Source organism: Micromonospora sp. NPDC047465 (genome assembly GCF_040643125.1).
Lineage (GTDB): Bacteria > Actinomycetota > Actinomycetes > Mycobacteriales > Micromonosporaceae > Micromonospora.
Window position 1 is genome coordinate 1 of the sequence record NZ_JBEYTP010000001.1, and the last position, 111332, is coordinate 111332.

A 111332-nucleotide genomic window follows, 5' to 3' on the forward strand; every position below is an offset into this window, starting at 1 on the left:
ATCCGCCGCTACATCATCTGGCGGAACAAGAACGCCACCGACAAGCGCCTACGTCAGGTAGTCAACAGGGCGAACGTTGCCTGACGCGGCACTAGGATCATGGTTCGCCGATCGAGTCGGCGGTGATGTCCCACCGCGGCTCTGGACCGGCTCACCCCATGAAGGAGATCGATGAATTCTGTGCGCGTCTCGCGCGGCAGCGTTCTGCGCGCCCTGACCGTGCTGGCCGTGGTCACGGCGGGAGCCGGCGCGGCGGCCGCTCCGGCTGCGGCGCGAAACGACCCCGGCTGGGTCAGCGGCTGGCTCGGCGACGTCACCGTCGGCGCGGCCGGTGCGCCCGGCCGGACGGCGCCGCTGACCCTGACCAGCACCGGCGCGACCGACCCCCGGGTCACCGTCGACCTGACCGGTCTCGCTGGCGTCGCCGCGGCCAGCTTCCCCGACTGGTGCGTCGCCGAGGGCACCTCGGTGACCTGCCCGATGCCGCCGGGGGCGACCCCAGACGAGTTCGGCACTGTCGACGGCACGGTGCCGGTGGCGTTCCGCGCCGCGCCCGATGCCGTCGACGGCGCGACCGGCACGCTGGACTACACGGTGCGGGCCGAGGGGCTGGAGCCGTACACCCAACAGGCGACCGTCAGCGTGCGGTCCGGTCCCGACCTGCTCGATCTGGTCAACGAGTACGTGTCGGGCACCGAGGTCGGCGACGTCCGTGACGTCCCGGTGACCGTGGTCAACGCCGGTGACCAGCCGGCCGAGGACCTCAGGGTGACCCTCCGCTTTCCGGTGGGTCTGCATCCCGCCAGCTATCGGAACTGCCGGTACGGCACCGACCCCGTGCTCGCCACGGTGGTGGTCTGCACCGTGCGGGGCACCTTCACGCCGGGGGTCCGGCACGAACTGCGGCACGGCTTCACCACCACGGTCGGTCCGGCCGCCCTCGGCGACAAGCGCATCACCCAGTTCGTGGAGCCACTGGCCGCCGCAGGACCACTGCCCGACAACGTGCGGCTGACCCGTCGGGAGGCCGACCGCGCGCTCCGACTGCGGCCGGTCGGCGAGCCACTCGATCTAATCACCGCCGGCACCGCTTACGGCGGGACCTACCTGCGCGACATCCACGGTGCCTTCGACATCGTCGCCGAGGGCGCTGCCGTCACCGGTGCCGTCGGCGACACCGTCCGGGTGACCGTGGGGATCCGCAACGACGGTCCGGGTGTGCCGGACGGCACCAACTCCGGCGGCGACGCCGGCGCGTTGCTCTTCACCCCACCGGCCGGAGTGACCGTGCTGGCCAACCCGCCCGGCTGCGGGCCGACCAACCACGATGAGGGCGGCGCTCCGACGGCCTGGGTCTGCTGGCTGGGGGCAGTGTTCCCAGCCGGGGAGAGCTTCACGGTTCCGTTCGACCTACGGATCGACGGACCTCCGGGCGCCCCCGGCGAGGTCCGGCTGCACTACAGCTACCCGCGTCCGGACGACAATCCGGCCAACGACGCCGCCCCGGTCACCCTCGGCTGACCCGGGGCCCGCGCCACCCCTCGGCCCAACTGGGCCGGACGAGAAAGCCGGCCACGGGCGTCCCGTGGCCGGCCTTCCTCGTCCTCGGCGGGCAGGTGGCCGAGCTTGCGGCGTACCCCTCTCCCACACCGGCGCCCCGGCCGCCCCAGCCGGGCCGGGTGATGTCGACTGCCCTGTTCGCGTTCCGCCACGCCGGCCGCCTGATGGGGACGATTCCGTCGGTGCCGGGCGGCAGGACCACGCCGCCGGCTACCTCGACCAGTTCGCGCTGCTGCCGCACTATCCGCGGGCGACGTCAGCGGTGCTCGACGTCGCCGGCCACAACCTTTAGATCGAGCAGCCCGGCTGTTCGAGGCGCTGGTGGGCGAATGACTGGACCGGGTCGCTGTCGAACGCTGACGTCGCGCTCGGCTACCTTGAACGCCCCGATTACCGCCGAGAGACCGTCAGTTCGCGGCCCCGTTCCAGTCGGTCCAGGTCAGGCCGGCCCAGCGCACGACCCCACTTGTAGTTCTACATTTCGCTGCCGGGCGGTGATCAGTCGAGGCCGCCGTACGAGTGCAGGCCCTCGAAGAAGATGTTCACCCCGAACAGGTTCATCAGCATGGTGAGGAAGCCGGCGACGGCGAGCCATGCCACCACGTTGCGCTTCACGCTCGGCGTGGCCCGGGCGTGCAGGTAGCCGGCGTAGATCACCCAGGAGATGAACGACCAGGTCTCCTTCGGGTCCCAGCCCCACGGCCGGCCCCAGGCCGCCTCGGCCCAGATCGCCCCGCCGATCACCCCGAAGGTGAAGACCGGGAACGCGAAGGCGTGCAGCACGAAGGTCAGGCGCTCCAGGCTGGCCGCCGACGGAATCCGCTTCGCCAGCGTGTACGGGAAGCTCCGCTTGCCCTGCTCGTAGCCGAACCGCATCAGGAACGTCACCGCCGGCACCGCGCCGAGCAGGAAGATGCCGGAGGCGAAGACGACGGTCGAGACGTGGATGACGAACCAGTACGAGTTGAGCGCCGGCACCAACGGCACGATCGGCACGTAGAGCACCAGTTCGGCGGTCGCCAGCAGCAGCACCATCACCAGCGACAGGAACAGCCCCAGGCGGCGCAGCGCCGGCAGCTTCCAGAGCACCACCAGCCAGGCGGCGGCACCGATCCACGAGACCGTGAGCACGAACTCGTACATGTTGCCCCAGGGCATCCGGTCGGCGGCGATGCCGTGGGTGACCAGCGCCCCGAGGTGCAGCAGCGTCGCGATCGCGGTGGCGACGACGGCGATCACGCCGCCCAGCCGGGCCCGCCGGGCGGTACGCTCGGCCGCCGCCCGGTCGGCGTCGACGCCTGCCTCCAGGGTGACGCCCCCGGCCGCGCCGACGCCGGCCCCGACCAGTTCGCGGGCGGGTGCCGCGACGTGGGCGCGGGCGTTGCCGAGCGCGTACTCGACGGCGTGGCTGATCATCGCGACCAGGTACGCCAGGATCGCGAACGACACCAACTGGTCGGAGAGTGCGGACATCACTCGGCTCCTTCTCGCGATCCGGCCCGCTCGTCGCCGGCGCGATCGACACCGGCCCGCCCGTCCGGCCCCCCGTCACCGCTGACCGCGGCGACGAGCTGCGCGAACTCGTCGGCGAACCCTGGATGGTCGGTGCGCGGCAGGCCACCGGCCTCGACCAAACTACTACCGCCCGTCGGAGATCCACCCGCGGGGTCGGTCGGCAGCACCCGGAAGAAGACCCGACGGCGCCGGCCGAACAACGAGCCCAACAGCCCGACCAGCAGCACCCCGGAGCTGACCAGCAGCAGCGTGGAGCCCGGGTCGTACCGGACCGACAGGGTGATGTACGGCAGGCTGTCCAGGAACTCGACCTTGCTGCCGTCGTCCAGCGTCCAGGTTTCGCCCTTGCGGAGCAGCTTCGTGCCGACCTCCTTCACCTTGCCGGCCCGCACCTGCCGCTGGTCCAACTCGTAGATCGAGCCGGGGATGCCCGCGTCCAGCCCCAGGTTGCCCCGGTAGGCGACGAGGTTCAGCGCCGGGTTGCGCTCGGTCGGGTACTCGGAGCGGGCGAACGGCGCCGAATCCGGCGCGGTCGGCAGGTAGAGGCCCGAGAAGGCCATCTGGAGGTCCGGGTCCCGGCTGCCGGTGTCGGGGTCGACGTTGGCGTCCGGGAAGGCCGCCAGCCCCTCGCTGGTCAGCCCGATGTCACCGGTGGTCAGGAACGGCACGGCGCTGGTCTGGCTGCGGCCGAACCGGTCGGTGTAGCGAATTACCGGGGCGTAGCCGTGGCCGAGCAGGTAGACGTTCGCGCCGTCGAGGCGCAGCGGGGAGTTGACCGAGAACTCCGCAGGCCGCGGCGCACCGCCGGCCTCGTCCACGGTCACCCTGGCCGAGTAGAACTCCGGCTGGCCGGACTCCAGGAACCGGGCCTCGAAGTCGTCGAGCTGGATGCAGAAGTCCGGCAGGTCCTCGCTGCCGACCCGGGGGCCGAGCTTGCTCTCGGCGTACTGCTGCTGGGTGTTGCAGAACGCGTTGTCCTTGCCGGCGACCAGCAGCTTGTTGCCGTTCCAGCCGTACCAGGAGCCGAGCGCGACGCCGACCAGCACGACCACCATCGAGGTGTGGAAGAGCAGGTTGCCGGTCTCCTTGAGGTAGCCCTTCTCGGCGGAGACCTCGTCGCCGCGGACCGCCACGCGCCAGCGCCGTCGGCGCAGCGCCTCGGCGATCGCCGCCGCACCGCCCTCGGGGGCGGGCAGCACCGCGTGCTGCGGCAGCCGGTCCAGCCGCTTCGGGGCGGCCGGCGGCTTCGACCGCAGCGCTCGCACGTGGTCGCGCAGCCGGGGGGTGATGCAGCCGATCAGCGAGGTGAACAGCAGCAGGTAGATCGCCGAGAACCAGACCGAGCCGAACGCCTCGAAGGCGCCGATCCGGTCCAGCACTCGGGCCAGGTCGGGGTGCTCGGTGAAGTAGTCCCGCACGTCCTCCGGATTGACCCCGCGCTGCGGCAGCACCGAGCCGGGGATGGCGGCGACCGCGAGCAGGAACAGCAGCACCAGCGCCGTACGCATGCTGGTGAGCTGCCGCCACGAGTTGCGCAGCAGGGCCAGCAGCCGGTTGGGCCGACGCCGGGGCGCCTCGGCCGGCGTCGCCGGCCGCTCGTCCACGACGGTCATCAGATGCTCACCTCGCCCACCCCGACGGTGGTCTGCAGCCAGATCACGAAGTTCGTCCACCCGCCGGTGATCAGCGCGAGGCCGATCAGGATCAGCAGGGCCCCGCCGACCCGGGTGATCCAGCGGCTGTTGCGCCGGACGGCGCGGAAGACCCCGAGCAGTCGCTGGAAGCCCAGCCCGAAGACGACGAACGGTATCCCCAGCCCGAGGCAGTACGCCACGGCGAGTACCACGGCCCGGTCGGTCTGCCCCTCGACGGCGGCCATGCCGAGCACCGCGCCGAGCGTCGGGCCGACGCAGGGCACCCAGCTGAGCGCGAAGACCGCGCCGAACACCGGGGCGCCGAGCAGCCCGGCGGCGGGCAGCCGGTGGATCCGGAACTCCCGTTGCAGCCCGGGGACCACCCCGACGTAGCCCAGGCCGAGCACGACGATCAGCGCGCCGATGACGATCTCCAGCGTGCGCTCGTACTCGAAGAAGACCCGGCCGACGCCGGCGAAGAGGATCGCGGTGGCGGTGAAGACGACGGTGAAGCCGGCGATGAACAGCAGCGTGCCGGCCAGCACCCGGCCCTTCACGGCGGCGGCGGCCTGCGCGGTGCGCTCCCGCACCGCCACCCCGCCACCACCCGCGGGCTCCGTGGGCGACGGCGCGGGCCGCCGGCCCTCCAGGTCCGCCCCGGCGAGGCCGGTGACGTACGACAGGTAGCCCGGCACCAGCGGGAGCACGCACGGGGAGAGGAAGCTGACCAGGCCGGCGAGCGCGGCCGCGCCGATGGCGAGCAGCAGCGGACCGGACTGGGCGAGTTCCTTGAACGTCTCGCCCATCAGCGGGAACCGTTGGGGGCGGGCTGCTCGGCCGCGATCCGCTCGACGATGGGCTGGAGGCCCTCCTGCCTCACCGCCGCGCGGATGACGGCGGCGATCCGGCCGTCCCGGTCGAGCACGATGGTGGCCGGGATGGTGTTCGGCGGGATGTCCAGGGCGAGCGCGACCCGGCTGGGCGGATCGAACAGGCTCGGGTAGGTCACCCCGAACCGCTCCTCGAAGGCGATGGCCTTGTCCCGGCTGTCCTGGATGTTGACGCCCAGGAAGGTGACCCCGGAGCCCTTGGTGGCCTGGTAGGTCGTCTCCAGGTCGTCCGCCTCGGCGCGGCACGGGTTGCACCACGAGCCCCAGAAGTTGACCACGACGACCTGGCCGCGGTCCTTCGCCACGTCGTGGCTGCCGCCGGTGAGCAGCTCGCCGGAGATCTTCGGGGCCGCGGAGCGCTCGTCGGGCGCACACTCGATGACGCCCTCGGAGTTGGTGCCGCAGGCGTCCTCCCGGCTCTGCGAGGAGCAGCCGACCAGTGCCACCGTCGTGACGGCGGCGAGCAGACCCGCGGTCCACCTCCGGGCGTTCATCAGGCCCCCTTGGCTGTCCGGGCGGTCGCCGACATCGCGATCAGGTGCGCGGCCGGCTCGGAGTAACCGATGCCGACCACCTTGGCGCCGTCGAAGTGGAAGGAGGTGAGGCTGGCCAGCCCGCACTGACGCCGGCGCGGGTCGTGCCAGAGCCGCTTGCGCTCGACGTGGCGGCGCAGCGTCCAGATGGGGAGCTGGTGCGAGACGAGCACCGCCTCGCGCCCCTCGGCGGCCACCCGGGCGGCGTGCAGGGCGGCGAACATCCGCTCCGCGATCGCGCGGTAGGCCTCGCCCCAGGACGGGGTGACCGGGTCCCGCAGCACCCACCAGTTGCGCGGGTCGCGGAACGAGCCGTCGCCGGGCGAGACCTTCTTGCCCTCGAACCAGTTGGCGCTCTCGATGAGCCGCTCGTCCACGCCGACCGGCAGCCCGAACTGCGCGGCGATCGGCTCCGCCGTCTGCTGGGCGCGCTCCAGCGGGCTGGCCACCACGTGCACGACCTCCCGCTCGGCAAGCCCCTGCGCGGCGGCCTTGGCCATCTGCACGCCGAGCTCGGAGAGCCGGAAGCCGGGCAGCCGGCCGTAGAGGATGCCGTCCGGGTTGTGCACCTCGCCGTGCCGCAGCACGTGGACCACCGTCTTGCTCACCGCTGCGCCCCCTTCGTTCGCGACTGCGGGGCTCGCAAACCCGGCTCACTCCTCGCGCTCACCGCTACCCCCCGTGACCTGCCGCTGCCGCCGCGTTGGCCGCCACCGGCAGGGCGGCGGCGATCTGCTCCAGAGCGGCGTCGTCCAGCGCCGCCGACACGAACCACGCCTCGAACGCGCTCGGCGGCAGGTAGACGCCGCCGGCGAGCATCGCGTGGAAGAACGCCTTGAAGGCCGGCACCTGCTGGGTGCGGGCGCTGTCGTAGTCCACCACGTCGGCGTCGGTGAAGAAGATCGAGAACATGTTGCCCGCGTACGACAGCCGGTGCGGCACCCCGGCGGCGGCGAGCGCGTCGGCGGCGAGCTTGCTCACGACGGCGGCCGTCTCGTCGAGCCGGCGGTAGAGCGCGTCGTCGGCCAGCCGCAGGGTGGCCAGGCCGGCGGCGCAGGCGAGGGGGTTACCGGAGAGCGTGCCGGCCTGGTAGACGGGCCCGGCGGGGGCCAGTCGCTCCATGATCTCCGCGCGCCCACCGAACGCCGCGGCCGGCAGCCCACCCCCCATGACCTTGCCGTACGTCCACAGGTCGGCGTCGGAGGCGTCGAGGCCGTGCCAGCCGGCGCGGGAGACCCGGAACCCGGTCATCACCTCGTCGACGATGAGCAGCGCGCCGTGCGCGTGTGCGATCCGGGCGATCTGCTGGTTGAAGCCGTCGCGCGGGGCGACCACGCCCATGTTGCCGGCGGCGGCCTCGGTGATGATCGCGGCGATGTGCTGGCCCTCGGCGGCGAACGCCTGCTCCACGGCGGCGACGTCGTTGTACGGCAGCACGATCGTGTCGCCCGCCGCCGCGCCGGTCACGCCGGGCGAGTCGGGCAGGCCGAGGGTGGCCACGCCCGAACCGGCGGCGGCCAGCAGCGCGTCGGAGTGCCCGTGGTAGCAGCCGGAGAACTTGACGATCCGGGGGCGGCCGGTGAAGCCCCGGGCCAGCCGGATCGCCGACATGGTGGCCTCGGTGCCGGAGTTGACCAGCCGGACCTGCTCGACCGGGGTGCGGTCGACGATCTCGGCGGCCAGCTCGACCTCACCCGGGGTGGGGGTGCCGAAGCTGGTGCCCCGGGTGGCGGCGACCCGGATCGCGTCCACCACCTCGGGGTGCGCGTGGCCGAGGATCAGCGGGCCCCAGGAGGAGACCAGGTCGACGTAGCGCCGGTCGTCGGCGTCGTAGAGCCAGGGCCCCTCCCCCCGGACCATGAAGCGCGGTGTGCCGCCGACGGCACGGAAGGCGCGCACGGGGGAGTTCACCCCGCCGGGCACGATTGCCTTGGCGCGGTCGAACAGGGCCTCGGAGGCCGGCGCGTCGGCCGGGTAACGGCCGGATCCGGCGGGAAACATATCGGTCACGATGCCGCCATTGTGTCAGCGCCGGGCGGCGAATCGGCAGGCACCCCGGACCGGGGTTACCAGGCTCACCCGCCCCGGCCTCCCGTGCGGTCTCGCCGCGCCCTTCCGGGGCTCAGGGTCGGCGGTGCTCCCGCTCGATGGGTGCGGCACCCCGGCTCGACAGGCCGGGTCGCCGGGATCGCGCTAGGCTGACCCGGTGGATCGTGCCGAACTGTCCATCACGCTACACCGGACGGGCGACGAAGCTGTGCTGCGCCTGGCCGGTGAGATCGACATGCTCACGGCCACCCAGCTGTCGACCGTCGTCAACGAGGTGCTCGCCGATCCGCCGCCGCGGATCGTGCTCGACCTCGGCGGCGTCACCTTCTGCGACTCGCAGGGACTGGGCACCCTCGTCGTGCTCAGTCGGAAGGCCAGCCACGCGCAGAGCCTCCTAATCCTGACGAACGTCGGCGACTTCCTGCTCCGCGTCCTGGACATCACCGGCCTCCGCAGCGCCCTGATGATCCGCAACGACCAGACCACGGCCTGACCCGCTCCCCCGGCCGGCCCTCGCGATCTTGCACTTTCGGTCCCTGATTTGTTCACCTTTGCGCTCTTTGTCGCGGGCGAGAAATGCAGGATCGACGCGGGGTCAGGGGCCGGAGTGGGTCAGGGGGTGTTGCCCCAGCGGGCCTGTTCGAGAAGGTCGACGGCGCGGTCGCGGGCGTCCGGGTCGTCCGTCCGCAGCATCGCGGTGGCCTCGTCGACCGCGTCGGTGAGCACCCGCCACTGCGCGTCGCGCTCCCGCACCAGATCCGACTGGGCCGCGAGCTGCCGGGTCTTCACCCACAGCTCCACGAAGACCGACACCTTGGCCCGCAACACCCACGGGTCGAACGGCTTCGTGAGGTAGTCGACCGCGCCGACCGCGTAGCCGCGCAGCGCGAGCTGGGCGTCCCGGTCCGCGGCGGTGAGGAAGATGATCGGCACGTGCCGCGTACGCTCACGCCGCTTGATGTGGCTCGCCGTCTCGAAGCCGTCCATGTCCGGCATCTGGGCGTCGAGCAGGATCACCGCGAAGTCGTCGACCAGCAGCTGCTTCAGCGCCGCCTCGCCGCTCTCCACTGCGACGGACTGGACCGGCAGCCCCTGGAGGATCGCCTCCAGCGCCATCAGGTTCTCCCGGCGGTCGTCCACCAGGAGCGCTTTGGCCATCTGGGTCACGAACTCTCCTCGGCTCGGCTGCCGCTGATCCAGGACGACATGAGTTCGATCAACTCGTCCAGGTCGACGGGCTTGGTGATGTAGTCGGTTCCCCCGGCCGCCAGCGCCGACTCGCGGTCGCCGGGCATGGCCTTCGCGGTCAGGAAGACGATCGGGAGGTCGGCGAACCGGTGGTTGCGCCGGATCTGCCGGGTCGTCTCGTAACCGTCCTGATCGGGCATCATCGCATCCATCAGGACGATGTCCACTTCCGGATGCTCGGCCAGGAGGCGGACGCCGTCCGCCCCGTTGTCCGAGTACAACACGGTGAGCCCGTGCAGTTCCAACGCGCTGGTCAGCGCGAAGACGTTCCGGACGTCGTCGTCGACGATCAGCACGGTGGCCCCCTCGAGTCGCCGGGTGGCCGGCGTGGAGGCCGGCTCGGGCAGCTCCGGCGGCGGCATCAGCAGCGACGACGGCAGCCCCGCCCGGGCCGGCGACGGCGGCAGCGGAGCCACCACCGCGTCCGGCGCGAGCACGTCCGGCACGAAGAGGGTGAACGTCGAGCCCTGCCCGGGCGCCGACGACACGACGATGCTGCCGCCCAACAGCCGGGCCAGGTCCCGGCTGATCGACAGGCCCAGCCCCGTACCGCCGTAGCGGCGGCTGGTGGTGCCGTCGGCCTGCTGGAACGCCTCGAAGATCAACGACAGCTTGTCGTCGGAGATGCCGATCCCGGTGTCGACCACCGTGAACGCGATGACCTGCCGCGCGTTGGTCAACGCCGGCACGTCGAAGGCCGTGTTCTCGGGCGCCGGCGCGATCCGCAGCGTCACCGCGCCGTTGTCGGTGAACTTGACCGCGTTGGAGAGCAGGTTGCGCAGGATCTGCTGGAGCCGCTGGGCGTCGGTGACCAGGGCCGGCGGCAGGTCCTTGCTGATCCGCACCTGGAAGTCCAGGCCCTTCTCGTCGGCCTGCGGCGCGAACGCCTGCTCCACGTAGCTGCGGATCTCGTCGAACCGCACCTCGGTGGGCTCGACGTCCATCCGCCCCGCCTCGATCTTGGACAGGTCCAGGATGTCGTCGATCAGCGACAGCAGGTCGGAGCCGGCGCCGTGGATGGTCCGGGCGAACTCGATCTGCTTCGGGGTGAGGTTCTGCTCGGAGTTCTCGACCAGCAGCCGGGCCAGCAGCAGCAGGGAGTTCAGCGGCGTACGCAGCTCGTGGCTCATGTTGGCCAGGAACTCCGACTTGTACGCCGACGCCCGGGTGAGCTGCTGGGCCTTCTCCTCCAGGCCGAGCCGGGCCAGCTCGATCTCGCGGTTCTTGGTCTCGATGTTGCCCTTCTGCTCGGAGAGCAGCTGCGCCTTGTCCTCCAGCTCGGCGTTGGTGCGCTGGAGTTCGGCCGACTGCTCCTGCAACTCGTGGGCGAGCCGCTGGGACTGCGCGAGCAGTTCCTCCGTACGCCGGTTGGCCTGGATGGTGTTGACGGCGATGCCGGTGGTGAGCACCAGCCGCTCCAGGAAGGACAGGTGCAGCTCGGAGAAGGGCGTCACGCTGGCGAACTCGATCACCCCGAGCAGCTCGCCCTCGAAGAGCACGGGCAGCACGACCAGGTCGGCCGGCGGGGTCTCGGCGAGCCCGGAGCGGAGCATCAGCCTGCCGTCCGGCGTCCCGCCCATCCGGATCGTCCGGCGGGAGAGGGCGGTCTGGCCGACCAGCCCCTCGCCGGGCCCGAAGGTGACGTCGTGCCCCCGGGCGACGTAGCCGTACGAGGCGGTCAGCCGCAGCCGCATCACGCCCTCGGAGGTGTCCGCCAGGAAGAACGCGCCGAGCTGCGCGTCGACCAGCGGGGTCACCTCCATCATGATCATGCGGCAGACCTCGCCGAGGTCGCGTTGGCCCTGGAGCAGTCCGCCGATGCGGGCCAGGTTCGAGTCGAGCCAGCCCTGTTCGGCGTTCTTCTTGGTCGTCTCCCGGAGGGTGACGATCATCTGGTTGATGTTGTCCTTCAGCTCGGCGACCTCGCCCTGCGCCTTGACCGCGATCCGCTGGGTCAGGTCGCCCCGGGTCACCGAGGTGGAGACCTGCGCGATGGCGCGCAGCTGGGTGGTGAGGGTCGAGGCGAGCTGGTTGACGTTCTCGGTGAGGTCCCGCCAGGTGCCGGAGACGCCCTTCACCTGCGCCTGGCCGCCCAGCTTGCCCTCGATGCCCACCTCGCGGGCGACGCGGGTGACCTCGTCGGCGAACGACGAGAGCTGGTCCACCATCGTGTTGACGGTGTTCTTCAGCTCCAGGATCTCGCCCTGCGCGTCGACCGTGATCTTCTGCGACAGGTCGCCGTTGGCGACGGCCGTGGTCACCGAGGCGATGTTGCGCACCTGCGACGTCAGGTTCGACGCCATCGAGTTCACGTTGTCCGTCAGGTCCCGCCACGTACCGGAGACGCCCTTCACCTGGGCCTGACCGCCCAGCTTGCCCTCCGTACCCACCTCGCGGGCCACCCGGGTCACCTCGTCGGCGAACGACGACAGCTGGTCCACCATCGTGTTCACGGTCGACTTCAGCTCCAGGATCTCGCCCTGCGCGTCGACCGTGATCTTCTGCGACAGGTCGCCCTTCGCGACGGCGGTGGAGACCTGGGCGATGTTGCGCACCTGGGCGGTCAGGTTGGACGCCATCGAGTTCACGTTGTCCGTCAGGTCGCGCCAGGTGCCGGCGACGCCGCGCACCTGGGCCTGGCCGCCCAGCTTGCCCTCCGTGCCCACCTCGCGGGCCACCCGGGTGACCTCGTCGGCGAACGACGACAGCTGGTCCACCATCGTGTTGACCGTCGACTTGAGCGCCAGGATCTCGCCGCGGGCGTCCACGGTGATCTTCTGGGACAGGTCGCCCTTCGCCACCGCCGTGGTCACCGAGGCGATGTTGCGCACCTGCGACGTCAGGTTCGACGCCATCGAGTTCACGTTGTCAGTCAGGTCCCGCCACGTACCGGAGACGCCCTTCACCTGGGCCTGACCGCCCAGCTTGCCCTCCGTACCCACCTCGCGGGCCACCCGGGTCACCTCGTCGGCGAACGACGAGAGCTGGTCCACCATCGTGTTGACCGTGTTCTTCAGCTCCAGGATCTCGCCCTGCGCGTCGACCGTGATCTTCTGGCTGAGGTCGCCCTTGGCGACGGCGGTGGAGACCTGGGAGATGTTGCGGACCTGGCTGGTCAGGTTGCCGGCGAGCTGGTTGACGTTCTCCGTCAGGTCGCGCCAGGTGCCGGAGACGCCGCGCACCTGGGCCTGACCGCCCAGCTTGCCCTCGATGCCCACCTCCCGCGCGACCCGGGTCACCTCGTCGGCGAACGACGAGAGCTGGTCCACCATCGTGTTGACGGTGTCCTTGAGCTCCAGGATCTCGCCCTGCGCCGCCACGGTGATCTTCTGCGACAGGTCGCCCCGCGCCACCGCCGTGGAGACCTGGGCGATGTTGCGCACCTGCGACGTCAGGTTCGACGCCATCGAGTTGACGCTGTCGGTGAGGTCCTTCCAGGTGCCCGCCACGTTCGGCACGTCGGCCTGGCCGCCCAGCTTGCCCTCGGTGCCCACCTCGCGGGCCACCCGGGTCACCTGCTCGGCGAAGAGCCGCAGCGTGTCGGTCAGGTAGTTCATCGTGTCGGCCAGCTCGGCGACCTCGCCGCGCGCCCCGACCGTGATCTTCTGCGACAGGTCGCCCTTGGCCACCGCCGTCGCCACCTGGGAGATCGACCGCACCTGGCCGGTCAGGTTCGACGCCATGGTGTTCACCGAGTCGGTGAGGTCCTTCCACGTGCCGGCGACGCCGCGCACGTCGGCCTGGCCGCCCAGCTTGCCCTCGGTGCCCACCTCGCGGGCCACCCGGGTCACCTCGTCCGCGAACGACGAGAGCTGGTCGACCATCGTGTTCACGGTGCGCCCGATGCGCAGGTACTCCCCGCGCAGCGGCCGGCCGTCGATCTCCAACGCCATGTGCTGGGACAGGTCGCCCTCGGCGACCGCCACGATGACCCGGGCGATCTCCGTGGTGGGCCGGCCGAGGTCGTCGATCAACGAGTTGACGGCCCGCTGGCCCTCCGCCCAGGAGCCGTCCAGCCCCTCGTCGTCCAGGCGCTCGGTGAGCCGGCCGTCCCGGCCGACGATCCGGCTGATCCGCCGCAGGTCGAGGTACTGCCGCTCCTGGAGCGAGACGACCTCGTTGAAGGCGTCCGCGACCTCGCCGGCCCGGCCCGCCCGTCGGGGCAGCCGGACCTTGAGGTCGCCGCGGCCGACCCGCCGCAGCGCCTCGGTCAGTTCGACGAGGAGCGCCTCGTGGTCGGGCGCGGATGGATCCGCGGTCGCCGACTGTTTCGCCGTGGTCATCATTCCTCGCTCAGCTCGGGGCCACCGACTCCTGCGACGCAGGCCATCCCATCATTGTGCCCGCGACGTCGCCGCCGCCACGTCTGCGCGACCGCTCGCCACGCGCGGCAATCATCCTGCCCGTCCCGTTCCGCCCCGTCTGCACGGCCGGTCGCCACAGGCGGCAACCGTCCGGTTCCGGCCCGTCCTGCCGCCGGCCGCCACGCGCGACCCGACGCCCTCCGCGCCGCTCGTCCGGCACCGGCTTGGCAGCCGAGCGGACGGCGGTGGAGGATACGAGGGTGTCAGCGGAGACGGGGCCCGCGGAGACCAGGGGCCGAGACCAGCACGTCCGGCGCGTCCGGCTCCCCGCCGACCGGCGTACGCCCGCGGCGGCGCGGGCGCTGGTGCGCTCGGTGCTCATCGAGGCACACCTGGACGAGCTGGTCAACGAGGCGCTGCTGCTGACCACGGAACTCTCCACCAACGCGGTGGAACACGCCCGCACCGAACTGGACATCGAGGTCGTCGCCGACCCGGACGGGCTCACCGTCACCGTCTCCGACTTCGCGGCCGGCCCGGTGGACGAGCTGACCGTCGGAGTCCGCAACGACGCCACGGACATCGACGAGATCTCCGAGCGCGGCCGGGGCCTGCTGCTGGTCGACCACTTCGCCAACCGCTGGGGCACCACCTACCTGCCCACGGGCAAGGGCGTCTGGTTCCGGCTGGACCGGCCCGACCCGGCCAGCGACGGGGAGACCCACGCCGGGCGGGAGACGGCGCCGAGGGTCGCGGCCGCCGGGGGTGGCGCCGCCGCGACGGCGGAGAGCTCCGCGCCGAGCGCGGGGGCGATGAGCGAGTTGATGCAGACCACCCCCGACCCGTACGCCGAGGACCCGCTGCCCGACTTCGCGACCGGTCTGCTCACCCGGGTCGCCGAGATGGTCGGCGCGGCCGGCGGGGTGGTCCGGCTGGACCGGGGGGACGGACAGGGCGCCCAGGTGCTGGCCCGGTACGGCCGCCAGCCCCGGCCCGGCAACGAGCTGCTCCGGGTGCCGCTGGCGGTGCACCGGCCGTACAGCGGGGAGCTGGAGCTGGACGCGGCGCCGTCGGCGTACGCCCGGCCGCTGGCGGTGCTGATGGCCGAGCGGCTCTCGCTGCACCTGGAGAACGACCGGCTGCGCCGGGCGGACGTCCGCCGCCAGGCCTGGCTGACCTTCCTCGCGGAGGCCAGCGAGCTGCTCGCGCAGTCCCTGGACGTCGAGCTGACGATGGCGCTCATCCCGCAGCTCGTGGTGCCACGGCTCGGGCAGTGGTGCGCGGTGCACACCACCGACGAGTGGGGCCGGCTGCGCCTCGCGGCGGCCAGCCACGCCGACGAGTCGGTGCTGCCCCACCTGCACAAGGTGCTCCAGGAGACCGGCCCGGAGTCGGTCCAGGCCCGGCTGCGGGAGGCGTCCCGCAACGGCACGCAGATGCCGCTCGGCGCGCCGATGGAGGGCTTCGCGGTGCCGCTGATCGCCCGGGGGCAGCGCCTCGGCACCCTGGCCGTCGGCCGGCACCAGCGGCACCGGCACGACCCGGACGAGGTCGCCGTGCTGGAGGACGTGGCGCGGCGGGCGGCGCTGGCGATCGAGAACGCCCGGATCCACGCCGAGCGCCGCCGGGTCGCGCAGACCCTCCAGCAGTCGCTGCTGCCGCCGGTGCTGCCCGTGGTCGAGGGCATCGGCTTCGCCGCCGAGTACGTCCCGACCGGCGACGACGCCGACGTCGGCGGCGACTTCTACGACGTGGTGCCGCTGCCGGACGGGCGCTGGCTGGTGGTGGTCGGCGACGTCTCGGGCAAGGGGGTTCAGGCGGCCACGGTGACCGGTCTGGTCCGCGACGTCATCCGGGTGCTGGTCGGCGACGGCAAGCCGCTGCCGGAGGCCCTGGCCCGGGTCAACGAGACGCTGGTCGAGCGGGGTGGCGGGCGGTACTGCACGCTGGCCCTCGCGGCGGTCGGGCCGGGCGACGGCACGCAGCTCGACGTGTCGTTGCACCTCGCCGGCCACGACCGGCCGGTGCTGCTGCGCTCCGGCGGCGGGGCCGCCTTCGTCGGCGCCGGCGGCACGGCGCTCGGGCTGCTCGACGCGATCACCTCGCCGACGGCGGAGATCCCGCTCGAGCCGGGCGACTCGCTGGTCTTCTACACCGACGGGGTCACGGAGCGGCGGCGCGGCCGGGAGCTGTTCGGCACCGACCGGCTGCGCGACGCGGCCGCCCCGCTCGCCGGCTACTCGGCCGACGTGGTGGCCGCCCGGCTCCGTTCGACCGCGCTCGGCTTCTCGGCCGAGGCGCCCCGCGACGACATCGCCATCCTGGTGCTCCGCAACGACGCTGCCTGACGACGCGGCCTCGTCAGAGGCCGCCGGGGAGGCGGCCCGGGGCGAGGCGGTGGTGGGGGTCGAGGTGCTCCTTGGCCGCGCGCAGCCGGGGCAGCCCGGCCAGCTCGCCCCACAGGTCGACGGCCCGCCGGACGGCCGGCGGCGCGGAGAGCACCACGCACCGCCCCTGCCGGGCGAGGAGCACCCCGCGGACGGCGGCCAGGATCGAGGCCACCCGGTCGGGAGCCATGGCGCCGGGCAGGGCCGCGTGCACGACGCCCAGGCCGGCGGAGCCGCGCACCGGGACGGGCGCGCCGGCGGCGTCGCGCAGCGCGTAGACGGCGGCGTGCAGGTCGGCGATCGGCACCTCGATCCGCAGCGCCGTGTCGCCCGGGCCGAACGGGTAGCGGCGCCACCACTCCGGCGCCGAGTGGCTGACCCCGGACCTGCCGCCGAGGAGCGTGACCAGGCGGTCGGCCCGCTCGGCGACGTCGGCCGGGCCGCCCTCCAGCAGCACCGCGAGCCGGCCGGCGCCGGCCGGGCCGAGCGCGGCGCGCCCCGCCATGGACGGGTGTCGTGCCATCGACTCGGCCCGGCCGTCCTGGCGCGGCCGGGGTCCCGCGCCGGCCGGCAGGTCCAGCTCGACCGCGGCCGGGTCGAGGCGCGCGGCGAGCACCGTGCGGACGAGGTCGTGCACCTCGAGCGGGGTCCAGACCGGCCGGGTGACCCAGATCCGGCCGGCCGGCACGGCCTGCACCCGCAGGGTCGCGGAGACCAGCACGCCGAGTGCCCCCTGCGAGCCGCAGAGCAGCCGGGCCAGCTCCAGCCCGTCGACGCCGCCGCCGGCGTTGACCAGCTCGCCGTCGGCGTCGAGGTAGCGCACGCCGAGGAGCTGGTCGCACGGGCTGCCGTGGCGGTGCCGCAGCGGGCCCGCCTCGCCGGCGGCGAGCACGCCGCCGAGGGTCGCGCCGGGCGAGGGGGCGTCGACCGCGAGCCGGTGCCCGGTGCGTTCGAGCGTGGCCTGCACCGCGCGCAGCGGGGTGCCCGCGCCGACCTCGGCGGTGGGCGCGCCGGTCGGCTGGTGCCCGATCCCGGCGAGCCGGCCGGTGTCGAGCATGATGTCGACCCGGTCGGGGGCGGCGCCCCAGTCGATCTTCGTGCCGGCGCCGCGCGGCACGACGGTCAGGTCGTGCCGGGCCGCCAGCCGCAGCACCTGGGCGGCGGCGTGCGGGCCGCCGGGCACGGCCACCCAGCGGGCCGGGCGGCCGGCCACCTCGTCGGCCGGGCCCGCGAGGCGGGCGAACGGCGGGCCGCAGATCTCCGTCAACCGCCGGGTGATGTCGAGGGCTCCGGGTCGGTCGGTGGAACTCGCTGCTGCCGCCATGCCGGTCATCGTACACATGTTCGAAAGATGTGGCGGCGGGTCGACCGACGAGGCCACCCGGAGGGCGACCCGCGCCGGTAACGTGACGCCGTGACCACCGAGACCCCCGTGCCCACGGCGAAGCGGGTGCCCAGCGAGCGCACCCACCACGGCGACACCGTCACCGACGAGTACGCGTGGCTGGCCACCAAGGACGATCCGGCGACGATCGCCTACCTGACCACCGAGAACGCGTACACGGAGGCCCGGACGGCGCATCTCGACGGGTTGCGCGCCGACCTGTTCGAGGAGACCCGCCGGCGCACCCAGGAGACCGACCTGTCGGTGCCCAGCCGCAAGGGCGGCTACTGGTACTACACCCGCACCATCGAGGGGCAGCAGTACGGCGTGCAGTGCCGCCGGGCCGTCCGGGACGGCGAGACCGACCCGCCGGTCAGCGCGGACGGCGCGCCGCTGGAGGGCGAGGAGGTGCTGCTCGACGGCAACCTGCTCGCCGAGGGGCACGACTTCTTCGCGCTCGGCGCGTTCGACGTCAGCCCCGACGGGCGGTGGCTCGCATACTCGACGGACTTCTCGGGCGACGAGCGGTTCACGCTGCGGGTCAAGGACCTCTCCACCGGCGAGTTGCTGCCCGACGAGGTGCCCGACACCTTCTACGGCACCGCCTGGTCCGCCGACGCCTCCGTGCTGTTCTACGTGACCGTGGACGAGGCGTGGCGGCCCAACCGGGTCTGGCGGCACACCCTGGGCACCCCGTCGAGCGAGGACGTGGTGGTCCACCAGGAGGACGACGAGCGTTTCTGGGTCGGCGTCGAGCTGACCCGCTCCGAGAAGTTCGTCATCATCGACATCCACAGCAAGATCACCAGCGAGGTGCTGGTGATCCCGGCCGGCAACCCGACCGGCGTGCCCGCGTCCGTGGCCCCCCGGCGGCAGGGCGTGGAATACACGGTCGAGCACCACGGCCACCGCTTCCTGATCCTGCACAACGACGGCGCCGAGGACTTCGCGCTGGCGTACACCTCGGCGGACACGCCCGGCGACTGGGTGCCGCTGATCGAGCACTCGCCCGGCACCCGGCTGGAGGCGGTGGACGCCTTCGCCGACCACCTGGTCGTCTCGCTGCGCAGCAACGGGCTGACCGGGCTGCGGGTGCTGCCGATCGGCGGCGGCGACGCCTTCGACATCGACTTCCCGGAGCCGCTCTACAGCGTCGGCCTGGACAGCAACCCGGAATACCAGACCAGGCAGATCCGGCTGCGCTACACCTCGCTGGTCACCCCCGACTCGGTCTACGACTACGACCTGGTCACCCGGCAGATGGTGCTGCGCCGGCAGAAGCCGGTGAAGCCCGGACCGGACGGTCGGGCGTACGACCCGGCCGACTACGAGCAGCACCGCGACTGGGCGCTCGCCGACGACGGGACGCGGGTGCCGATCTCGCTGGTCTGCCGGGCCGGCACGCCGAAGGACGGCTCCGCCCCCTGCGTGATCTACGGCTACGGCTCGTACGAGGCGAGCATGGACCCGTGGTTCTCCATCGCCCGGCTGTCCCTGCTGGACCGGGGCGTCATCTTCGCCGTGGCGCACATCCGCGGCGGCGGCGAACTGGGCCGCCGCTGGTACGACCAGGGCAAGCTGCTGGCCAAGAAGAACACGTTCACCGACTTCGTCGCCTGCGCCCGGCACCTGGTCAAGGCCGGCTGGACGGCGAGCGACCGGCTCGTCGCCCGGGGCGCCTCGGCCGGCGGGCTGCTGATGGGCGCGGTGGCCAACCTCGCCCCGGACGCGTTCGCCGGGATCGTCGCGCAGGTGCCCTTCGTGGACGCGCTGACCTCGATCCTGGACCCGTCGCTGCCGCTGACCGTCACCGAGTGGGAGGAGTGGGGCAACCCGCTCGACGACCCGGAGGTGTACGCGTACATGAAGTCCTACACCCCGTACGAGAACGTGCGGGCGGTGGACTACCCGGCGATCCTGGCGGTGACCAGCCTCAACGACACCCGCGTGCTCTACCACGAGCCGGCGAAGTGGATCGCCCGGCTGCGGGCGGTCGCCCCGCAGGGCGACTACCTGCTCAAGACCGAGATGGGCGCCGGCCACGGCGGGCCGAGCGGTCGCTACGACGCGTGGCGCGAGGAGGCGTTCATCAACGCCTGGATCCTCGACCGTCTCGGCCGCGCCTGAGCCACGGCGGGGTGACCGGAACGCACGGGAGCCGGGCGGAGGACGATCCGCCCGGCTCCCCGGACGGAGACGGCGACCGGGGCGACGCGGCGGCGGAGCCGGGCGTGGCCCGGCGCGGGCCGACCTGGGTGATCCTCGCGGTGGTCGCCGCCGCCCTGCTGGTCTGCTGCTGCTCGGCGGTGCTCGGGCTGGCCCTCTCCTGGTCCGCCGGCCTGTTCGGTCCGCGCTGACGGCGCTGGCGACCGGCACGCCGGGTACGACGTCTCCGCCCGCCGGTTCCGGTCGGCCGGGTCAGCGGGGAGTGGGGATCAGGGCCGCCGCCTCGCCGGTGCGTGCCATCCGCTGCCAGCGCAGCCGGTTGCCGATCAGCGCGGTGACCACCGACTGCACCACCACCAGGTACATCACCTGCCGGTAGATCAACTGCTGGAACGGCAGGCTCCACAGCGGGCCGGGGCGTTCCCGGTCCAGCCGCAGCGCGTACGCGGCGGTGGCCGCCTGGAGCAGCAGCAGCCCCGCCCAGGCCAGCACCAGCGTCGACCAGGGCAGGAACATCAGGCCGTAGACGGCGTAGACGTCCACCGCCGGGGCGGCCAGCGGCAGCACGATCTGGAACACGGTCAGGTACGGCAGGCCGCGCCGGCCGAGCCTGCCGCCGGCGCCCCGCTCGCGCAGCGCGTGCCGGTGCTTCCACATCGCCTGCATGGTGCCGTAGCACCAGCGGTAGCGCTGCCGCCAGAGCTGCCGCAGCGAGGAGGGCGCCTCGGTCCAGGCGATGGCGGCCTCCTCGTAGACCACCCGCCAGCCGGCCCGCAGCACCTTCATGGTGAGGTCGGTGTCCTCGGCGAGCGTGTCCGCGGGCACCCCGCCGACGGCGAACAGCACCTCGCGCCGGAACGCCCCGATCGCGCCGGGGATGGTCGGCATGCACTCCAGCACGTCGTACATCCGGCGGTCGAGGTTGAAGCCGATCACGTACTCCAGGTGCTGCCAGCGGCCGAGCAGCCGGCGCCGGTTGGCGACCTTGGTGTTGCCGGAGATCGCGCCCACCGTCGGGTCGGCGAAGCCCTGCACCAGCCGGCGCACGGTGTCCGGCTGGAAGACGGTGTCGCCGTCGACCAGCACCAGCAGGTCGGCGCGGGCGACCCGGATGCCCGTGTTCAGCGCCGCCGGCTTGCCGGCGTTGGCCTGCCGGATGACCCGCACCCCGCGCAGCCCGAGCCGCTCGACGATCCCGGCGGTGTCGTCGCTGGACCCGTCGTCCACGACGATCACCTCCAGCGCCGGGTAGTCGCTGGCGACCAGCGACCGGACGGTCGCGGCGATGTTCGCGGCCTCGTTGTACGCGGGCACGATCACCGACACCGGCGCGGTGATCGCCGGCCGTGCCCGCCCCGGTCGGCGGACCCGCCGCACGTGCACCTGGGCGCAGATCACCTGCACGACCAGCCGGGCCACGCCCAGCACCAGCGCGAGCCCGAGCAGCAGGTCCATCGCCCCGGCCAGCCAGCCGGCGCCGGCCTGGGTCCACCGGAGGGCGTGGCCGGCGAGCCGGCTGCCCCCGCCCGCCGGCACCATGGAGGCCGGTGCGTCGATCCCCTCCGAGACCGTGGTGAACCGGTAGCCCTGCTCGGTCAACGCGGGCAACAGCCGGTCGAGGGCGGCCACCGTCTGGGCCCGGTCGCCGCCGCCGTCGTGCATCAGCACCACCGCGCCGCGCCCCCGTTCCGGGGTGGCGGCCTCGACGATGGCCGGCACGCCGGGCCGCTGCCAGTCCTTGGTGTCCCGGTCGGCGAGCACGGCGACGTGGCCGGTGCCGGCGGCGGCGCGCAGCGCGGCGTACTCGGGGCCGGTCAGCGCCGACGGGTGCGACGAGAACGGCGGCCGGAGCAGGGTGACCTCGCGGCCGACCGCCCCGGCGACCGCCTTGCGGGTGAGCGAGAGTTCCAGGTCCCGCCGCCAGCCGGCGGCGGCGCCGAGGTCGGCGTGGGTGAAGCTGTGCGAGCCCAGCTCGTGGCCCTCGGCGAGGATCCGGCGGACCAACTCGGGGTGTTCGTTGACCCGGGCGCCGACCACGAAGAAGGTGGCGCGCGCGCCGTGCCGGCGCAGCGCGTCGAGCACCTGCGGCGTCCACCGCGGGTCCGGCCCGTCGTCGAAGGTCAGCGCGATCGTCCGGTCGGGCATGACGCGGCTGACCGGCCGATCCTGGTCGAGCCGCAGCACCGGCCCGCCGGTGGCGACCTCCTTCGGCACCGCCGGCCCGGCGGACGTGTCGGCTCGCGCCCCGCCGGAGCCGCCGGCCAGCCCGGTCACCAGGCCGTCGACGGTGAGCGCCGCGAGCAGCAGCGCCAGCCCGAGCAGGAGCAGGATCCAGTGTGCCCGCGGGTCACGGCGGGCGACGTGCCGCGCCACCGCTAGCTCGGCTTGCCCGGGGAACGGCTGGGCTTCGCGGTGCGCCGCTCGTCGCCCTGGCCGGGCTGTTCGGAGCGGGTCGGCCGGGCGGTGGGAGCGCCGGTGGCCGGGGCGGTGCCGGCCGTGCGGGTGGGCTCCGGGGCCGAGGTGCTGGTCAGGGGTGACGGACGGGGGCCGGTCGGCGACGCGCCGCCCAGCTCGCCGCGGCCGTCCACCTCGGCTTCGAGCGGTGCCGCCGGGCGGCTGTCCGACCAGCCGGGCAGCGACACCGACGAGTCCATGAAGAGGCCGGCGGCGATCAGGCCGAGGCTGGTGAGCAGGCCCAGACCCATCGCGGTGCCGGCGATCACCGTGAGCCGGCGGCGACGCCCGGTCCGGTCGACGAACACCGGCGGCGCTCCGCCTGGCTGGTTGTGCATCTGTTGAACTCCCGCTGCCACACGCGACGGGCCTTCCGGCCCAGGCCAGGGCCCGTCCGGCCGGGCCTCCAGAGCAAACAGCGCCCATGTCGCCGCCGGCGTTACACAGCTCAGGTTCCCCACAGTTTCTCCACCACCGCGCCGAGGAACAGCAGGCCGGGCGGCAAGGAGGCCCGGGCGGCGGCGAGCCGTCCGGGCCGGTGAGGCTCAGGCGGTCGGGCCGGTCAGGCGGTCGGGGGCCAGCCGGGGTCGCGGCCGGTGTGGCAGAGCAGCCGGTCGAACTCCGGCAGGTCGGCGGCGCTCGACACCGGTTCCGCGAAGACGCCCATCTTCCGGGCCTGCGGCCCGAGCTGTCCCACCAGCTCGTGCAGCGCGGCCGTCGCCTCCGGAGCGGGCCGGTACGGCTGGCCGGTGGCGACGGCGAGGTCCCAGCCGTGCACCGTCAGGTCCAGCAGCACCATGCCGCCGACCGTGGTCTGCGGCATGCCCATCCCCGGCGAGACGCCCTCCAGCGAGGACGGGTCGGACCAGGCGTCGACCAGCCGCCGCGTCTCGGCCTCGAACCGGTCGCGCCAACCGTCCGTGAGATGCCCGGGCCCGTCCGCCCATTCGACGGGGCGCTTCGCCGCGAGGGCCTGGAAGTTCACCACCACCTGGAAGAGGTGGTCGAGCAGGTCGCGCACCGCGTACTCGCGGCAGGGCGTCGGCAGGTCGAGCTGGTCGTCGGCGATGCCACGCACCACCGCCACGGTCGGTGGCGCGGCCACCGCCAGCAGGTCACTAGTCTGGGTTGCCATACGGCCAGCGTATGAGGATGGTCTTGAAGAAATGCGACAGCAGCCGCGCGGGGACAGCCGGGGCATCCTGGACCCGGCCCGGCTGCTGCGCCAGGTCCGCTTCCGCCGACACCTGCCCGCCGTGGCGCTCCGGCCGTACGTCGAGCACTACTGGCTCGTCGACTGGGAGCTGACCGAGCCGCTCACGCAGCAGGTCGTGCCGCACCCGGCGGTGAACGTGGTGTTCCGGCGCGACGGCGACGGCCCGGAGACCGCCGAGGTGGCCGGCGTGGGGCGGAAACTGTTCTCGATCACGCTGTCCGGCGTCGGCCGGGTCAGCGGGGTCCAGTTCCGGCCGGGCGGCTTCCGGCCGTTCTGGCGCGGGCGGTCGGTCGCCGAGCTGACCGGGCGGCGGTGGCCGGTCCCGTCGCTCGCCGACCGCTGGCCGCCGGCCGCCGCCCTGGTCGCCGCCGCGTCGGCCGCCGAGGGGCCGCCGCCCGCCGGCCGCTGCGACGGTACGGACGCCGAGCGCCGCCGGGCGCTGGACGACCTGCTGCTCGGCTGGGCGCCGGCGGCCGACCCGGTCACCGACGAGGTGATCGGCCTCGTCGAGGCGATCCGCGCCGACCGGACGGTGCTGCGGGTGGACGACTTCGCCCGGCGGCACGGGCTCTCCGTCCGCCGGCTGCAACGCCTGTTCCTCGCGCACGTCGGCGTCGGCCCGAAGTGGGTGATCCGCCGGTACCGGCTCCAGGAGGCCGTCGAGCAGGCCGCGGGCGGCCCGCCGGACTGGGCGGCGCTCGCGGCGGACCTCGGCTACAGCGACCAGGCCCACCTGGTCCGCGAGTTCACCGCCGTCATCGGCGTCTCGCCGGCCGCATACGCCCGCTCGGTCGGCTGACGCCCGCCCCGCCTGCCGGCGTCAGGACGGGCCTTCCACAGCGCCAGCCGTCGACAGGGTGCCTTTCCCGCGCGTCAGCGGCGGCGGAGGGCGACCACGGCGACGTCGTCCTGGATCTCCGGCGGGGCCAGCTCGACCAGGAGCCGCTCGCAGAACCGGTCCAGGTCGTCGTCGATCCGCCCGGCGGCCGCGGCCAGGGCGGCCAGCCCGTCGTCGATCGTGGTGTCCCGCCGCTCGATCAGGCCGTCGGTGTAGAACACCAGCGTCGCCCCGACCGGCAGCACGAACTCCAGGTCGGGCGGTCGCTGGGCGCGCACCCCGAGCAGTGGCGCCGAGTGCTGCACGAACTCCACCTTGCCGTCCAGGCTGAGCACCGGCGGCAGGTGGCCGGCGCTGGCCAGCCGGACCCGGCCGGTGGGCGGGTGCAGCAGCAGCAGGCAGATCGTGGCCAGCTCCGTGGGGAGCAGGGTGCGCATCAGCTCGTTGACCCGCTCCAGGATCTCGCCCGGCTGGTGTCCCTCCACCGCGTACGCCCGCACCGCGTGCCGCAGCTCGGCCATCACGGTCGCGGCGTGCAACGAGTGGCCCGCCACGTCGCCGATCGCCAGCAGCAGGTGGCCGTCGAGCATCACCAGCTCGTAGAAGTCGCCGCCCACCTCGGTCTGCGCGCTCGCCGGCTCGTAGCGCACGGCCAGGTCGAGCCCGTTGATCTCGGGAATCCGGCGCGGCAGCAGGCTGCGCTGGAGGGTGACCGCGATGCGGTGCTCCTCGTCGAAGGAGCGCTGCGCCTCCACCGCCGACGCGACGGCCTGGGCGAGCTGCACCAGCACGGGGGTGCGGGCGGTCTGCGTCGCGGTGGGCACGACGACGTAGAGCGGCGGGCGGTCCTCGCGGAGCCGGGTCGCGGCCACCGTGACCGTGTCCCCCGCCGGCCAGTCGACCAGGCCCCAGCCGGCCGGATCGTCCACCCGGACCGTCGTCCCGATCGGCACGCCGCTGTCGTCCACGAGCCACGGAACGAGCGTGACCGTGCCGCCGGGGCCGCCCGCGATCCCGGCGACGCAGTCGCCGTCGAACGTCTCGGCGATCACCGCGGCGGGGCTCTTGAAGATCTGGGCCGCCCCGGCCGCCGCCGCCTCCAGCAGTCGCGCGAAGTTGGGCGCGGAGTGCATCGCCACCGTGGTGTCGGCCAGCCCGAGCAGCCGCTCGGCGAGCAGCTCCGCCCGCTGCCGCGCCCAGTAGTAGCGCAGCACCGCGTGCGCGGTGGCGACCAGTTCCTCCGGCTCGATGGGCTCGGCCAGGTACGCGTCCGCGCCCCGGGTCAGCCCCTGCGCCCGGTCCACGACGTCCACCGCGTGGGCGGACACGTGGATCACCGGGATCGCCGGGTGCGCAGCCTTGATCCGTTCGCAGACCTCGAACCCGCTCAGGTCGGGCAGCCGCACGTCGAGCACCACGAGGTCGATCGGGTCCACGCCGACGCGGGCCAGGGCCTCGCCGCCGGTCTCCGCCTCCAGCACGGTGAAACCCGCGCGGGAGAGCCAGCTGACCAGCAGGTACCGCTTGGTGCGACTGTCGTCGACCACCAGCACGGTCGCCGGGCCGCCCTCCACCGTCACGCTCCGCCCGCGGGCAGGCTGACGATGAACGTGCTGCCCCGCCCGGGCTCGCTGGCCAGTTCCAGGGTGCCGCCGAGCAGGGTCACCAGCCGCCGCGCGTACGGCAGGCCGAGGCCCGTGCCGCCCACCCGGGTCGCGCCGGGCACCTGATAGAACTCCTCGAAGATCCGGTCGTGCTGCTCGGGCGCGATGCCCGGGCCGGTGTCCGAGGCGGACAGCAGCCAGCGGTCGTCCCGCCGCTCCGCCCGCAGCCGGACCTCCCCGCGCTCGGTGAACTTGAGCCCGTTGTGCAGGAGGTTGCGCAGCACCTGGGCGAGCAGCACCTCGTCGGTGCGCAGCGTGGCCGGGACCGGCGGCTCCTCCACCACCAGTTCGACCTCCGGCCGGGTGGCCAGGGCCCGCAGCGTGCCGCGCAGCTGACCGAAGAGCGGCCGCAGGTCCACCTCGGCCCAGTCAGGCTCGATCCGGCCGGACTCGGCCTTGGCCAGGTCGAGCAGCTCGTTGACCAGCGTGAGCAGGTCGCTCGCCGAGGAGCGGATGAGCCCGACCTGGCGGGCCTGCTCGGCGGTGAGCGGGTCGGAGGCGGAGTCGTCCAGCAGCCGGCCGAGTCCCATGATCGCGGTGACGGGGGCGCGCAGCTCGTGGCTGACGTTCGCCAGGAACCGGCTCTTCGACTCGCTGGCCGCCCGCAACTGGGCGGACTTCTCGTCCAGCTCGGCGTAGAGCGCGACCACGCCGCGGTTGGTCTCCTCCAGCTCCTCGGTGAGCTGGTTGTAGAGCGCCATCACGCCGCGGTTGGTCTCGGCCAGTTCCTCGTTGAGCACGGCCAGCTCGTCGCGCTGGCTGCGTACCTCGTCGAGGGCGGCGATCAGTTGCGCGTTCTGGGCGGCCAACTCGTCGAGGGCGCTGCCCGGGGCGTTCCGGCCGAGTTCGGCGCGCAGCTCGGCGAGACGCTCCGGGGTCAGCGCCTCGGCGGTGACCGGGACACGTCGGGACATCCTCACGACCGTATCCCCCTCCCCGGTCACGACGCCCAACATGTCCACCAACCGCGCCACCGCACCCGACTGCGGCTCGTACCGCCCGTCGGGCAGCGGGCGCACCGGGAGGAGGTCCACCCGCAGGTGCCGCCCACCACCAACGGCGTCGTGGACCAGGATGAATGTCACGTCCGCCCCGCCGACCGCGCGCAGCAGGTCCCGGGCCACCTCGCTGAGCGCCGTGGCGATGCGTACCTGGTCCTGGTGCTCCAGCCCGACCGCGGCGGCGACCTCACGGCCCCGCTGCCGGACCACGAAGATGTCGTGTTCGACCCGCAGCACCATCTGGAGCAGCCGCGCCGCCCCGGCCGGCCCGGTCACGACCACGCCCGGGCGACCAGGACGCACGCGTCGTCGCGGCGGGTGCCGGCGTCCCGCAGCAGCGACGCGGCCACCACGACGGGCGACCGGTCGGCGAGACCGGGGAAGTCGGCGAGCTGCCAGCGGTCGACCACGCCGTCACTGTGCATCACCAGCAGGGCGTCGGCCTCGAAGGGGTAGTCGTACTCCCGGACCGGGGGACGCTGGTGCCCGGCGATGCCGGGCAGCGAGACCAGGCCCCGGCGCTTGCCGCCGCCGACGACCGCGGCGGAGACGTTGCCCAGTCCGGCGTAGCGCAGCACCCCGGCCGACGGGTCCGGCTCGGCGACGGCCAGCGCCGCGCCCCGGGTGTGGGACATCGCCTGGTGCAGGTGCTGGACCACTGCGGCCGGCGGTCCCGCCGGCGCCCGGCGGAACGCGTCGAGCGCGGCGTCGGTGGCGGCGGCGGCGAGCGGCCCGTGCCCCAGGCCGTCGCAGACCAGCACCTGCCGCCGGCCCTCCACGATCCGCCAGGCGTACCCGTCGCCGCTGACCGACTCCCCGGTCAGCGGCCGGGTGAGCGCGCCGACCCAGGGCCGCTCCCGCCCACCGGCGCGGTCCGGCCAGACCTGGACGGCGAGGACCGTGCCCCGCCCCGCTTGGGAGTAGCCGTCGAACCAGCTGGCCTGCCGGACGATCGCGCCGAGACCGATGCCGAGCGTGCCGGTGGTGGAGTGTCCGTCCTGCGAGGAGACGGTCAGGTCGGCCATCCCCGGCCCGGCGTCGACCGCGACCAGCTCCACGCCGGCCTCCCGCTCGTGCCGGACGGGCCGCAGCAGCAGCGTGCCGTCCTCGGCGTGCTTGACCAGGTTGCTGGTCAGCTCGGCGGCGACGATCGCCAGGTCGGCGGTGCGGGCCTCGCCCAGGTCGAGCTGGTCGCCGAGCCGCTCGGCGGCCCGGCGCACCGCGCTGGCGGCGCTGCCGGTCTCCACCCGGAACCAGATGCCGCGGTCGGGGACCGGGTCCCCGGTCATCGGGACCACTTGGTGACCGTGACGCGGGTGCCCTCACCCACCGCGGTCTGGATGTCGAACTCGTCGACCAGTCGGCGCGCGCCGCTGAGCCCGAGGCCGAGCCCGCGCCCGGTCGTGTAGCCGTCGGTCAGTGCCAGGTCGAGGTCGGCGATGCCTGGGCCGGAGTCGACGAAGACGATGCGCACGCCCCGTCGCGTCCCGTTGTCCACCGTGCCCACCTCGACCGTGCCGCCGCCGCCGTACACCAGCGTGTTGCGGGCCAGCTCGCTCGCCGCGGTGACCACCTTGGTCTGGTCGACCAGCGAGAGCTTGACCGCCACCGCCACCGTACGCACCAGCTGCCGGACGCGCACCACGTCCTCGTCGCTGCGGATCGCCTGCGCCTGCGGTCGGCCCAGGTCGACGCCCGCGGTCATGACGAGGCCGTCGTATCGGCGTCCGGTTCGTCGTCGAACGCGAACTCGTGCTCGTCCGCGCGCGCCGCCGCGATCAGCTCCATGCCCCGTTCGACGTTGAGCGCCGTCCGGATGCCGTTGAGGGACAGGCCCAGCTCGACGAGGGTGATGGCGACGGCGGGCCGCATCCCGACCACCACCGTCTCGGCGTCGAGCACCCTGGAGATCGAGGCGATGGTCGACAGCATCCGCCCGACGAAGGAGTCCACGATGTCCAGGGCGGTGATGTCGATGAGCACGCCGTGGCAGCCGGTCGCGACGATCCGCTCCGCGAGGTCCTCCTGGAGCTGGACCGCCGTCTGGTCGGACATGTCGACCTGGATGGAGACCAGCAGGATCTCACCGATCTTGAGGATCGGCACCCGCTCCATCACGCCTCCCGGCGCGGCAGCCGGCGGCCGGTCTCGACCCCGGTGAGCCGGAGCACGTGCCGCAGCGCGTCGGCGAGGCTGGCCTTGGTGGCGATGTCGCCGAACTCGATGCCCAGGGCCACGATGGTCTGCGCGATCTGTGGCCGGATGCCGGAGATGATGCAGTCCGCGCCCATCAGCCGGGCGGCCACCACGGTCTTCAGGATGTGCTGGGCGACCTGGGTGTCCACCGCCGGTACGCCGGTGATGTCGATGATCGCGTACGGCGAGCCGGTGTCGACCAGGGTCTGGAGCAGTCGTTCCATCACCACCTGGGCGCGGGCCGAGTCGAGGGTGCCGACCAGCGGCACGGCGACGACGCCCTCCCAGAGCTTCACCACCGGGGTGGAGAGTTCGAGCAGCTGTTCCGCCTGGTCGGCGATGAGGCTCTCGCGGGTGCGGACGAAGCTCTCGAAGGTGAACAGGCCCATCTGGTCGATCAGCCCGGAGAAGGCGACGTAGTCACGGAGCGTCCCGGAGCCGCCCTCGGCCTCCATCAGCTCCAGCAGCGCCTCCTTGAGCGCGAACACGCTGATCGCGGTCTCGGAGGCGGAGAAGCCCTGCCGGGCCCGGCCCCGCGACAGCTCGGCGAGCACAGCGCGCAGCTCGGTGGCCTGCTCGGCGTCGAGGTCGACGGCCCCGTGCTCGGCGGCGGTCACCATGCTGCCGTGCAGTTCCTGCACCTGCCGGCGCAGTTCCCCCTGGCTGAGTCGCCCGCGCAGCGACCCGGCGACGATCTCCGTCCAACGCTGCGTGATCCGCTCGGCATGACCCGTCAGCAGACTCGCCAGCCGGCCGCTCTCCTCGGCGCTCAGCGCCATGGCAAACCCCCTTCGACCTGGACCGGCGGACTCTACCATCGGAGGCCGGGTGCTAGTTGCCGCGCGGCAAGCGAATGACGGTGACCACCGGATACCGGTTCCCGTTCTGCGTACGACCCCGATCGTGGGATACCGTTTCCCCGATAACGGGAGGTCTGGCGAATGTCCTTGACGGTGCACACGGAACAGCGCGGCGACGTGGTCGTCGTGTCGGTCGCGGGCGAGTTGGACATGGCGACCGCACCGCAGTTGCAGGACCAGATCACCGACCTGCTCGACAAGGGCCGCAGCCGGCTCGTCTTCGACCTGGCGAACGTCTCGTTCTGCGACTCCACCGGGTTGTCGGTGTTCGTCCGCGCCAAGAACAGCTGCGACGAGGCCGGGGGCGTGGTGCGGCTGGCCGCCCCGCAGCGGGGGGTGCTCCGCATCCTCGAGGTGAGCGGCCTCGTCGAGGTGCTGCACACCTACCCGACGGTCGACCAGGCCGTGGCGGGCGACCCCACGCCGGCCTCCTCCTGACCGTTCCTCCTCACGCCTCGTCCTCGATGTGCCGGGGGCGGGCGATCACCAGGCCCGCGGCGGTCTGCACGGCCAGCGCCGCCAGCAGGAACCCGATCGGGGCGGTCCATCCGCCGGTCGCCTCGTAGAGGATGCCCACCAGCAGCGGCCCCAGGGCGGCGATGACGTAGCCGGTGCTCTGCGCGAAGGCCGACAGCGCGACGGTTCCCTCGGCGGTCCGGGCCCGCAGGCCGATCACCGTCAGGATCAACGGGAACGCGCCCTGCCCGATCGCCAGCAGGGCCACCCAGAGCAGCGCCGCACCGTGCGGGGCCAGGGCGAGCCCCAGGTAGGCCAGGGTCGACGCGGCGGTCAGCGAGAGCACCAGCGGGCGCAGCGTCCGCAGCCGGCCGGCCAGCGTCGGCATCAGCAGGGCGATGGGCACGCCGAGCGCGGTCACCCCGGCGAGCAGCAGCCCGGCCGTCTCCGGATGGTAGCCGGCGTCCCGGAACAGCTGGGCCAGCCAGCCCATGATCGCGTACCCACTGAGCGACTGCGCTCCGAAGTAGACCGCCATCGCCCAGCCGAGCCGGGTGCGGCCGGGCCGGATCCGGGTGCGGGGCGCGACGGCCTCCGTCGGGGTGGCCCGCCGCGCGGCGGCCCGCGCCCGCAGCGCCAGCGGCACCCACGGGAGCACGGCCACCGCGGCCAGCCCGGCCCAGACCCCGAGCCCGACCCGCCAGGAGCCGAAGGCGTGCGCCACCGGCACCGCCGACGCGGCGGCAACCGTCGTGCCCAGGGTCAGCGCCATCGTGTACGCCCCGGTGACGAGCCCGGTGCGGTGCGGGAAGTGCTGCTTGACCAGCATCGGCAGCAGGATGTTCGCCACCGCGATGCCGGCCAGCGCCAGCGCGCTGGTGAGCACGAAGACCAGGGCGGAGTCGGTGACCACCCGCAGCACCTGACCGGCGGCGAGCGCGAGCATCGCGACCACCAGCACCCGGGCCGGGGCGAACCGGCGGACCAGCCACGGGGTGAGCGCGCCGAGCCCCGCGAAGGCGATGGTGGGCAGGGTGGTGACGAGGCCGGCCATCGCCCCGGAGAGCCCCAGGCCGTCCCGCACCTCGTCGAGCAGCGCCCCGAGGCTGGTCACGGCGGCCCGCAGGTTCACCGCGACCAGCAGCATCCCGACCAGCACCAGCACGCCCCCGGTGGCCGGGTGCGCGGGCCGGCCCGGCTTCGCCCGCTCCACGGCGGGGGCGACCGGCACGCCGTCCGGGGCCGGGATCGGATCGGCGGTGGAGGCGGAGACGCCGGCGGTGGCGGTGGGTGGTGGCGGGGTCATACCGTTGAACCTACAATCATGGGATGAATTCCGGGCAGGAGTTGTAACCAGTGCCACCGTCGGTTGATTCCGCCACCGCGCCGCCCCGTGGGCACCGCGTTCGGCAGACCATCGCGCAGCTCAGGGAGCGGATCCTCGGCGGCGAGTGGCCGGTGGGCGGTCGGATCCCCACCGAGCCGCAGCTGGTCGCGGCGCTCGGCGTGGGGCGGAACACGGTCCGCGAGGCCGTGCGGGCGCTGGTGCACGCCGGGGTGCTGGAGTGCCGGCAGGGCTCCGGGACGTACGTGGTGTCGACCGACGAGCTGGCCCCGGTGGTGGCCCGCCGGCTCACCGTCGACCGGGCGGCCGAGGTCGTCGAGGTGCGGCGCGCCTTCGAGGTGGAGGCGGCCCGGCTCGCCGCGCTGCGGCGTACGCCCGAGGACCTGGCCGCGCTCGACGACGCGCTCGCCGTACGCGAGGCGGCCTGGCTCGGCGGCCGGGTCGACGAGTTCGTGGAGGCCGACGCCGCGCTGCACACCGCCGTGGTGGCGGCCGCGCACAACGGCATGCTCGCCGAGCTGTACGCCTCGGTCGGCGCCGCGCTGCGCAGCACGATCACCCAGTCGATGGGCGGCGCGCTGGAGCCGGAGCGCTACGTCGACCACTCCCGGCTGGTCGAGGCGATCCGCGCCGGCGACCCGGGCCGGGCGGCGATCGAGGCCGGCGCTTTTCTGGAGCCGCCACCAGGGGCATAGGTTGTGCCGGACGGAAGACCGGACACCTCGGGAGTACGGATGCTCAAGGGCTTCAAAGACTTCATCATGCGCGGAAACGTCGTCGACCTGGCGGTCGGCGTCGTCATCGGCGCCGCGTTCACGGCGGTGGTCACGCAGCTCACCAACTCGTTCCTCAAGCCGCTGATCGCGTTGATCACGCTCGTGGTCACGCGTCGTGAGGGCGGCCTTCAGGGCGCGGCGTGGAAGGTCCGGGGTGTCGAGTTCGACTGGATCAGCTTCATCAACGCGATCATCACCTTCGCGCTCACCGCGGCGGCGCTCTACTTCCTGGTCGTCTACCCGATGAACAGGCTGGCCGAGCGGCGCAAGCGGGGCGAGGAGCCGCCGCCGAAGGCGCCGAGCGAGGAGGTCAAGCTGCTCACCGAGATCCGGGACGCCCTGGTCGCCGCCGGCCGCACCACCCCCGGGCAGCAGCGCGGCGCGCTCGACGACGTGCTCGGCCGCCGGCAGGAACCGCCCACTGCGCGCTGAATCCGGCACAGGCACATCGGCCCCTGCGGGAATCCCGCGGGGGCCGCACCTTTTCGTACGCGTGTTCGATAGAGTCCCCGCCATGGAGCAGCGGAAGCACTGGTGGAACGGGAAATGGGGCCGGCTGGCGCGACGGGACGTCTTCCTCCGGGTGGACGCCGACCGGTGGCACGTCGAGCAGCGCGCCGGCGGCTCCGAGGGCGTCTCCCAGTTCTACGAGTACGACAGCGTCGAGGAGGCCGAGGAGACGGTCCGGGCGCTGCTCCAGGGCACCGACAGCTGGCGCGAACTCTCCCCCCGGCCACCGAGCGCCTGGTCCCCTGAGCTGTGAGGAAGGCCGGGCGGGTACGGGGCGCGGCGCGGGCGGTTTAGCCGGAGCGGGGGCCGGGAACCGCGCCAGAATGAATCAGGGCACCGAGCAGCAGGCGATGGTTTCCCGGGTCACCACGGGCATGCGGGTGGTCGACGTCGACGGCACCGAGGTCGGCACGGTCGACCTCGTGCAGCGGGGCGACCCGAACGCGGTGACCGTGCAGGCGCCGACCGCCGATCCGGGCAGCAGCCTGGACGAGCTGATCGAGTCGACGGCGGTCGAGGAGCCGGACGTGCCGGCCGACCTGGCGGCCCGGCTGCTGCACAGCGGCTACCTGAAGGTCTCCACCGACCTGGCGCGCACCGGCGCGGTCTACGTGCTCGCCGAGCAGATCGCCACCGTCGCCGACGGCCGGGTACGCCTCGACGTCCCCGCCGGCGCCCTCCCCCCGGAGGAGTGACGCCGGCGTACCGGCCCGCCCCGGGCCGGTACGCCCGCACGCCGTCGAGCAGATGTCGTGGACGATCCAGCCGACAGGGCGCGGAGGGTCGGTCGCCGCCGACCCGGGCGCGGAGGGTCAGTTGTCGCCGACCCGGGCGCGGAGGGTCAGTCGCCGCCGACCCGGGCGCCGTGCGGCGACGCGGCGCCGGCGGGGGAGTCCGACCCGACCGGAGCCGGCCGGAGCGACGCGGCCACCGGCTCGGGCGCGGCAGCCGGCTCGGGCGCGGCAGCCGGCTCGGGCGGGGCGGGCCGCGACGCGGCCGGCTCGTCGGAGCGGCGGCGGAAGAGCAGGAGCATCAGCCCGCCGGCGACCAGGCCCCAGAACGCGCCGCCCACGCCGAGCAGGGTCACCCCGGAGGCGGTGACCACGAACGTGACCACCGCGGCCTCCCGGGCGGCCGGCTCGGCCAGCGCCGAGGTGAGCGCGGTGGCCAGCGCGCCGAGCAGCGCCAGCCCGGCCACCGCCTCGATCAGCACCGGCGGGGCGAGCGCGATCAACGCGGTGGCCGCCCCGGCGCCCAGGCCGAGCAGGGCCAGTCCCGTGCCGGCGGTGACCGAGGCGATCCAGCGCCGGTCCAGGTCGGGGTGGGCGTCCGGGCCGGCGGCCAGCGCGGCGGTGATGGCCGCGAGGTTGACCGCGTGCCCGCCGGCGGGCGCGGCGGCCAGGCTGGTCAGGCCGGTCGCCCGCAGCGCGGCCCCGAACGGCGGCCGGTAGCCGTAGCCGACCAGCACCGCCATCCCGGGCACGTTCTGCGCGGCCATGGTGACCAGGAAGAGCGGCAGCGCCAGGCCGACCAGGGCGGGGACGCTCCAGGCCGGCGCGGTCAGATCGACGGCGGGCAGCAGCCGCGCGCCGCCGAGACCGGCGACCGGGGCGGTCAACGCGATCGCCGCCACCGCCACGACCAGCGCGCCCGGCACCGCCCAGCGGCGCGCGAACCGGTGCAGCAGCAGCCAGGCCAGCACCACGGGCGCGGCCAGCCGGGGCACCTCGACCAGCGCGCGGACCGGGGCGGTGCACAGCGGCAGCAGGACGCCGGCCAGCATGGCGCCCGCGATCGGCCGGGGGATCGCCGCGACGGCCCGACCGAGCGCCGGGAACAGCCCGGCGGCCACGATCAGCGCGCCCGAGACGAGGAACGCCCCGACGGCGACGGGCCACCCGCCGGGCACCGGGCCGGTGGCGACCAGCAGCGCCGCGCCCGGGGTGGACCAGGCGACGCTCATCGGGATCCGGTGCCGCAGGCCCAGCCAGACGGCGGAGATCCCGGACGCGACGCAGACCGCGAGCAGCCCGGAGGCGGCCTGCGCGTCGGTGGCGCCGACGGCCCGCAGGCCGGCCAGCACCACGGTGAACGAGCTGGCGAACCCCACCAGCGCGGTCACCACGCCCGCCAGCAACGGCTGTGTCCGTCCCGCCATCCCCCACCCCGATCGTTCCGTTTACGGAACAAGAACCTGTAGCACGATAGCGGGGTGCCGCACCCGTCACCAGCCCGCCCACCGCACCCCGATCCCGGAGCCGACGCCGTCGGCCGCCGGGTACGCGCGCTGCGCGAGGAACGGGGAATGTCCCTGTCGACCCTCGCCCGGCTGGCCGGGGTGGGAAAGGCGACGCTCTCCGGGCTGGAGAACGGCACCCGCAACCCGACCCTGGAGACGCTCTACGCGATCACGGCGCAGCTCGGCGTGCCGCTGACGGCCGTGCTCTCGGGCCCGGCCGCCGGACCGACCGTCCGCGGCGCGGCGGTCACCGCCATCCTGCTGGAGGTCTTCGAGGACACCGACGCCACCTACGAGCTGTACCGGATGCGGGTCGCGCCCGGCCCGGAGCAGCTCTCCCCCGCGCACCAGCCGGGCGTCACCGAGCACATCACCGTCTTCGCGGGCGTGCTGCGCGCCGGCCCGGTGGACGCGCCGCTGACGGCCGCCGCCGGCGAGCACCTGCGCTGGACGTCGGACGTGCCACACGTGTACGCCGCCGTCGGCGACGAGGAGGTCGCCGCCAGCCTCCTGCTCCGCTATCCCCGCCGCTGACCCCGCAGCACCGACGACGCCGGGGCGGCCGGCCGACGACGGGGTCGGGCGCGGCGGCTCAACGGTCCGGCCACGCGCGGTGGGGGCGGCCGGCCCGGCGGTCCGGTCGCGCGGGGCGGCTCAGCCGTCGACCGGCGTCGGCGCCGGCAACCGCCGCCGCACCGCCCAGATCGCCGCCTCCGTACGCGACGCCGACCCGGTCTTGCGCAGCAGGTTGGACACGTGCACGGTGACCGTCCGCACCGAGATGCCGAGCGCACGAGCGGCCTGCTTGTTGGACATCCCGGCGACCAGGCAGCCCAGCACCTCGATCTCCCGCCCGGTCAGCTCGGCGTCGACCGGGTCGGCCGGCCGGGGCGCCACCGCCGCCGACCGCGCTGGCGCCGACCGGGCCGCCGTGGGCCGGGCCACCGCCGCCGACGACCGGGCCGGCGCCACCGACGACCGGGCCGGCGGTGCCGGCGGCGGCGGGCGGAGCAACGCCTCGGGCCCCTGGCCGGCGTGCGCGGCGAGCAGTTCGGTCAGCGCGTACGGGTTGCCGCCGGTGCGCCGCCAGACCGCGCGCGCCAGGCGACCGGACGGGCGCGGATCGGCGTACACCTGGGTCAGCACCTCGGCGACCTCGGCCGGGAGCAGCGGTCCGAGGTGTTGGCGGACGGCGCCCCGGACGCCGCAGAGCCGGGCCAGCGCGCGGACCGCGAGGTCCGGCGCGACCGCGTCGGCGGCGGGCCGGGTGGCCACCACCAGCAGCGCCGGCAGGTCGGCGGCGGTGGCCAGCTCGCCGACCAGGTTCAGGCTGGCCGGGTCGAGGGCGTGCAGGTCCTCCACCACCAGCACGGCCGGGCCGGCGCCGACCAACAGCCGGACGACCCGCACCGCGAGCCGGAGCAGGGTGCCCGGCGCGTAGCGCTCGCGCGGCGCGGTGGGCTGCTGGGCCAGCCAGGCCAGCGCGTCCGGCGGCAGGTCGAGCCCGCTCGTGTCCCGACCGGTGAGAACGGCGGCTAGCCAGTCGTACGGGGCGGGGCTGTGCACCCGGGCCGCGCCGGAGAGCACCACCGCCGGGTGCGGGGCGAAGGCGTCCAGGGCGGCCGCGACCAGCAGCGACTTGCCCACCCCGGCCTCACCGGTGATCACCGCGACGGCCGGCGCGGAGCGCCGGGAATCGACCACGGTGGACCACGCCCGGTCGAGCTCGGCCAGCTCACCGGCGCGCCCGACCATGGACACCGGCATCATTCCCACACCCTACGCAGTAGTGCGTAGAGACGGCGGCAGGGTGTTCTTGGCAAGCTTGACCCCATGACGCTGATCCTCCGCTCGGCCATCCTCAACGACATCGGCCTGGTCCGCACCAACAACGAGGACTCCGCCCTCGCCGGTGACCGCCTCGTCGCGGTCGCGGACGGCATGGGCGGCCTGCCCGCGGGCGAGGTGGCGAGCGAGATCGTCATCCGCATCCTCGACGAGCTGAGCCCGCCGACCACCCCCGACGAGGCCGCCGACGCGCTGCGGGCCGTGGTGAGCACCGCCAACCGGCGCATCCACGCCGCCATCACCGTCGACCCGGCCCGTGACGGCATGGGTACGACGCTCACCGCCGCCCTGCTCGCCGGGGACGCGCTGGTGCTGGCCCAGGTCGGCGACTCCCGCTGCTACCTGCTGCGCGACGCCCAACTCACCCAGCTCACCCGGGACGACACCTTCGTCCAGGCGCTGGTGGACCAGGGGGCGCTCTCGCCGGAGCAGGCACGCCACCACCCGCAGCGGTCGCTGGTGACCCGGGCGGTGCAGGGCGCGGACACGCCGCCCGCGATCGGGATGCTGACCGTGGCCGCCGGCGACCGGCTGCTGCTGTGCAGCGACGGCCTGTCCGACTACGTCGAGGACGCCACGATCGCCGCGGCGCTGAGCACGTACGCCGACCGCCAGCAGTGCGGCGAGCAGCTCGTCAAGCTCGCCCACCAGGCCGGCGCGCCGGACAACGTCACCGTCGTGGTCTCCGACGTCACCGCCGTCTGACGTGCCCCCGGTTCCCCGTGCGCGGGGAACCGTGCCGTCGGCTAGGTAGTTGCGCCATCTAGGTGGTGTCGCTATGTTGCCGGGATGGAATCCGACCGGCGTGGGCAGTGGCTGCGCGGGGTGCTCGACCTCTGCGTCCTGGCCCTGCTGCGGGAGGGCGAGTCCTACGGCTACCAGCTCGCGCACGCCCTCGACACCGCCGGCATCGGGCCCATCCAGGGCGGCACGCTCTATCCGGTGCTGCTGCGCCTGCAACGCACCGGCCTGGTCACCGCCGAGTGGCGGGAGGGCGCGTCCGGGCCCGCGCGCAAGTACTACCGGCTCACCGACAGCGGGTGGGCGGCGCTGCGCCAGGGCGGCAGCGCGTGGCTCGCGTTCGTCGCCCCGGTGAACGACATCGTCAGAAAGGGGGTCGACGGATGAACGCCGACGAGTGGCTGCGGGCGTTCGCGGCCGAGCTGGACCGACGCCGGGTCCGGGTGGACGCCGCCCGGCACGTGGTCGCCGAGGCCGCCACGCACCTGCGCGACAGCGGGGGCGACCCGTGGGTCGTCCTCGGCCGGCCGCAGGACTACGCCGCCGCGATCGTGGAGAGCATCGGCACCTCGCCCAACCCGCGTCCCGGCCCGGTCCGGCTGCATGCCCGGGCCATCACCAAGCGGTACGGGCGACGCACCGTGCTGCGCGACGCGTCGCTGACCGTCCGAGCGGGGCAGATCGCGGCCGTGGTCGGGGCGAACGGCTGCGGCAAGAGCACCTTCCTGCGCGTCTGCGCCGGGCTGGTCTCCCCCGACGCCGGGGACGTGACCGTCTCCGGCCGGCTCGGCTACTGCCCCCAGCAGGGCGGCACCGCCGACTTCCTGCTGCCGGACGAGCACTTCGTGCTGGTCGGCGCCGGCCGGGGCGTGGCCCGGGGGCCAGCCCGTCGCGCCGGCCGGGCGGCGGCCCACCAGCTCGGCTGGGACGCCGACCGCGACGTCCTCGCCCGGCACCTCTCCGGCGGCACCCGGCAGAAGCTGAACCTCACCATGTCCACCCTCGCCGAGCCGGACGTGCTGCTGCTCGACGAGCCCTACCAGGGCTTCGACCAGGGCACGTACGTCAACTTCTGGGACCAGCTCGCCCGGCTGCGCGACGAGGGGCGGGCGATCGTCGTGGTGACCCACCTGCTCAACCAGCTCGACCGGGTCGACCTCGTGCTCGACCTGACCCCGGCCACCCAGGGAGGGCGTCCGTGAACCGCCTCGTCACCGTCGCCGAGATGACCCTGCGGGAGCTGCTGCGCCGGCGGGGCGTGCTCCTGCTCCTGCTGCTGATGCCGTTGGCCTTCTGGCTGATCCGGCGCGACTCCTACATCGGACAGTCGGTGCGCTCGCTGCTGCTCGGCATCAGCTGGGCGGTCAGCACCGCCGCGCTCTTCGCCACCGGCGCGGCCCGCGAGCTGGAGCCCCGGCTGCGGCTGGCCGGCTACCGCCCGCACCACCTCTACCTGGGCCGGATGCTCGGCCTGTGGGCGGCGGGGCTCCTCATCTCCGTGCCGTTCTTCGTGCTCACCGTGGTCGACGCGCCCGACCTGCGGCACGGCGGGGTGGCCGTCGCGATGCTCTGCTGCGTGGGGGTGGCCGCGCCGTTCGGAATGCTGATCGGCGCCCTGCTCCCCCGCGAGCTGGAGGGGACGCTGCTGCTGCTCACCGTCGTGGCGGTGCAGATGCTGATCGACCCGGCCGGCACGGGCGCGAAGCTCACCCCGTTCTGGTCCAGCCGGGAGATCGCCACCTGGGCGGTGGACCACACGGACTCCGGCTACCTGACCCGGGGGTCGCTGCACGGGCTGGCCGTCACCGCGTTGCTGATCGTCACCGTGGCGGCCGTGTTCAGCGTCCGGCTGCGCCGCCGCCGGCACCTGCGCCACCTGCCGATCGCCTGACCGCCACGGCGGTCAGGCGACGCCGGGGCCGGGCGAACCACCCGGCCGCGGCGACCGCTTCCGGCAATTGCGGTTGCGCCGGCCGGGAAGCCGGGATGGGATTGGCGGATGACCATCCGCCGGGTGCACTCCGAAGAGCGCCTGACCACCAGCTTCCCGCTCCAGGCGTACGCGTTCGAGACGTCGCCGTCCCGCGCCGGCCGGGCGGAGGAGTTCCGCGACTACCTGCCGTACAACGAGGGCAACCGGACGCTGGTCGCGGAGGCCGACGGCACGACGGTGGCCGCCGCCTCGGCGGTGCCCATGCGGCAGAACCTGCGCGGCACGGTGCTGCCGATGGCCGGCGTCGCGGGGGTGACCACCCACCCGCTGGCCCGCCGGCAGGGACACGTCCGGGCCCTGCTGCACCAGTTGCTCGACGAGATGCGCGACGAGGGGCATGCGCTGACCGCGCTCTGGCCGTTCCGGTCGTCGTTCTACGCCCGGTTCGGCTACGTCGGGCTGCCGAAGGCCCGCACGGCCACCTTCTCGCCGGCCGACCTCGGCGAACTGCTCCGCGCCGACCTGCCGGGCGAGGTGGGCTGGGAGCGGATCGGCGCGGGCTACCCGACCTGGCGTGAGTTCACCGAGCGCTGCCTGCGCGAGCGGCACGGCTTCGCGATCTTCCCCGACTACCGGGACGTCGGGCTGCGCGACCGCGACGAGCGGTGGCTGCTCACCGCCCGGGTCGGCGGGACGGTCACGGGCGCGGTGACCTACCGGATCGACGACCACGGCGGCACGCTGGTCGCCGACGACCTGCTCGTCACCGACCCGGTGGCCCGCGCGCTGCTGTTGCGGTTCTTCGCCCAGCACGTCGACCAGGTGGAGCGGGTGAGCGTCCTGCTCCCCGTCGACGAGGTGCCGGAGCTGTGGCTGACCGACCTGGCCGTGCACGTCGAGGCGCGGGTGGCCCGGCCGGGCTCGTCGGCGCCGATGGCCCGGCTGCTGTCGGTGGACGCGCTGGCCGGGCTGCCCACGGGGCCGGGCCGGGTGCGCGTCGAGCTGACCGGTGACCGCTGGCTGGCCGGTTCGTACCTGCTGGACGGCACGACCGGCGCGCTGGAACTGGTCACCGGCGCCGCCGCCACCGCCGGGGAGCCGCCCACCGCCACGCTGACCGCCGCCGGGATCTCGGCCCTGGCGTACGGGGTGCTCGACCCCGTGGAGGTGGGCCTGCGGGGGCTGGGCGAGGTGCCGGCGGACGCGGCGGCGGAGCTGCGCCGCCTCTTCCCGCGTCACCTGCCGTACCTGTTCGCCGACTTCTGACCCCGGTTGGCGGGCGCGCCCACGGGGTACGGTCCCGGGAATGCCGGAGTGGTTGCAGGCGGGTGGGTGGGGGCTGCTGGCCGGGTCCGCCCTGTTGCTCGGGGCGGCCGTGGGCTGGTTCGCCCGGGTGCCGCAGCGGGTCATTGCGTCGGTCATGGCGTTCGGGGCGGGGGTGCTGCTCTCCGCCGTCTCGTTCGAGCTGATCGCGGAGGCGCACGAGAAGGGCGGCCTGCTGCCCACGGCGCTCGGAGCGGCCGGCGGCGCGCTCGCCTACACCCTGGCGAACGTGCTGCTCGCCCGGTGGGGCGCGCGGCACCGCAAACGCTCCGGCGACCGGCAGCCCTCCGAGGGCGAGCGGCCCGGCTCGGGTTCCGCGATCGCGGTCGGCGCGCTGCTGGACGGCGTACCCGAATCGGTGGTGATCGGGGCCAGTCTGCTGGCCGGCGGGCCGGTCAGCCTGGTCACCGTGGTCGCGGTCTTCCTCAGCAACGTGCCGGAGGGTCTGTCCAGCGCGGCCGGCATGCGCCGGGCCGGCCGCTCCCGGCGGTACGTCTTCGCGCTCTGGTCGGCGATCGCCCTGGTCAGCGGCGTGGCGGCGGTGGCGGGCTTCACGCTGCTCGGCGACGCCCCGCCGGCGGCGCTCGCGGCGATCACCGCGCTGGCGGCCGGCGCCATCCTGGCGATGATCACCGACACCATGGTCCCGGAGGCGTTCGAGGACGCCCACCTGCTGGTCGGCCTCGTCACGGTGGCCGGATTCCTGACCGCCTTCGCCCTCTCCCGCGCGTGACCCGCCCCCGGCGGGGCGCCCGCCCCTGAACTCGGGGACGGTCGGGGCGGCGTGCGTCAGTAGGGGTTGCCGTGGCCGGCGGGGCGGCCCCGCAGCAGGGCGGTGGGGCGGCCACCTGCGGCGGACATCGCCGGGCTGGCGGTGCGCGCGCCGTCGGCCATCCCGGCGAAGAGTTCCTTCAGCGCGCTGACCGCGTCGTGCCGCGGCTGCCAGCCCAGCTCCGCCTCGGCACGCTCGCTCGACATCAGCGGCGCGTTCAGGGCCAGCTCCACCCAGCCGGCGTCGATCGGTTGCAGCCGCGCCCGCCAGGTGAGCGCGGCGGCGGCGCGCAGCACCGGGGCGGCCACGGGCACCGTCCAGCCGTGGAAGTGCCGGGCCACCAGCTCCGGGGTCAGCACCGGGTCCGCCGCGACGTTGAACGGACCGCGCGCGTCGCCCAGGACCGCCCGGGCGTACGCGTCGGCGACGTCGTCGGTGTGCACCGCCTGCATCCGCAGCCGCCGGTGCGTCGGCACCAGCGGGATGCGGCCGAAGCGGAGCAGCCGGACCGGCGCGAACGGGCCGAGGAAGTAGCGGGTGATCTCGGTGGCCGCCGCCCGCTGGAAGTTCAGGCCGGGCCGCATCCGCACCACGCGCAGCCCCGGGTGCTCCCGCTCGGCCCGGTCCAGCAACACCTCCACCTCGGCCTTGTCCCGGCTGTACGACGAGCCGGGCACCCCGGTCGCCGGCCAGCGCTCGGAGACCGGGTGGTCCTTCGGGCCGGGCGCGTACGCGCCGACCGACGAGGCGACCACCAGGGCCGGCACGTTCGCGCGGACCACGGCGTCGACCACCGCCGCGCTGCCGCCGACGTTGGTCCGGCGCAGCACCCGCTGGTCATGGCTGGGCTGGATCTGCCAGGCCAGGTGCACCACCGCGTCGGCCCCGGCGAGGACCTCCGCGAGCTGGTCGGCCGCGCCCGGCAGCCCGACGTCGCAGGAGTGCCACTCCACCTGGTCGTACGGCTCGCCGGCGTCCGGCCCCGGCAGCCGGCGCGCCACCCCGACGAGATCCACTCCACGTTCCCGGCGCAGCCGGCGCAACAGGGCGGTGCCGGCGTTGCCGGTCGCGCCCACCACCACGATCCGCATGCCCGACCCCGTACCCGGTCAGCCGCCCGCCAATCGCCGCGCCCGGCAGCCATCAGGGGCGGCTGTCAGGGGCGGCCGTCAGGGGCGGGGCGAGTGGCGCACCCAGCTCTTCTTCTCGTCCCGGCGTCGGCCGTCGGAGGCGGCCAGGCAGCGCGGGCAGATCCGGCCGACCGGGTCCGCCCCGGTGAGCACGTCCGTCGACCGGTACTCGAACCGCACGTGCGGGAAGCGGCGCAGCCGGGTCCGGCTGAGCGGGAGCCCGCAGACGGTCTGGTTCTGGCCCGGCAGCCAGGCGTGCACCTCGCCGGCCGGCTCCCGTACGCCGTCGGGGCCGGTCTCCTCGCCGGAGGCCGCGACGGCCGGGGTGCTGCTGATCCTCATGCGGGCACGGTTCCCCCGCGCCGGCCCGCCCATGCCTGTCGGCCTCCCGGTCTCCCGGTATGCCCGCCTTCCGGCGGTGGCGGTAACGGGTGACGGGAGGTGCCGGCGTGCCGGGCCGACGGGGCGGTCAGCCGCGCCCGGGGCCGGCGGGCGGTCAGCCGCGCCAGGGCCGGCGGGCGGTCAGCCGCGCCGGGTCAGCAGGGCGCCGATCAGGCAGGCGAACGCGGCCACCGAGGAGAGCGTGCGGACCATGTTCCAGCGCACCCAGGCCACCTCGAACCAGGCCCGCACCTCGGCCAGGTCGCCGATCCGGTCCACCGGACCGGCGGCCTCCAGCCGGTCGTTCAGCGGCACGTTGAGGCGTACGGTGACGACGAAGGTGACCAGGTAGCAGGCCAGCGCGGCGACGGTCCAGAGCAGGGCCGGGCCGCCCCGGGTCAGGTGCAGGGCGGCGGCCAGGGCGAGCAGCAGCAGCGCGCCGAGGAACGCGCCCAGGAACCATCCGTTGAGGATCTTCCGATTGATCGACTGCATGGTGCCGATCAGCGTCCGGTCGTCGGTCGCGCCGAGACCCGGCATGACCGCGCAGGTGAACGCGAAGAACAGCCCCGCCACCAGCCCGGTGGTCAGGGTCGCCCCGGCCAGGGCGGCGGTGCGGATCGTCTCGGACACAGGTGTTCCTCCCCCGTCGTCGTCCCCGCCAGTCAACCGGGGCGTGATCCTCCCGGCCATGGCCGGACCGCTCGACCCGATAAGCGAGCGTCCACCGCACGACGAGGGGACCGCCCGGGCCGGCCCACGGGAAGACCGGCCCGGGCGGGATCAGGGGGCGGCCTACCCGCGCGGGCGGGCCCAGCCGGTGAAGCGCTCGGCCAGGTCGGTGCACGGCCGCTCGCCGTCCAGCTCCGCGAGCTGCCCGGCCGCCTCAGCCTGGAGGGTGCCGAGATAGACCAGCAGCGCGGTCCGGTCGGTGCGGTACTCGCCGAGCAACCGCAGCTTCGCCGCCGAGCACGGCCAGGCGATCCCGCAGGCCGCGCAGCGCCAGGTGGGCCGGGACGGCAGGTGGTCGCGGCGGCGGGTCACCGTGCCGGCACCGTGACGACGGTCGCCCGGTCCACCCGGACGAAGGCGTACCGCTCGCGTGGCCGGAGCGTGCCGTCCGGGGTCAGCTCCCGACCGCGCAGCTCGACCCACTCCGCGCCCTCGAACGGCCCCCGGCTGAGATCTCGGTGACGTACAGCGTGAGGATCCCGGTGCCGAACCGGTAGGAGTCCTCCGGCACGCGGATGACCTCGCCCGTCACGATCGCGCCCTCCCGGCGCGGCCCGTCGCCCGTCACGCCTGCCTCCCGTCCGTCGCCCTGTCCGTTGGCCTGTCCGGTGCTCGGACGGGGGCCGCCGACGGATGCTCGCCCGGGGGCGGCCCCCGCGAGGACCGCCCCCGGCCAGTGCTCCACGAGCGGCCCTCGCTGGTGACACTCTGCTGTGGAGGCGACTACGCTCGGAAGGCTCTGCGGGCGTCCGGGTGGGGCTGGCCGAAGCCGCGCCCGGCGGGTGGCGCCGCGGGTAGTCGATCTTCAAACTGGGAGGCCCTGAATGGCCGACGTGCCGAGTCCGCTCGCCGCCTTCGTCGTGGCCGAGATCCGCCGCGCCCGAGGTGGTGCCGGCATGACGCAGGAGACGTTCGGTCGGGGTGCCGGGTTCAGCGCGTCACACGTCAGCGCCGTCGAGGGCGGCACCCGCGCCCTGACGATGGACTTCATCAAGGGCGCCGACCGGGCGCTCAAGACCGGCGGGCTTTTCGAACGGCTCGTCGCCAGCGTCGGCGCACCGTCCTGGTTCCTCCCCTGGCTCGACGCCGAACGCGCGGCAAGGCAACTCCGGCTGTTCGAGCCGCTGCTGGTCCCCGGCCTGCTGCAGACCGAGAACTACGCCCGTGTCGTCATGCGCCTCAACGACCTGATGTCGGCGACGGAGGTCGACCAGCAGGTGAGCGCCCGGATGGACCGGCAGAGGATTCTGACCGGCGAGAACCCGCCGCAACTGGTCGCGGTCCTGGACGAATCCGCGCTGCGCAGGACGGGCGACGGATTCAGCGGCATCATGGCCGAGCAGATCGCGCACCTCGTCGCGATGGCGGAGCTGCCCCACGTCCACGTGCACGTGATCCCGGCGGCGACCGGGCTGCACATCGGCTTGTCCGGCCCCTTCGCGCTGGCTCGGTCGGCCGACGGTGGGTGGGTCGGGCACCTGGAGAACCAGCTTGGCGGAGTCGTGGCCGACAGCAAGGATGATGTGGCTAGCCTTCTGGCGAAGTGGGAGGGCGTGCGAAACGAAGCGCTCCCGCGTCGGCAGTCCATCGACCTCATGAAGGAAGTGGAGAGCCATCATGGACCTCAGTAGCGCCCGATGGCGCAAGTCCAGCCGTAGCGGTTCGAGCGGCGGGAACTGCGTCGAGGTGGCCGACAACCTGCCCGGCGTGGTCGCCGTCCGCGACTCGAAGGACCCGACCGGCCCGGCCCTGACCTTCGCCCCCACGGCCTGGCGCGCATTCGTCGCCCGGACCGCCGGGCGGGCCTGACCGCTCATCCCGTACGCCCGGAAGCGCCCGTCCCCGGCCGGGGCGGGTGCTCCGTGGCCGCCCCCGGCGCACCCTCGTTGAGCTGCGCGTATCGACGGCGGCGCGGAAGCCGGGAGTCGGCGCCGGCCGACGTCCGGTAACCTGAGCGCGCGGGCCGCTAGCTCAATGGCAGAGCTGTGGACTTTTAATCCATAGGTTCAGGGTTCGAGTCCCTGGCGGCCCACTCTGTTCCAGCTCAGCGGCCCTTTCCGGGGCCGCTGTCTTTGTGATCCGGGCCGGTACAGCAGCGAAGTACAGCAGTAGCGCCTCACCGGTCCAGCGCGCTGCCGAGCCGCTTGAGGGCGTCGCGGGTGGCCGCCGAGGAGACCACCGTGTAGATCTCCATCGTGATGGCGAACTGAGCGTGCCGGAGGATCTGCATCGCCACCCGGGGATGGACGTCCAGGTCCGCCAGGAGCGAGGCGCAGGTCCGCCGGGCGTCCCTGACGGTGATCCGCCGGACCCCGGCTGCGTCGCAGCGCCGGTCCCAGAAGCGGTTGAAGTTGCGTGGCTCGACCGGTCGGCCGTAGCGGGTGGTGAAGATCAGGTCTGAGGGCTGCCAGGCCGGGCCGGCGGCATCCCGGGCGGCGGTCTGGGCGGCGCGGCGGCGGTCGAGCGCCACGGTGCAGATGTCCGGCAGCGGCAGGGTGGCGTCCGAGGCGGCCGTCTTCGTCTCCCGGTGCAACAGCTCGGCACCGACCCGCTGGAGCTGCCGGTCGATGGTCAACTCCCCCGCGTCGAGTTCGACGTCGGCCCAGGTGAGCCCCAACATCTCGCCCTTGCGCAGACCGAGCACCAGGACCAGGACGTACGCGGCGTAGAGCGGGTCGTCGTCGGCGCGGGCCGACTCCAGGAAGCGCCGGGCCTCGTCGCTCGTCCACGCCTTCCGCTTGCGCTTCCGGACCGGTGGCAGCTTCACCAGGGACGCGACGTTGCGGGAGATCAGCCCTTCGGTGATGGCCTGGGACAGCAGCGTCCGGAGCACGGTCCGCAGGTGTGTGACGCTGGTTGCCGAGGGCAGATCCTGGCAGCAGCGGCCGAGGGCACAGCAGCGACGCTGGGCGGGCTTTCGCCGCTCGTCCTTGCCCTGGGCGCAGCACTGGCAGGTCCGCCCCACCTCGTTGATCCAGGTCTGCACGTCGCTGACCCGGAGCTTGTCGAGGCGCTTCCGGCCCAGCCCCGGCACGAGGTAGAGCCGGACCACCACCTCGTAGGTGACGTAGCTGCCGGGGGCCAGGTTCGGCTTGACGATCTCACGCAGCCAGTAGCCGGCGTACTCCCCCACCGTCGGGGAGCGCGTCGCCACCGGCCCAGCCTTGGCCTGCCCGTGCAGCTTGATCCACTTGTCGTGGACCTCCTCGCGGGTCTTGCCGTAGACCCACTTCCGGCCCCGCTTGCCGTCGGGCTTCTCGACCCAGACGTACGCGGCGAAGCCGTTCCGGTACGCGAAGATCGACCCCTCGCCGTTGGCACGGGCACGTCCGGACATCAGGCCGCCTCCTGCCGCTCGATCTGATCGCGGATGTAGTCATCGACCCATTCGGGGAGGATTCGGCGGTACTTTCCGTCCTTGGTGGAGCGCAGTTCGCCGGTGGCGATCTTCATCTTGACCTTGGAGATGCCGAAGCCGAGCAGCACGGCGACCTCAGCGGGCGAGTACCAGCGGGGGCGGAGGTCGTGGTTCATGCGGCGGCCCCGGCGAGCCAGGATTCGTGGGCAAGTTCTTCCCGGCCAACACGGCTGCTCTCGCGTCGCTGTCGGGCGGCTGTGTTCGCGAGCTGGTTGCGGCAGGTGTGCCGGGGGACGTGCCGGTGGTGGACGGGGCCGAAGGAGGGGGCGGTGAAGGTGGCGAAGACGACCGGGTGTCGGCCGACCGAATCAGGGACGCCCTTGCCGCCGGTCAGGCCGCGACAGACGACTTGATAGGCGTCGCCCCGGTAGATCCAGGCGCAGTCGTGGCACACCGATTCGCGGCGGTTGCCGCACGCCTTGTAAAGCGTGCGGTCGGGCAGTTCGTCGGTGTGCAGCTGGCCGGTGATGTGGCCGGTGTTCCGGTCGACGGCGACGATGGTGCCGGTTAGGCGGATCGGACGGCTACAGCCGCCGGCGGGGCGGGTGTGCTCCAGCCAGCCGGAGAACGCCGGAGAGGCGGCGCGGTGCAGGACCTGGGCGTCACGGCCGACGGCGAGACCGGGCCGGTAGAGGGTGAGCGGGGTGCTGGACACGACTGTCTCCTCATCAGGGGGTGGCAGGGACGGGAGACGAAGCACCACCAGCCCTGGACGCCTGTCCGCTGGTGGTGTTCGTCGTGTCTCCTGGCACCGCCGAGAGGGCGGCTGACGCCGGAGGGCGGAATCGTGGTCGTGCCACTTCCCGCCGATGGGTCATGTCCTTTCACTCTTCTGGACTTGGCAATTGAGGCCGGCACGGGTGGGGAGCCTGGATGTCGGCATCCGGCGGGTTGCCGCAGACTGCCCCCACCCGTAGATGTGCGAATCCCGGCCAACGTAGACGGCAGAAAGACCGTGCCGGGCCGTTCAGCGGATTCGGGAGGCCGGCACAGCGGCCGCTGCGATCGAGAGCCGGCGGTGCGTGGCCCGCATCAGCGGCAGGAAGGCCGCTCGGCATCTCCGACGTCGAGTCCAGCGATCCGGCAGGAAGGCCGCGCTAGCGTGCTCGACGAGCGCCAGAGTAGCACCGGGTACCGACACGTCAACCCGTCGTGACTCCTGCGGCGGAACGGCCGGCTGCCGGGCGGTGTGGGAGGACTTTCTGTACGTCTATCAAGGCGGCCCGCAACGGGCCGCACGCGCCGCCGCCTGGGCGCGCGACCTGCACTCCGCTGTCGCTCCGCTCCGGCCACGCAACACGCCCGGCGGCTGGCGCGGACAGCGGGTAGCCCGGTGGGCCGCCGCATGGCGACAGGCCGTTTCCCGGTGGGTGGTGGGGCCGGCAGCCGGCCGGGCCGCGCGGCAAGCACCGCGCGGCGTAGGGGAGCGCACGCCGGGTCCGTCGGCGGCTGTCGGCCCGGGTGGCGGGGATGCGGTTACTGCGCCTCCGGCGGGGGCGCTCCGGCTCCAGGATGGCCGGGGTCCCGTCGGCGAGTCGCGGTCCGTGGGTGGTTGTGGTCGGAGCCATCCCGCCCACCGTCGACCCGGACGAGCCGAGCAGACCACCGCCCGGCCCGCCAGCGTCCGTACGCACGTCAAGGCCGTCTTGACGCGGCGGGCCGGGCGGCGGCCCGCTCCCCAGGAGGGCGGGTCGACGGCAAACGGGATGGCAGCAGGTAGTCGCCGAGCGATGCGGCACGGGCAGCTTCCCCGTGGGGCCGGCTGAGCGCTCAGGAGCCCGCAGCGGCTCCCCCTCTCTGATCACCTCCGTGAGCGGCTGCTGATAGTCCGCGCGGAGGACTATCACTCCAGGAAGAGTTCACCTCCCTGGGGTAGGGAGCCGCCGTGCGAACCATGTGCGATACGTTTCGGTGATCATCGGCCAGGAGGGTCAGGCACGCGTCTGCGGGGCGCGCAGGGGCACAACACACTCTCCAGCGTTGTCGACTAGTGATCAGTCGTGCGAAGCTCGGACGCCGTGTGAGCAGGAGTGCAGTGCCGTTGCAGCTGGTGACAGGGCAGCGGCCCTATGTTCCGCTTCAACGCGTGAGGGACAGAAGTAGGAGCTGGCCATGGCAGAGAGCACCACGGAGAACCTGTTCCGCGAGTTCTACGGGGCCTCAACGTTCGTCGAGAAGCGTGACATTCCGAAGAAGTTCGGCTTCCGGTCCAAGCGCAAGGGGTCGACCGACGATGGCTTCCCGGACTTCTTCAAAGACATGGGCTCGTGGCTCATCGTCGTGGAGGCCAAGTCCGGCGAGCCCGGGCCGCGATCGGATCACGCCGCCGCCCTGGCTGACGTACGCAGCTACATGACCAACAACGCCGTGCCTCACACCGACATCGTCGGCATCGCCGTCTCCGGCCAGACCCTTAAGAGCCTGCGGGTCACGCATCTGCTGCGCAAAGGCGACAGCGAAGAGATTGAAGAGCTCGAAGGCATGCAGAGCCTGGTAAGCCTGGAAGCGCTCACCAACCACTACGCGGCTGCAGCCATCGGCGATCCGCTCTCCGATATCGAGCTGCGACGCTTCCTGCGGCGGCTCAACGAGCGGTTCCACAGGGACTCGCGGGTGCGGGACACTGAGCGCTCGCTGTTCTTCTCGGCGCTGATGATCGCGCTCGACGACGAGCCGTTCCGCAACCTCTACAGGTCGATCAGCAAGCCCGAGGACGACCGGCTGGTCGGGGCCAGGTATCTCAACGATCAGATCGTCGATGCTGTCACCCGTCAGCTGGAGAAAAAGATCAACTCCGAGTCGAAGCAGATCGACTGGCGCGACCGCTTCGCGTTCGTGAAGACCGTTGACATCCCGCTCGACGAGTATAAGGAGATCATCGGCGAGATTGACGAGAGGGTGCACCAGCCGTCCAAGCGCTCGGTGAAGCGGGACATCCTTGGCCGCGCGTACAAAATCTTTCTGTCGCGCGCCGGCAAGATGGACAATAAGAACATCATCCTGACGCCCGACCACATCAAGACTTTTATGGTCGATCTGGCCCGGCTGGAGCGCGACGACGTTGTCCTCGATACCTGCATGGGCTCCGGCGGGTTCCTCATGGACGCTATGGAGCAACTCGTCGAAAAGGCCCACGGCGACGGGAAGAGGATCGAGCACATACACGAGCACCAGCTGATCGGGCTGGAGCTGGACCCGATCCTGTTCGCTCTCGCCTGCTCGAACATGTTTCTCCACGGCGACGGCCGGTCAAACCTGCTCTACCGCGATTCGCTCATCACGCGAGGCAAGTCGTTCACGGTGGCCAAGCGAGATGAGAAGTTCCGCGATTACGTCAAGGGTCTGAAACCGACCAAGTGCGTGATCAATCCGCCGTACGAGAACGATAACCCGATAAACTTCACGATGTCAGCAATCGAGTACCTCGAAGAGGGTGGTCGGCTAGTCATCATTATGCCGAACAACACGCTGTCGAAGAACTCGAACCAGAAGGCAGCTCTCGCGATCCTCGAGCGTGCACGCCTCGACTTCATTATCGATATGCCCCAGCAGCTCTTCTTCGAGCAGAAGCGCGGCGTGAAGACGTCGATCTTCGGCTTCACCAAAACGAGCAACGGTCACGACCACGACGCCCTCGTGACCTTCTCCGACATGGAGGACGATGGGCACGAGGTGCAGCTCGCGCATGGACGCCGCGACACCGGCCGATGGGGCGGCATCGCCGCTAACGTCCAACGCGCCATCCGTGATGGTCTAGAAGACCGAGAGGCCCGGTCCTGGCGCACACCGGTCTTCGACGATGCCGGCCGGTTCATGCCGCGCGGCGTCCGGCACAACCCTTGGCCACAGACGCAGTCACATGACCTGGAGACAGCGATCGCCGACTGGCAGGAAGCCCGTGCTGTCCGCGAGGAAGCCCAGGCGGCGATGGCGGCGGTGCTATCGGCCGCAGGCATTGGCGGCTTCGATGACTGAGTGGCACTCTGTTCGTCTTGAGCGGCTGGTAACCCAGCACGTTCCGGAATTGGTCACCCCTAACGACGACGACACTGTTCGATTCGCGGGAGTGCGCTGGTACGGCGACGGTCTATTCGTGCGCGAGGAGCGCAAGGGCTCTGCGGTCAAGGGAAAGTGCTACGCGCTGAAGCCGGGACTACTGGTCTACAACCGGCTGTTTGCCTGGAAGCAGTCGTTCGCAGTCGTCACGGACGATTATGACGGAGTCGTGGTGTCGAATGAGTTTCCCCAATTCGAGGTGGACACCACGCAGGCGACGCCCGAGTTCCTCGCCCTCTACTGCTCGTCGCCTGTCTTCGCCGCCAAGGCACTAAGCCTGTCGTCAGGATCAGCTGCCGTGAGCCGGAACCGGCTGAAGGAAGCCGACTTCCTCCGGCTGGAGGTCGCGTGTCCACCACTGAAGGTGCAGGACCGCATCCTCGAGGTCATCACCGCTGTCGACACCGTCATCGAAGCATTGCTGGCCGAGGTGGAAGCCGCGGCGGCAGCCCGGACGGCCCTGCTCGACGAGCTGCTACGGCGACGGGATGACTCGTGGACCGACAAGCCGATAGGCAAACTCGGCTCCGTAACTCGGGGCAAACGATTCATCAAATCGGACTATGTCGACAGCGGCATCGGCTGCATCCACTACTCGCAGATCCACACGGACTTCGGCGCGCACACAGACGAGGTCCACTCCTGGCTGCCGGAGGCGATGCGCCCCAAGCTGCGGTTCGCCAAGCCGGGCGACCTTGTGATCGCCGGCACCAGCGAGAACTTCGACGGGGTGCTGAAGGCCGTTGCATGGCTCGGCGACGAAGACGTGGCGGTACATGACGACGCGTACATCTTCGAGCACGAGCTGGAGCCTCGGTTTGCGTCCTACGTGTTCGCGTCTCCTGGGTTCCGTGCGCAGCTGCCGGCCGTTATCTCGAATACCAAGGTCGTTCGGGTCTCCAAGGACGCGCTCGAACGGTTGACCGTTCCGGTGCCGCTCCCTGACACGCAGAAGGAGATCGCCGACATGATGGATGCCATCGACCGGCAGGTGCGAGCGACCTCGGACGAGGTGGCTCGAGCCCAGACGGCGCGCGCGGCGCTGCTGGACGCCCTGCTGACCCACAAAATCGACGTCACGCCGTCCGACCTGCCTACCGACCCGGCATAACATGCAGAGCCCAGGCGCCCGCTGGCGGATGAGGGAGGACAAACGCCGAGTTCGCGAACGCCGGCAGAAGATGCTGGAGGAACCGCACAGAGCTTGTAAACGACACGTCAGGCAGCGAGGCAGCAAGGAGACGGCGCGAGCTTCGATGCGGGTCGGTCCGGAACGTTAACCGACGACGTCCGGCACCCTGCTCGTTGACGCGGTCCGCCAACAGGTGTCAGTAGCCGACAACCTGAGTCCGCATCCCCCCGCCGGGGTTCGCCGAGGTTGCGTCAGCGGCCGACGCGGATGCGGTCGGCGGCGTACAGCTCGCGGGAGCCGTCGGCGCGGAAGATCACGATGACCGGAATACCCTCGCCCATCTCCAGTTCGCGCCGCTCGACAGGGGTAGGCATCCGAGCGGTGGCGGTGTCGCCTTTGAGGAGAGTCACCGTCTCGGTCGGCTCGACAGCGCGGACGAACGTCCCGCGCGGCGGTTCCACGATCACGAGCCCTTCCGACCGGAGCAGTGCTACCGCTTGTCGGACGCTCGTGCGGCTCAGCCCGTACTCCTGAGCCAATCGCAGTTCGCTGGGCAGTGAAGCCCCAGGCGCGAGGTCGCCAGACGTGATCCGGTCTCGCAGGAGGTCTGCGAGCTGCCGGAACACAGCGCGATCCGCACTCGGGTCGATCACGAAAGTGACGCTACGTGTCCAACAGCTCTACATCTTATTGTATCTACAGTCCTACGTCGTTACGGTGATGTGGGCTGCGGCTTCGCGCCGTGAGCCGGTCTGTGGGGGCACCCGCGACCTTGATTGAGAGCCGAGGGGGGCCCGATGCCTCGTGTCTCGTACGAGGAGTACCTGATCGCTGTCGCGCTCACTCTGGCCAGACGGCACCGGCCGGTCTGGTCATGGGAGCGATGGCGGAGGGTCTGCCGATGCGGAAGCGAGCTGCCCTGCTGTACAACGCATCGGATCCCGATCAATCGAGGCCACTGGCCTTCACAGGATGACCGGCGAGGTGCCCGGCCAACGGGCCAGCCGGCCGCGCGGGAGACGCCGAGATGACGACTCACCTGCCAGTCACGCCAGCTTGGATCTGCGGCGGCTGCGGTGCCGACTGGCCCTGCCAGACGCGCCGAGGAGAGCTGCGAGCCGAGTACGACCGCGCCCCGGTGTCGCTAGCCCTCTACCTGGCAGCCCAGCTCGTCGACGCCGCCCAGGACCTGACCCATGTCCCCGCCGGCCACCTGCACCACCGCTTCCTCGGCTGGACCCGATGAGCATCCTGCGACCCGGCGACGAGAAGTTCCACTACAGCGACGGCTCCCACAAGTGGATCCCGCCCAACCCCGACTACGACCAGGAGGTCTGGGACGAGCAGGTCCGCCAGCACAAGCAAGGCCACCTCAGGAACGAGCAGCCCAAGGTCCGCATCCAGCGCCTCGTGTGACGCCAGCAGTACAGCAGCGAAGTACAGCAACCGTGCCAGCCGAACTGGACCGAGACGAGCGCCAGCAGGCCGGATGACCTCGAACGGCACCCCATCCAACCCGCTCGCCGGCAATCCATAGGTTCAGGGTTCGAGTCCCTGGCGGCCCACTTTTCCGCAGGTCAACGGCCCTCGTGCGGCCGCTTGAGCCAGGAGCCTGGCTGGTACAGCAGCCGACGCTCGGCTGAGTATCGTCGGGCCTAGCTTGTCGCAGCGGTTTGGTGGCGAGGTTACCGCCGGTCGCCATGATCGTCGGTCTACGATTCTCCGGTGAACCGTCCCCTCACCGCGGGTCTGCTGGGCGCCGTCCTGCTTCTTGCCGCCTGCGCAGACGAGAAGCCGGCTGCCAGTCGACCCACCCCAGACGGTGCTAGCCGCGCCGGTTGTGCCCATGTAGAGACCCAGGTGAAGGACCAAAATCTCTTCTGGTCCATGAATCGCTTTGCAGGCATGCGGGCGAGCGGCTCGGTCGATCCCGGTGTCAGTGCCGCCGGCCGGGAGTTGATGGAGGCCGCTCAGGAGGCCCGCGACCTCGACCTGGGCAGCCAGGGCAAGGCGGACATGACACAGGCCGAGGCCCGGATCGCCGAAGCCCAGCAGAAGCTGATGACGGCTTGCCGTGAACTGCTGGGCGAGCCGCCCTGGATGCAACCGCCCGCTTCTGCAACGCCACGTTGACGATCTCCACAAGTCTCGACGGAGCGTCACGCACGTTCTGATTCCGACCGGTCACGCAGGTCCCGGGACCGGGACAGCCGGCTGTTGGCGAAGTTGGACGCTCCTACTTCTGTCAAGCCTGTGGCCCGGGCTAGCGGGTCGTAGTTTCGGTCCACCGCCGAAACAGGTGTAGCGCCTCGCCGAGGTTCAGTGGTCCACACGCTGCCCGGAACTGGTCTTTCTCGACCCAGGTCATAATCCAATCGTGTGCGCTTCGATGGAACTCCTGCCGCTCGTAGGGCACCCCTGACAGTGCCGTATCGCCCAGGTCGATGCAGACCGACCAGCCGGGGTTGTCGACCGTCTCGATCTGAATGCCGTATTCGTGTTCCCACTCGCCATCGCACTGAGTCGCGTACCAGGCTTGCAGCCAGGTCCAGACCCCGGGCGCTAGCTCGTCGTGATCATGCACCCGTAGTCCCTGATCTCGCGGTGATCCCTGACAGGTGTCTCGGCTGATGGTCTACCGCTGCCAGAAGCCGTGGTCGTTGCCGCCTTGGACGTAGATGGCGAAGGTGCCATGCCCAGGGATCTCCATCGGCTCCACGGCTATCTCGCCGCCGGCCTCCGCTACCGCTGCGACGGCCGCTTCGATGTCATCTACCAGCCAGTAGGGCCGCACCACGGGCTCTTCCGTCTCGCGCAACGGCGCCCGCACCCCCACCAGCCCGCCTCCCGGCATTTCGGCCGTCCGTGCGTTGCCGAGCCCGGAATCCGGCTCGCCGAACTGCACCCCATTCGCTGCTGCGTAGGTGGCACACACCACGTCGACTTCCTTGGTCACGATTTCGAGGTAGTAGATCTGCACGGCTGTCCGACCTCCGGTAAGTCAACGACGTAGGAAATAGGGTTTGATCTTTTGCATCCCCGCCACTGTGTGGCCATCGCCCCCTGATCTCACGTACGGGCGACATGTCGATGTAATGCGTGGTGGCTGTTCATGGCTGGGGCACGGTGACGGCGCTGGCCGCGTATTCAGAGAAGATCTCGCCGAGGACGCGCAGTGCGCTCGCGGCCGACTCGTCGGCATCGCCCAAGGTAGCGGCGCAAGTGACGAGCGTCTTCCAGAGGGCCCAGCCGCGCCCGCGCGCCCATGTCGCCTCACCGACGGACAGTCGCTCCCGGAACGCCTGCCGGCCGTCGGCGGTCAGCAATGTCCATGCGATTGCCAGGTCACAGGCCGGATCGCCGACGCCGCATGTCCCGAAGTCGATGACAGCTGCCAACTCCCCGTCGTTGAGCAGGAGATTTCCCGATGCGATGTCCCCGTGGAACCAGCTGTCGACACCGTCCCAGCGTGCGTTCAGTGCGCTCTTCCAGATTTCGCGAGCCAGGTCGGTGTCGACGTGGCCGTCCAGTGCCGTGAGCGCGCGCTGGGCTTCCCCGTCGTAGGTGCGCAGCGTGCCGCCCCGAAACCAGTTGTGCTGGCCGGGGCGGGGACCGTCAGTGGTATCGATGCTCTGTAAGGCCGCCAGGAACTCGGCCAGGTCGACCGCGAATCGGACGGGGTCGGCGATGCGGTCCGCGCTCACAGGTTCGCCGTCGAGCCATTGGTAGATCGACCACGAGTAGGGGTAGCCCGCGCCGGGTTTGCCTTTCGCCAGCGGGGCGGGGATGGGCAGCGGGAGTCGGGGAGCGAGCGCCGGAAGCCACCTGTGTTCCTTGTCGACCGCCAAGGCGTACTCGGACGCGCTGGGCAAACGCACCAACGTTCGGGTGCCGAGGTGGAAGGTCCAGTTGTCCCAGCCACCGTCGGCTACGGGCTGAACCGGGAGGTCGGCCCACTGAGGAAACTGGTCGGCGATGAGCCGCTGCACCTGTTCCGCGTCGACGGCAATCCGCTGGGGCACTGGACCGAGATTCGGTGTGTCGCTCACTGAGACATCCTTGGCCGACAGGGGAAATTGACGTGCGGGGCCTGATGTGATGCAGAAACGAAGGCAACCCCCGTCAATCATGGCGCGTCGGACAGTGTTTCGCAGGCCGTACGACTGGCCCTGCACCGCCCTGCCACCCCACCGACAGGCACGGCGAGCACCTGGCGGAGCGGCTCGTGCTGGCCATCGAGGCCGGCGAGGAGACCGGCGGTGACCGGCACGGCGCACGGTCGGCGACCGTGACGGTGATCGGGGATCAGCCGTACCCGCTCTGGGATGTGCGGGTCGACGACGCCGAGCATCCGGCGCGGGAGCTGCGCCGGCTGCACGGCGTCTTCCAGGAGGAAGTGCTGCCGACCATCCAGCAGTTGCCCACCCGCGACGACCCCATGGGCGAGGCCGCCCGGCAGGCTCTCGGGTAGCCCGCGTCCGCAGGAGACTGTTCCCAGTGAATTGCAGACGATCTTCGTACAGGTGGCTGCCTCGTCGTCGAGCGCGGGCGAGCGCACTTCGGCGTTGCAGTTGGTCGGTCAGAACCCGAATCCTCTGACGGGCTCGTCGCCTCTTACCTGTGCCGGCGAGACGCGCCGGCGGAGAAGTGGAGGATGACATGGAGCTCGTATGGTGGGTTGCCATCGCCGTCGGAGCCCTCGTGGTCTGCATGTGCACCGTATTCCTGCTGCGGCGGAGGGGACGTTCCCGTGGCTGAGACCGCATGGCCGAGCGAGCAGTTGGTTATCGCCGCCCAGCGCGGGGACATCGCGTCGGTCACCGCACTGGTCTCCGGCTCGTACCCGGGCGTGCGGCGGTTCGCGCACACGCTGTGCGCCACGCCCGAAGATGCCGAGGATGCGGCGCAGGAGGCGTTGATCATCCTTTACCGCAAGATTGGCACGCTGCGTGCCTCCGGGGCGCTGGCATCGTGGATGTTCCGGATCGTACGCAACGAATGCCTGCGCCGGCTGCGGCTCGTCGGCCATCGTCCTGCGCCAGTGGCCGACATCGCCACGGCGTCGGCCGAGGACGAGGTGCTGCAACGTCTCGAAGCCGGCCGCGTCGCCGAGGCGATCGCCGCGTTGCCCGCCGACCAGCGTCATGTGCTGATCATGCGGGACATCCAGGGCTTCCCGGGCCGGGCCGTCGCCGACGCGCTCGGCCTCAGCACGGCCGCGATGAAGTCCCGGCTGCACCGCGCCCGCGCCTCGGTGCACCGCACCCTGCGGGGAGGGATGATCGATGGCTGACGGTCCCTCGTTCGCCAGTCAATCGCTGGCGCGGCACCTCGCCCGTGGCGTGGTCGGGTTCGGCGGGCTGATCGGCTCGATCGCGCTCCTGCCGGTCGTCGGCCCGGTGAGCCTGCTGCTCTTCCCCGTTGGCCTGCTCGCACTCCGCGGCTGTCCAATGTGCTGGACGGTCGGCCTCGTGCAGACGCTTTCGTCAGGGCGCCTGGAGCGCTCCTGCACCGACGGTCGCTGCGAGCTGCGGAGGAGGACGACGTAGGGACCCCCCGTTGGCCGCTCCGGCGGCGCCACTCACAGCATCGCCACCGGCACCAGGCGCATCGCCTCGACGCCATCGAGGCGTTCGATCTCGGGTAGCCCGGTCCCACCCTTCCCGTTCAAGGGAAGCTGGAGCCGCAGCGAAGCGCGTGCCACCTGCGAGTCGAGTTGCGTGGCGAGGTCGCCCTTGCCTTGGCACTGCTTGCGTAGCCGCTCGTAGGCGGCGTCGCGCTCCTCGAACTCGATCGACTCCGCGCGGGGCAGCGCCCGGACGGCTTCCTCTACGGCGGCTCGCTGCTTGTCCGTAGCCGTCGGTTCCAGCCGGACGATCGCCCCGATCCGCGACGGCAGGGGATCAGCATCGGCGATCCTGAGCCCAACCCACTCGACGCCGTCGACCGTACCCATCACCAGATCGACCGCCTCGGCGACCGACGCGTCGGTGACGGTCGCGTGAAGGGACTCCGGCATGTTCTCCGGATCCAGATCCGCCACCAGGTCCGGCGAGTCCTTCCGCAGTTTCTCGTAGGCCTGCTCGCGGGTCTCGAAGGCGACGCCCTCGACGCTCGGCATCGCGCGTAGCCGCTGCTCCACCACACTTTTTTGCGCTGCCGTCACGTCGCGGTCCAGCAGGACGGTCAACGTCGTGTGCCCGGCGTCCTTCGGCTCGGAAGTGCAAGCGGACAAAGCGGCCAGGAGCATGAGAGCCAATACCGGCGCGACGCGACGCATGGGTCAGATCGTAGGTGGGCGCGAGGCATCGAGTGATCCCAAGGTCTTGGCCGGAACGGCTTGCTGGGCGGGCACGTCGGTTCCCGCGTTCGCCAGGGCCCTAGGCTTCCTGCATGGCAAGCGTTGCCCTGTGCGAGCCCGGCACATCCTCACCCAGCTGAGCGCGGATCCGAGCGTCCGGGCGAAGGCGATGTGGGCGGCACAGTTCCTGCCAGATCGCTAGCGCTGATCTTGGCTTTGCGGGTGCCGGCTCCCGCCCGGCGTGGTGCCAGGGTCGCCGGGTTGCTGGCGGCGGTGCCGCCGCCGTCGATCGGTTCTGCCGGCACGCCCGTCAGCGTGGCCGCTCCGGCGCCAGGATGCGGGCCACGGCGTGACAGGCGCCGGCGACGAGCGGCAGCAGCAGGGCTGCGCTCGCTGCGGCACCGCCACCGGCCTGGGGTACGCCGGCCGCCCGCAGACGCCGCCAGGCCCACAGCGAGAACGGGGCGACGACCAGCGGCGCGGTCACCACGCCGGGGGTATATCCGCGGGTGACCACGGCCTGGGCGACGTGCCCGCCCGCGTGCAGGCCGAAGCCGACCAGGGCCGACTGGTAGAAGCCGCTGCGCCCGCCGGTGCGAGCGCCCCGGGCCGCCGCGGCGGCCATCACGACGCCCATCGCGCCGATGGCGATGCGTGCCTGCGCCGGGCTGACCCGGAGCTGGTCCCACACCCGCTCGGGCACCTGCGGGAAGCGGGCCCGCAGCCGTGGCCGGGCGCGGTCGAGCCAGCCGCCCATCGTGGCGAGTTCCTCGGCGTCGTGGATCGCCCAGGCCGCCAGCAGCCCCCAGGTGGCCGCCGCGGGGAGGGCTCCGTCCTTCCGCGAAGTCATGGGCCTATAATTTACGATACAGTTCGTAAATCATAGAGGATGTGACGTGGCCAACGAGCGCGGCCGACCCCGGCGGCCGGAGACCGACGCGGCGATCCTGCACGCCACCCTGGACCTGCTCCGCGACGGCGGCTACCGCGCCCTCTCCATCGAGAAGGTGGCCACCCGGGCGGGCGTGACCAGGCCGACCGTCTACCGCCGCTGGCCCGACAAGGCCGGTCTGGTCGTCGACGCCCTGGCCGAGGCGGTGCCCGTCGCGCCCGCCCCGGACACCGGCGACACCCGCACCGACCTGCACCACCTGGCACGCGGCCTCGTCGACCGGCTCGCCGGCCTGGCGCCGGTCATCCTCGGCGTACTCGCCGACAGCATCGGGCGCGACGACCTCGCCGCACCGCTGCGGGAGCGGTACCTGCGTCCCCGCCTCAACACCATCACCGACGTCGTCGAGCGCGGCATCGCCCGTGGCGACCTCCCGTCCGACACCTCACCGGCCACCGCGCGCGATCTCCTCGCCGGCCCGCTCGTCTACCGGTGGCTGGTCGACGGCACCCTGACGGACACCGACGTCCGCGAACTCGCCGACACCGCCTGGAAGGCTCTGACCGGCCGGGCCGGCACCGCCGTCGACGCCTGAACCGACGTGAGCCCGACGAGTGGCCGGCGTCGGCCCGGTGAAGGGTGAGCGACGACCGTCTACTGTCCTCGCCATGAGGACGGGGACGCTGGCACGGGCCGCCACCATCGTCACGGCGATCGGGCTGGTCGCCGGCTGCGGCGGCGCGGCGGCACGCGAGGCGCAGGGGTGCCAGGAGTCGGTGGACGAGGCGGAGGCCAAGGTCCGGGTGGACCGCTGGGACCCGCCGGAGGAGCTGCCGGGTCTCGGGGACTATCCCGAGATCCACTGGCAGGCTCGCGCGTTGGGCGAGCCGTGTTCCCGGGTCCCGGGTCCGACGGACTGGGCGTACCAGGCTGTCGTCAGGCTCCATCCGCAGGACGCGCGAGAATTCGCGGAGCAGTACGACTTCGCGCCCGTCGCGGCCGGCGACCCGGCACTGCACGACCAGGGCAGGACGCCCGCCGACGTGTGGCCCGACCTCCGGCCGCACGTCCCGGCCGGGGCCCGCTGGCTGCACAGCCGGTCGTACGACGAGGCCCCGCCCGCCACGCGCGGGCGGGTGGCGTTCCTCGACGTCGAGCACGAGACGGTGCTGCTCATGCTGAACGACCGCTGACGGCGGGGCCGCCCGGGGACGCGGAACGGCCCCGACGCGCGTGCGCGCCGGGGCCGTTCGGTGAGGCGTACGGGGTCAGCTCAGGCTCGACCAGAACGCGTACCGGTGGTCGCGGGTGAAGCCGGTCGGCTTCCAGCGCCCCGAGGTCAGCGACTGGACGTGCGGGCGACGCTCGGTGAACCGCTGCCAGCCGCCGTCGGCGCGCCGGTCGTCGCCGCGTCACCGTGGCGACGACGCCGCGCGGCACGGTCACCGGCACGGCCGGCGGCGGGGCGTCCCCCGTGGGAAGGAGGGGACTCACGCCGCCGCGGGAGGTGTAGCCGGCGGCCGGCCGGAAGCCTGGAGGGCGAGGGCGACGAGAGGTCGCCACCGTTTTCGGGAGGATCGATGAGGACGACACTCCGTGGGCTGGGCGCGGCGGCCGTCGTGGTCGGCGTGGCCCTGGCCGGCGCGTCGGGCGCCACCGCCTCGGCGACGGCGGACCGGGAGCCCGCCGGGACCGCGCGTGTGACCGGCAGCGGCGAGATCCGGCTGACGTTCGCGCCGGACCAGGACGTGCGCAGCTTCAGCTTCGACGCGCGCGCCACCCCGTACACCCGACCTTTGCCGGGGGCGCCCCAGGGCCTGCCCACCGACGCGACCGGGACCGTCCACGTCGCCCACCGGGTCGCGGCGAACGGCTCCACCGTCCGCTTCGCGGCCCGCGTCGACTGCCTGGTCACGGCCGCGCGGACCGCGACCCTCACCGCCGTGGTCACCGAGGCCGACGCGCCGGTGGCCGACCTCGTCGGGCGACGGCTGGGCTTCAGCGTGTACGACGGGCCGGGCCGCGACCGCGTCGGCTTCTCCTGGGCGGTGGTCAACGCCGACCAGGGCCCGGACGGGCAGTGGCGGGAGGGCAGCGTGGGCACCTGCATGGCGCCCGCTCCCTTCGCCCCGGTGACCGAGGGCGGCTACCGGGTGCGGCACGCCGAACTGCCGCCACCGCCGGAGAGCTGAGCCGGCCGGCGGATGTCGTCGGCCACGACGCGATCCGGCGGCCCGCCGTGTCGTTGATCCGGTTGAGCCTGCCCCCACCTGCGACGACGGTGGGGGCACCGACCGTGAGGAGGCACGCCGATGACCCGTCAGCGCGAGACCGTGGAGGTCGACCCGGTCCTGTTCCGTGCCGTCTACGACTCGCCCGCGTCGCTGCCCGGCGCGCACCGGTGGACGACCCCGGAGTCGGACGTGCGGCGCATCGAGAAGCTGCTCGGCATGCCGCTGCGCAGCATCGGCGCCCCGCTGTGGGTCAGCGGCGACGAACCGGACTGCCCCAAGTGCGGGCGGCGCGTCACCTGGTACGACATCGTCTCCTCCGCCCTCTCCGGCGTGCACGACCGGATGATGATCGCGACGGTCATCCTCGGCGACCGCAAGTACGTCAACACCGAGGTCCCGGACGCGATCGCCGGCGTGCGCTGCGCCGACTGCCGCACCCCGATCGAGGGGCTGCGCAGCTTCAAGTGCCACAACTGGGCGTACGCCTTCGAGGCGCTGGAGGCCGTCCGGGAGCGGATGACCGGCGCGTCAGTCGTCGGCCGTCAGCTCGCGGACGAACCGCAGGCCGGGACGCCCGTCGAGTGACACCTCGCCGACCGGCGTGAAGCCGGTGCGCCGCAGCACCGCGAGCGAGCCGGCGTTGTCCAGGGTCGTCCTGGCCCTCAGCCGGCACAGCCCGTACGTCGCACGGGCCAGCGCGGCCACGCGGCGGACGCCGTCGGTCGCCACCCCGCGCCCGGCGGCCCGCTCGGCCACCCGGTAGCCCAGCTCGGCCTCGCCGTCGGCGACGTCGACCAGGTTGAACCGGCCCAGCACCGCCCCGTCGGCGTCGACCAGGACGTGGAAGTGGCACGCGCCGGTCTCCTGCTCGGCGAGCAGTCCCGCGTGCCGCGCGTCGAAGTCGGCGAAGTACGCGTCGCCCCGGTCCGGGACCGACCGGGCGAACCACTCCCGGTTCTCGCGTTCGAAGCGCAGCAGCGCGGCGGCGTGGTGGGCGGCGAGCCGCTGGAGGTCGGACACCGCGCCACCCTAGCCAACCGCGGCCCGCGTCCGCCCCGGGATATCGCGGCGTCAGCGGTCGCCGGCGGAGCGGCGGGTGGGGCGGCGGCCGGGCGGGGAGGGCGGCTCGGGGCCGGGGTCGGGGACGACAGGCATCGGCCGTGCCACCGGCCCGGCGCCGGTGACCCGGAGCGGCTCACCGTGGTGCCACACCTCGATGCCGGTCGCCGGGTCGGCGTCGGGCAGCTCGTAGCGGGCCTCGTCCCGGGTCAGGGTGACCCGCAGCCGGTGGCCGTGCCAGCGCAGGCAGAAGCCGAGCCGGTCGATCCGTGCCGGCAGCCGGGGGTCGAAGGAGAGCACCCCCCGGTCGTCGCGCAGCCCGCCGAAGCCCTGCACCAGCGCCAGCCACGCCCCGGCCAGCGACGCCAGGTGCAGCCCGTCGCCGGTCTTGTCGCCCAGGTCCGCCAGGTCCTGGAGCACCGACTCGGCGAACAGGTCGTACGCCAGGTCGAGGTGCCCGACCTCGGCGGCGAGCACCGCCTGCGGGGAGGCCGACAGCGACGAGTCCCGGACGGTCCGCGCCTCGTAGTAGGCGACGTTGCGCGCCTTCTCGTCGGCCGTGAACTCCCCCGGGCACCGCTGCATGGCGAGCACGAGGTCGGCCTGCTTGACCACCTGCTTGCGGTACAGCTCCAGGTACGGGAAGTGCAGCAGCAGCGGGTAGTCGTCGTCGGAGGCGTTCGCGAAGTCCCACTCCGGCTGCGCGGTGAAGCCGGCCGCCTGCTGGTGCACCCCGCGCTTGCCGTCGTACGCGACGAAGACCGCGTCGGCGGCGGCCCGCCAGCCGGCCACCTCGGCCGGGTCGACGCCGAGCCGGGTCGCCGCCTCGGGGTGCCGCTCGGCGGCGTCGGCGGCGCCGCGCAGGTTGCGGCGGGCCATCAGGTTGGTGAAGAGGTTGTCGTCCATCAGGGCGGAGTACTCGTCCGGGCCGGTCACCCCCCGCAGGTGGAAGGTGCCCGCGTCGGACCAGTGGCCGAAGCCGTGCCACAGCCGGGCCGTCTCGACCAGCAGCTCCAGCCCGGATCCGGCGAGGAATTCGTGGTCGCCCGTGGCGGCGACGTAGCGCAGCACCGCGTCGGCGATGTCGGCGTTGACGTGCAGCCCGGCGGTGCCGGCCGGCCAGTAGCCGGAGCACTCCCGGCCGCCGATGGTGCGCCACGGGAAGGTCGCCCCGGCCAGCCGCAGCTCCGCCGCGCGTTCGCGGGCCTCGGGCAGGTGGGCGTGCCGCCAGCGCAGCGCCGACCGGGCCACCTCCGGGGCGAGGTACGTCAACACCGGCAGCACGTAGCCCTCGGTGTCCCAGAGCACGTGCCCGTCGTAGCCGTTGCCGGTCAGGCCCTTGGCCGGGATGGTCCGGTCGCCGTCCGGCCGGCCCGCCTGGATGAGGTGGAACACGGCGAACCGGATGGCCTGCTGGAGTTCGGCGTCGCCGTCGAGCAGCACGTCGGCCGTCTGCCAGGCGGCGTCCAGGGCCGCGCGCTGGGCGGCGAGCAGCGCGTCGAAGCCCGCCGCGCGGGCCGCGCCGGCCTCCTCGACGACCAGGCGGGCCAGCCCCTGCGGCGGCGTCGTGTCCACCGTGGCGCACTCGTACGCGGCGAACTTCGTCAGTTCCAGCCGCTCGCCGGCGCGCACCGTCCCGGTCAGGGTGAGGCGCAGCCGGTCCGGCGCGCAGTCGACGCCGGGGGCGAAGCCGTCCGGGGCCCGCACCTCGTGCGCGACGGCGACGGCGACCCGCTGCCCGCTGCGCTCGGTGCGGTGCACGAGGACGCCGTCGTGCCCGTTGGAGTGGCGGTACTCGGCGGTCAGCGGGTCATGGATCACCGAGGCGGCGCGGGGGTCGTCGGAGCGCTCCGGCACCCGCTCGTTGGCGAGCAGGTCGGCGCAGACCCGCACGTCGACCGTCCCGCCCAGCGGCTCGACGCTCCACCGGACGGCGGCCACCGGGCGGCGGGGCAGCGAGACCAGCCGGGTGCTGCGGACACGTACGCCGTGCCCGGCCGGGGAGACCCACTCGGTGTACCGCTCGACCACCCCGGCGCGCAGGTCGAGCACCCGCTCGTGGGTGCGCAGGCTGCCGGTGCGCACGTCCAGCGGCTCGCCGTCGACCCAGAGGCGGATCAGGGCGGCGTTCGGCGCGCTGATCACCGTGTCGCTGAGCTGCGGGAAGGCGTACCCGTCCTCGGGGTAGGTCAGCTCGCGCCGCTCGTGGAAGCCGTTCAGGTAGCTGCCGGGCATGCCGTACGGGGCGCCCTCGTCCAGGTTGCCGCGCCAGCCGACCCAGCCGTTGCCCAGCGCGAAGATCGACTCCGTCTCGGCGAGCCGGTCGAGGTCCGCCTCCGTACGCCGGATCCGCCAGGCCTCGTCGTCCCCGGTCCCGGGCGCGGTCGGCGGCCGATCGGCGGTCGGGGTGTCGTGCACAGCGCCTCCAGGGAGTCCGACGTACCGGGTCGACCGTGGCAGACCGGGCTGAGAGATCGCTGAGACGAAAGTCAGGGTCCCGGCCCGACCAGCGCACACTGCGTCCGACTTCCAGGTGTTCCAGGATTGTCCGTGAAGTAAACGCGGTATGAACTATTGGTGAGGTGAGTCATGGTTGATACGGGCACGACGGATGTGCCGGAGATCAGCGCCGAGTGGTACAGGGACATCGTCGACTTCGCCGCCGACACCCCGCAACCGGTGCAGTGGTTCGCCGGGCACTTCACCGAGGCCGCGATCCTGCTGCTCGGGGCACTGTGGCTGGTGGGGGCCGTGTCGCGCCTCGGCGGCGGCCCGCGCTCCCGCGCGTACGCCCTGGTGACGCCGGTGGCGGTGGTGCTCGCGTACGGGTGCAGCGAGGCGTTGAAGGTGGTGGTGGACCAGGAGCGCCCCTGCCGGGCGGTGGCGACCGAACTGGCCATCATCGCGGGGCACTGCCCACCGACGGGCGACTGGTCCTTCCCCAGCAACCACTCGACGATCGCGGGCGGGCTGGCGGTGGCGACGCTGCTGCTGTCCCGCCGGGTCGGGCTGGTCGCGGTGCCGGTGGCGGCGCTGGCCGCGTTCTCCCGCACCTTCGTCGGCGTGCACTACCCGCACGACGTGGTCGTCGGCGTCCTGCTCGGCGCCCTCGTCACCGCGCTGCTCACGCCGCTGCTCGCCCGCCCCACCGCCGGCCTGCTCCAACGCCGCGCCCGCCACGCCGAGCGCCCCATCCCGGACCAGGCCACGTCCGCCCGCCGCTAACCCTCCCCCTCCCGCTCCCCGCGATCTCGCACTTTCCGCCCCACGTCCCGGGCCACAAGTGCAAGATCGCGGGAGCGGGAGCCGTGGCGGGAGCCGGGGGCGGGAGCCCGAGGCGGCGGGTCAGGTCAGGAGGAGCGCGGCGACGGCGCCGAGGGCCAGGAAGGGGCCGAAGGGGAGGTGGCTGCGCCAGCCGACGCGGCGGGTGGCCAGGAGCGCGACACCGACCAGCCCGGAGAGCAGCAGGGCGAGCACCAGCCCGACCACCGGGAGGGCCCAGCCGTACCAGCCCAGCAGGGCGCCGACGCCGAGCGCCAGCTTGGCGTCGCCGAGGCCGAACCCGCGCCGGCCGAGCAGCAGCGTGGTGGCGGCGAAGAACAGCGCCAGCCCCGCCCCGGCCACGGTGGCCCGCAGCCAGGGCGCCGGACCCGCCCCGGCGAGCGCGGCCACGCCGAGCACCAGCCAGGTGCCGGCCGCGGCGGGCCAGGTGAGCCGGTCCGGCAGCCGGTGCACGGCCGCGTCGACGAAGACGAGGGGGATCGCCCAGCCCAGCCACCAGGCGGTGGCGGCCAGCACCGCGGCGGGCGGACCGACCAGCAGCAGCACCCCGAGCGCCGCCGCCACGGCGAGTTCGACCGCGCCGGGCGGCGGGCCGACCCGCGCCCGGCACCGCCCGCACCGGGCCGTCGGGCCCAGCGCCGGCCACGGCCGGGCCAGCCCGATCGGAGCGCCGCAGGCGTCGCACCCGGTCCTGGTGGCCACCCCCGGCGGTACGGCGTACCGGATCGCGGCGAGGCGGAGCACCGGGCCGAGGGCGAGGACGGCCAGCGCCCGCGCGGCACGGGAGGCGACCGGCGGCGGCCCGGCGGGCTCCGCCAGCACCGGCGGTTCGGTCAGCGCCATGGACGGCCCTCCCGCCGGACGCCGGGGCGCGACACGGAGGGTAGCGACACCCTGATCGGCCGGTAACGGGCGCGGCGGCCTGCGCCCCTCCCGCCGGAATCGCGGAAATGCGCGGGGCAATGGCGCGACCACATGAGCGGGAATCCCATACGAATGAAATTTTGATACCTCAGGGCGGGGGACGGATCGGACCAGACGCCGCGTCCGGGACAGCCCCCGGCGACCACGACGCCCACTCGTTCACCGGACGGACTCCCACCGCGTCGACTTTTCCAGCCGCCCCGCGGAACCCCGCAGCCCGACTCGATCACACCGCCCGCAGCCATCCCTCGCCACCACCTGTCATCACTCACAGTGTCCATCTGAATTGCCTCTGTTGCATCGGCGGACGTCAGCCTATGCTCGCCCCTTGGGTGCGGTGCAACCCCGCGACTAAACGACAGGACGACCCAGGGCTTGCATTTATAGATATCCATAATGGCGAATGCGACGACGCTTTTCCGACAGGTCCGGGTGGCCCCATTCGGCCGCGCCGCCGCATGCCCGGAGGCCGGTGCACCGACCTCCGGACGGCCACCGAGGAGGCACGACGTGCGCGGACGGCAGCTCGGCCGGTCGACGGCCCGCCTGCTCGCCATCGCGGCGATCGCGGCGGTCACGGCCTGCGGCGCCGACCCGGCGACGACCACCCGGGCGGCTCCCGCCAGCGGCGCCCCGACCCCGACCCATCGGGGCGTTGACGAGCAGGCGGCCAGGAAGGCGGCCCTGGCCGCGTACGCCGGATACCTCGCCGCGTCCCGCACGGCGAGCGGGCGCAGCGACCCCCACCACCCGGACCTGTCGCGCTTCCTCGCCGACCCGCTGCTGACCCGGGTCCGACTGTCCATCCGCGAGGCGAAGGAGCACGGCGCGATGCGTACCGGCACGTTGGTCTCCGACCCCACCGTGACGTCGGTGAGCCTGGATTCGAGCCCGCCCACCGTGGAGATCCAGGACTGCCTGGACTCGACCGGCTACCGCCTGGTCTACGCCAGGGACAAGCGGGTCGTCCCCGGCACCGGGGGAACCCGGCACCTGGCCACCGCGACCGCCACCCGGTACCCGGACGGCCGCTGGCTGATCAGCGCCGGTGCCGCCCACGAGGACCTGCCGTGCTGACCTGGGGAGGAGGGGGCGCCCCGGCCGTCGCGCCGAGCGGGGCCGGGGCGACCCGCACACGCACCAGGACCGGGGCGACCCGCACGCGCACCAGGACCGGGGCGACCCGCACGCGCACCGCCGGGGCTGGGGCGACCCGCACGCTGGCCGGCGGCGGCCTGGCGCTGCTGCTGGCGCTCGGGGCGGCCGTGTCCGCACCCGCCGCGGGGCGCGCGGACCCCGGCGCGGAGTGCCCGCCCGGGCAGAGCGACTGCAGCGTCTGGGACGACGACCCCGGCACCCCGGGCGGTGGCGGGGACACCGGCGGGGGCGGCGACCCGGGTGGCGGCGGGGGCGGCGGCGGGAAGTGCCAGTGGAACGGCCGCATGGTCAAGTGCTACGACGACGTGCTCGGCTGGTTCAACAACGGCGACGGCTGCTACTACAGGCTCTCCGAGCCGCAGCAGGAGGCCCCCGAGGGCAAGCAGTGGTACACGCGCACCTGCAACGGCGGTGACGTCGGCACCCAGACCGAAGTCCTGCTCGACGCCCCGCCGCCCGGCTTCGGCGCGCCGCCCGACCCGGAGGAACTCGCCCGGCGGGCACTAGCCAAGATCACCATCGCGGCGCCCCGGATCGCGGTCGCCCCCCGCCGCAGCAACGGTCCCGGCCTGGTCGGGCTGCCGGTCTGGATGTGGGGCAGCAACGACGATCCCAAGTACTTCGGGCCGACCCAGAAGGCGTCGGAAACCGACCGGGGCCTCACCGTGAAGATCACGGCGACGTTCGACCGGATCGTCTGGGACATGGGCAACGGCGGCGAGGTCACCTGCTACGGCGCCGGCACCCCGTACCGGGCCGACGGCCAGCACGCCGGCCAGGACTCCCCCGACTGCGGCTACGACAGCGGCTACCCGAAGGCCGGCGACTACCGCGTGCGCGCCACCACGCACTGGACCGTGACCTGGTACGGCGGCGGCGAGAGCGGCGTCATCTCCCTCACCCGGACGACGGGCACCGTCCCGGTCCGGATCAACGAACTACAGGTGGTGTCCGAGTGAGCGCCAGGAATGAGCCGATCTTGAGAGCCCCGCAGCCGCGAACGGAGATGGTCCGGTGAGTGTCGCGACCCGGAACGGGACCGGACCGGTGGACGCGCCGATCGCCCCGCCGAAGGTGGTGCGGCAGCGCCGAATGCGCCCCGGGCTGCTCGGCCTGGCCGTGCTGCTGATCGCCCTCGGCGGCCTGGGGGCGGCGTTCGCTGTCACCTCCGTACGCGCCACCGGCAGCTACCTCGCCGTGGCCCGACCGGTCGAGGTCGGCCGGCAGGTCAGCGCCGACGACCTGGTGCCGGTGCAGGTGACCGGCGGCCAGGGCCTGTCCCCGGTCCCGGCCGGCCGGCTCGACGAGGTGCTCGGCAAGCGGGCCGCCGTGTCGCTGACCCCCGGGACGCTGCTGACCATGGCCCAGCTCACCGACGACCCGCTGCTCGGCCCCGGGCAGCAGCAGCTCGCGCTGGGTCTCGGGCCCGCCGAGGTGCCCGCCCGCGAGCTGCACCCCGGCGACAAGGTCCTGCTGGTCAGCACACCGGACGGCAACGACGGCCACCCGGCGGGGGCCGCCACCCGGTTCGAGGCGACGGTCATCGACACCGCGACATCCGCCGATGACGACGAGGTGGTGGTCTACCTGGCGCTCGCCGTGCGGGACGTGCCGGCCGTGGTGGCGCTCTCCGCGCAGGAACGGATCGCCGTCGTGCTGACCGAGGCGGCCTGAGCATGGCGATCATCGCGCTGCTCTCGGCGAAGGGCTCCCCGGGCGTCACCACCTCCGCCCTGGCCTGCGCCCTGACCTGGCACCGGCGGCTGGTGCTCGCCGAGTGCGACCCGGCCGGCGGGTCCATCCTCGCCGGCTACCTCGGCGGCGCGCTCGACGGTCCCCGGGGCATCGGCGAACTGGCGGTCGGCGAGCTGCGCGACGGCAATCTGGAGACCGCGTTCTGGTCGCAACTGGTCGACCTGGACGCGCCGAAGCGGGAACGGCTGCTGCTGCCCGGCGTCGTCGACCCCGCGCAGGCCGGCAGCGTCACCCCGCTCTGGCAGCGGTTCGCCGACTTCTTCGCCAGCCTGGAACGCGGCGACCCGCCGTACGACGTGCTCGTCGACTGCGGCCGGCTGCACGTCGTCGGTCCGCCCTGGCCGATCCTGCGCGCGGCCTCGGTGGTGCTGCTGGTCAGCCGCGCCCGGCTGCCCGACCTGTCCGGCACCCGCGCGATGGTCAGGGCGATCGAGCGGGACTTCGCCGAGCACCGGGTGCCGCCGGGCAGCCTGCGGCTGCTGCTGGTCGGGGACGGCCACGGCAGCGGCGAGGTGAGCAAGGCGCTGCGGCTGCCGGTGGCCGCCCGGCTGCCGGACGACCCGCGTACGGCCGAGGTGCTCAGCCTGGGCGGCACCGTACGGGCCGGTCGGCCGCTGATGCGCGCGGCCGGGGCCCTGGAGGTGTCGGTCGGGGCGCTGTTGGAGCGGCGGCGCGCCCGGCTGGCCTGGCCCGTGTCGCAGGGGGTGCCGGATGCGGTTTGAACCGGTCTCCGCCGATCCGCGCCGACAGCCGCCCGGCACCGCCACCCCGCCAGGTGCCACTGCCACCGCACCGCCCGGCGTCACCTCCACCGCGCCGCCGCTGCCCCCGCTCAACGGGCGGCACCACCAGCCGGCGCCCCTTCCGGTGCCGCTGGCCGGGCCGCCGCCGGAGCCGCCGCCCCGGGCCCGGGTCGACTTCCAGGTGGTCCGCGAGCTGCGCCGGGAACTCAGCGAACGGCTCACCCGGTGGCAGCGCGGCCGGGAGTTCACCGTCGACGAGGAGGACACCGAGCGCGCCCGGCTCGCGGTCGCGGTGGTGGCCGAGTACGCCGACGCGGTGCGCCGCGCGGGCACCCCGATGGCGGCCGGCGAGGAGCGGCTCCTGCTCGACCAGGTGACCGCCGAGCTGGCCGGGCTCGGCCGCCTCCAGACGCTGCTGGTCGACGACACCATCGAGGAGGTGCACATCCTCGGCTGCGACCAGGTGCGCGTCACCCGGCACGGCGGCGGGGTGGACTGGGCCGAGCCGATCGCCGACAGCGACGACGAACTGGTGGAGATCCTCCAGGCGGCGGCCCGCCGCGCCGGGGCCACCGAGCGGTCGCTGTCGACCTCCAAGCCCACCCTCGACCTGCAACTGCCCGACGGCAGCCGGCTGGCCGCGGTGTTCCTGGTCAGCCACCGCCCGTACGCGGTGATCCGCAAGCACAACACGCTGGACGTGAGCCTGGACGACCTCGCCGGCGGCCGGGGCGACCTGGACGAGATGATCGACCCGCTGGTGCGCGACTTCCTGCGCGCCTCCATGCGGGCCGGGCTGAACATCATGGTGGCCGGCCTGGCCGGGGCCGGGAAGACCACGGTCATCCGGGCGCTGATGGACGAGATCCCGGCCGACGAGCCGTACGTGCTGCTGGAGGAGAGCCGGGAGCTGCTGCCGGCCCGCCGCCGGCTCAAGCACCGGGCGGTGATGAGCTTCGAGGCCCGGGAGGGGCACGGCGAGCGCGGGCCGGACGGCCGCCCGGCCGGCGAGGTGAGCATCGGCGACCTGATCCCCGTCTCGCTGCGGATGGGCGTGCTGCGGATCATCGTCGGCGAGGTCCGGTCCCGGGAGATCGTCCCGATGCTCCAGGCCATGACGACCAGCCGCGGCTCGATGTGCACCATCCACGCGCGTACGCCCGCCGGGGTGAGCGAGCGGATCATCGAGCTGGCGCTGGCGCACGGCCGGGAGATGACCGTCGACCAGGCCCGCCGGATGGCCGGCAACGCGCTCGACCTGATCGTCTACGTCACCGTCGAGGACGAGACCGCGATCGGCGGGCGCAAGCACCGCTTCGTCTCGCACGTCGAGGAGGTCATCGGCGTGGGCGACGGCAACCGGATCACCACCACGCAGGTGTTCGGTCCCGGGCCGGACGGGCGGGCGGTGCCCCGGCACCTGCCCGAGCGGATCCGCGCCCAACTCCTCCGGGTCGGCTACGACGCCCGGCTGCTCGGCCGGTGGATCGAGGCCGGCACGGGCGCCTGGCGGCGGCCCCGGCAGAGCCGGCTCGGGCGGCGGTGACCCGCTGTGCTGGACAACGTCGAACTCGTCGCGGTGGTCTCCGGGGCCGCCTGCGTCGCCGGGCTGCTGCTGGCGGTCGTCGCGCTCGTCGGCACCCGCCGGCCGCCCGGCGGGCCCGGCGCGGGCCGCGGGTTGGAGCGCCTGTGGAAGGGCTCCGGCTCCAGCCCGCGCGAGCAGCGGGCGCACCAGGCCCTACTGGTCGGCGCGCTGGTCGCCGGCGCGCTGGCCTTCCTGGTCACCGGCCTGCCGGTGGTCGGCCTGCTGGTCGTGGTGGCGGTCCCCGGCACCCCGTGGCTGTTCTCGGTCGGCAAGGCCGAGCAGCGGGCCATCGCCCGGATCGAGGCGGTCGGTGAGTGGACCCGCCGGCTCAAGGACGTCTCGGCCACCGGCCAGGGCCTCCAGCAGACGATCATCGGCACGGTCACCACCGCGCCCGAGGAGATCCAGGAGGAGGTACGGCTGCTCGCCGCCCGCCTCCAGGCCGGCTGGCTGGCCCGCTCCGCGCTGCTCGCCTTCGCCGACGAGATCGGCGACCCGGTCTGCGACCAGGTGGTGGCGGCGCTGATCCTGCACGTGACCGACCGGGGCGAGCGCCTCGGCGACGTGCTCGGCTCGATCGCGCAGGCGGCGGCGGCCGAGGTGGCCACCCGCCGGGAGATCGAGGCGAAGCGCACCCAGCCCCGGTTCGCGGTCCGCTTCCTCACCGGGATGACCCTCGCCACCGTCGCGTACGGGCTGCTCAACACCGAGTACGTCAGCCCGTACGGCACGCCCTTCGGGCAACTCGTGATGGCGGCCCTCGGCGCGGCCTTCGTCGGCCTGCTGGCCTGGGTGCGGTCGATGAGCCAGCCGCGCCGGCCGGCGCGCTTCCTGCCCGCCCCCGACCCGCAGGAGGTGCTCGCATGAGTGTGGTGGTCCTCAACTGGCAGCTCGCGCTCGCCGTCTGCGGCGGGGCGACCGTCGGGCTGGGCGTCTTCCTGGTGGTCCGCGAACTGGTGCCGGCCGCCCCGGCGCTCGGGCCCGCGCTGCGCCGGCTGCACCAGCCGCCCGGCGGCGGGCAGCTCACCGCCCCCGCCGACCGGCGGCTCGAGTGGCTGACCGGGCTGAGCCGCTGGCTACGGCCACCGCACCGACAGCTCGCCCTGATCGACCGGACCCCCGAGCAGTACGCCCTGTCGATGCTGCTCTCCGCGCTGATCGGGCTCGCCGCGCCGATGCTGCTCGGGGGCACCCTTCTCGCCGTCGGCGTACGGCTGCCGGTGGTCGTGCCCGTGCTCGGCAGCCTCGGGCTGGCGCTGCTCTGCGCCCTGGTCGCGCACCGGGCGGTGCTGGACCGGGCGGACCGGGCCCGCGACGAGTTCCGCCAGGCCGTCTGCACCTACCTGGACCTGGTCGCGTTGCAGCTCGCCGCCGCCCACGGGCCGGTGCAGTCGCTGGAACGGGCGGCGGCGGTCTGCGACGGCTGGGTCTTCGACCGCATCTCGGAGGCGCTGCGGATCGCCCAGATGCAGATGCACTCGCCCTGGGACGAGCTGCGCGAACTCGCCGAGCGCATCGGCATCCCGGAGCTGGGCGACGTCGGGGCGATCATGCGCTCCTCCGGCAGCGAGGGCGCGCAGGTGCACGACACCCTGCGCAGCCGCGCGGACTCACTGCGCGACCAGATCCGCACCGACAACCTGGCGCGGGCCGAGGGGGTGACCAGCCGCCTCGACATCCCCGGGGCGCTGCTCGTCTTCGTCCTGCTCGGCTTCGCCGTCTACCCGTTCATCGCCCGCCTCTGATCCGACCCCGAGAGAAGGAGCCCGTCATGTCCGTCATCACCTACCTGCACGTCGCGCTGGCGGCGCGGCTGGCCGAGCTGCGCCGCGACGGCGAACGGGGGGACAGCCCCGTACCCACCGCCGTGATCATCTTCGGCCTGGTCGCCGTCGCGATGGCGGTCACCGCCGCCGCCCTCGGCGCGGCCAACGACTGGATGGACAACATCCCGAAGCACCAGGACCCGAAGTAGCCCTGATCCGTGAGCCGCGCAGACTCCTCGCCGGGGCGCCGGGCGCTCACCGTCGCCCGGCGCCCCGCCCTGGCCGTCGCCCGGCGCCTGGCAGCCGGCGGGACCGACCGGGGGGCCAACCCGGTCGAGCTGGCGGTGGCGATGCCGGCGATCCTGCTGCTGCTCTTCGCCTCGATCCAGACCGCGGCCTGGTTCGTCGCCCGTTCCACCGCGCTGAACGCCGCGCAGAGCGCGGTCAACGCGCAACGGCTGCACCAGGCGCCGCCCGGGGCCGGCGAGGCCCGGGCCACCCGCTTCCTGCGGGCCGCCGGCGGCTGGCTCGTCGACTGGGACAAGCCCGCCCCGAGCTGCGAGAGCACCAATACCGAGGTGACCTGCACGGTGCGCGGTCGCGCCCTGTCGGTCGTCCCCGGGGTCAGCTTCCCGGTACGGCAGACCGCGCACGGGACGGTGGAACGGTGGACCACGCCGTGAGCCGTACCGCCGAGCGGGGCTCGGTCTCGATCGAGGTGGCGGTCCTCGCCCCGGCCTTCATCGCGCTGATCGTGCTGGCCGGGGTCACGGGGCGTACCGCCGTGGCGGCCGAGGCCATCGACGCCGCCGCCCACGACGCCGCCCGCGCCGCGTCGATCTCCCGGGACGCCCGCACCGCCCGCGCGGAGGCGCGGGACGCGGCCCGCCGGCAGCTCGACTGGCGGGGCCTGGACTGCGCCGGCAGCCCGGAGGTGACCTTCAGCGGCGCGGTACGCGGCAGGCCCACCGCCCTCGACGCGGCGTTCCGCAGCCCCGCCGGGCAGGACGCCTCGGTCACCGTGCGGATCGTCTGCACGGTCTCCTACCGGGACCTGCACCTGTCCGTCCTGCCGGGGATGCCCGCCGGCAACCGGGTGTCGGCGAGCTTCACCTCGCCGCTGGACCGCTACCGGAGCCGGCGATGACCGCCGGTCGGGTCCGGCCGGCTCCCGCCACCCTCGGCGACGAGGGTCGGGTGAGCGTCTTCCTCGCGGTGGCGATGGTCGGGATCCTCGCCGTCATCGGCATGGCCTTCGACGGCGCCGGCCAACTGCGCACGTTGCAGCGGGCCGACAACCTCGCGGCCGAGGCCGCCCGGGCCGGCGGTCAGGCCATCGACCGGGCCACCGCCATCGAGGGTGGGCCCACCCGGATCAACCGGCCGCAGGCCCGCCGGGCCGTCGCCGACTACCTCGCAGCCGCCGGCGCCGCCGGCCACACCGTCAGCTTCCCGGTCGTCGACGGGGAGACCCGGGTCCGCGTACGCGTCACCGTCACCCACCACAGATCCATGCTCGGCCTGTTCGGCTTCGACGAGACCGTCACCGTCTCCGGCGAGGCGACCGCGCGGCCGCTCACCGGAGCACCGAAGGAAGGAAGGCAGCCATGGCCGCTTCGGGTCGTTCCGTCGTACGGCGGACCGGACGGATCCTGACCGGGTTCGGCGCGCTCGTCGTGCTCTGCGCGGTGCTGGTAGGCGCGCCCGTGGCGCTGCTCGCCCTCGCCGGCAACCCGCTGCCCGACCACCTGCCCACCGTCGCGGAGATCGGCGCGACGCTGACCAGCCGCGACGACGGGCGCCTCTTCCTGCGCGCGCTGGCGCTGGCCGGTTGGTTCGGGTGGGCGACGTTCGCCTTCTCCGTGCTGGTGGAACTCTGCGCGCAGGCGCTGCGCCGGCCGGCACCCCGGCTGCCGGGCATGAGCCGCCAGCAGCGGGCCGCCGCCGCCCTGGTCGGGTCGGTCGCGCTGATCATCGCGGCCAGCCCGGCGGCGAGCGCGGCGACGGCCGTCGCCGGCCCGTACGCCCTGCCGGCAGCGCCGATCGCTAACGCGCCGATGGCTGTCCCGCCGCAGGCCACCTGGCCGGCCTCCGCCGCTCCGGCCGTCCAGGCTGGCCCGGCTCTGCCGCCCGCCCGTGCAGCCCACGTCGATCTGGCGGCCCAGGCCGCGCAGCCTGCTCCGGCGGCCTCGGCGGCGCAGGCTGCTCCGGCCGTGCAGCCTGTTCCGGCTGCCTCGACTGACGGGGCGGCGGTCTACCGGGTGGCCCGGGGCGACCAGCTGGGCAGGGTCGCCGAGCGCTACCTGGACGACTTCGACGACTACCGTGAACTGGCCGCGCTGAACCGTATCGACGACCCGGACCGGATCCACCCGGGCCAGTTGCTGAGGCTCCCGCAGGAGGCCGAGGACCGGGGTGCCCGCCGGCACGCCGCCGGCCGCCTCGTCGCCCGTCCCACCGCACCCCTGCCGGCCCCGCAGCCCACCCCGGAACAGGTCACCCCGGAGCGGGCGACGCCCCCGGCGCAGGCCCCGGCACCGCCGCCGGCCGACGCGCCCGGCGACGAGGCCCCGACGCTGACGGTCGGGGCGGCCCGGGCCGGCGAGCCCGACCGCGTGAACCGACCGCTCGCGGTCTCCGCCGTCCTGGCGGTGGCGAGCATCGTCGGCGCGCAGATCGGCGCGGTCCTTGGCCTGCGCGGCCGCCCCGCCCGCGTACCGGCAGGCGCGGCCCGCACCGCCACCACACGCCGTCGAGGCACCGGGCGGAACGGAGGCAGCCGCAGCGGAATCGGACGCGCGACCGAACGTGACGGAACCGTACGGGCCCGGACGGGTCGCGGAACCGGACGGAACGCGAGTCCCCGGGACACCGGCCCAACCACCCCCACCGGGACGACCGCGATCCCGAGCAGCAGCACCACTCCGGGCGGCCCCCGCGACGCGCCCACCGGCCCCCACCCGGTGGCCGGCGCCCTGGCCCGCGCCCACCCGGACACCACCCGCGAACCCCAAATCGGCCGCCACCGCCGCCCCTGACCCACCCAACCCCACCCCAACCCCCGGACGCCCCCGTTGATCGGTGGGTGGGTGGGTGGGGTGGGTGGTCAGGGGAGGCGGGTTTCCAGCATGCCGTTGACGATGCGGGTGGGCAGGACCTGCTGGTCGTTGCCGGACGGCCCGTGCACGACCTCGCCGCCGTTGAGCCGGAACGTGCTGCCGTGCCACGGACAGACCACGCACGCGTGCCCGTCGATCTCCTGCACCTCACCCTCGCCGAGCGGGCCGCTCTGGTGCGGGCAGCGCTCCAGCATCACGGTGACCTCGTCGCCGTGCCGGTAGAGGATCACCGAGACGTCGTCGATCTCCCGGGTGATCAGCTTTCGCTGCGGCAGGGCGGACATGTCCGCGATCGAGTGCCAGCCGTCGCTCATCCGGTGCAGCTCGGAGATGCTCTGGTTGACCTGCGCGCCCTGCTTGTACGCCAGGTGCCCGCCGATGTACGCCCCCATGCTCGCGGCGCTGAGCCCGAGGAAGCCGAGCGTACGGCCGAGGTTGTGCCGGCCGGTCATCCGGGCGGCGATGGAGCCGGCGTAGAACGTGAGGCCGACGCTGTTGGAGGCGGCGTGCACCAGGCCGATCCGGCGCTGGTCTCGGGCGAGGGCCGCCCAGTCGTTGAGCCCGGCGACCGCGGCCGGCAGGGCACTGACGGTGCCCACCGCGCACAGCGTCGTGGCGGCGCGGCGCTGCCCCGGCATCAGGTCCAGCACGGCCGTGCTGAGCCACGCGCCGACCGGCACCTGCACCATCGCCGGGTGCAGCGGGTGCCCCAGCCACACGCCGTGCAGCAGGTCGCGGACGCGCCTTGGGCGGAGGGTGGCCTGGACGGCCCGCTGCAACCGGTCGCCGATCCGGTCCAGCGCGGAGGCCTGCTCGATCTTCGTCATGAGTGCTCGCACCCGTACCGACTTCCCGGCAGGAGCGACCGCAAACCGGTATCCGGTGACGGATCCGCAGCGGTGCGTGACGAGGTCCCTGCCGGCCCGGAACCGGGCGGGCACCGGCCGGATGGCACCCGCCCTTCCGCGGTGGTGCGGTCAGCGGTCCGGCGGCGTCCAGCGGTCGTGGTGGATCGCCTCGGCCAGCGGGCGCTTCTGCCGCCAGCCGTGCCGGGCCAGGTCGGGCACGGCCTCGAAGTGGGTGACCGGCCCGAGGCAGAGCCACGCCACCGGCCGTACGCCGTCGGGGATGCCGAGCAGTTCGGCCAGCCAAGGCTCCCGGTAGAACGACACCCAACCGACGCCGAGCCCCTCTGCGGTGGCGGCCAGCCAGAGGTTCTGGATGGCGAGGCAGGCCGAGTAGAGCCCGGTGTCGGCGATGGCGTGCCGCCCGAGCACGGCGGGGCCACCTCGGGCCGGGTCGTAGGTGACCACCACGGACAGGGTGGACTCCAGCACCCCGTCGATCTTGATGCGGGCGAACCGCTCGGCCGCCTCCCCGTCCAGGGTGGCGGCGAAGGTGTCCCGCTCGGTCTGGACGTGCTCGTGGAACCGGCGCCGTAGCTCGGGGTCGCGGACGAGGACGAAGTCCCAGGGCTGGGAGTAGCCGACGCTCGGCGCGGCGTGCGCCGCGGTCAGGACGCGGTGCAGCGTCCCGTCGGGCACCGGCGCCCCGGTGAACTGGCCGCGGACGTCCCGGCGGCGATGGATGACGTCGTAGAGATCCAAGGCAGGCTCCCGCTGCGCTCGGCCCACGCTCCGGGCGTGGGCACCTGACCGCGAGGCCGGTCTTCGGACTCCCGGATCGACGCCTGGCCGTCCGCCTTCCCGGCCCGGGCGGGCCAGTGGCTGCGCTCTCGCGCGTGGACGGTGGCTCCCCGGTCACCGCGGCGGGCCCGTGCCGGATTCGCACCGGCTTCCCGATTCTCCCCGCTCGCGCGGGGCACCTCACATGATCGTGCCGCCCGGCATGCTAGCGCCGCGCCACCCGGACCCGCCGCCCGGCCGGCGGCGGCACCCGCGTCGGGGTAGAGGTCGTCGCCGACCGGCAGGGCCGGACCGGCCAGGGGCCGGACCGCCGCCCCGGACCGCCGGCCGGGCGTGGAAATCCGGTCGCGCGCCGCGCCGTCCGCGACCAGTGTGGTCCGGGTGTACGCACTCGCCTCCCGCCCGCTGCCGGCCGGCCACCCGGCGGCCCGACTGACCGTCGCCCTCGGCCGACCCCGGGCCGTGCCGCCGCCGCTGCTGATGCTGCTGGGCATGCTCTCCACCCAGGTCGGTGCGGCCGTCGCCAAGCAACTCTTCGGCAGCACCAGCGCCGGCGGTACGACCACGCTGCGGCTCGGCTTCGCCGCGCTGATCCTGCTGCTCGTGGCCCGGCCCGGGCTGCGGCTGGGCTGGCGCGCCGCCGGCCTGGTCGGGGCGTTCGGGCTCACCCTGGCGCTGATGAACCTCGCTTTCTACGCGGCGCTGCACCGGGTGCCGCTCGGCGTGGCGGTCACCATCGGTTTCGCGGGGCCGCTGCTGGTGTCGCTCGCCGGCAGCCGCCGGCCGGCCGACGTGGCGTGGGCGGTCCTGGCGGGCGGCGGGGTGCTGCTGATCAGCGGGCTCGGCGGGACCGGGATGGACCGGGTGGGGCTGCTGCTGTGCGTCGCCATCGCGGTCGGCTGGGCCGGGTACGTACTGCTCGGCAAGGCGGTCAGCGCCCGTGTGCCGGGCAGCCGGGGCCTCGCGCTGGGAATGGCCGTCGCCGCGCTCGCCGTACTGCCGTTCGGGGTCGCCGGCAGCGGCACGGCGCTGCTCGACCCGTGGACCCTCGCGCTGGGCGTCGCGGTGGCACTGCTGTCGTCGGTGCTGCCGTACTCGGCCGAACTGGCCGCGCTGCGCCGGATGCCGGCCCGCGTCTTCGCGATCCTGCTCAGCCTGGAGCCGGCGATCGGCGCGCTGGTCGGGCTGGTCCTGCTGGGCGAGCTGCTGGCCTGGCCGCAGGCGGCCGGGGTGGCGTGCGTGGTCGGCGCCGCGCTGGGCGCGACCCTGGTCCGTCCCCGCGCCGCGAAGGCGCGCTGACGCCCCTGGCGCCGCCGGCACCACCGGGGCATGCTGTGCCGATGGGCGTACGCGTCGAGCACGACGGGCCGGTGACCACGGTGATCCTGGACCGCCCGGCGGCCCGCAACGCGGTCGACGGGCCGACGGCCCGGGCCCTGGCCGACGCGTTCCGCGCCTTCGAGGCCGACCCCGACGCAGCGGTGGCCGTGCTCTGGGGCGCCGGCGGCACGTTCTGCGCGGGGGCCGACCTGAAGGCGATCGGCACCCCGAGCGGCAACCGGGTCGAGCCGGAGGGGGACGGCCCGATGGGCCCGACCCGGATGGTGCTCGGCAAGCCGGTGATCGCCGCGATCTCCGGTCACGCCGTGGCCGGCGGGTTGGAGCTGGCGCTCTGGTGCGACCTGCGGGTCGCCGAGTCCGACGCGGTCCTCGGGGTGTTCTGCCGGCGCTGGGGGGTGCCGCTGATCGACGGGGGGACGGTCCGGCTGCCCCGGCTGATCGGCGAGAGCCGGGCGATGGACCTGATCCTCACGGGCCGGCCGGTGCCGGCCGAGGAGGCGTACGCGATGGGGCTGGTGAACCGGCTGGTCGCCCCGGGTGAGGCGCGGGCGGCGGCCGAGCGGCTGGCGGCCGAGATCGCCCGGCACCCGCAGACCTGCCTGCGCAACGACCGGGCCGCCGTGCTGGCCGGCGCGGGCCAGCCGGAGCCGGCGGCGCTGGCGACCGAGCTGGCGTACGGGATGGACTCGCTCGCCGCCGACGCGGCGGCCGGGGCGGCCCGGTTCGCCGCCGGCGCCGGGCGGCACGGCGCGGCCGTCTAGCGCAGGCGTCGCAGCGCGTCCGTCTAGCGCAGGCGCCGCAGCGCGTCCTCGATGGCGCGGTGGAACGTCGGGTAGGCGTAGATCATGTGCCGGAGCCGGGCCAGCGGCACGGCCGCGTGCACCGCCACCACCAGCCCGGAGAGCACCTCGCCGCCGGCCGGCCCGACCGAGGTCGCGCCGATCAGCACCCCCTGGTCAGCGTCGGCGACCAGCTTGACGAATCCCTCGTTGCCGCTCCGGTGGATCCAGCCGCGCGCCGACGACGGCAGCTCGGCGAGGCCGACCTGCACGTTGATCCCGCGCTCGCGGGCCTGCCGTTCGGTGAGGCCGACCGCGCCGATCTCGGGGTCGGTGAAGGTGACCCGGGGCAGCGCGCGGTAGTCGGCGCGCGGCACCGCGCCGGCGGAGGCCCCCGACCGGGTGGCGCCGGACGCGCTGACCGCGCCGACAGCGCCGCCCGTCACGCGGGCGGTGCCGCTGGCGTCCGGCCCGCCGTCGGCGCGCCGGGCGTGGTCGAGCACGTCGGCGACGACGATCCCCGCCTGGTACATGGCGACGTGGGTGAACGCGCCCTCCCCGGTGACGTCGCCGACCGCCCACATCCCGTCGGTGACGCGCAGCCGGTCGTCGACGGCCAGGTACCGCTGGCCGGCGTCCACCCCGACGGTGTCCAGGCCCAACTCGTCGAGGTGAGCCCGGCGGCCGGTCACCACCAGCAGCCGCTGCCCGGTGAACTCGGCCCCGTCGGCCCCGTGCAGCGTGAAGCCGCGCCCGTCGTGGCGGACCCGCTCCGCCCGTACGCCGGTGTGGATCTCCACCCCGTCGGCGCGCAGCGCGGCGGCGGCCACCTCGGACGCCTCCGGCTCCTCGACCGCGAGCACCCGGTCCGCCGCCTCGACGACGGTGACGCGGACGCCGAACCGGGCGAAGACCTGGGCCAGTTCCAGGCCGATCGCGCCGCCGCCCAGCACCAGCAGCGACTCCGGCAGCTCCTCGACCTCGATCGCCTGGCGGTTGGTCCAGTACGGCGTGTCGGCCAGCCCGTCGACCGGCGGCACGGACGGCTTGGTGCCGGTGCCGAGCACGATCCCGTGCCGGGCCTGGAAGACCCGCTCGCCGACCCGGACCCGGCCGGGGCCGTCGAGGCGGGCGCTGCCCCGGACGAACCGGCCGCCCTTGCCGGTGAAGCGCTCCACGGCGACCGTGTCGTCCCAGGTGTCGGTGGCCTCCTCGCGGATCCGCTTCGCCACGGGCGCCCAGTCGGGCCGGACCTGGGCGGTGCCGGCGAGCCCGTCGACCCGGCGCGCCTCGGCGATCGCGTTGGCCGCCCTGATCATCATCTTGCTCGGGATGCATCCCCAGTAGGGGCACTCCCCGCCGACCAGGTCACGCTCGACGCCGACGACGGTCAGCCCGGCCTCGGCGAGCCGCCCGGCCACCTCCTCGCCGCCGACCCCGAGCCCGACCACGACCACGTCCACCAGTTCCGGCTCCGCCATCCCGCCAGCATTCCGCACCGCCCGGTCTCCGACCACCCGGCCGGCGCGATATTCGCTGCCCGGGTGGTGGTCGGCCGCCTACGGTGGCCGGATGCGCGCCCGTTTCTCCGCCGTCCACGACTGCTTCGCCGACCTGCTCGCCAGCGGCCGGGAGAGCGGGGCCGGCCTGGCGATCTGGTACGACGGGGAGCCGGTCGTCGACATCGTCGGCGGGGAACGGTCGCCGGGGCGGCCGTGGCGGCCGGAGACGCTGGTGAACGTCTACTCGGTCGGCAAGCCCGTCGCCGCGCTCTGCCTGCTGATGCTGGTCGACCGGGGCCGGCTCGGCCTGGACGACCCGGTCGCCGCGCACTGGCCGGACTTCCGCACCGCGGCCACCGTCCGGCAGGTGCTCACGCACACCGCCGGACTGCCGACCTTCCCGGTGCCCCGGCCGGCCGCCGCGATCGCCGACTGGGACCTGCTCTGCGCCGACCTCGCCGCCGCCGGGCCGGAGTGGCCGCCGGGTTCCGTCGCGGGCGAGCACGCCTGGACGTACGGGCATCTGGTAGGCGAGTTGGTGCGGCGGGTCGACGGGCGGTCGGTGGGCCGCTTCCTGGCCGAGGAGATCGCCGGGCCGTGGCGGCTGGACCTCGGCTTCGGCCTCGGCGAGGCGGACCGGCGGCGCTGCGCCGAGCTGCGGTACGGCGACCCGGGGTGGCCGGACCGGGTGGCCGGTGCGCCGGGCTCGCTCTGGGCGCGGGCGCTGGACAACCCGCCCGGCGGGCGGGACCTGGCGGTGGTGAACAGCCCGCTCTGGCGGGGCGCGGAGGTGCCGGCGGTCAACCTGCACTCGACGGCGGGTGCCCTGGCCCGGCTCTACGCGGGCCTGCTCGCCGGTGGCGTCCTCGACGGCGTACGCCTGTTCAGCCCGGAGCTGGTGGGCGAGGCGACGCGGGTCCAGTACGACGGCGACGACCTGCTGCTGGGTCGGCGCACCCGGTGGACGCTGGGCATGCAGTGGGAGGAGGACGGGAGCTGGGGCATGGGCGGGATCGGCGGCAGCTCCGCCTGGGCCGACCCCGCGCGCGGCTACACCTTCGCCTACGCAACGTCCCATCTGGCCGACCACGACCGGGTCGACGCCCTGGTGGACGCCCTGCACTCCTGCCTCTGACCCGCCCCCGGGGACGGCGCGGCCGTCACGGGGCGGGCACGGGGACCGGGGCGGGCGCCAGGGCGGGCCCGGGGATCACCACGGGCGTGCCGGTCGGGGCGAGCAGGGCGCGGGCGGCCACCGCCAGCCGGCGGCGCCGCGGCACCAGCGCCCGGCCGGCGAAGACGTCGTAGTCCTGCGCGGCCACCTCGTCGAGGATGCCGCCGTAGAGCGCGTACGCGGTGCGCATGCACGCCTGCGAGGCGGGCGCGAGCAGCGTGATCCCGGGTGCCGCGGCGGCGTAGTGCGCCTGGGCGCGGCCCACCTCGTACGCGATCAGCTTCCGGATCCGGGGCGTGGCCCGCCCCCGGGCGCGGGCCTCGGTCAGCTCCTCGCGGGTGACGCCGAACAGGGCGAGGTCGTCGTCGGGCAGGTACGTCCGCCCGCGCTCCAGATCCTCGCCGATGTCCCGGATGAAGTTGGTGAGCTGGAAGGCGAAGCCGAGCTGGCGCGCCGGCTCGCGGGCCGCGGCCGGGTCGGAGCTGCCCAGGATCGGCAGCATCATCGTGCCGATGACGGCCGCCGAGCCCTCCATGTAGTCGAGCAGGTGGTCGTAGGTGCGGTACGAGGTGACCGTCAGGTCCATCGCCATGCTCTTGAGGAACGACACGAAGTCGTCCCGGTCGAGATCGAAGACGGCGATGGTGTGCAGCACGGCCGGGAGCAGCGGGTCGTCGACCGGCTGGCCGTGCAGCCCGGCGACGAAGCGGCCGGCCCAGTCGTCGAGCCGCGCCGCACGCTCGGCCGGGGACAACTCCTCGGTCCGGTCGACGATCTCGTCCGTGTAGCGGGTGAACCCGTAGAGGGCGTGCACGTGCCGCCGTTTCCAGGCGGGCAGCAGCCGGGTCGCGAGATAGTAGGTGCGGCCGTGGCGTCTGTGCACCGCACGGCAACGGTCATAGGCAGCGGTGAGATCCGTGTCCACCGGCCCTCCTCAAGTATCGACGCACCAATCGACGCAAGACGTAACCCTAGGGTACGCTCGGCCGCATGGCCAACGACGCAGTTGCCGGCAACACCCTCCGCGTCACGCCGGCAGCCCCGGGGGACGGGGACGACCTCGTCGGCGCGGTCCTGGCCGCGTACACGAGCGATCTGGTCACGGCGGTGGACCGCACCCTGGCCGCCTTCCTGGCCGCCGAGGTCGCCTCGCTGGCCGAGATCGACGCGGCGATGGGCCGTTTCGCCGCGACGGCGCGCGACAGCGTGCTGGCCGGCGGCAAGCGGGTCCGGCCGACGTTCGCCTACTGGGGCTGGCGCGGCGCGGGAAGCGCGGAGCCGCTGCCGGCCGTGCTACCGGCGTTCGCCGCCCTGGAGTTGCTGCACACCTTCGCCCTCGTGCACGACGACGTGATGGACGCCTCCGCCACTCGACGCGGCCGGCCGACCGTGCAGGTGGCGCAGGCCGCCCGGCACGCCGCCGCCGGGCACCGGGGCGACCCGCGTCGGTTCGGCGAGGCGGTCGCGGTGCTGGTCGGCGACCTCTGCGTGGTGTGGGCCGACCGGCTCCTCGCGCACGCCGCCCTGCCACCGGCCCGGCTGCTCCACGTCCGCCGCTGCTACGACCAGATGCGGGTGGAGACGATCGCCGGGCAGTACCTCGACGTGCTCGGCGAGAGCGACGCGGCGAACTGGTCGGTCGACCGCGCGCTGCGGGTCGCCCGCTACAAGACCGCGAGCTACACGGTGCAGAAGCCGCTGCTCTTCGGCGCCCGCCTGGCCGGCGTCGACACCGACGCCCCGCTGATCGCCGCGTACACCCGATACGGGCTCGCGGTCGGCGAGGCGTTCCAGCTCTGCGACGACCTGCTCGGCGTCTACGGCGACCCGTCGGCCACCGGCAAGCCGGCCGGCGACGACCTGCGCACCGGCAAACCGACCGCGCTGCTCATGCTCGCCCGGCAGCTCGCCACGCCGGCTCAGTGGCGCGCGCTGGACCGGGTCGGCGACGGGGTGACGGACGAGGAGATCGCCCGGCTCGCCGGCGTGGTCGCCGACACCGGCGCGGTGGACCGCGTCGAGCGCATGATCTCCGACCGGGTCGCCGAGGCGCTCGCCGCGCTCGACGCCGCGTCGATCGACGAGACGGCGCGCACCGCGCTGACCGGTCTCGCCACCGCCGCCACCAACCGGCGGGCATGATGGGCAACTTCGCACAGGGGGGTGATCGCGTGCGCACCGTGCACGGGCGTACGGACCGGGTGGTGGTGGTCGGCGCCGGCCTGGGTGGGCTGGCCTGCGCGCTGCACCTGGCGGGCAGCGGCCGGCAGGTGACCGTGCTGGAGCGCGAGCCGGTGCCGGGCGGCCGGGCCGGCCGGCTCGGCGTCGACGGCTACGAGTTCGACACCGGCCCCACCGTGCTCACCATGCCGGACCTGATCGCCGAGGCGCTCGGCGCGGTGGGCGAGGAACTGGACGACTGGCTCGACCTGACCCCGCTCGACCCGGCCTACCGGGCCTACTACCCCGACGGGTCGACGCTGGACGTCATCACCGACACCGCCCGGATGGCCGCCGAGATCACCCGGGTCTGCGGCCCCCGCGAGGCCGACGGCTACCTGCGCTTCGTCGACTACGCCCGGAAGCTCTGGCAGTGGGAGCGCGCCGACTTCATCGAACGCAACCTGGACGCGCCCACCGACCTGCTCACCGGCAACCTCCTGAGGCTGCTGGCGGGCGGCGCCTTCCGCCGGCTCCAGACGAAGATCAACCAGTTCTTCCGCGACCCGCGCACCCAACGGATCTTCTCCTTCCAGGCGATGTACGCCGGCCTCGCCCCGCACGACGCCCTGGCCATCTACGCGGTCATCGCGTACCTCGACTCGGTGGCCGGGGTCTACTTCCCGCGCGGCGGCATCCACGCGGTCTCCCGGGGCATGGCCGGCGCCGCCGAGAAACACGGCGTGCAGATCCGGTACGACACCACGGTGACCCGGGTGGAGACCGCGAACGGCCGGGCCACCGGCGTGCTGACCGCCGACGGGGAGCTGATCCCGGCCGACGTGGTGGTGCTCAACCCCGACCTGCCGGTCGCCTACCGCGACCTGCTGCCGCCGACCCGCCCCCGCAGGCTCACCTACTCGCCGTCCTGCGTGGTCCTGCACGTGGGATCCCGGCAGGGATATGGGAGGATCGCCCACCACAACATCCACTTCGGACGGTCCTGGAAGGGCACCTTCGATGAGGTCATCCGGCGCGGCGAGCTGATGAGCGACCCGTCCCTGCTGGTGACCAACCCGAGCCGGACGGACCCGTCGCTCGCGCCCGCCGGCCGGCACACCTACTACGTGCTCGCGCCGGTGCCCAACCTCCACCGGGCGCCGTTCGACTGGCGGGGCGACCTCACCGACCGCTACGCCGACCAGCTCGTCGGGACCCTGGAGGAGCGCGGCTACGTCGGCTTCGGCGCGGGCGTCGAGGTGCTGCGGGCCGTCACCCCGGCCGAGTGGGCCGAGCAGGGGATGGCCGCCGGCACCCCGTTCGCCGCCGCGCACAGCTTCTTCCAGACCGGCCCGTTCCGCCCGTCGAACCTGCACCGGACGCTGCCGAACGTGGTCTTCGTCGGCTCGGGCACCCAGCCCGGCGTCGGCGTGCCGATGGTGCTCATCTCCGGCAAGCTCGCCGCCGGCCGCATCACCGGGGAATCCTGATGGCCCTCGCCCGCACACCCGAAAGGCACCTGCCGTGACCACCCGCGAGAAGCACCTCGTCGAGCTCGTCGACGACGCCGGGCACGCACGGGGCGAAACCACCGTGTCCGCCGCGCACCAGCCCCCGGGTCAGCTGCACCGCGCCTTCTCGGTGCTGCTCGTCGACCCCGACGGCCGGGTGCTGCTCCAGCGCCGGGCCGGGGTGAAGACCCGCTTCCCGCTGCGCTGGGCCAACTCGTGCTGCGGCCACCCCGCGCCCGGCGAGTCGCTGGTCGAGGCCGCCAACCGCCGGCTGCGCGAGGAGCTCGGCGCCGACCCGGTCGAGCTGACCGAGGTCGGGGTGTACGTCTACTACGCCGAGGACCCGGCCACCGGCCGGGTCGAGTTCGAGTACGACCACGTCCTGCGGGGCGGGTTCCGGCCGGGCACGCCGCTGCTGCCCGACCCCGACGAGGTGGCCGAGCTGCGCTGGGTCGACCCCGTCGAGCTGGTCGCCGACCTCGACGCCGATCCCCGCGCGTACGCGCCCTGGCTGGGCGGGGTGGTGAACCGGCTGCTGCGGCCGACCGTCGGCCCGCCGAACGCGGCCATGAGCCCCTCCGCGCTGCCGGCGGACGACGCGTCGGAGCGGTCGGGTGGCCGATGAGGCGCTGAGCGCGGGGGCGGTGGCCAGGCAGCTGGGGGTCGCCGTCACCACCCTGCGCACCTGGCACCAGCGCTACGGGCTCGGCCCGAGCGAGCACGTACCGGGACACCACCGGCGCTACACGCCGGCCGACCTCGCGCGCCTGGAGATCATGCGGCGGCTCACCGCCCAGGGGGTCACCCCCGCCGAGGCGGCCCGCTGGGCCCGTCGGACGCCGGAGGCCGCACCCGCCGCCGACGCCGGTGCCCGCCCGCCCGCGCGTACCGCCGGCACGCGGGACGGCGGCGGCCCGACGATCCCGGTCGGCCGGGCCGGGCCGGCCGCCCGGGGGCTGGCCCGTGCCGCCATGCGGCTGGACTCGGTGGCGATCAGCGAGGCGATCGCGCACGCCGTCGAGGCGGACGGGGTGGTCGCCACCTGGGACGGGCTGCTGCGCCCGGTGCTCGTCGGCATCGGGGAGCGGCACGCCGCCACCGCCGGCCTGATCGAGGTCGAGCACCTGGTGTCCCGGTGCGTGTCGGAGGCGTTCGCGGCGGTCGCCCGGGCCGGCGCGCCCACCGGGCCGCCGCGCGTCCTGCTCTCCTGCGCCGACGAGGAGCAGCACAGCCTGCCGCTGGAGGCGCTCGCCGCCGCGCTCGCCGAGGCCGGCGTGGGCTACCGGATGCTCGGTGCCCGGGTGCCGGGGGCGGCGCTGGTCGAGGCGGTCAACCGGACCGGGCCGGCCGCCGTGGTCGTCTGGTCGCACGCCCCGGCCACCGCCGACCCCGCCCAGCTCACCGCCCTGCTCGCCGCGCCCCGCCGGCCGCTGCTGGTGCTCGCCGCCGGGCCCGGCTGGCCGGCGGACTCGCTGCCCGCCGGGGTGGTGCGGCCGCTCGACCTCAGCGAGGCGGTCTCGCTCGCGCTGGCCGTACGCGACTCGCTGGGCCAGTCCACCGCTGGCTGACCGGGGTGCCGGGACGAAAAGCCGTCCACTAGCGTCGGGGGTCCGCTGACCCCGACCCCCTTCGGGAGCGAACGATGCGCCCACGCGCCGTACTGGCATCCGGTCTGGCCCTTGCCCTCCTCCTCGGCGGCTGCGGCGACACCTCCGCGTCCCCGCCGGAGGCGGCCGGCCCCAGCCCCGTCGCCTCGGCGCCGCTGCCGCCGGAGTCGACCCCGACGGCCAGTCCGCGGCCGACCCGCAGCACCCCGCCGCCCAAACGCCCGGTCCGGCCGCTGCCCAGCAAGCTGCCGCCGGGCCTGCAGCGCAGCACCGGCGTGCGGGCCGTGGCGCTGACCTTCGACGACGGGCCCGACCCGGTCTGGACGCCGAAGATCCTCGACCAGCTCCGCGCGGCGCGGGTCACCGCCACGTTCTGCGTGGTGGGCACCCAGGCCCGCCGCCACCCCGATCTGGTGCGGCGGATCGTGCGGGAGGGGCACCAGCTCTGCAACCACAGCTGGCGCCACGACATGGACCTCGCCCGGCGACCGGTCGCCGAGATCCGCGGCGACCTGGCCCGCACCAACGCGGCGATCCGGGCCGCGGTGCCCGGGGCCAAGGTGCCGTTCTACCGGCAGCCGGGCGGCCGGTGGACGCCCGAGGTGGTGTCGGTCGCCAAGCAGCTCGGCATGCGGTCGCTGCACTGGAACGTCGACCCGCAGGACTGGGGCAAGCCGACCACCGCGACGATCACCAAGCGGGTACGCGCCGCGGCCCGGCCCGGATCGGTCGTGCTGCTGCACGACGGGGGCGGCGATCGGGCCGCGACACTGGCCGCCTGCCCGCACCTGATCACCGACCTGAAGCGCCGCTTCGGCATCGCCCGGCTCCGCTAGACCGCACCTGACCTGCGGTTTTGCGGCTCGCTGTGGCCAGGGCCATACCGGTTTGGTCGAGGGGCCGACCATCACGTAAGCTATCCAAGCCTCCGGCGGGGCCGGATGGGAGCAAGTCCGCTTGAAGTTGCGAGTGTGCAATGATGGCGGGGCCGCCCTCATCGTCTAGCGGCCCAGGACGCCGCCCTTTCAAGGCGGTAGCACGGGTTCGAATCCCGTTGGGGGCACGGTCCGGCTTCGGCCGGAGGCAACAAAGCTAGGTCCTGTGGAGCAGTTGGAGTGCTCGCCGCCCTGTCAAGGCGGAGGTCGCGGGTTCAAGTCCCGTCAGGACCGCCAGCGCTGACGCCGCGCCCACCATGCGCGGCGTTCTGCGTATCGGAGCGTGTGACCCTCCCGGCGGACAGCCCGCCGTGCGGGTAGCATGAACCGAGCAACACGGCCAGGTAGCTCAGTTGGTACGAGCGTCCGACTGAAAATCGGAAGGTCGGCGGTTCGACCCCGCCCCTGGCCACATAGCCTTTCGCCGGGCTACTGAAGCGCCGACCAGCGGAAACGCCGGTCGGCGCTTCTGCGTGCAGGGGCCTGCCTCATGGATCGCCCTTGGCCATGGTTGACCGCTCTTGGCCGCTCATTGCCGCCCGCTATCGCACGTAGGTCGCACGCCGCTTCCTCGCCTGCCAAGATGATCAGATTCGGCTTCGGCCCATCTCGCGACCATTGCCGTCGCTACCCTCTGCTTGTGAACGACATCCGAGTGTCACACGGCGACCGAGAGGCGGTCGTGGCCCGGCTCGGCGTCGCTGCGAGCGAGGGGCGGTTGACCCTCGCGGAGTTCGAGGCCCGGTCAGCGCACGCCTACGACGCGAAGACCTTCGGCGAACTGGACGCCCTGGTGGCCGACCTGCCGTCGCTGACACGCGATCAAGCATGCATGGCACGCGATCGAGCAGACGTGGCTCGCGATCGCGGAGACACGGCACTGTCGTTCTTGGCGCTCGCCGCAGGTGTGCTCTGGGTGCCGTTGTGGGATTACAGCCGCGTTCTCCTTCCGGGAGCCGCCGGCGTCGTGTTCGGCTATTTCGCCTTACGCGCAGATACGCCACTTCTCTACCGTGCGCTGGCAACCTTGGGACTTCTCGGCGGGTCGCTATGCGTCGCACTGCAAGTCGCCTGGGTCGCCTACCACATCCTTGACTGAACGGCGCCACGCCCCAACCTGCTCGGTACCTGCACGCCATCGACGGGCGTGACCGCGAGATCGCCAAGGCGCTCTCGGAGCTGGGCCGCGCATGGTGATGTCGCGCGGCTGCCAGTGACGAGGCGACCATGCTGGCAGTCGCCGGGAGCCTGGCAGGCCACGACAAGCCGTGGTGGAACCTGCTGCCGTTCCTGTGTCTGACGCTGCTGCTACTGGCCTTGCCACTGCTCGCCCTGCTCGCGTTCGGTCAGGGGGCGACGGCAGCGCTGCCGAAGATCCGCAACTGGGCCAATGACCACTCGTGGTTGGTCAGCGAGGCGGTGGTCCTGATCTTCGTGGCTATCGTCGTGTCCGACCTGCTCTGATCACCGCCGCTGGCGGAGGGTCTCCTCGTCGGGCAGTCGCCAGACCGGCCAGCCCTGAAAGCGACGCGGAGAAAGCTGCGCCTCTGCCGGGCCGGTCGACGCTGCCGTGGCCGGCCGCGCAGGGCCGAACCCTGACGAAGGTGGGTACGCCCGCCTGTCGTTCGGGCACGGTGCGAACCCCTGGCGGATCCCTACCGTCGACGCGTCACGACGGATCCTCAGGGAGGGGCAGCATGATCACTTCAACTGGGCTGACGACACGCTTCGGCGCGGCGGCGTCGGGCGCAGCGGCCGGTGGTCGCCTTGCGTAGCGGCGGCCGGGCACTGCTCGTACTCCTGACCCTGTTGGCCACACTGCTGGCCGGCAGCCCGGTCACGGCCCAGGCTTCGGCGCCGGCGTTGAAGCTGCCGGCACCGACCGGCCGCTACCCGGTCGGCACCACCTGGCTGCACCTGACCGACGACGCCCGGCCCGACCAGTGGCGGCCCGAGCTACGCCGGGAGCTGATGGTGTCGCTCTGGTACCCGGCGGTGGCCGCGCCGGGCGTGCGGGCGCCCTACACCACCGCGGCGGTCTCCGCGCGGATCGTCGCCGCCGAGGGTTTACCCCTCCCGCCGGATCTGTTGACCACCGTACGCACCAACGCCCGCCGCGACGTGCCGATCCGGCCGGCCGCCCGGGGCTGGCCGCTGGTGGTGCTCTCTCCCGGTTTCAGTCTCAGCCGGGAGTCGCTGACCGGGCTGGCCGAGGAGCTGGCCAGCCGGGGGTACGTGGTGGCCGGCGTGGACCACCCCCACGAGGCGCGGGGAGTCGAGTTCCCGGACGGCCGGGTCGCCGACTGTCTCGCCTGTGAGGCGACAGGGCAGGACAGGCTCCCCCGGGTGGTCGAGGGACGGGCGGCCGACGTGTCGTTCCTGCTGGACCGACTGACCGGGCCGCGTCCGGCGTGGCACGGCGCCCGGTTCATCGACGCGAGCCGGGTCGGCATGGCCGGGCACTCCATCGGCGGCGCGAGCGCCGCGCAGGTGCTCCGCACCGACCGGCGGGTCGACGCCGGTGTCAACCTGGACGGCACCCACTTCGTCCCGGTCCCGGCGGGCACCGTGGCCAAGCCGTTCCTGCTGGTCGGCTCCGAGCGGCCGACGGACGCGAGCTGGCTGCGCGACTGGCCCGGCCTGGTGGGCTGGAAGCGGTGGCTCACCGTCACCGGCAGTGGTCACCTCTCCTTCACGGACCGGCCGGTCCTCGGCGCCCAACTAGGCATGGACCCGGGCGCCATTCCGGGGGACCGGCAACTGCTGATCACCCGCGCGTACGTCGCGGCGTTCCTCGACGCGCACCTGCGTGATCGACCGCAGCCCCTGCTCGACGCACCGGCCCCGGCCTACCCCGAGGTGCGCTTCCGGGACGAGGCGGCATGACGAGGCGCCCGACGCCCTGACCCGTACCGGTCGGGGCTGGCAGCCGGAAGGTCGGCGGGCCGGCCCAAGCCTGGCCACAGTCGCCGGGGATGCACGGTCCCCGCCCGCCCAGGACGCGGGTGGGGACGGCGTCGTGCGGCTGGTCCGTCGTCACCGGCGGCCAGGGTCGGGGGCCGACCCGTCAGCGCCCCTGTTGCCGGCGCTGGGCCATTCCGCTCTGGATCGCCTCCCACACGCTTCGCCCGGCCTGCCGCAGCGTCTCGCCCGCCTGCTCCGCGAGCTGCGTCGCGCTCGGCGTCCCACCACCGCCGGCTTCGTCGGGCTGCTCGCGCGGCCCGCCCTGCTCCCCGCGGACCTGCTCGGGCCCGCCCTGCTCAGGGCGCGCCTGGGCGGACGGGCCCGCCTCGCGCCCCGCCTGCTCCCGGGCGCGCTGGCCCTGCTCCCCGCGGGTCTGCTCAGGCCCGCCCTGCTCAGGGCGCGCCTGGGCGGACGGGCCCGCCTCGCGCCCCGCCTGCTCCCGAGCGCGCTGGCCCTGCTCCCCGCCGCCGCCCGGCGTCGCCTGGCCCGCGCCCGGTCCCCCGCCCTGGCCCGGGGCGCCTGGCTCCCGCAGGGACCGGTCGGCGACCGCGCCGATGGCGCCGACCTGCTGCCCGAGATCGTCGGTCGCGCCACCGGGCCGCTCCCCGGAGGCGCTGACCTGCCCGCCCCGCCGCTCCGCCGAGCCCGCTGCCTGCCCGCCGGGTTGCGTTGCCGAGCCGGCGAGCAGCCCGCCGGGTTGCGTTGCCGAGCGGGCGACCTGCCCGCCCGGGCTCGCCATCTGCTGCGTCGCCCGGTTCACGTCGTCGATCGAGGCGATCGCCGTACGGGACAGGGCGTCGATGATCTGCGGATTACGGTCGATGGTGCTCAGCGCCCGGTCGAGGATGTCGACCAGCTTCTCCAGGCGCACCTTGAGCTGCGCCTCGGCGTGCACCCCGGTCATGTCCAGCTCGACGTTCCGCAGGTGCACCCGGACGCCGGCGTCGAGCTGGAGGAGGTTGGCCAAGCGCGCCCGCAGGGACAGGTCGGCGTCCAGCCCGTCCACGGCGAGCCGGATCGAGTCGACCGACACCTCCGGTACGTCGAGCAGGACGTCCGGCTCCGTCGCCCCCTCCTGCGATGGCCCGGCGACCCGGTCCGGCTCCCGCTGCTGCGCGTCTTCGCTCATGCTCCCCGCTCCGCATCCTCCGGCCCGGTCCGGCCGGGACCGTCCGGCGCGCTTACCCGCTATCCGGTCGGCCATCCCGTCCCGCCTCCGGTCCCGCCCCGGGAAGGCACGTCCGGCCGGCCGCCGGCCGCCGTACGGGCGTACGAAAAAGGTGTCCGGAACCGGGCAGCGCGCGAAGCTGCACACCCGGGCAGCAGCCGGTATGGTCCGGGCCTATGGGACAGGAGATGGCTGACCCGGCCGGCTTCCGGCAGGAGTACGACCAGTTCTCGTTACGCAGCGTTCTCCTGGTCCCCGGCCCCGCGGACCAGGCGTTCGCGGTGTTCACCGACGCCCTGGCGGCCTGGTGGGTGATGGAGTACACGTGGTCCGGCCCGGAGCACCTGGCCGAGCTGGGCATGGAGCCGCGCGCCGGCGGGATGCTCTACGAGATCGGCCCGTACGGCTTCCGCTGCGACTGGGGGCGCGTGCTGACCTGGGATCCGCCCCGGCGGCTTGTCTTCACCTGGCAGATCGGTGCCGACCGGGCGCCGGTGCCGGATCCGGCGCAGGCGAGCGAGGTGGAGGTCCTCTTCCACGCGGACGGGCCGGAGCGGACCCGGGTGGAGGTCGAGCACCGGCACTTCGACCGGCACGGCGAGGCCGCGGAGGGCTACCGGCAGGCGCTGACCGCCGGCTGGCACGAGCTGCTCTCCCGCTACGCGACCACGGTGGCCCACGGCGCCGGCTGACCCCGACCCGCGCCACCTGCCGCCTCACCCACCGGGCCACGGGCACCGTCGCCGTGGCCCGAGCCGTCAGTGGCCGATGCCCGGGCGGGTGCCGGGAGCCGTGGCGACTCCCCGGCCCCCGAGGTCGGCGCGGCGTCCCGCCTCCGCGCCGGAGCCGAACCCGCTGCCGGCCAGCCGGCGCGGCGCGGCGGTGCGCAGGCGCGGGTACACCTCGGCGACGCGGTGCCGCACCCGATCCGACCGGTCGGCCAGCACCAGCGCCACCGACGACCCGCCCGAGTCGGCGGCCGCGTGGGCCTCGGCCGCCCTCAGCCGCCCGCCGATCACCTGGGCGAAGCCGGCCAGCCAGGAGCGCCGGAAGGCGGCGGGATGCTCGCCGGGCGGCACCTCGGCCGCGGCCAGCCCGTGCGCGGCCTGCACGAGCAGCGACGTGAAGAGCAGGTCGACGCGTTCCAGGTCGCTGGCGAAGCCGAACAGGTGCATGGCGAAGCCGCTGCCCTGTCGGCGGCGGACGCAGCGGCAGCGCAGCGGGTCGGCGACCGCGGCGAGCAGGCCGGCCTTGTCCCGGGCGTACGGGGCGACGACCTCGACCACCCGGTCGCCCACCGGGTCGGTGGCCGGGTCCCGGGCGGCCAGCAGCGCCCGGTCCACGCCGTAGCGGGCGATCAGCTCGGTGGCCTTGGCGGTGAAGGCGGCCGACTCGGCGGGGGTGCAGGCCGGGTCCTCGGCCTGGGCCAGCAGCTTGCGCACCTTGCTGAGCATGGCCTCGGACATGCCCCCAAGCCTGTCACGCGGGCGGGTCGACCCGGGACGGCGGCGGCCGCCGGATCAGCCGGCCCGGCTGCGCAGGGTGGCCACCGTCGAGCCGGCCAGGGTGAGCAGGCAGTCCGGCAGCAACCCGTCGGCCGCCGCCGCCCCGAACAGCGCCTCGCCGGTGTCGGCGTCGGCGTTGGCGTACGCGCTGACGAAGCGGGCCACCCAGCGCGTGTCGTAGTCCGCCTCGTCGATCCCGGGAAAGTCCAGCGCGCACGTGCCCGGCGGCACCGGCCCGCCGACCATGGTCGCGGCGAGGCACCAGGCCACCCCGTACGCGCCGGCCAGGCCCGACCGGTCGACGACCGCGTCGAACGCCCCCACCACCGCGTCGCCGTCCCCGGCCAGCGCCGAGCGGAGCACGGCGGTCGCGTCGTCGAGCGTCTGCTGTGGTGATTCCGTCACGCACCGCACGGTACGGCAGCGGGTCAAGCGATCGGCAATGGTGACTCTCCGTGCGCATGGCGGACGACCTGCGGATTGAGTCGCCTCCGTGGTCACGCCGCACATGTCGGCACGCTAATGTGCGCAGCGGACCTTCGCCCGGAGGAAGGACGACCATGCTCAAGTCACGCGCCTCGCGGGCAGCCACCCTGGCCGCCTGCGCGACGTTCCTGCTCGCCACCAGCGCCTGCGGGACCGAGGGGCCCGACGATGCGACGACCCACCAGGTGCGCCTCTACGGCTCCGACGGCAACATGCTCAACTCGTACCCCGCCGAGCTGAAGGACCGCGCCAGCCTCGTCGACGGCATGAAGGGCACCACGCCGATGACGCCGCTGCCGGAGAGCTTCAAGAACCGGCTACGGTCCGTCGACCCGCGACTGAACGACTTCCTCTACACCGCCGAGACGTACGACGCGGTGGTGATCAGTGCGATCGCCGCCCAGCTCGCCGGCAGCACCGACCCCGCCGCCATCGCCAAGCAGATCGTCGGCGTCACCAACGAGGGGCAGCGCTGCGAGGACGTGGCGTCCTGCCTGGCGTTGGCCCGCGCCGGCCAGGACGTGGAGTACCGCAGCGTCTCGATGACACGGGCCGGGTTCACCGACGCCGGCGAGCCGGCGACCGCCAGCTATGCCACGGTGCACTTCGACGGCCAGCAGCTCAACGACGGCAAGACGGAGTTCGTCGGCGCCGGCGACGAGTCGGCGGCGAGCACCGAGGCCCCGCCGAAGGGGAAGAAGCAGCGCGGTGGCCGCACCGACCGCAGCGACGGCTCCCCGCTGGTCGTGGGCGGCCTGCTGCCGATGAGCGGTGACCTGGCCATGGCGTACCCGCCGATGGCCGCCGCGGCCGCCCTGGCGATCAAGGAGATCAACGCGGCCGGCGGCGTGCTCGGCGAGCCGGTGGTCTGGATCGACGGCGACGACGGCACCAACCCGAAGGTGGCCAAGGCCACCGTGGCGAAGCACGTGGAGCAGAACGTGCACGTCCTCATCGGCGCCGGCGCCTCCGGGATCTCCCGCGAGGTCCTGCCCGACGTGGTGCGGGCCGGAAAGATCCTGTTCTCCTCCTCGAACACGGATGCCGGGCTGACCAAGCTGGACGACAACGGCCTCTACTTCCGCACCGCCCCGCCGGACAGCCTCCAGGGACGGGCGCTGGCCGACGTGATCCTCCGGGACGGGCCGCAGAAGATCGCCATCGTGGCCCGCAAGGACTCCTACGGCGAGGGCCTCCAGGCCACCGTCAAGGCGGAGCTGGAGCGTACCGGCGTCGACGGCGACCGGATCAAGCTGCTGACCTACGAGCCGCCGGCCGACGCCAAGGCCAACCCCGTGGACTTCACGGCCGGGGCGAAGGAGATCAAGGACTTCGGCGCGGACGCCGTGCTGGTCATCGGGTTCGCGGAGTCGGCGCAGGTGATCCGCGCGCTCGCGGACGCCGGCGTGGAGATCCGGCACTGAGCCGCTGACCCGTCGCACGCGGACGGCCGCACCGGATGACCGGTGCGGCCGTCGTCGTCATGCCGCCGACGCCGCGACGGGGTGCCGGTACCGCCGCGGGTGCCGACGCCGCCGCGCGGGCGCCCCCCGGTCAGCGGGACCGTCGCCGCTCCAGGAAGTCGGTCATCCGCCGGCGCTTCTCCTCGTCCTCGAAGAGCACCGCCTGGCTGACCAGGTCGAGGTGCGGGTGCGCGGCGGCCGGCGCGTCGACCGCCAGCTTGGTCAGCCGCAGCGCCAGCGCGGACCCCTTGGCCATCTCGTCCAGCAGCCCGTGCGCGGTGGGCAGCAGCTCGTCGGGCTCGGCCACCACCCGGTTGACCAGGCCGATCCGCAGCGCCTCCTCGGCGTCCACCCGGCGGCCGGTGAAGAGCAGTTCCTTGGCCCGGGCCTCCCCGACCAGTGCCGGCAGCCGGTGGGTCGCGCCCGCCCCGGCCAGGATGCCCAACCGCACCTCCGGCTGGCCGAACACCGCACGCTCGGTGCAGACCCGCAGGTCGCAGGCGTACGCCAGCTCGGCGCCGCCGCCCAGCGCCGGCCCGTCCACCGCCGCCACGGTCGGCATCGGCAGCGCCCTGATCCGGGCGAAGGCGGCGGAGTTGATCGCCGCGAGCGCGTCCAGCCGGCCCCGCTCGCGCAGTTGCCCGATGTCCGCCCCGCCGGCGAAGATGCCCTCGGTGCCGCCGGTGAGCAGCAGCAGGCGGGGGCGCGCCTCCAGCTCCGCGCAGACCTGGTGCAGTTCGGCGATCAGGTCGGCGTCGATGGCGTTGCGCTTCTCCGGCCGGTCGAGCGTGACCACCAGCCGGTCCGGCCGCTCCTCGACCCGCAGCCCGCTCACGACTTCACCCCGCCTTCCCAGCGGTAGAAGCCCTGACCGGACTTCTTGCCCAGCCTGCCGGCGGCCACCATCTCCGCCAGCAGCGGCGGCGGCGCGAACCGGTCCCCGTACGCGGCCTGGAGGGTGCGCGCGATGTCCAGCCGCACGTCCAGCCCGACCAGGTCGGTCAGCTCCAGCGGGCCGATCGGGTGCCGGTAGCCGAGCACCATCGCCTTGTCGATGTCGGCCGGGCTGGCCACCCCGTCGGCGACCATCCGGATCGCCTCCAGGCCGAGGGTGACCCCGAGCCGGGAGGTGGCGAAGCCGGGCATGTCGCGTACGACGACGGGGTCCTTGCCCAGCCGGCCGGCGAGCGCGACGGCCGCGGCGGTGGTCTCGTCGGCGGTGGCCGGGCCGACCACGACCTCCAGCAGCGCCATCGCCCAGACCGGGTTGAAGAAGTGCAGCCCGACGAAGCGCTCGGGTCGCGCCAGCCCGTCCGCCAGCTCGGCGATGGAGATGCTGGACGTGTTGCTGCCCAGCAGCGCCGGGCGCAGCGCCTCGGCCTCGCGCAGCACCGCCCGCTTGAGGTCCGGCCGCTCCGGCACGGCCTCCACCACCACGGCCGGCTCCTGCGCGACCTCGGCGAGCGCGGCCCGCAGCGTCACCCGCCCCCGGTTCGTCGCGGCCTGGTCGGCGGTCAGCTTGCCGCGCCCCACCGCCCTGTCCCACAGCTCACCGAGCCGGTCCACGGCCGCGGCGCCCCGGGCCCGGTCCACCTCGACCAGCTCGACGGCGTGCCCGGCCCCGGCCGCCACGTACGCGATGCCGAGCCCCATCGTGCCGGCCCCGACGACGACAAAGCGGTCGCTCATGACGCCTCCCTGCCTCCGGCGGCGACCCGGGGTTGACCCGCGCTCCGCCACCCGCTCCACTCGCTCATGGGCCGACCCTATGCAGCGACGGCCGCCCCGGCATGCGTGGGGGCGGCGCGGATCGGGTACGACGGCCGTCAACCGAGGGAAGGACGAACCGAGATGAGCCAGGCACCGGAGACCGTGGACAGTGCGGGCGCGGCGGAGACGGTGGAGACCCGCGGGGACGAGCGGGTCGACCTGCTGCGCGCGGACACCAACAACGACGGCCGCACCGACGTCTGGGTGGCCGACACCGACGGGGACGGCAGGCCCGACCTGTTCCAGTTCGACACCGACCACGACGGCAAGGTGGACGTCACGATGGTCGACCTCGACGAGGACGGCACCCCGGACGAGGTGGTCGACGGCGACGGCGGCCTCCCGCCCGAACAGCTCCCTCCGACCGTCCAGGTCTGAGGCGTACGCAGGTCGCCCGGGGTGCCCGCCGCGCGGCGGGCCCCGGGCGTCAGCCGGCCAGGCGCAGGGTGGCCAGGTAGTACGGGGCGTCGTGGTCGTCCACGTCGGTCAGGCGCCAGGCGGTGCCCCGGACCAGCTCGGCGAGTTCGTCGGGCGAGCAGACCAGGTAGTCGAACCACTCGGTGCCCAGCTCCCGGTAGCGCAGGCGGAGCCGGAGCTGCCCGCCGAGCCGGCCCCGGCGCCGGTTGCGCTCGTGGTAGCCCGTGTGCAGCGGGTCCCGGGTGCCGTACGGGTCGGTGCCCTGCGCGATGACCCGCGCGCCCGGCCGGGCCAGCGCGGCGAGCGCCGCCAGCAGGGCCGGGGCCCGCTCCCGCCCCTCCAGCAGCCCGACGTTGTTGCCGAGCAGCAGGAACGTGTCGTAGCGCCGGCCGTCGGCGACGTGCGCGTCGACCGTCCCGTGCACCAGCTCGCGTACGCCCCGGCGGCGGCAGACGGCCAGCGCGCCGGCCGAGGTGTCCAGCCCGGTGACCGGCACGCCCCGTTCCTGGAGCAGCAGCGCGATCCGGCCCGCCCCGACCCCGACGTCCAGGGTGGCGCCCTCGACCCGGTCCACCGCCCGGTGGTCGTACGGCTGCCAGTCGGCCGGGCCGTCCAGGTAGTGCGCGGCGGGCGCGCCGTTGATCAACCCGTCGTCCCGCTCGATGATCTCGATGACCGGCCGTGGCAGCCGCCCGCCGGCCAGCGGCCGGGGGCCGATGCCGGTGGCGACGGCGAACGCGTCGCGCAGCATCTCGCCGAAGACGTCACCGATCCGTGGTTCCACCGTCACGGCTTCACGCTATCCGGCCGGTCAGTCAGCCGCGGCGGCCGTATCCTGGCGGGGTGGCCACACTGGACCGCCTCGCCGCGGAGAAATACATCCTGCTGACGACGTTCCGCAAGGACGGGCGCGCGGTGCCGACGCCGGTCTGGGCGGTACGCGACGGCGACGCGCTGGCGGTGTGGTCGGCGGCGGATTCCGGCAAGGTGAAGCGGATCCGGCGCAGCGGGGACGTCACGGTCGCGCCGTGCGACGTCCGGGGCCGCCCGCACGGCGAGGCGGTGCCCGCCCACGCGACGCTCTGCGGCCCGGCCGACACCCGACGGGTCCGCGACCTGATCAAGCAGAAGTACCGGATGATCGGGCGGCTCAGCCTGCTCGGCAGCCGGTTGCGCCGGGGCGAGGGCGGCACGGTCGGCATCCGGGTCTCGCTCGCCGGCCGGCCATCGGGCGGCGACTGACCCACGCCCCGCCCCCCGCTGCCCACTGCGCCGCTCGGCGGCCGGGGCGCCGGTGCGGCCGGCATGCGCAACCGGTCCGGCCACGCGGGCGCCGACCGGCCGGGCCCCGACACGACGAAGGGCGGCGGACCGTGTCCGCCGCCCTTCGTGCACACCCGTTGCCTTCCGGCCGTCAGTCCCCCTGGCGCTGCTGCGGGATCTGCCCCTGCAGCAGGGCTCTGACCTCCGACTCGCGGTACCGGCGGTGGCCCCCCAGGGTGCGGATGGCGCTGAGCTTGCCAGCCTTGGCCCACCGGGTCACCGTCTTCGGGTCGACACGGAACATCGACGCCACCTCGGCCGGCGTGAGTAGCGGCTCTGGTTCGTGCGTTCGCGATGCCATCGGTCACTCCTCCACATGTATAGACATCGGCCGGGGTCCCGCCGGTCGACGCGTCTCCCATGGTCCGGCTAGTCCCCGATGTCCGACATGGGCCGAACGGCCGAACGTCCCTAGACGGACGGATGAACCATGCCCGATTTATGCGACTTTTACACGGCAGAAAGTACCTTATTCGGACTCATGATCACGGTTCGTGATGCGTCAACTACGAGGACGCCTCGCCTTCGCGGCCCCGCCTGGGCGAATTGTCGTCAGTTGCACCGTTCCAGCAGCTGCACCGCGCGCCACCGCGCGACCAGCTTGTCGTACGCCGCCGAGGCCTCCTCGGCCTCGCCCCGGGACAGCCCGGCGAGCCCGCTCGCCACCAGCTCGGGCGAGTCGTCGGCGGCCAGCGTCTCGTCGGAGAGCAGGTCGACCAGGCCGCCGTAGTCCAGCTCCACCACCGAGCGGGGGTGGAACTCCTCCAGCCAGCGGGCGGCCTCCTCGACCGCCTCGGTGATCGGCGCGTCGCCGACCGACTTGCGCAGCACCGACAGTGCCCGCGACGACCGGCGCCGCGCCTTCGAGATCTCCGTCCGGAAGCGCAGCGCCCGCCGGCCCGGACGGGTCACGTGGTGCCGCTCCTCCGGGTCGAAGAGCACGAACCAGCGCAGCGGCACACCCCACGTCGCGATCTGCTCGTGCAGCCGGGGCACGCCGTGCTCCAGCACGCGGGCCCCGCTGCGCCAATCCTCCACCACCGCCTTGGCCTGCCCGGCGAGCACCGGCGGCACGAACGCGTCGGCCAGCACCGGCGGCACGCCGTCGCGCGCGCTCAGCGCCGCCTCGGCCACCCGGATGCGCAGGTTCCACGGGCAGACCAGCAGCGTGTCGTCGGCCTCCAGCACGTACGCCTCGTCCGGCAGGTCGGGCAGCCGCGTCCAGCCCGCGCCGAGCGCCTCGATCACGGACGTCCGTTGCCGGCCGGGCCCCTCCACGGGGGCCACCGCCCGCCCCTGCTCGACGTAGCGGCGCCAGTACGTCTGGCGGTCCTTGTCGAAGGCGGTCAGGGGCTCGTACACGCGCAGGTAAGAAGCGAAGAGCGACGGCACGGCGCGATCCTCCCACGAATCGGAACCCGACCGTCGTCGGCGCTGCGATCACGCGCGCCGTGGGCGGTCGGACGGCGTCGGCCGATACTAGGCTCAGCGGCACCGGCAGCATCCCGCCGGCGTCCACAGGTCCGCGCCCCACAAGGACGCACCCCCCACACCAGGAGCTACTCATGGGCGTATTCGCCAGCAACGACGACCCGGGATCCACCGGTCACGAACAGGTCGTGTTCTGCCAGGACAAGCAGTCCGGCCTGAAGGCGATCATCGGGATCTACTCCACCGCGCTCGGCCCCGCGCTCGGCGGCACCCGGTTCTACCCATACGCGAGCGAGGAGGCCGCCCTCGCCGACGTGCTCGACCTGTCCCGGGGCATGGCGTACAAGAACGCCCTGGCCGGGCTGGACCTCGGCGGCGGCAAGGCGGTCATCTGGGGTGACCCCGAGCGGATCAAGAGCGAGGCGCTGCTGCGCGCCTACGGCCGCTTCGTGGAGTCCCTCGCCGGGCGTTACTACACCGCCTGCGACGTCGGCACCTACGTGGCCGACATGGACGTGATCGCCCGGGAGACGTCGTACGTCACCGGCCGCAGCGTCGAGCACGGCGGCGCCGGCGACTCCTCGGTCCTCACCTCCTGGGGCGTGTTCCAGGGCATGCGGGCCGCCGTCGAGCACGTCTGGGGCACCCCGACCCTGGCCGGCAGGCGGGTCGGCGTGGCCGGCCTGGGCAAGGTCGGCAAGTACCTGGTCGGCCACCTGCTCGACGACGGCGCCGAGGTGGTGGCGACCGACGTCAACCCGAAGGCCCTGGAGTGGGCGCGCAGCACCCACCCGCAGGTCGCGCTCGTCGACGACGCCGCCGCGCTGGTCGCCGCCGACATCGACGTGTACGCCCCGTGCGCGCTCGGCGGCGCGCTCAACGACGACACGGTGCCGGCGCTGCGCGCCAAGGTGGTCGCCGGTGCGGCGAACAACCAACTCGCCCACTCGGGCATCGAGAAGCTGCTGGCCGACCGCGGCATCCTCTACGCCCCGGACTACGTGGTGAACGCCGGCGGCGTGATCCAGGTGGCCGACGAGATCGAGGGCTTCAACTTCGAGCGGGCCAAGCTGCGCGCGACCCGGATCTACGACACCACCCGGGAGATCCTCCAGCTCGCCGACGCCGAGGGCGTGCCTCCGGCGGTGGCGGCGGACCGGCTGGCGGAGCGGCGGATGGCCGATGTCGGCCGGCTGCGCACGATCCACCTGCGATGAGCGTCACGGAGGCGGAGCCGGCCCGGTTCCGCCTCCGGCGCCGCCGCACCGAAGCGCGCCGTTAAGCTGATTTCGTCGGGCTTTGTCCGGTGTCACGGGCGCTCCCGGCGCCGCTCCTTACCCGGTACAATCGGTGACGGCTGGATGACCGCGACGCGCGGCACCGGTCGACGGTAACCCGAGGTGCCGAACGATGGCATCCCCATGTACCGTAAGAGCTACGAGAGATGCCTGACGTCATCGGGGCCCGCCTTCGGGCTGCCCCGCATTCTGTGCGAGGGGGTCGAGCCATGGGGCGCGGCCGTGCTAAGGCCAAGCAGACGAAGGTGGCGCGGGAGTTGAAGTACCACTCCCCGAACACCGACCTCACCGCCTTGCAGCGCGAGTTGGCGGGTGCTGGTAAGTCTGAGCACAACTTCGACGACGACTACAAAGAGTATGTCGACGACGATGATGAGGATCACGCGGACGAAGACCCGGATCCCTGGGTACGTCCGACCCGCTGACCTCCGGTCGCAGCTGAGCACGCGGTAATCCCCCGCGTGCTCACGCATGTGCCCATCCGAAGCGGCGCCAACACCGACGATCAGGGACCATGCCGTCCCGGAGGCGACTCCGGCTGCTCGGCAGGTCCCTGATCCCGGTGTGGCCCGCCTCAGCGGGGCCGGTTGTTCCAGTTGTAGAACGTCGGGATGTTCTCGAAGTGGTTCCAGGCGCAGACGGCGCTTGCGCCGTCGCCGCCCGCCACCTCCGCCCGCAGCCGCCGCGCGGCCTCGGCCTCGTGGAGCAGAGCGGTGAGTCCCGGCGCGGCTTCCCGCACCCGATCGGCGACCTGGCCCGGGGCGGCGTCCACCCCACGCTCAGGCTGCCGGTGACTGGTGGTCTCGGGCATGCTCCAACACTCCCTCCAGTAGGTGGATCTTGCTGTTGCGGCAGTGCGCGGTCTCCGTACCGTCGAAACGCCCCAGCTCGAAGTAGCGGTTGGCGGCGTGGCCGCCGCCGCAGAAACCGAAGTAGGGGCAGGACGAACGGCACGCCTCGACACCGGCGAGGAACTCACCGACCCAGGGCGTCCGGCCCGCGTGGGCGAGGATGTCGGCCAGCGGCGTGGTCAGCACGTTGCCGCTGCTGAAGTCGCCGTACCGGACGTCGGTGAAGCCGGCCAGCTCGGGCGAGAGCACCGTCACCGAGCCGTCGTGGCCGACGGTCGGGATCGGGTCCAGCCGCCGGGGCAGCACGTCGTCGGCGGTGCCGTCCAGCACGGCGGCGGCGTACCGCAACGACCACTCGACCTCGCGCAGGTGGATCCGGGGCTCCCGCCGCCAGGCCGCCACCAGTTCCGCCCAGAACGCGGTCACCGCCCGGGCGTCGTGGGAGTTGTCGCGGAGGTTGACCCCCTCGGTCTCCTCGATGTTGACGCCGAGCACGTCACACCCCAGGCCGAGGAAGTAGTCGTACAGCTCGGTGGCGAGGCCCGGCTCCGGGCGGCCCACCACCGCCAGCGCCGAGAACGGCAGCCCGTGCCGGCGCAGCGCCGCCACCCCGCGCACGATCCGGTCGTACGCCGGCCCGCCGGCCCGGGTGACCCGGTCGCCGTTGCGCTCCCGCGGGCCGTCCACGCTCACGCTCACCCGCACCCGGTGCTCGGTGAAGAACGCGCACCACGCGTCGTCGATCAGCGTGGCGTTGGTCTGCACGTGGTGCTCGACCTCGGGCCCGAAGGGCGCGATCAGCGCGGCGAGATGCTCCCGGCCTGCGGCGAGCGGCTCCCCGCCGTGCCACACCACCGAGAAGCGGCCCGCCGCCGCCCACGGGTTGACCGACGCGGCCACCGCCTCGGCCACCGGCACCGGCATCCGCCGGTCGACCGCCCGGAACGGCAGGTAGCAGTAGGCGCAGTCCAGGTTGCACAGGGTGGTCGGCTGCATCACGACGTACGAGGGAACGGCGGCCAGGCCGCGCATCCCGCTGAACGACTGTCCCCGAGCAGCCATTGCCCTCCTCCGCGCCTGAAGGGCTGTCGGGGCCCCGGTGAGGGGGTTACCCGACAGCGTTGAGGGTGCCCCTCAGGCTAGGCGGCGACGGCCACCCGGGTGAAGCCCCGACCAGATGCCCGTACGGTCACCGGAGCGTGGTCATCATCCCCGGGTGTGCTGCCCGATCATCTGCACGTTGCCGGAGCCCTCGATGATCTCGCCGGCCTGCCACGCGTCGACGCCGCGGCCGGTCAGCGTGGCCAGCGCGCGGTCCGCGTCCTCGGCGGAGACGATCGCGAACATGCCGACGCCCATGTTGAACGTGGCCTCCATCTCCGGGTCCTCGATCCGCCCCTTGGTCTGGATCAGGTCGAAGATCGGCTGCGGCTTCCAGGTGGACCGGTTGACCACCGCGTCGACGTGCTCGGGAAGCACCCGCACGAGGTTGCCGGGGATGCCGCCGCCCGTGACGTGGGCGATGGAGCGCACCTCGGCCTCGGCGATCAGCTTGAGGCAGTCCTGCGCGTAGATCTTGGTCGGGGTGAGCAGCTCCTCGCCGAGGGTGCGCTGCCGGCCGAAGTCGTCGATCACCACGTCGAGCCGCATCCGGCCGGCGCCCAGCAGCACGTGCCGGACCAGGGAGTAGCCGTTGGAGTGCAGGCCGGAGGAGCGCATCGCGATCACCACGTCGCCCACCTCGACCCGCTCCGGGCTGAGGATGTCGGCCTCCTCCACCACGCCGACGCCGGTGGCGGAGATGTCGTACTCGTCCGGGCGGAGCACGCCGGGGTGCTCGGCGGTCTCGCCGCCCAGCAGGGCGCAGCCCGCGTACCGGCAGCCGTCGGCGATGCCGGCGCCGATCTCGGCGACCTTGTCCGGCACGACCTCGCCGGTGGCGATGTAGTCGAGCAGGAAGAGCGGCTCGGCGCCGCAGGCGACCAGGTCGTCGACGACCATCGCGACGAGGTCGATGCCCACCGTGTCGTGGATGTCCATCTGCTGCGCGATCACCAGCTTGGTGCCGACGCCGTCGGTGGACGAGGCCAGGATGGGGTTCTTGTACTTCTTCGTGTCCAGCCGGAACAGCCCGGCGAAGCCACCCAGGTCGCCCATCACCTCCGGGCGCCGGGTCTGCTTCACCTTCGACTTCAGCAGCTCGACCGCCCGGTCGCCCGCCTCGATCGAGACCCCGGCGTCCGCGTACGAGACCGACCTCTTGCGCGCCGGCCGGCCGGTGCCGGCCGTCCAGGGCTGACGGTCGCCGCCGGCGCCGGTCGGGCTGCTTCCTGCGCCGCTGCGCTCGGACACGTGCGTCACGGTTCTCCCCTTTGTGGTTCTGGCGCCGCGCCGGCGGTGACCGGCCGCGCCGGGTGGTGCTACGGGCGGTGTGTGGTCGCGCCGCCCGGAGTGGCGACGAGCGGAGGGGTGGTGTGCTCGGGGGCGTCGGGCGCCGCGGTGACGCGCCGGCCCACCCCCTCGAGCACGTGCTTGCCGATCAGGTTGCCGGCGGGCAGGTCGATCGGGTACTCCCCGTCGAAGCACGCGCGGCACAGCCGGGTCTTCGGCTGCTCGGTGGCGGCGATCAGGCCGGAGAGGGACACGTAGCCGAGCGTGTCGGCGCCGATCGAGCGGCGGACGCCCTCGGTGTCCAGCCCGTTGGCCAGCAACTCGGCCCGGGTCGCGAAGTCGATGCCGTAGAAGCACGGCCACTTGACCGGCGGCGAGGAGATGCGCACGTGCACCTCCAGCGCGCCGGCCTCGCGCAGCATCCGCACGATCGCCCGCTGCGTGTTGCCGCGCACGATCGAGTCGTCGACCACGACCAGCCGCTTGCCCCGGACGTTCTCCCGCAGCGGGTTGAGCTTGAGCCGGATGCCGAGCTGGCGCAGGGTCTGCGACGGCTGGATGAAGGTCCGCCCGACGTACGGGTTCTTCATCAGGCCGGCGCCGTAGGTGATCCCGGACTCCTCGGCGTAGCCGATGGCGGCCGGAGTGCCGGACTCCGGCACCGGGATGACCAGGTCGGCCTCGACCGGGTGCTCCTTGGCCAGCTGACGGCCGATCTGCACCCGGGCGGCGTGCACGTTGCGGCCGGCGATCGTGGCGTCCGGACGGGCGATGTAGACGTACTCGAAGAGGCAGCCCTTGGGCTCCGGGGCGGCGAACCGGCTGGAACGCAGGCCGTCCTCGTCGATCGCGATCAGCTCGCCGGGCTCGACCTCGCGGACCACGCTCGCGCCGACGATGTCCAGGGCGGCGGTCTCGCTCGCCACCACCCAACCGCGCTCCAGCCGGCCCAGCACCAGCGGGCGTACGCCGTGCGGGTCGCGGGCCGCGTAGAGGGTCGACTCGTCCATGAAGACGAAGCTGAACGCGCCGCGCAGCTGCGGCAGCACCTCCAGCGCGGCCGCCTCCACCGACAGGTCGGGGCGGCTGGCCAGCAGCATCGTCACCAGGGAGGTGTCGTTAGTCGAGCCGTCGGCGACCAGGCCCCGCTCGGTCACCTCGCGCTGGAGGTCGGCCGTGTTGACCAGGTTGCCGTTGTGCGCCAGCGCGATCGTGGTGCCGGAGCTGGTGGACCGGATGGTCGGCTGGGCATTCTCCCAGGTCGAACCGCCGGTGGTGGAGTAGCGGGCGTGGCCGATCGCCACGTGCCCGCGCAGACTGGCCAGGGTCGGCTCGTCGAAGACCTGGGCGACCAGGCCGAGGTCCTTGTAGACCACGACGCCGGAGCCGTCGCTCACGGCGATGCCGGCGGCCTCCTGGCCGCGGTGCTGGAGGGCGTATAGCCCGAAGTAGGTGAGGTTGGCGACCTCCTCCCCGGGCGCCCAGACACCGAAGACGCCACACGCGTCCTGGGGGCCTGGTCGTTGGGGATCAAGGTCGTGGCTCAGCCGGCCGTCGCCTCGGGGCACCTGCGCTCCCTCATGCTGGTCTGGACCGGCCTGGCGAACCACGCGGGGGGCGGGATTCGCGCTCCTCGGCCGGGACCACTGTCGTCGCCTGACAGTGTACGCGAATCCGTGTCGACACAGAAAGTCACGATATGGCTCCCGAGCGTCACCGGTCGGCCACGCATCGTCGCAGCTAGAGGGGCAGGTGCTCGGAGAGGTCCGCCCGGATTCCGCTCACCCGCACGCGACCCCGGGTGATCGCCTCGGCCCAGTCGAGCCGTCCGGTCGCCACCGCCAGCCAGGTCGCCGGATCCATCTCCACGACGTTCGGCGGGGTGCCGCGGGTGTGTCGAGGCCCGGGAATGCACTGAACTGCGCCGTAAGGTGGGACACGCACCTCCACCGATCGGCCGGGGGCGCGCTCCGCGAGGGCGGTCAACAGGGCACGGACCGCCTCTCGGAGGACCGGCCGTTCGGGCGTACGCCCCTCGTCGAGCGCCGACAACGCCGCCGCGACCGCGGCGGACTTTATGTGCGGAGAGGACACGACGGGACGATACGACTCGAACGCAGTGCGTCACACGCTGGCCCTGGGTCGCGCTGATCCGGTCAGACAAGGCATAGTTGCCGACGGCGTATTCGTACCGTGATGATCCCCGGCCCGGCGCCCCGCCGGCCGAGGGAAGTCAGTCCGGAAGGCGGTGGACGTGTCAACACACCGACGTGCCTGGAAGCAGCGGGCCGGTGTGGTCGTGGCGCTGGTTGTCGGCGCTCTGCTCGCTGTCCCCGCCACACCAGCCCTGGCCGCCGACGTCAAGGTGTCCCCGAGCTCTGCCACGGTGCAGGCGGGTAACGAGACGTCGGTCACCGTCTCGATCACTCCGACGAGCCCCACCGAAAGGTCGGTCAACCTCAGCCTCGCGGGTCTGCCGCAGGGGGTCGAGTGCGTCCGGGGTTGCGGGCAGGTCGAGCTGACCTTCGGAGAAACAGCGTCGCCGGAGGTTCGGCTGCGGGCGGCCAACAACGCTCCGGGCGTCGACCGGCAGCAGGTCACCGTCAACGTCTCGGGCTCCGGCGGCGCCTCGTTCAACCTGACGGTCAGGGGCCGTGAGGCGGAGCCGAGCCCGTCGCAGGCGCAGACCGTCCGGTCGGTCTCCGGCAAGGTGGTCGCCCAGGCGAACGGCAAGGCCGTGCCGAACGCCGTGGTGATGCTCAAGGACGGCGCCGGCAATACGCGGGACACGGTCAGCGACGACAGCGGCAACTTCCGCTTCACGGGCACCACCGAGAAGCCGATCGCGCCGGGCCGGCTCGCCGTCGGCGCCAACGTCGGTGAGGTGTATGCCACAAAGAGCTTCGACGCGAGCGCGGGCCAGAGCATCACCGGCCAGCGCATCGCCCTGGCGATCAAGGTCGAGACGACCCCGAGCGCCACCCCCTCGGCCACCGACGAGCCGCTCCCCACGGACGAGGCTCTCGACGAGACCCCCGGGGAGGAAACCGAGGCGAGCCCGGGCGCGGCGGCCAACGCCAGCAACGAGGACTCCGGCGGCATGGGCTCCTGGCTGATCATCCTGCTCGGCGGCCTGCTCGTCGCCGCGGGTGTCGGCACCATCGTGCTGCTCTGGATGCGGCGCAAGGACAACGGCGACGAGGGCGACGACGCCGCGGCGGGCACCGCTGCGGCGGGCGCGGTCCCGGCGGCGCGCGGGGCGTACCGGGGCGCGGGCGCGGACGACCAGACCCGGGTGGTCAACCGAGCCGGTGCCGGGCCGGACCCGACGATGGTCGGCGGCACCTCGCTCAGCGACGCCCCGACGATGATGCACCGGCCCGTGGTCGACGACGTGCCGCCGGACCCGTACGGCGCACCCCCGCAGCCCTACGGCGCGGCAGGCGCAGGGCAGGGCTGGGCCGGCAACGGCTACGGCGACGAGCCCGCCGGCTCGGGCGGCTACGGTGCCGGCGGCTACGGCAACGCGCCGTCCTCTGGTGGGGGCTACGGCAACGCGCCGTCCTCCGGCGGCGGCTACGGCAACGCCCCCGCCTCGGGCGGCGGCTACGGCGGCCACGACTACGGCGCTCCGGCGGGTGCCGCGGGTGCCGCGGGTGCCGCGGGTGCCGGCGGCTACTCGGCGGGAGCCGGAGGCGGCCGGGGCTACGGCGACCGCTACGACGAGCCCACCGGCCGCTACACCGGCGAGTCCACCCAGTACCCGGCCCCGGCCGACCCCTACGCGACGGGCGTCTACCAGCCGGAGCAGGGCCAGGGCTACGGCCGGTCCGAGACCGCGCCGTACGGGCGGGGCGGCGAGCCGACCGGCGGCTTCGACCAGCGCGGCGGCTACGACCAGCAGGGCGGCGGCTACGACGACCCGGGCTACGGCCAGCAGGGCGGCTACGGCCAGGAACCCTCACAGCAGCGCGGCGGCTACGGCCAGGGCGGCTACGACCAGCCCACCTCGTACGACCAGGGTGGCTACGGCCAGCAGGGCGGCTACGGCCAGGAACCCCCGCAGCAGCGCGGCGGTGGCTACGACGACCGCGGCTACGG

General features: G+C 73.5%; 115 protein-coding genes, 4 tRNA genes, 3 pseudogenes and 1 riboswitch (1 of these 123 running past the window's edge). Of the genes and pseudogenes, 67 read left to right on the forward strand and 55 right to left on the reverse strand.

Annotated features, from left to right (window positions below; all coding sequences use genetic code 11):
- Positions 1-171 precede the first annotated feature (171 nt).
- Positions 172-1521, forward strand: coding sequence for a hypothetical protein (locus tag ABZ793_RS00005; protein ID WP_357449435.1), 1350 nt, complete (start codon positions 172-174; stop codon positions 1519-1521).
- Positions 1522-2058: 537 nt separating this feature from the next.
- Here the strand turns inward: ABZ793_RS00005 and ccsB are convergent.
- The 6 genes from ccsB to hemL all read right to left on the reverse strand — a co-directional run bounded on the left by ccsB (position 2059) and on the right by hemL (position 8142).
- The gene (ccsB, locus tag ABZ793_RS00010) at positions 2059-3033 is read right to left on the reverse strand and encodes a c-type cytochrome biogenesis protein CcsB (RefSeq protein WP_357449438.1); all 975 of its coding nucleotides are present in this window, start codon (positions 3031-3033) and stop codon (positions 2059-2061) included.
- Positions 3033-4688: a cytochrome c biogenesis protein ResB gene (locus tag ABZ793_RS00015; protein ID WP_357449441.1), complete on the reverse strand. Its 1656-nt coding sequence runs from the start codon at positions 4686-4688 to the stop codon at positions 3033-3035. Before ABZ793_RS00015 ends, ccsB begins: the two co-directional genes overlap by 1 nt.
- Complete coding sequence (locus tag ABZ793_RS00020; protein WP_357449444.1) at positions 4688-5515, reverse strand: cytochrome c biogenesis protein CcdA; 828 nt, start codon at positions 5513-5515, stop codon at positions 4688-4690. The genes ABZ793_RS00015 and ABZ793_RS00020 overlap by 1 nt, the downstream gene beginning before the upstream one ends.
- The gene (locus tag ABZ793_RS00025) at positions 5515-6093 is read right to left on the reverse strand and encodes a TlpA disulfide reductase family protein (protein ID WP_357449448.1); all 579 of its coding nucleotides are present in this window, start codon (positions 6091-6093) and stop codon (positions 5515-5517) included. The genes ABZ793_RS00020 and ABZ793_RS00025 overlap by 1 nt, the downstream gene beginning before the upstream one ends.
- On the reverse strand, positions 6093-6740 hold the full coding sequence (locus ABZ793_RS00030; RefSeq protein WP_357449452.1) for a histidine phosphatase family protein: 648 nt from the start codon (positions 6738-6740) through the stop codon (positions 6093-6095). The genes ABZ793_RS00025 and ABZ793_RS00030 overlap by 1 nt, the downstream gene beginning before the upstream one ends.
- Before the next feature lie 64 nt (positions 6741-6804).
- Complete coding sequence (gene hemL, locus ABZ793_RS00035) at positions 6805-8142, reverse strand: glutamate-1-semialdehyde 2,1-aminomutase (protein ID WP_357449455.1); 1338 nt, start codon at positions 8140-8142, stop codon at positions 6805-6807.
- A gap of 196 nt (positions 8143-8338) precedes the next feature.
- Between hemL and ABZ793_RS00040 the strand changes: the two genes are divergently transcribed.
- Positions 8339-8674, forward strand: a complete 336-nt coding sequence (locus ABZ793_RS00040) for an STAS domain-containing protein (RefSeq protein WP_357449457.1) — start codon at positions 8339-8341, stop codon at positions 8672-8674.
- A gap of 119 nt (positions 8675-8793) precedes the next feature.
- Here the strand turns inward: ABZ793_RS00040 and ABZ793_RS00045 are convergent, their stop codons facing one another.
- Complete coding sequence (locus tag ABZ793_RS00045; RefSeq protein WP_357449459.1) at positions 8794-9348, reverse strand: response regulator; 555 nt, start codon at positions 9346-9348, stop codon at positions 8794-8796.
- Positions 9345-13712: a HAMP domain-containing protein gene (locus ABZ793_RS00050; protein ID WP_350701969.1), complete on the reverse strand. Its 4368-nt coding sequence runs from the start codon at positions 13710-13712 to the stop codon at positions 9345-9347. The genes ABZ793_RS00045 and ABZ793_RS00050 overlap by 4 nt, the downstream gene beginning before the upstream one ends.
- Positions 13713-13993: 281 nt before the next feature.
- Between ABZ793_RS00050 and ABZ793_RS00055 the strand changes: the two genes are divergently transcribed.
- Positions 13994-16081 carry a SpoIIE family protein phosphatase gene (locus tag ABZ793_RS00055; RefSeq protein ID WP_357449464.1) on the forward strand — a complete coding sequence of 696 codons (2088 nt, stop codon included), beginning with the start codon at positions 13994-13996 and terminating at the stop codon, positions 16079-16081.
- Positions 16082-16094: 13 nt separating this feature from the next.
- On the opposite strand, the gene ABZ793_RS00060 is transcribed toward ABZ793_RS00055, so the two are convergent.
- Complete coding sequence (locus tag ABZ793_RS00060) at positions 16095-17444, reverse strand: FAD-binding oxidoreductase (RefSeq protein WP_357449467.1); 1350 nt, start codon at positions 17442-17444, stop codon at positions 16095-16097.
- 90 nt (positions 17445-17534) lie between these two features.
- Here ABZ793_RS00060 and ABZ793_RS00065 point away from each other — a divergent pair, with 90 nt between their 5' ends.
- Together ABZ793_RS00065 and ABZ793_RS00070 are read left to right on the forward strand one after the other, a co-directional pair.
- Positions 17535-19631 carry a S9 family peptidase gene (locus ABZ793_RS00065; protein WP_357449470.1) on the forward strand — a complete coding sequence of 699 codons (2097 nt, stop codon included), beginning with the start codon at positions 17535-17537 and terminating at the stop codon, positions 19629-19631.
- An 11-nt stretch (positions 19632-19642) separates the two neighbouring features.
- Entirely contained in the window at positions 19643-19861 is a 219-nt protein-coding gene (locus tag ABZ793_RS00070; protein ID WP_357449473.1) for a hypothetical protein, read from the forward strand.
- 61 nt (positions 19862-19922) lie between these two features.
- On the opposite strand, the gene ABZ793_RS00075 is transcribed toward ABZ793_RS00070, so the two are convergent.
- From ABZ793_RS00075 to ABZ793_RS00085, 3 genes are all read right to left on the reverse strand, one after another.
- The gene (locus ABZ793_RS00075; protein ID WP_357449476.1) at positions 19923-22043 is read right to left on the reverse strand and encodes a bifunctional polysaccharide deacetylase/glycosyltransferase family 2 protein; all 2121 of its coding nucleotides are present in this window, start codon (positions 22041-22043) and stop codon (positions 19923-19925) included.
- Positions 22044-22045: 2 nt separating this feature from the next.
- Complete coding sequence (locus ABZ793_RS00080) at positions 22046-22462, reverse strand: hypothetical protein (protein ID WP_357449479.1); 417 nt, start codon at positions 22460-22462, stop codon at positions 22046-22048.
- A gap of 224 nt (positions 22463-22686) precedes the next feature.
- Positions 22687-23259: a TIGR03086 family metal-binding protein gene (locus ABZ793_RS00085; protein ID WP_357449483.1), complete on the reverse strand. Its 573-nt coding sequence runs from the start codon at positions 23257-23259 to the stop codon at positions 22687-22689.
- 31 nt (positions 23260-23290) lie between these two features.
- Between ABZ793_RS00085 and ABZ793_RS00090 the strand changes: the two genes are divergently transcribed.
- Positions 23291-24139, forward strand: coding sequence for an AraC family transcriptional regulator (locus ABZ793_RS00090; RefSeq protein ID WP_357449486.1), 849 nt, complete (start codon positions 23291-23293; stop codon positions 24137-24139).
- 74 nt (positions 24140-24213) lie between these two features.
- On the opposite strand, the gene ABZ793_RS00095 is transcribed toward ABZ793_RS00090, so the two are convergent.
- The 6 genes from ABZ793_RS00095 to ABZ793_RS00120 are packed head-to-tail and all read right to left on the reverse strand — an operon-like array spanning position 24214 to position 29818.
- The gene (locus ABZ793_RS00095; RefSeq protein ID WP_357449488.1) at positions 24214-25752 is read right to left on the reverse strand and encodes a SpoIIE family protein phosphatase; all 1539 of its coding nucleotides are present in this window, start codon (positions 25750-25752) and stop codon (positions 24214-24216) included.
- A gap of 2 nt (positions 25753-25754) precedes the next feature.
- On the reverse strand, positions 25755-27083 hold the full coding sequence (locus tag ABZ793_RS00100) for a sensor histidine kinase (protein ID WP_357450578.1): 1329 nt from the start codon (positions 27081-27083) through the stop codon (positions 25755-25757).
- A 32-nt stretch (positions 27084-27115) separates the two neighbouring features.
- On the reverse strand, positions 27116-28132 hold the full coding sequence (locus ABZ793_RS00105) for a SpoIIE family protein phosphatase (RefSeq protein WP_357449491.1): 1017 nt from the start codon (positions 28130-28132) through the stop codon (positions 27116-27118).
- Complete coding sequence (locus ABZ793_RS00110) at positions 28129-28548, reverse strand: ATP-binding protein (protein WP_357449494.1); 420 nt, start codon at positions 28546-28548, stop codon at positions 28129-28131. The genes ABZ793_RS00105 and ABZ793_RS00110 overlap by 4 nt, the downstream gene beginning before the upstream one ends.
- Positions 28545-28958: an STAS domain-containing protein gene (locus ABZ793_RS00115; protein ID WP_357449497.1), complete on the reverse strand. Its 414-nt coding sequence runs from the start codon at positions 28956-28958 to the stop codon at positions 28545-28547. The genes ABZ793_RS00110 and ABZ793_RS00115 overlap by 4 nt, the downstream gene beginning before the upstream one ends.
- Positions 28958-29818, reverse strand: a complete 861-nt coding sequence (locus ABZ793_RS00120; protein ID WP_357449500.1) for an STAS domain-containing protein — start codon at positions 29816-29818, stop codon at positions 28958-28960. Before ABZ793_RS00120 ends, ABZ793_RS00115 begins: the two co-directional genes overlap by 1 nt.
- Positions 29819-29980: 162 nt before the next feature.
- Here ABZ793_RS00120 and ABZ793_RS00125 point away from each other — a divergent pair, with 162 nt between their 5' ends.
- Positions 29981-30337 (forward strand): STAS domain-containing protein, encoded by a 357-nt coding sequence (locus ABZ793_RS00125; RefSeq protein WP_092381119.1) that lies wholly within the window; start codon positions 29981-29983, stop codon positions 30335-30337.
- 10 nt (positions 30338-30347) lie between these two features.
- On the opposite strand, the gene ABZ793_RS00130 is transcribed toward ABZ793_RS00125, so the two are convergent.
- Positions 30348-31661, reverse strand: coding sequence for an MFS transporter (locus ABZ793_RS00130; RefSeq protein WP_357449503.1), 1314 nt, complete (start codon positions 31659-31661; stop codon positions 30348-30350).
- Between the two features lie 50 nt (positions 31662-31711).
- Between ABZ793_RS00130 and ABZ793_RS00135 the strand changes: the two genes are divergently transcribed.
- The 4 genes from ABZ793_RS00135 to ABZ793_RS00150 all read left to right on the forward strand — a co-directional run bounded on the left by ABZ793_RS00135 (position 31712) and on the right by ABZ793_RS00150 (position 33681).
- Positions 31712-32395, forward strand: a complete 684-nt coding sequence (locus ABZ793_RS00135; protein ID WP_350701991.1) for an FCD domain-containing protein — start codon at positions 31712-31714, stop codon at positions 32393-32395.
- Positions 32396-32434: 39 nt separating this feature from the next.
- Entirely contained in the window at positions 32435-32908 is a 474-nt protein-coding gene (mscL, locus tag ABZ793_RS00140) for a large conductance mechanosensitive channel protein MscL (RefSeq protein WP_357449507.1), read from the forward strand.
- An 82-nt stretch (positions 32909-32990) separates the two neighbouring features.
- Positions 32991-33239: a hypothetical protein gene (locus tag ABZ793_RS00145; protein ID WP_350701995.1), complete on the forward strand. Its 249-nt coding sequence runs from the start codon at positions 32991-32993 to the stop codon at positions 33237-33239.
- 70 nt (positions 33240-33309) lie between these two features.
- Complete coding sequence (locus ABZ793_RS00150; protein WP_350701996.1) at positions 33310-33681, forward strand: hypothetical protein; 372 nt, start codon at positions 33310-33312, stop codon at positions 33679-33681.
- A 146-nt stretch (positions 33682-33827) separates the two neighbouring features.
- Here the strand turns inward: ABZ793_RS00150 and ABZ793_RS00155 are convergent, their stop codons facing one another.
- Positions 33828-35144 carry a benzoate/H(+) symporter BenE family transporter gene (locus ABZ793_RS00155; RefSeq protein ID WP_357449513.1) on the reverse strand — a complete coding sequence of 439 codons (1317 nt, stop codon included), beginning with the start codon at positions 35142-35144 and terminating at the stop codon, positions 33828-33830.
- Between the two features lie 147 nt (positions 35145-35291).
- Between ABZ793_RS00155 and ABZ793_RS00160 the strand changes: the two genes are divergently transcribed.
- The gene (locus ABZ793_RS00160; protein ID WP_357449516.1) at positions 35292-35759 is read left to right on the forward strand and encodes a helix-turn-helix domain-containing protein; all 468 of its coding nucleotides are present in this window, start codon (positions 35292-35294) and stop codon (positions 35757-35759) included.
- Between the two features lie 120 nt (positions 35760-35879).
- Here ABZ793_RS00160 and ABZ793_RS00165 read toward each other — a convergent pair whose 3' ends face one another.
- Positions 35880-36992, reverse strand: a complete 1113-nt coding sequence (locus ABZ793_RS00165; RefSeq protein ID WP_357449519.1) for an AAA family ATPase — start codon at positions 36990-36992, stop codon at positions 35880-35882.
- Between the two features lie 66 nt (positions 36993-37058).
- On the opposite strand from ABZ793_RS00165, the gene ABZ793_RS00170 reads away from it, so the two are divergent.
- From ABZ793_RS00170 to ABZ793_RS00195, 6 genes are all read left to right on the forward strand, one after another.
- Positions 37059-37778 (forward strand): PP2C family serine/threonine-protein phosphatase, encoded by a 720-nt coding sequence (locus ABZ793_RS00170; protein ID WP_357449522.1) that lies wholly within the window; start codon positions 37059-37061, stop codon positions 37776-37778.
- Between the two features lie 84 nt (positions 37779-37862).
- On the forward strand, positions 37863-38201 hold the full coding sequence (locus ABZ793_RS00175; protein ID WP_357449525.1) for a PadR family transcriptional regulator: 339 nt from the start codon (positions 37863-37865) through the stop codon (positions 38199-38201).
- Positions 38198-39016 (forward strand): ATP-binding cassette domain-containing protein, encoded by an 819-nt coding sequence (locus tag ABZ793_RS00180; RefSeq protein WP_357449528.1) that lies wholly within the window; start codon positions 38198-38200, stop codon positions 39014-39016. Before ABZ793_RS00175 ends, ABZ793_RS00180 begins: the two co-directional genes overlap by 4 nt.
- The gene (locus tag ABZ793_RS00185) at positions 39013-39705 is read left to right on the forward strand and encodes an ABC transporter permease (RefSeq protein ID WP_357449531.1); all 693 of its coding nucleotides are present in this window, start codon (positions 39013-39015) and stop codon (positions 39703-39705) included. The genes ABZ793_RS00180 and ABZ793_RS00185 overlap by 4 nt, the downstream gene beginning before the upstream one ends.
- Before the next feature lie 108 nt (positions 39706-39813).
- Positions 39814-41013 (forward strand): GNAT family N-acetyltransferase, encoded by a 1200-nt coding sequence (locus ABZ793_RS00190; RefSeq protein WP_357449534.1) that lies wholly within the window; start codon positions 39814-39816, stop codon positions 41011-41013.
- Positions 41014-41053: 40 nt separating this feature from the next.
- A complete protein-coding gene (locus ABZ793_RS00195) occupies positions 41054-41803 on the forward strand; it encodes a ZIP family zinc transporter (RefSeq protein ID WP_357449537.1) in 750 nt (249 codons plus the stop codon).
- A gap of 56 nt (positions 41804-41859) precedes the next feature.
- Here ABZ793_RS00195 and ABZ793_RS00200 read toward each other — a convergent pair whose 3' ends face one another.
- The 5 genes from ABZ793_RS00200 to ABZ793_RS00220 form a co-directional block, all read right to left on the reverse strand.
- Positions 41860-42933 carry an NAD-dependent epimerase/dehydratase family protein gene (locus tag ABZ793_RS00200; RefSeq protein WP_357449540.1) on the reverse strand — a complete coding sequence of 358 codons (1074 nt, stop codon included), beginning with the start codon at positions 42931-42933 and terminating at the stop codon, positions 41860-41862.
- Between the two features lie 78 nt (positions 42934-43011).
- Complete coding sequence (locus ABZ793_RS00205; RefSeq protein WP_357449543.1) at positions 43012-43314, reverse strand: hypothetical protein; 303 nt, start codon at positions 43312-43314, stop codon at positions 43012-43014.
- A gap of 180 nt (positions 43315-43494) precedes the next feature.
- Positions 43495-43986 (reverse strand): anthrone oxygenase family protein, encoded by a 492-nt coding sequence (locus tag ABZ793_RS00210; protein WP_357449546.1) that lies wholly within the window; start codon positions 43984-43986, stop codon positions 43495-43497.
- Between the two features lie 162 nt (positions 43987-44148).
- Positions 44149-44397 carry a flavin reductase gene (locus ABZ793_RS00215; protein WP_350702013.1) on the reverse strand — a complete coding sequence of 83 codons (249 nt, stop codon included), beginning with the start codon at positions 44395-44397 and terminating at the stop codon, positions 44149-44151.
- Positions 44398-44479: 82 nt separating this feature from the next.
- Positions 44480-44653 (reverse strand): hypothetical protein, encoded by a 174-nt coding sequence (locus ABZ793_RS00220; protein ID WP_357449550.1) that lies wholly within the window; start codon positions 44651-44653, stop codon positions 44480-44482.
- Between the two features lie 256 nt (positions 44654-44909).
- On the opposite strand from ABZ793_RS00220, the gene ABZ793_RS00225 reads away from it, so the two are divergent.
- The 3 genes from ABZ793_RS00225 to ABZ793_RS00235 all read left to right on the forward strand — a co-directional run bounded on the left by ABZ793_RS00225 (position 44910) and on the right by ABZ793_RS00235 (position 46117).
- The gene (locus ABZ793_RS00225; protein ID WP_357449553.1) at positions 44910-45716 is read left to right on the forward strand and encodes a helix-turn-helix transcriptional regulator; all 807 of its coding nucleotides are present in this window, start codon (positions 44910-44912) and stop codon (positions 45714-45716) included.
- A complete protein-coding gene (locus tag ABZ793_RS00230; RefSeq protein ID WP_357449556.1) occupies positions 45703-45894 on the forward strand; it encodes a DUF397 domain-containing protein in 192 nt (63 codons plus the stop codon). Before ABZ793_RS00225 ends, ABZ793_RS00230 begins: the two co-directional genes overlap by 14 nt.
- Before the next feature lie 151 nt (positions 45895-46045).
- Positions 46046-46117, forward strand: a tRNA-Lys gene (locus tag ABZ793_RS00235).
- 84 nt (positions 46118-46201) lie between these two features.
- Here ABZ793_RS00235 and ABZ793_RS00240 read toward each other — a convergent pair.
- The 3 genes from ABZ793_RS00240 to ABZ793_RS00250 are packed head-to-tail and all read right to left on the reverse strand — an operon-like array spanning position 46202 to position 48158.
- A complete protein-coding gene (locus ABZ793_RS00240; RefSeq protein WP_357449560.1) occupies positions 46202-47422 on the reverse strand; it encodes a site-specific integrase in 1221 nt (406 codons plus the stop codon).
- Complete coding sequence (locus tag ABZ793_RS00245) at positions 47422-47619, reverse strand: excisionase family DNA-binding protein (protein ID WP_357449563.1); 198 nt, start codon at positions 47617-47619, stop codon at positions 47422-47424. Before ABZ793_RS00245 ends, ABZ793_RS00240 begins: the two co-directional genes overlap by 1 nt.
- Positions 47616-48158, reverse strand: a complete 543-nt coding sequence (locus ABZ793_RS00250; protein ID WP_357449566.1) for a replication initiator — start codon at positions 48156-48158, stop codon at positions 47616-47618. The genes ABZ793_RS00245 and ABZ793_RS00250 overlap by 4 nt, the downstream gene beginning before the upstream one ends.
- Before the next feature lie 1457 nt (positions 48159-49615).
- Between ABZ793_RS00250 and ABZ793_RS00255 the strand changes: the two genes are divergently transcribed.
- Both ABZ793_RS00255 and ABZ793_RS00260 read left to right on the forward strand, forming a co-directional pair.
- Entirely contained in the window at positions 49616-51478 is a 1863-nt protein-coding gene (locus ABZ793_RS00255; RefSeq protein ID WP_357449569.1) for an N-6 DNA methylase, read from the forward strand.
- Positions 51471-52670: a restriction endonuclease subunit S gene (locus tag ABZ793_RS00260; protein ID WP_357449572.1), complete on the forward strand. Its 1200-nt coding sequence runs from the start codon at positions 51471-51473 to the stop codon at positions 52668-52670. The genes ABZ793_RS00255 and ABZ793_RS00260 overlap by 8 nt, the downstream gene beginning before the upstream one ends.
- 272 nt (positions 52671-52942) lie before the next feature.
- On the opposite strand, the gene ABZ793_RS00265 is transcribed toward ABZ793_RS00260, so the two are convergent.
- Entirely contained in the window at positions 52943-53344 is a 402-nt protein-coding gene (locus ABZ793_RS00265; protein ID WP_069088172.1) for a winged helix-turn-helix domain-containing protein, read from the reverse strand.
- A gap of 374 nt (positions 53345-53718) precedes the next feature.
- Between ABZ793_RS00265 and ABZ793_RS00270 the strand changes: the two genes are divergently transcribed.
- The 3 genes from ABZ793_RS00270 to ABZ793_RS00280 all read left to right on the forward strand — a co-directional run bounded on the left by ABZ793_RS00270 (position 53719) and on the right by ABZ793_RS00280 (position 54824).
- On the forward strand, positions 53719-53937 hold the full coding sequence (locus ABZ793_RS00270) for a flavin reductase (protein ID WP_357449576.1): 219 nt from the start codon (positions 53719-53721) through the stop codon (positions 53935-53937).
- A complete protein-coding gene (locus ABZ793_RS00275) occupies positions 53934-54107 on the forward strand; it encodes a hypothetical protein (protein WP_357449579.1) in 174 nt (57 codons plus the stop codon). Before ABZ793_RS00270 ends, ABZ793_RS00275 begins: the two co-directional genes overlap by 4 nt.
- A 309-nt stretch (positions 54108-54416) precedes the next feature.
- A complete protein-coding gene (locus ABZ793_RS00280) occupies positions 54417-54824 on the forward strand; it encodes a hypothetical protein (protein WP_357449582.1) in 408 nt (135 codons plus the stop codon).
- 130 nt (positions 54825-54954) lie between these two features.
- Here ABZ793_RS00280 and ABZ793_RS00285 read toward each other — a convergent pair whose 3' ends face one another.
- From ABZ793_RS00285 to ABZ793_RS00295, 3 genes and pseudogenes are all read right to left on the reverse strand, one after another.
- Positions 54955-55275 carry an immunity 53 family protein gene (locus tag ABZ793_RS00285; protein WP_357449584.1) on the reverse strand — a complete coding sequence of 107 codons (321 nt, stop codon included), beginning with the start codon at positions 55273-55275 and terminating at the stop codon, positions 54955-54957.
- A pseudogene (locus ABZ793_RS00290) lies at positions 55268-55387 on the reverse strand (hypothetical protein); the annotation flags it as partial. The pseudogene ABZ793_RS00290 and the gene ABZ793_RS00285, both read right to left, overlap by 8 nt.
- Before the next feature lie 414 nt (positions 55388-55801).
- The gene (locus ABZ793_RS00295) at positions 55802-56740 is read right to left on the reverse strand and encodes an aminoglycoside phosphotransferase family protein (protein WP_357449587.1); all 939 of its coding nucleotides are present in this window, start codon (positions 56738-56740) and stop codon (positions 55802-55804) included.
- Between the two features lie 161 nt (positions 56741-56901).
- Between ABZ793_RS00295 and ABZ793_RS00300 the strand changes: the two genes are divergently transcribed.
- From ABZ793_RS00300 to ABZ793_RS00310, 3 genes are all read left to right on the forward strand, one after another.
- Positions 56902-57162 (forward strand): DUF1028 domain-containing protein, encoded by a 261-nt coding sequence (locus tag ABZ793_RS00300; protein ID WP_357450581.1) that lies wholly within the window; start codon positions 56902-56904, stop codon positions 57160-57162.
- A gap of 279 nt (positions 57163-57441) precedes the next feature.
- Positions 57442-57984 carry an RNA polymerase sigma factor gene (locus tag ABZ793_RS00305; protein WP_357449590.1) on the forward strand — a complete coding sequence of 181 codons (543 nt, stop codon included), beginning with the start codon at positions 57442-57444 and terminating at the stop codon, positions 57982-57984.
- The gene (locus ABZ793_RS00310) at positions 57977-58240 is read left to right on the forward strand and encodes a hypothetical protein (protein WP_357449594.1); all 264 of its coding nucleotides are present in this window, start codon (positions 57977-57979) and stop codon (positions 58238-58240) included. The genes ABZ793_RS00305 and ABZ793_RS00310 overlap by 8 nt, the downstream gene beginning before the upstream one ends.
- Positions 58241-58272: 32 nt before the next feature.
- On the opposite strand, the gene ABZ793_RS00315 is transcribed toward ABZ793_RS00310, so the two are convergent.
- The gene (locus ABZ793_RS00315) at positions 58273-58971 is read right to left on the reverse strand and encodes a permease-like cell division protein FtsX (RefSeq protein WP_357449598.1); all 699 of its coding nucleotides are present in this window, start codon (positions 58969-58971) and stop codon (positions 58273-58275) included.
- Positions 58972-59302: 331 nt separating this feature from the next.
- Positions 59303-59842 (reverse strand): HXXEE domain-containing protein, encoded by a 540-nt coding sequence (locus tag ABZ793_RS00320; RefSeq protein ID WP_350702049.1) that lies wholly within the window; start codon positions 59840-59842, stop codon positions 59303-59305.
- Positions 59843-59888: 46 nt separating this feature from the next.
- Between ABZ793_RS00320 and ABZ793_RS00325 the strand changes: the two genes are divergently transcribed.
- From ABZ793_RS00325 to ABZ793_RS00340, 4 genes are all read left to right on the forward strand, one after another.
- Positions 59889-60479, forward strand: a complete 591-nt coding sequence (locus ABZ793_RS00325; protein ID WP_357449602.1) for a TetR/AcrR family transcriptional regulator — start codon at positions 59889-59891, stop codon at positions 60477-60479.
- Between the two features lie 73 nt (positions 60480-60552).
- Complete coding sequence (locus ABZ793_RS00330) at positions 60553-61077, forward strand: hypothetical protein (protein ID WP_357449605.1); 525 nt, start codon at positions 60553-60555, stop codon at positions 61075-61077.
- A 387-nt stretch (positions 61078-61464) separates the two neighbouring features.
- Positions 61465-62076, forward strand: a complete 612-nt coding sequence (locus ABZ793_RS00335; protein ID WP_357449608.1) for a hypothetical protein — start codon at positions 61465-61467, stop codon at positions 62074-62076.
- A gap of 120 nt (positions 62077-62196) precedes the next feature.
- Positions 62197-62703 (forward strand): hypothetical protein, encoded by a 507-nt coding sequence (locus tag ABZ793_RS00340; protein WP_357449611.1) that lies wholly within the window; start codon positions 62197-62199, stop codon positions 62701-62703.
- Here the strand turns inward: ABZ793_RS00340 and ABZ793_RS00345 are convergent.
- A complete protein-coding gene (locus ABZ793_RS00345; RefSeq protein WP_357449614.1) occupies positions 62647-63138 on the reverse strand; it encodes a GNAT family N-acetyltransferase in 492 nt (163 codons plus the stop codon). The two genes, ABZ793_RS00340 and ABZ793_RS00345, sit on opposite strands and share 57 nt — an antisense overlap.
- 51 nt (positions 63139-63189) lie before the next feature.
- Positions 63190-65595 carry a glycosyl hydrolase family 65 protein gene (locus ABZ793_RS00350; RefSeq protein WP_357449617.1) on the reverse strand — a complete coding sequence of 802 codons (2406 nt, stop codon included), beginning with the start codon at positions 65593-65595 and terminating at the stop codon, positions 63190-63192.
- A gap of 171 nt (positions 65596-65766) precedes the next feature.
- Here ABZ793_RS00350 and ABZ793_RS00355 point away from each other — a divergent pair, with 171 nt between their 5' ends.
- Positions 65767-66402 carry a phosphatase PAP2 family protein gene (locus tag ABZ793_RS00355; protein ID WP_357449620.1) on the forward strand — a complete coding sequence of 212 codons (636 nt, stop codon included), beginning with the start codon at positions 65767-65769 and terminating at the stop codon, positions 66400-66402.
- 120 nt (positions 66403-66522) lie between these two features.
- On the opposite strand, the gene ABZ793_RS00360 is transcribed toward ABZ793_RS00355, so the two are convergent.
- Positions 66523-67302 (reverse strand): A24 family peptidase, encoded by a 780-nt coding sequence (locus tag ABZ793_RS00360; RefSeq protein ID WP_357449623.1) that lies wholly within the window; start codon positions 67300-67302, stop codon positions 66523-66525.
- Positions 67303-67893: 591 nt separating this feature from the next.
- On the opposite strand from ABZ793_RS00360, the gene ABZ793_RS00365 reads away from it, so the two are divergent.
- The 12 genes and pseudogenes from ABZ793_RS00365 to ABZ793_RS00420 form a co-directional block, all read left to right on the forward strand.
- Positions 67894-68460: a hypothetical protein gene (locus tag ABZ793_RS00365; RefSeq protein WP_357449626.1), complete on the forward strand. Its 567-nt coding sequence runs from the start codon at positions 67894-67896 to the stop codon at positions 68458-68460.
- Positions 68461-68630: 170 nt separating this feature from the next.
- Positions 68631-69500 carry a hypothetical protein gene (locus ABZ793_RS00370; RefSeq protein WP_357450584.1) on the forward strand — a complete coding sequence of 290 codons (870 nt, stop codon included), beginning with the start codon at positions 68631-68633 and terminating at the stop codon, positions 69498-69500.
- Positions 69501-69555: 55 nt separating this feature from the next.
- Positions 69556-70215 (forward strand): SAF domain-containing protein, encoded by a 660-nt coding sequence (locus ABZ793_RS00375; RefSeq protein WP_357449629.1) that lies wholly within the window; start codon positions 69556-69558, stop codon positions 70213-70215.
- Between the two features lie 2 nt (positions 70216-70217).
- Positions 70218-71018 carry a ParA family protein gene (locus ABZ793_RS00380; protein ID WP_357449632.1) on the forward strand — a complete coding sequence of 267 codons (801 nt, stop codon included), beginning with the start codon at positions 70218-70220 and terminating at the stop codon, positions 71016-71018.
- On the forward strand, positions 71008-72585 hold the full coding sequence (locus tag ABZ793_RS00385; protein WP_357449634.1) for an ATPase, T2SS/T4P/T4SS family: 1578 nt from the start codon (positions 71008-71010) through the stop codon (positions 72583-72585). Before ABZ793_RS00380 ends, ABZ793_RS00385 begins: the two co-directional genes overlap by 11 nt.
- Before the next feature lie 6 nt (positions 72586-72591).
- Complete coding sequence (locus ABZ793_RS00390) at positions 72592-73491, forward strand: type II secretion system F family protein (protein ID WP_357449637.1); 900 nt, start codon at positions 72592-72594, stop codon at positions 73489-73491.
- The gene (locus tag ABZ793_RS00395; RefSeq protein ID WP_357449640.1) at positions 73488-74369 is read left to right on the forward strand and encodes a type II secretion system F family protein; all 882 of its coding nucleotides are present in this window, start codon (positions 73488-73490) and stop codon (positions 74367-74369) included. The genes ABZ793_RS00390 and ABZ793_RS00395 overlap by 4 nt, the downstream gene beginning before the upstream one ends.
- 26 nt (positions 74370-74395) lie before the next feature.
- Entirely contained in the window at positions 74396-74599 is a 204-nt protein-coding gene (locus ABZ793_RS00400) for a hypothetical protein (protein WP_350702076.1), read from the forward strand.
- 9 nt (positions 74600-74608) lie between these two features.
- Positions 74609-75073: a TadE family protein gene (locus ABZ793_RS00405; RefSeq protein ID WP_357449643.1), complete on the forward strand. Its 465-nt coding sequence runs from the start codon at positions 74609-74611 to the stop codon at positions 75071-75073.
- Positions 75058-75537, forward strand: coding sequence for a TadE/TadG family type IV pilus assembly protein (locus ABZ793_RS00410; RefSeq protein WP_357449646.1), 480 nt, complete (start codon positions 75058-75060; stop codon positions 75535-75537). The genes ABZ793_RS00405 and ABZ793_RS00410 overlap by 16 nt, the downstream gene beginning before the upstream one ends.
- Positions 75534-75974, forward strand: a pseudogene (locus tag ABZ793_RS00415) (hypothetical protein); the annotation flags it as partial. The gene ABZ793_RS00410 and the pseudogene ABZ793_RS00415, both read left to right, overlap by 4 nt.
- Before the next feature lie 23 nt (positions 75975-75997).
- Positions 75998-77119: pseudogene (locus ABZ793_RS00420) on the forward strand (LysM peptidoglycan-binding domain-containing protein); the annotation flags it as partial.
- Between the two features lie 377 nt (positions 77120-77496).
- On the opposite strand, the gene ABZ793_RS00425 reads toward ABZ793_RS00420, so the two are convergent.
- Positions 77497-78336: a Rieske (2Fe-2S) protein gene (locus ABZ793_RS00425; protein ID WP_357449649.1), complete on the reverse strand. Its 840-nt coding sequence runs from the start codon at positions 78334-78336 to the stop codon at positions 77497-77499.
- A gap of 150 nt (positions 78337-78486) precedes the next feature.
- Complete coding sequence (gene bluB, locus ABZ793_RS00430; protein WP_357449652.1) at positions 78487-79116, reverse strand: 5,6-dimethylbenzimidazole synthase; 630 nt, start codon at positions 79114-79116, stop codon at positions 78487-78489.
- Positions 79117-79152: 36 nt separating this feature from the next.
- Positions 79153-79353: riboswitch (cobalamin riboswitch) on the reverse strand.
- Between the two features lie 183 nt (positions 79354-79536).
- On the opposite strand from bluB, the gene ABZ793_RS00435 reads away from it, so the two are divergent.
- Together ABZ793_RS00435 and ABZ793_RS00440 are read left to right on the forward strand one after the other, a co-directional pair.
- The gene (locus ABZ793_RS00435; RefSeq protein WP_357449656.1) at positions 79537-80454 is read left to right on the forward strand and encodes an EamA family transporter; all 918 of its coding nucleotides are present in this window, start codon (positions 79537-79539) and stop codon (positions 80452-80454) included.
- A gap of 41 nt (positions 80455-80495) precedes the next feature.
- Positions 80496-81257 carry a crotonase/enoyl-CoA hydratase family protein gene (locus ABZ793_RS00440; protein WP_357449659.1) on the forward strand — a complete coding sequence of 254 codons (762 nt, stop codon included), beginning with the start codon at positions 80496-80498 and terminating at the stop codon, positions 81255-81257.
- 23 nt (positions 81258-81280) lie between these two features.
- On the opposite strand, the gene ABZ793_RS00445 is transcribed toward ABZ793_RS00440, so the two are convergent.
- On the reverse strand, positions 81281-82756 hold the full coding sequence (locus ABZ793_RS00445; RefSeq protein WP_357449662.1) for an FAD-dependent oxidoreductase: 1476 nt from the start codon (positions 82754-82756) through the stop codon (positions 81281-81283).
- A gap of 91 nt (positions 82757-82847) precedes the next feature.
- Here ABZ793_RS00445 and ABZ793_RS00450 point away from each other — a divergent pair, with 91 nt between their 5' ends.
- Entirely contained in the window at positions 82848-83912 is a 1065-nt protein-coding gene (locus ABZ793_RS00450) for a serine hydrolase domain-containing protein (protein WP_357449665.1), read from the forward strand.
- A 25-nt stretch (positions 83913-83937) separates the two neighbouring features.
- Here ABZ793_RS00450 and ABZ793_RS00455 read toward each other — a convergent pair whose 3' ends face one another.
- The gene (locus ABZ793_RS00455) at positions 83938-84876 is read right to left on the reverse strand and encodes a phytoene/squalene synthase family protein (RefSeq protein ID WP_357449668.1); all 939 of its coding nucleotides are present in this window, start codon (positions 84874-84876) and stop codon (positions 83938-83940) included.
- A 65-nt stretch (positions 84877-84941) separates the two neighbouring features.
- Between ABZ793_RS00455 and ABZ793_RS00460 the strand changes: the two genes are divergently transcribed.
- The 11 genes from ABZ793_RS00460 (at position 84942) to ABZ793_RS00510 (ending at position 93050) form a co-directional block, all read left to right on the forward strand.
- Complete coding sequence (locus tag ABZ793_RS00460) at positions 84942-86093, forward strand: polyprenyl synthetase family protein (RefSeq protein ID WP_357449671.1); 1152 nt, start codon at positions 84942-84944, stop codon at positions 86091-86093.
- Positions 86093-87601 carry a phytoene desaturase family protein gene (gene crtI / locus ABZ793_RS00465; protein ID WP_357450587.1) on the forward strand — a complete coding sequence of 503 codons (1509 nt, stop codon included), beginning with the start codon at positions 86093-86095 and terminating at the stop codon, positions 87599-87601. The genes ABZ793_RS00460 and crtI overlap by 1 nt, the downstream gene beginning before the upstream one ends.
- 34 nt (positions 87602-87635) lie before the next feature.
- Positions 87636-88247 carry an isopentenyl-diphosphate Delta-isomerase gene (idi, locus tag ABZ793_RS00470; RefSeq protein ID WP_357449674.1) on the forward strand — a complete coding sequence of 204 codons (612 nt, stop codon included), beginning with the start codon at positions 87636-87638 and terminating at the stop codon, positions 88245-88247.
- Positions 88237-89190, forward strand: coding sequence for a MerR family transcriptional regulator (locus ABZ793_RS00475; RefSeq protein ID WP_357449677.1), 954 nt, complete (start codon positions 88237-88239; stop codon positions 89188-89190). The genes idi and ABZ793_RS00475 overlap by 11 nt, the downstream gene beginning before the upstream one ends.
- A 74-nt stretch (positions 89191-89264) precedes the next feature.
- On the forward strand, positions 89265-90065 hold the full coding sequence (locus ABZ793_RS00480; RefSeq protein WP_357449680.1) for a polysaccharide deacetylase family protein: 801 nt from the start codon (positions 89265-89267) through the stop codon (positions 90063-90065).
- Between the two features lie 154 nt (positions 90066-90219).
- Positions 90220-90292: transfer RNA gene (locus ABZ793_RS00485), tRNA-Glu, on the forward strand.
- Positions 90293-90324: 32 nt separating this feature from the next.
- A tRNA-Asp gene (locus tag ABZ793_RS00490) sits at positions 90325-90401 on the forward strand.
- 101 nt (positions 90402-90502) lie between these two features.
- A tRNA-Phe gene (locus tag ABZ793_RS00495) sits at positions 90503-90576 on the forward strand.
- Positions 90577-90804: 228 nt separating this feature from the next.
- Positions 90805-91263, forward strand: coding sequence for a DUF1707 domain-containing protein (locus ABZ793_RS00500; protein ID WP_357449683.1), 459 nt, complete (start codon positions 90805-90807; stop codon positions 91261-91263).
- Positions 91264-91391: 128 nt separating this feature from the next.
- Positions 91392-91628: a GAP family protein gene (locus tag ABZ793_RS00505; RefSeq protein WP_357449686.1), complete on the forward strand. Its 237-nt coding sequence runs from the start codon at positions 91392-91394 to the stop codon at positions 91626-91628.
- Between the two features lie 294 nt (positions 91629-91922).
- A complete protein-coding gene (locus ABZ793_RS00510; RefSeq protein ID WP_357449689.1) occupies positions 91923-93050 on the forward strand; it encodes a hypothetical protein in 1128 nt (375 codons plus the stop codon).
- 181 nt (positions 93051-93231) lie between these two features.
- On the opposite strand, the gene ABZ793_RS00515 is transcribed toward ABZ793_RS00510, so the two are convergent.
- Positions 93232-94257 carry a hypothetical protein gene (locus ABZ793_RS00515; protein ID WP_357449692.1) on the reverse strand — a complete coding sequence of 342 codons (1026 nt, stop codon included), beginning with the start codon at positions 94255-94257 and terminating at the stop codon, positions 93232-93234.
- A gap of 215 nt (positions 94258-94472) precedes the next feature.
- On the opposite strand from ABZ793_RS00515, the gene ABZ793_RS00520 reads away from it, so the two are divergent.
- Positions 94473-94988: an SRPBCC family protein gene (locus tag ABZ793_RS00520; RefSeq protein WP_357449695.1), complete on the forward strand. Its 516-nt coding sequence runs from the start codon at positions 94473-94475 to the stop codon at positions 94986-94988.
- Between the two features lie 66 nt (positions 94989-95054).
- On the opposite strand, the gene ABZ793_RS00525 is transcribed toward ABZ793_RS00520, so the two are convergent.
- Together ABZ793_RS00525 and ABZ793_RS00530 are read right to left on the reverse strand one after the other, a co-directional pair.
- Positions 95055-95762: a DUF2786 domain-containing protein gene (locus tag ABZ793_RS00525; protein WP_357449698.1), complete on the reverse strand. Its 708-nt coding sequence runs from the start codon at positions 95760-95762 to the stop codon at positions 95055-95057.
- A 54-nt stretch (positions 95763-95816) separates the two neighbouring features.
- Positions 95817-96206 carry a hypothetical protein gene (locus tag ABZ793_RS00530; protein ID WP_350702114.1) on the reverse strand — a complete coding sequence of 130 codons (390 nt, stop codon included), beginning with the start codon at positions 96204-96206 and terminating at the stop codon, positions 95817-95819.
- Positions 96207-96361: 155 nt separating this feature from the next.
- Here ABZ793_RS00530 and ABZ793_RS00535 point away from each other — a divergent pair, with 155 nt between their 5' ends.
- Entirely contained in the window at positions 96362-97711 is a 1350-nt protein-coding gene (locus tag ABZ793_RS00535; protein WP_357449702.1) for an ABC transporter substrate-binding protein, read from the forward strand.
- Positions 97712-97841: 130 nt separating this feature from the next.
- Here the strand turns inward: ABZ793_RS00535 and ABZ793_RS00540 are convergent, their stop codons facing one another.
- Both ABZ793_RS00540 and ABZ793_RS00545 read right to left on the reverse strand, forming a co-directional pair.
- Positions 97842-98585 carry an enoyl-CoA hydratase/isomerase family protein gene (locus ABZ793_RS00540; protein ID WP_357449705.1) on the reverse strand — a complete coding sequence of 248 codons (744 nt, stop codon included), beginning with the start codon at positions 98583-98585 and terminating at the stop codon, positions 97842-97844.
- Entirely contained in the window at positions 98582-99439 is an 858-nt protein-coding gene (locus tag ABZ793_RS00545) for a 3-hydroxyacyl-CoA dehydrogenase family protein (RefSeq protein ID WP_357449708.1), read from the reverse strand. Before ABZ793_RS00545 ends, ABZ793_RS00540 begins: the two co-directional genes overlap by 4 nt.
- A gap of 162 nt (positions 99440-99601) precedes the next feature.
- Here ABZ793_RS00545 and ABZ793_RS00550 point away from each other — a divergent pair, with 162 nt between their 5' ends.
- On the forward strand, positions 99602-99898 hold the full coding sequence (locus ABZ793_RS00550) for a hypothetical protein (protein WP_350702120.1): 297 nt from the start codon (positions 99602-99604) through the stop codon (positions 99896-99898).
- 49 nt (positions 99899-99947) lie between these two features.
- Here ABZ793_RS00550 and ABZ793_RS00555 read toward each other — a convergent pair whose 3' ends face one another.
- The gene (locus ABZ793_RS00555) at positions 99948-100727 is read right to left on the reverse strand and encodes a class I SAM-dependent methyltransferase (RefSeq protein ID WP_357449711.1); all 780 of its coding nucleotides are present in this window, start codon (positions 100725-100727) and stop codon (positions 99948-99950) included.
- A 53-nt stretch (positions 100728-100780) separates the two neighbouring features.
- Between ABZ793_RS00555 and ABZ793_RS00560 the strand changes: the two genes are divergently transcribed.
- Entirely contained in the window at positions 100781-101179 is a 399-nt protein-coding gene (locus tag ABZ793_RS00560) for a PPOX class F420-dependent oxidoreductase (RefSeq protein WP_357449714.1), read from the forward strand.
- A 172-nt stretch (positions 101180-101351) separates the two neighbouring features.
- Here ABZ793_RS00560 and ABZ793_RS00565 read toward each other — a convergent pair whose 3' ends face one another.
- Together ABZ793_RS00565 and ABZ793_RS00570 are read right to left on the reverse strand one after the other, a co-directional pair.
- Positions 101352-101561 (reverse strand): BldC family transcriptional regulator, encoded by a 210-nt coding sequence (locus tag ABZ793_RS00565; protein ID WP_007073996.1) that lies wholly within the window; start codon positions 101559-101561, stop codon positions 101352-101354.
- A 251-nt stretch (positions 101562-101812) separates the two neighbouring features.
- Positions 101813-102652, reverse strand: coding sequence for a hypothetical protein (locus tag ABZ793_RS00570; RefSeq protein WP_357449717.1), 840 nt, complete (start codon positions 102650-102652; stop codon positions 101813-101815).
- 173 nt (positions 102653-102825) lie between these two features.
- Between ABZ793_RS00570 and ABZ793_RS00575 the strand changes: the two genes are divergently transcribed.
- Positions 102826-103908: a Glu/Leu/Phe/Val dehydrogenase dimerization domain-containing protein gene (locus tag ABZ793_RS00575; protein WP_357449720.1), complete on the forward strand. Its 1083-nt coding sequence runs from the start codon at positions 102826-102828 to the stop codon at positions 103906-103908.
- Positions 103909-104198: 290 nt separating this feature from the next.
- Positions 104199-104414 carry a DUF3073 domain-containing protein gene (locus ABZ793_RS00580; protein WP_091099829.1) on the forward strand — a complete coding sequence of 72 codons (216 nt, stop codon included), beginning with the start codon at positions 104199-104201 and terminating at the stop codon, positions 104412-104414.
- Positions 104415-104563: 149 nt separating this feature from the next.
- On the opposite strand, the gene amcA is transcribed toward ABZ793_RS00580, so the two are convergent.
- The 5 genes from amcA to ABZ793_RS00605 all read right to left on the reverse strand — a co-directional run bounded on the left by amcA (position 104564) and on the right by ABZ793_RS00605 (position 109325).
- Positions 104564-104800, reverse strand: a complete 237-nt coding sequence (amcA, locus tag ABZ793_RS00585; RefSeq protein WP_357449724.1) for a multiple cyclophane-containing RiPP AmcA — start codon at positions 104798-104800, stop codon at positions 104564-104566.
- Positions 104769-105872, reverse strand: coding sequence for a cyclophane-forming radical SAM peptide maturase AmcB (gene amcB, locus ABZ793_RS00590; protein WP_357450590.1), 1104 nt, complete (start codon positions 105870-105872; stop codon positions 104769-104771). Before amcB ends, amcA begins: the two co-directional genes overlap by 32 nt.
- A 174-nt stretch (positions 105873-106046) precedes the next feature.
- Complete coding sequence (purM, locus tag ABZ793_RS00595; RefSeq protein WP_350702130.1) at positions 106047-107201, reverse strand: phosphoribosylformylglycinamidine cyclo-ligase; 1155 nt, start codon at positions 107199-107201, stop codon at positions 106047-106049.
- Between the two features lie 59 nt (positions 107202-107260).
- Positions 107261-108799: an amidophosphoribosyltransferase gene (gene purF / locus ABZ793_RS00600; protein WP_357449729.1), complete on the reverse strand. Its 1539-nt coding sequence runs from the start codon at positions 108797-108799 to the stop codon at positions 107261-107263.
- Positions 108800-108971: 172 nt separating this feature from the next.
- Positions 108972-109325, reverse strand: a complete 354-nt coding sequence (locus tag ABZ793_RS00605; RefSeq protein ID WP_357449732.1) for a sterol carrier family protein — start codon at positions 109323-109325, stop codon at positions 108972-108974.
- A 160-nt stretch (positions 109326-109485) separates the two neighbouring features.
- On the opposite strand from ABZ793_RS00605, the gene ABZ793_RS00610 reads away from it, so the two are divergent.
- Positions 109486-111332: the 5' portion of a carboxypeptidase-like regulatory domain-containing protein gene (locus tag ABZ793_RS00610; RefSeq protein ID WP_357449735.1), read on the forward strand. The gene runs 121 nt beyond the window's last position; only the first 1847 of its 1968 coding nucleotides appear in the window; the start codon lies at positions 109486-109488; its stop codon lies off the right edge, out of view.

Coding starts and splice junctions, on each gene's coding strand:
- ABZ793_RS00005 (WP_357449435.1), top strand. CDS start 172: ATGAATTCTGTGCGCGTCTCGCGCGGCAGCGTTCTGCGCGCCCTGACC.
- ccsB (WP_357449438.1), bottom strand. CDS start 3,033: ATGTCCGCACTCTCCGACCAGTTGGTGTCGTTCGCGATCCTGGCGTAC.
- ABZ793_RS00015 (WP_357449441.1), bottom strand. CDS start 4,688: ATGACCGTCGTGGACGAGCGGCCGGCGACGCCGGCCGAGGCGCCCCGG.
- ABZ793_RS00020 (WP_357449444.1), bottom strand. CDS start 5,515: ATGGGCGAGACGTTCAAGGAACTCGCCCAGTCCGGTCCGCTGCTGCTC.
- ABZ793_RS00025 (WP_357449448.1), bottom strand. CDS start 6,093: ATGAACGCCCGGAGGTGGACCGCGGGTCTGCTCGCCGCCGTCACGACG.
- ABZ793_RS00050 (WP_350701969.1), bottom strand. CDS start 13,712: ATGACCACGGCGAAACAGTCGGCGACCGCGGATCCATCCGCGCCCGAC.
- ABZ793_RS00060 (WP_357449467.1), bottom strand. CDS start 17,444: ATGGCGGCAGCAGCGAGTTCCACCGACCGACCCGGAGCCCTCGACATC.
- ABZ793_RS00080 (WP_357449479.1), bottom strand. CDS start 22,462: ATGCACAACCAGCCAGGCGGAGCGCCGCCGGTGTTCGTCGACCGGACC.
- ABZ793_RS00085 (WP_357449483.1), bottom strand. CDS start 23,259: ATGGCAACCCAGACTAGTGACCTGCTGGCGGTGGCCGCGCCACCGACC.
- ABZ793_RS00090 (WP_357449486.1), top strand. CDS start 23,291: ATGCGACAGCAGCCGCGCGGGGACAGCCGGGGCATCCTGGACCCGGCC.
- ABZ793_RS00100 (WP_357450578.1), bottom strand. CDS start 27,083: ATGGTGCTGCGGGTCGAACACGACATCTTCGTGGTCCGGCAGCGGGGC.
- ABZ793_RS00105 (WP_357449491.1), bottom strand. CDS start 28,132: ATGACCGGGGACCCGGTCCCCGACCGCGGCATCTGGTTCCGGGTGGAG.
- ABZ793_RS00110 (WP_357449494.1), bottom strand. CDS start 28,548: ATGACCGCGGGCGTCGACCTGGGCCGACCGCAGGCGCAGGCGATCCGC.
- ABZ793_RS00115 (WP_357449497.1), bottom strand. CDS start 28,958: ATGGAGCGGGTGCCGATCCTCAAGATCGGTGAGATCCTGCTGGTCTCC.
- ABZ793_RS00120 (WP_357449500.1), bottom strand. CDS start 29,818: ATGGCGCTGAGCGCCGAGGAGAGCGGCCGGCTGGCGAGTCTGCTGACG.
- ABZ793_RS00125 (WP_092381119.1), top strand. CDS start 29,981: ATGTCCTTGACGGTGCACACGGAACAGCGCGGCGACGTGGTCGTCGTG.
- ABZ793_RS00130 (WP_357449503.1), bottom strand. CDS start 31,661: ATGACCCCGCCACCACCCACCGCCACCGCCGGCGTCTCCGCCTCCACC.
- mscL (WP_357449507.1), top strand. CDS start 32,435: ATGCTCAAGGGCTTCAAAGACTTCATCATGCGCGGAAACGTCGTCGAC.
- ABZ793_RS00145 (WP_350701995.1), top strand. CDS start 32,991: ATGGAGCAGCGGAAGCACTGGTGGAACGGGAAATGGGGCCGGCTGGCG.
- ABZ793_RS00150 (WP_350701996.1), top strand. CDS start 33,310: ATGAATCAGGGCACCGAGCAGCAGGCGATGGTTTCCCGGGTCACCACG.
- ABZ793_RS00155 (WP_357449513.1), bottom strand. CDS start 35,144: ATGGCGGGACGGACACAGCCGTTGCTGGCGGGCGTGGTGACCGCGCTG.
- ABZ793_RS00160 (WP_357449516.1), top strand. CDS start 35,292: ATGTCCCTGTCGACCCTCGCCCGGCTGGCCGGGGTGGGAAAGGCGACG.
- ABZ793_RS00165 (WP_357449519.1), bottom strand. CDS start 36,992: ATGCCGGTGTCCATGGTCGGGCGCGCCGGTGAGCTGGCCGAGCTCGAC.
- ABZ793_RS00170 (WP_357449522.1), top strand. CDS start 37,059: ATGACGCTGATCCTCCGCTCGGCCATCCTCAACGACATCGGCCTGGTC.
- ABZ793_RS00175 (WP_357449525.1), top strand. CDS start 37,863: ATGGAATCCGACCGGCGTGGGCAGTGGCTGCGCGGGGTGCTCGACCTC.
- ABZ793_RS00180 (WP_357449528.1), top strand. CDS start 38,198: ATGAACGCCGACGAGTGGCTGCGGGCGTTCGCGGCCGAGCTGGACCGA.
- ABZ793_RS00190 (WP_357449534.1), top strand. CDS start 39,814: ATGACCATCCGCCGGGTGCACTCCGAAGAGCGCCTGACCACCAGCTTC.
- ABZ793_RS00195 (WP_357449537.1), top strand. CDS start 41,054: ATGCCGGAGTGGTTGCAGGCGGGTGGGTGGGGGCTGCTGGCCGGGTCC.
- ABZ793_RS00200 (WP_357449540.1), bottom strand. CDS start 42,933: ATGCGGATCGTGGTGGTGGGCGCGACCGGCAACGCCGGCACCGCCCTG.
- ABZ793_RS00205 (WP_357449543.1), bottom strand. CDS start 43,314: ATGAGGATCAGCAGCACCCCGGCCGTCGCGGCCTCCGGCGAGGAGACC.
- ABZ793_RS00225 (WP_357449553.1), top strand. CDS start 44,910: ATGGCCGACGTGCCGAGTCCGCTCGCCGCCTTCGTCGTGGCCGAGATC.
- ABZ793_RS00230 (WP_357449556.1), top strand. CDS start 45,703: ATGGACCTCAGTAGCGCCCGATGGCGCAAGTCCAGCCGTAGCGGTTCG.
- ABZ793_RS00240 (WP_357449560.1), bottom strand. CDS start 47,422: ATGTCCGGACGTGCCCGTGCCAACGGCGAGGGGTCGATCTTCGCGTAC.
- ABZ793_RS00245 (WP_357449563.1), bottom strand. CDS start 47,619: ATGAACCACGACCTCCGCCCCCGCTGGTACTCGCCCGCTGAGGTCGCC.
- ABZ793_RS00255 (WP_357449569.1), top strand. CDS start 49,616: ATGGCAGAGAGCACCACGGAGAACCTGTTCCGCGAGTTCTACGGGGCC.
- ABZ793_RS00260 (WP_357449572.1), top strand. CDS start 51,471: ATGACTGAGTGGCACTCTGTTCGTCTTGAGCGGCTGGTAACCCAGCAC.
- ABZ793_RS00270 (WP_357449576.1), top strand. CDS start 53,719: ATGACGACTCACCTGCCAGTCACGCCAGCTTGGATCTGCGGCGGCTGC.
- ABZ793_RS00275 (WP_357449579.1), top strand. CDS start 53,934: ATGAGCATCCTGCGACCCGGCGACGAGAAGTTCCACTACAGCGACGGC.
- ABZ793_RS00310 (WP_357449594.1), top strand. CDS start 57,977: ATGGCTGACGGTCCCTCGTTCGCCAGTCAATCGCTGGCGCGGCACCTC.
- ABZ793_RS00315 (WP_357449598.1), bottom strand. CDS start 58,971: ATGCGTCGCGTCGCGCCGGTATTGGCTCTCATGCTCCTGGCCGCTTTG.
- ABZ793_RS00320 (WP_350702049.1), bottom strand. CDS start 59,842: ATGACTTCGCGGAAGGACGGAGCCCTCCCCGCGGCGGCCACCTGGGGG.
- ABZ793_RS00330 (WP_357449605.1), top strand. CDS start 60,553: ATGAGGACGGGGACGCTGGCACGGGCCGCCACCATCGTCACGGCGATC.
- ABZ793_RS00335 (WP_357449608.1), top strand. CDS start 61,465: ATGAGGACGACACTCCGTGGGCTGGGCGCGGCGGCCGTCGTGGTCGGC.
- ABZ793_RS00340 (WP_357449611.1), top strand. CDS start 62,197: ATGACCCGTCAGCGCGAGACCGTGGAGGTCGACCCGGTCCTGTTCCGT.
- ABZ793_RS00355 (WP_357449620.1), top strand. CDS start 65,767: ATGGTTGATACGGGCACGACGGATGTGCCGGAGATCAGCGCCGAGTGG.
- ABZ793_RS00360 (WP_357449623.1), bottom strand. CDS start 67,302: ATGGCGCTGACCGAACCGCCGGTGCTGGCGGAGCCCGCCGGGCCGCCG.
- ABZ793_RS00380 (WP_357449632.1), top strand. CDS start 70,218: ATGGCGATCATCGCGCTGCTCTCGGCGAAGGGCTCCCCGGGCGTCACC.
- ABZ793_RS00385 (WP_357449634.1), top strand. CDS start 71,008: ATGCGGTTTGAACCGGTCTCCGCCGATCCGCGCCGACAGCCGCCCGGC.
- ABZ793_RS00395 (WP_357449640.1), top strand. CDS start 73,488: ATGAGTGTGGTGGTCCTCAACTGGCAGCTCGCGCTCGCCGTCTGCGGC.
- ABZ793_RS00400 (WP_350702076.1), top strand. CDS start 74,396: ATGTCCGTCATCACCTACCTGCACGTCGCGCTGGCGGCGCGGCTGGCC.
- ABZ793_RS00425 (WP_357449649.1), bottom strand. CDS start 78,336: ATGACGAAGATCGAGCAGGCCTCCGCGCTGGACCGGATCGGCGACCGG.
- ABZ793_RS00440 (WP_357449659.1), top strand. CDS start 80,496: ATGGGCGTACGCGTCGAGCACGACGGGCCGGTGACCACGGTGATCCTG.
- ABZ793_RS00445 (WP_357449662.1), bottom strand. CDS start 82,756: ATGGCGGAGCCGGAACTGGTGGACGTGGTCGTGGTCGGGCTCGGGGTC.
- ABZ793_RS00450 (WP_357449665.1), top strand. CDS start 82,848: ATGCGCGCCCGTTTCTCCGCCGTCCACGACTGCTTCGCCGACCTGCTC.
- ABZ793_RS00460 (WP_357449671.1), top strand. CDS start 84,942: ATGGCCAACGACGCAGTTGCCGGCAACACCCTCCGCGTCACGCCGGCA.
- crtI (WP_357450587.1), top strand. CDS start 86,093: ATGGGCAACTTCGCACAGGGGGGTGATCGCGTGCGCACCGTGCACGGG.
- ABZ793_RS00480 (WP_357449680.1), top strand. CDS start 89,265: ATGCGCCCACGCGCCGTACTGGCATCCGGTCTGGCCCTTGCCCTCCTC.
- ABZ793_RS00505 (WP_357449686.1), top strand. CDS start 91,392: ATGCTGGCAGTCGCCGGGAGCCTGGCAGGCCACGACAAGCCGTGGTGG.
- ABZ793_RS00515 (WP_357449692.1), bottom strand. CDS start 94,257: ATGAGCGAAGACGCGCAGCAGCGGGAGCCGGACCGGGTCGCCGGGCCA.
- ABZ793_RS00520 (WP_357449695.1), top strand. CDS start 94,473: ATGGGACAGGAGATGGCTGACCCGGCCGGCTTCCGGCAGGAGTACGAC.
- ABZ793_RS00525 (WP_357449698.1), bottom strand. CDS start 95,762: ATGTCCGAGGCCATGCTCAGCAAGGTGCGCAAGCTGCTGGCCCAGGCC.
- ABZ793_RS00535 (WP_357449702.1), top strand. CDS start 96,362: ATGCTCAAGTCACGCGCCTCGCGGGCAGCCACCCTGGCCGCCTGCGCG.
- ABZ793_RS00545 (WP_357449708.1), bottom strand. CDS start 99,439: ATGAGCGACCGCTTTGTCGTCGTCGGGGCCGGCACGATGGGGCTCGGC.
- ABZ793_RS00550 (WP_350702120.1), top strand. CDS start 99,602: ATGAGCCAGGCACCGGAGACCGTGGACAGTGCGGGCGCGGCGGAGACG.
- ABZ793_RS00565 (WP_007073996.1), bottom strand. CDS start 101,561: ATGGCATCGCGAACGCACGAACCAGAGCCGCTACTCACGCCGGCCGAG.
- ABZ793_RS00575 (WP_357449720.1), top strand. CDS start 102,826: ATGGGCGTATTCGCCAGCAACGACGACCCGGGATCCACCGGTCACGAA.
- ABZ793_RS00580 (WP_091099829.1), top strand. CDS start 104,199: ATGGGGCGCGGCCGTGCTAAGGCCAAGCAGACGAAGGTGGCGCGGGAG.
- amcA (WP_357449724.1), bottom strand. CDS start 104,800: ATGCCCGAGACCACCAGTCACCGGCAGCCTGAGCGTGGGGTGGACGCC.
- amcB (WP_357450590.1), bottom strand. CDS start 105,872: ATGCGCGGCCTGGCCGCCGTTCCCTCGTACGTCGTGATGCAGCCGACC.